The 115078-nt window shown below is 60.5% G+C and carries 104 protein-coding genes and 1 tRNA gene (2 of these 105 cut by a window edge); 63 read left to right on the forward strand and 42 right to left on the reverse strand.

Translation table 11 applies throughout. The annotated features are described in order from the left end of the window. The 13 genes from QIW53_RS08175 to yaaA form a co-directional block, all read right to left on the reverse strand. On the reverse strand, nt 1–1185 hold the 5' portion of the coding sequence (locus QIW53_RS08175) for a mannose-1-phosphate guanylyltransferase/mannose-6-phosphate isomerase (RefSeq protein ID WP_371049137.1). 267 nt of this gene lie to the left of the window's left edge; 1185 of the gene's 1452 nt are visible here — the first part of the coding sequence; the start codon lies at nt 1183–1185; the stop codon falls past the left edge of the window. Nucleotides 1186–1399: 214 nt separating this feature from the next. Beyond that, nucleotides 1400–2056 carry an alginate O-acetyltransferase AlgF gene (locus QIW53_RS08180; RefSeq protein WP_371049138.1) on the reverse strand — a complete coding sequence of 219 codons (657 nt, stop codon included), beginning with the start codon at nt 2054–2056 and terminating at the stop codon, nt 1400–1402. Between the two features lie 17 nt (nt 2057–2073). Then, complete coding sequence (locus QIW53_RS08185; RefSeq protein WP_371049139.1) at nt 2074–3249, reverse strand: alginate O-acetyltransferase; 1176 nt, start codon at nt 3247–3249, stop codon at nt 2074–2076. An 11-nt stretch (nt 3250–3260) separates the two neighbouring features. Continuing rightward, nucleotides 3261–4826, reverse strand: a complete 1566-nt coding sequence (locus tag QIW53_RS08190) for an MBOAT family O-acyltransferase (protein ID WP_371049140.1) — start codon at nt 4824–4826, stop codon at nt 3261–3263. Nucleotides 4827–5036: 210 nt separating this feature from the next. Continuing rightward, nucleotides 5037–6158: a mannuronate-specific alginate lyase gene (locus tag QIW53_RS08195; RefSeq protein ID WP_371049141.1), complete on the reverse strand. Its 1122-nt coding sequence runs from the start codon at nt 6156–6158 to the stop codon at nt 5037–5039. 8 nt (nt 6159–6166) lie between these two features. Next, nucleotides 6167–7615 (reverse strand): alginate O-acetyltransferase, encoded by a 1449-nt coding sequence (locus tag QIW53_RS08200; RefSeq protein WP_371049142.1) that lies wholly within the window; start codon nt 7613–7615, stop codon nt 6167–6169. A 10-nt stretch (nt 7616–7625) separates the two neighbouring features. Further along, entirely contained in the window at nt 7626–9200 is a 1575-nt protein-coding gene (gene algG, locus QIW53_RS08205) for a mannuronan 5-epimerase AlgG (protein WP_371049143.1), read from the reverse strand. Between the two features lie 26 nt (nt 9201–9226). Then, complete coding sequence (locus QIW53_RS08210; RefSeq protein WP_371049144.1) at nt 9227–10711, reverse strand: alginate export family protein; 1485 nt, start codon at nt 10709–10711, stop codon at nt 9227–9229. After that, nucleotides 10708–12228: an alginate biosynthesis TPR repeat lipoprotein AlgK gene (gene algK, locus QIW53_RS08215; protein WP_371049370.1), complete on the reverse strand. Its 1521-nt coding sequence runs from the start codon at nt 12226–12228 to the stop codon at nt 10708–10710. Before algK ends, QIW53_RS08210 begins: the two co-directional genes overlap by 4 nt. A 15-nt stretch (nt 12229–12243) precedes the next feature. Beyond that, nucleotides 12244–13413 (reverse strand): PilZ domain-containing protein, encoded by a 1170-nt coding sequence (locus QIW53_RS08220; RefSeq protein ID WP_371049145.1) that lies wholly within the window; start codon nt 13411–13413, stop codon nt 12244–12246. A gap of 35 nt (nt 13414–13448) precedes the next feature. Then, complete coding sequence (gene alg8, locus QIW53_RS08225) at nt 13449–14939, reverse strand: mannuronan synthase (protein WP_371049146.1); 1491 nt, start codon at nt 14937–14939, stop codon at nt 13449–13451. Between the two features lie 134 nt (nt 14940–15073). Then, on the reverse strand, nt 15074–16390 hold the full coding sequence (locus tag QIW53_RS08230; RefSeq protein ID WP_371049147.1) for a nucleotide sugar dehydrogenase: 1317 nt from the start codon (nt 16388–16390) through the stop codon (nt 15074–15076). A gap of 814 nt (nt 16391–17204) precedes the next feature. Beyond that, nucleotides 17205–17984: a peroxide stress protein YaaA gene (gene yaaA / locus QIW53_RS08235; protein WP_371049148.1), complete on the reverse strand. Its 780-nt coding sequence runs from the start codon at nt 17982–17984 to the stop codon at nt 17205–17207. A 202-nt stretch (nt 17985–18186) separates the two neighbouring features. Here yaaA and QIW53_RS08240 point away from each other — a divergent pair, with 202 nt between their 5' ends. From QIW53_RS08240 to cyoE, 12 genes are all read left to right on the forward strand, one after another. Then, a complete protein-coding gene (locus QIW53_RS08240) occupies nt 18187–19311 on the forward strand; it encodes a polysaccharide deacetylase family protein (protein ID WP_371049149.1) in 1125 nt (374 codons plus the stop codon). Between the two features lie 347 nt (nt 19312–19658). Next, on the forward strand, nt 19659–21053 hold the full coding sequence (locus QIW53_RS08245) for a PhoH family protein (protein WP_371049150.1): 1395 nt from the start codon (nt 19659–19661) through the stop codon (nt 21051–21053). A gap of 255 nt (nt 21054–21308) precedes the next feature. Continuing rightward, entirely contained in the window at nt 21309–21782 is a 474-nt protein-coding gene (gene moaC, locus QIW53_RS08250; protein ID WP_371049151.1) for a cyclic pyranopterin monophosphate synthase MoaC, read from the forward strand. Continuing rightward, complete coding sequence (gene moaD, locus QIW53_RS08255; RefSeq protein WP_371049152.1) at nt 21779–22021, forward strand: molybdopterin converting factor subunit 1; 243 nt, start codon at nt 21779–21781, stop codon at nt 22019–22021. The genes moaC and moaD overlap by 4 nt, the downstream gene beginning before the upstream one ends. A gap of 3 nt (nt 22022–22024) precedes the next feature. Continuing rightward, nucleotides 22025–22477, forward strand: coding sequence for a molybdopterin synthase catalytic subunit MoaE (moaE, locus tag QIW53_RS08260; protein ID WP_371049153.1), 453 nt, complete (start codon nt 22025–22027; stop codon nt 22475–22477). 266 nt (nt 22478–22743) lie between these two features. Next, nucleotides 22744–23520 carry an ABC transporter substrate-binding protein gene (locus QIW53_RS08265; RefSeq protein ID WP_371049154.1) on the forward strand — a complete coding sequence of 259 codons (777 nt, stop codon included), beginning with the start codon at nt 22744–22746 and terminating at the stop codon, nt 23518–23520. 189 nt (nt 23521–23709) lie between these two features. Further along, on the forward strand, nt 23710–24219 hold the full coding sequence (locus QIW53_RS08270; RefSeq protein ID WP_371049155.1) for a disulfide bond formation protein B: 510 nt from the start codon (nt 23710–23712) through the stop codon (nt 24217–24219). Nucleotides 24220–25037: 818 nt separating this feature from the next. Beyond that, entirely contained in the window at nt 25038–25970 is a 933-nt protein-coding gene (cyoA, locus tag QIW53_RS08275; protein ID WP_371049156.1) for a ubiquinol oxidase subunit II, read from the forward strand. Nucleotides 25971–25973: 3 nt separating this feature from the next. Continuing rightward, nucleotides 25974–28004: a cytochrome o ubiquinol oxidase subunit I gene (gene cyoB / locus QIW53_RS08280; protein ID WP_371049157.1), complete on the forward strand. Its 2031-nt coding sequence runs from the start codon at nt 25974–25976 to the stop codon at nt 28002–28004. Nucleotides 28005–28007: 3 nt separating this feature from the next. Continuing rightward, nucleotides 28008–28634 carry a cytochrome o ubiquinol oxidase subunit III gene (locus QIW53_RS08285; protein ID WP_368557153.1) on the forward strand — a complete coding sequence of 209 codons (627 nt, stop codon included), beginning with the start codon at nt 28008–28010 and terminating at the stop codon, nt 28632–28634. Next, nucleotides 28635–28976 (forward strand): cytochrome o ubiquinol oxidase subunit IV, encoded by a 342-nt coding sequence (gene cyoD / locus QIW53_RS08290; RefSeq protein ID WP_371049158.1) that lies wholly within the window; start codon nt 28635–28637, stop codon nt 28974–28976. 11 nt (nt 28977–28987) lie between these two features. Next, on the forward strand, nt 28988–29875 hold the full coding sequence (gene cyoE, locus QIW53_RS08295; RefSeq protein WP_371049159.1) for a heme o synthase: 888 nt from the start codon (nt 28988–28990) through the stop codon (nt 29873–29875). Between the two features lie 64 nt (nt 29876–29939). On the opposite strand, the gene QIW53_RS08300 is transcribed toward cyoE, so the two are convergent. Further along, a complete protein-coding gene (locus tag QIW53_RS08300) occupies nt 29940–32630 on the reverse strand; it encodes an RHS repeat domain-containing protein (protein WP_371049160.1) in 2691 nt (896 codons plus the stop codon). 121 nt (nt 32631–32751) lie between these two features. Next, complete coding sequence (locus QIW53_RS08305) at nt 32752–34170, reverse strand: aminotransferase-like domain-containing protein (RefSeq protein ID WP_371049161.1); 1419 nt, start codon at nt 34168–34170, stop codon at nt 32752–32754. Between the two features lie 148 nt (nt 34171–34318). On the opposite strand from QIW53_RS08305, the gene QIW53_RS08310 reads away from it, so the two are divergent. The 10 genes from QIW53_RS08310 (at nt 34319) to QIW53_RS08355 (ending at nt 43608) form a co-directional block, all read left to right on the forward strand. Continuing rightward, entirely contained in the window at nt 34319–35419 is a 1101-nt protein-coding gene (locus tag QIW53_RS08310) for a hypothetical protein (protein ID WP_371049162.1), read from the forward strand. Between the two features lie 41 nt (nt 35420–35460). Further along, nucleotides 35461–36741, forward strand: coding sequence for an ATP-grasp domain-containing protein (locus tag QIW53_RS08315; protein WP_371049163.1), 1281 nt, complete (start codon nt 35461–35463; stop codon nt 36739–36741). A gap of 48 nt (nt 36742–36789) precedes the next feature. Next, nucleotides 36790–37290, forward strand: coding sequence for a RidA family protein (locus QIW53_RS08320; RefSeq protein ID WP_371049164.1), 501 nt, complete (start codon nt 36790–36792; stop codon nt 37288–37290). Between the two features lie 82 nt (nt 37291–37372). Continuing rightward, nucleotides 37373–37840 (forward strand): cupin domain-containing protein, encoded by a 468-nt coding sequence (locus QIW53_RS08325; protein ID WP_371049165.1) that lies wholly within the window; start codon nt 37373–37375, stop codon nt 37838–37840. 220 nt (nt 37841–38060) lie between these two features. After that, nucleotides 38061–38708, forward strand: a complete 648-nt coding sequence (gene yfcF / locus QIW53_RS08330) for a glutathione transferase (protein ID WP_371049166.1) — start codon at nt 38061–38063, stop codon at nt 38706–38708. Between the two features lie 40 nt (nt 38709–38748). Beyond that, entirely contained in the window at nt 38749–40089 is a 1341-nt protein-coding gene (locus QIW53_RS08335; RefSeq protein ID WP_371049167.1) for a KamA family radical SAM protein, read from the forward strand. Nucleotides 40090–40112: 23 nt separating this feature from the next. Next, nucleotides 40113–40985: a branched-chain amino acid aminotransferase gene (locus tag QIW53_RS08340; RefSeq protein ID WP_371049168.1), complete on the forward strand. Its 873-nt coding sequence runs from the start codon at nt 40113–40115 to the stop codon at nt 40983–40985. Between the two features lie 21 nt (nt 40986–41006). After that, nucleotides 41007–41765, forward strand: a complete 759-nt coding sequence (locus QIW53_RS08345; RefSeq protein WP_371049169.1) for a TauD/TfdA family dioxygenase — start codon at nt 41007–41009, stop codon at nt 41763–41765. Between the two features lie 66 nt (nt 41766–41831). Then, complete coding sequence (locus QIW53_RS08350; protein ID WP_371049170.1) at nt 41832–42791, forward strand: diiron oxygenase; 960 nt, start codon at nt 41832–41834, stop codon at nt 42789–42791. 13 nt (nt 42792–42804) lie between these two features. Then, nucleotides 42805–43608: an N-acyl homoserine lactonase family protein gene (locus QIW53_RS08355; RefSeq protein ID WP_371049171.1), complete on the forward strand. Its 804-nt coding sequence runs from the start codon at nt 42805–42807 to the stop codon at nt 43606–43608. A 115-nt stretch (nt 43609–43723) separates the two neighbouring features. On the opposite strand, the gene QIW53_RS08360 is transcribed toward QIW53_RS08355, so the two are convergent. From QIW53_RS08360 to QIW53_RS08375, 4 genes are all read right to left on the reverse strand, one after another. Further along, nucleotides 43724–45154, reverse strand: a complete 1431-nt coding sequence (locus QIW53_RS08360; RefSeq protein ID WP_371049172.1) for an aminotransferase-like domain-containing protein — start codon at nt 45152–45154, stop codon at nt 43724–43726. Nucleotides 45155–45367: 213 nt separating this feature from the next. Then, nucleotides 45368–46072 (reverse strand): hypothetical protein, encoded by a 705-nt coding sequence (locus QIW53_RS08365; RefSeq protein ID WP_371049173.1) that lies wholly within the window; start codon nt 46070–46072, stop codon nt 45368–45370. Between the two features lie 132 nt (nt 46073–46204). Beyond that, on the reverse strand, nt 46205–47716 hold the full coding sequence (locus QIW53_RS08370; protein ID WP_371049175.1) for a sensor histidine kinase: 1512 nt from the start codon (nt 47714–47716) through the stop codon (nt 46205–46207). Continuing rightward, complete coding sequence (locus tag QIW53_RS08375) at nt 47713–48429, reverse strand: response regulator transcription factor (protein WP_371049176.1); 717 nt, start codon at nt 48427–48429, stop codon at nt 47713–47715. Before QIW53_RS08375 ends, QIW53_RS08370 begins: the two co-directional genes overlap by 4 nt. Nucleotides 48430–48580: 151 nt before the next feature. On the opposite strand from QIW53_RS08375, the gene msrB reads away from it, so the two are divergent. Then, nucleotides 48581–49099, forward strand: coding sequence for a peptide-methionine (R)-S-oxide reductase MsrB (gene msrB / locus QIW53_RS08380; RefSeq protein ID WP_371049177.1), 519 nt, complete (start codon nt 48581–48583; stop codon nt 49097–49099). Between the two features lie 26 nt (nt 49100–49125). Continuing rightward, complete coding sequence (gene msrA, locus QIW53_RS08385; protein WP_371049178.1) at nt 49126–49833, forward strand: peptide-methionine (S)-S-oxide reductase MsrA; 708 nt, start codon at nt 49126–49128, stop codon at nt 49831–49833. Nucleotides 49834–49841: 8 nt separating this feature from the next. Here the strand turns inward: msrA and QIW53_RS08390 are convergent, their stop codons facing one another. Together QIW53_RS08390 and QIW53_RS08395 are read right to left on the reverse strand one after the other, a co-directional pair. Beyond that, nucleotides 49842–50855, reverse strand: coding sequence for a sensor domain-containing diguanylate cyclase (locus tag QIW53_RS08390; protein ID WP_371049179.1), 1014 nt, complete (start codon nt 50853–50855; stop codon nt 49842–49844). Between the two features lie 65 nt (nt 50856–50920). Continuing rightward, nucleotides 50921–51826, reverse strand: coding sequence for a LysR family transcriptional regulator (locus QIW53_RS08395; protein ID WP_371049180.1), 906 nt, complete (start codon nt 51824–51826; stop codon nt 50921–50923). 100 nt (nt 51827–51926) lie between these two features. On the opposite strand from QIW53_RS08395, the gene QIW53_RS08400 reads away from it, so the two are divergent. Next, nucleotides 51927–53102: an aspartate aminotransferase family protein gene (locus tag QIW53_RS08400; RefSeq protein WP_371049181.1), complete on the forward strand. Its 1176-nt coding sequence runs from the start codon at nt 51927–51929 to the stop codon at nt 53100–53102. Nucleotides 53103–53105: 3 nt separating this feature from the next. On the opposite strand, the gene QIW53_RS08405 is transcribed toward QIW53_RS08400, so the two are convergent. The 5 genes from QIW53_RS08405 to QIW53_RS08425 form a co-directional block, all read right to left on the reverse strand. After that, a complete protein-coding gene (locus QIW53_RS08405; protein WP_371049182.1) occupies nt 53106–53360 on the reverse strand; it encodes a Txe/YoeB family addiction module toxin in 255 nt (84 codons plus the stop codon). Beyond that, entirely contained in the window at nt 53357–53611 is a 255-nt protein-coding gene (locus QIW53_RS08410; RefSeq protein WP_371049183.1) for a type II toxin-antitoxin system prevent-host-death family antitoxin, read from the reverse strand. Before QIW53_RS08410 ends, QIW53_RS08405 begins: the two co-directional genes overlap by 4 nt. Nucleotides 53612–53917: 306 nt before the next feature. Next, nucleotides 53918–55837, reverse strand: a complete 1920-nt coding sequence (locus QIW53_RS08415) for an alkaline phosphatase D family protein (protein WP_371049184.1) — start codon at nt 55835–55837, stop codon at nt 53918–53920. An 84-nt stretch (nt 55838–55921) separates the two neighbouring features. Continuing rightward, nucleotides 55922–56179 carry a hypothetical protein gene (locus tag QIW53_RS08420; protein ID WP_192302674.1) on the reverse strand — a complete coding sequence of 86 codons (258 nt, stop codon included), beginning with the start codon at nt 56177–56179 and terminating at the stop codon, nt 55922–55924. After that, complete coding sequence (locus QIW53_RS08425) at nt 56169–56960, reverse strand: MlaA family lipoprotein (protein ID WP_371049185.1); 792 nt, start codon at nt 56958–56960, stop codon at nt 56169–56171. The genes QIW53_RS08420 and QIW53_RS08425 overlap by 11 nt, the downstream gene beginning before the upstream one ends. Nucleotides 56961–57128: 168 nt before the next feature. On the opposite strand from QIW53_RS08425, the gene QIW53_RS08430 reads away from it, so the two are divergent. From QIW53_RS08430 to QIW53_RS08440, 3 genes are read left to right on the forward strand one after another with little or no spacing between them, the layout of a single operon-like run. Continuing rightward, nucleotides 57129–57839 carry a response regulator gene (locus QIW53_RS08430; protein ID WP_371049186.1) on the forward strand — a complete coding sequence of 237 codons (711 nt, stop codon included), beginning with the start codon at nt 57129–57131 and terminating at the stop codon, nt 57837–57839. Continuing rightward, nucleotides 57836–59197 (forward strand): ATP-binding protein, encoded by a 1362-nt coding sequence (locus tag QIW53_RS08435; RefSeq protein ID WP_371049187.1) that lies wholly within the window; start codon nt 57836–57838, stop codon nt 59195–59197. Before QIW53_RS08430 ends, QIW53_RS08435 begins: the two co-directional genes overlap by 4 nt. A 37-nt stretch (nt 59198–59234) precedes the next feature. Beyond that, a complete protein-coding gene (locus QIW53_RS08440; RefSeq protein WP_371049188.1) occupies nt 59235–59687 on the forward strand; it encodes a hypothetical protein in 453 nt (150 codons plus the stop codon). Between the two features lie 132 nt (nt 59688–59819). Here QIW53_RS08440 and QIW53_RS08445 read toward each other — a convergent pair whose 3' ends face one another. The 6 genes from QIW53_RS08445 to QIW53_RS08470 all read right to left on the reverse strand — a co-directional run bounded on the left by QIW53_RS08445 (nt 59820) and on the right by QIW53_RS08470 (nt 67117). Then, nucleotides 59820–60041 carry a formate dehydrogenase subunit delta gene (locus tag QIW53_RS08445; RefSeq protein WP_371049189.1) on the reverse strand — a complete coding sequence of 74 codons (222 nt, stop codon included), beginning with the start codon at nt 60039–60041 and terminating at the stop codon, nt 59820–59822. Continuing rightward, the gene (gene fdhF / locus QIW53_RS08450) at nt 60038–62920 is read right to left on the reverse strand and encodes a formate dehydrogenase subunit alpha (RefSeq protein WP_201196820.1); all 2883 of its coding nucleotides are present in this window, start codon (nt 62918–62920) and stop codon (nt 60038–60040) included. Before fdhF ends, QIW53_RS08445 begins: the two co-directional genes overlap by 4 nt. Then, on the reverse strand, nt 62917–64476 hold the full coding sequence (locus QIW53_RS08455; protein ID WP_371049190.1) for a formate dehydrogenase beta subunit: 1560 nt from the start codon (nt 64474–64476) through the stop codon (nt 62917–62919). Before QIW53_RS08455 ends, fdhF begins: the two co-directional genes overlap by 4 nt. Then, the gene (locus QIW53_RS08460; protein WP_371049191.1) at nt 64476–64952 is read right to left on the reverse strand and encodes a formate dehydrogenase subunit gamma; all 477 of its coding nucleotides are present in this window, start codon (nt 64950–64952) and stop codon (nt 64476–64478) included. The genes QIW53_RS08455 and QIW53_RS08460 overlap by 1 nt, the downstream gene beginning before the upstream one ends. 531 nt (nt 64953–65483) lie before the next feature. After that, nucleotides 65484–65984, reverse strand: coding sequence for a DUF4411 family protein (locus QIW53_RS08465; RefSeq protein WP_371049192.1), 501 nt, complete (start codon nt 65982–65984; stop codon nt 65484–65486). Then, entirely contained in the window at nt 65981–67117 is a 1137-nt protein-coding gene (locus tag QIW53_RS08470; RefSeq protein ID WP_371049193.1) for an ImmA/IrrE family metallo-endopeptidase, read from the reverse strand. Before QIW53_RS08470 ends, QIW53_RS08465 begins: the two co-directional genes overlap by 4 nt. 312 nt (nt 67118–67429) lie before the next feature. On the opposite strand from QIW53_RS08470, the gene QIW53_RS08475 reads away from it, so the two are divergent. Next, nucleotides 67430–68767, forward strand: a complete 1338-nt coding sequence (locus QIW53_RS08475) for an MFS transporter (RefSeq protein ID WP_371049195.1) — start codon at nt 67430–67432, stop codon at nt 68765–68767. A gap of 30 nt (nt 68768–68797) precedes the next feature. Here QIW53_RS08475 and QIW53_RS08480 read toward each other — a convergent pair whose 3' ends face one another. Beyond that, nucleotides 68798–69832: a LacI family DNA-binding transcriptional regulator gene (locus tag QIW53_RS08480; protein WP_371049196.1), complete on the reverse strand. Its 1035-nt coding sequence runs from the start codon at nt 69830–69832 to the stop codon at nt 68798–68800. A gap of 210 nt (nt 69833–70042) precedes the next feature. On the opposite strand from QIW53_RS08480, the gene QIW53_RS08485 reads away from it, so the two are divergent. Both QIW53_RS08485 and QIW53_RS08490 read left to right on the forward strand, forming a co-directional pair. Continuing rightward, nucleotides 70043–71374 carry an MFS transporter gene (locus QIW53_RS08485; protein ID WP_192302651.1) on the forward strand — a complete coding sequence of 444 codons (1332 nt, stop codon included), beginning with the start codon at nt 70043–70045 and terminating at the stop codon, nt 71372–71374. A gap of 13 nt (nt 71375–71387) precedes the next feature. Next, complete coding sequence (locus QIW53_RS08490; protein WP_371049197.1) at nt 71388–72746, forward strand: amidase; 1359 nt, start codon at nt 71388–71390, stop codon at nt 72744–72746. Between the two features lie 253 nt (nt 72747–72999). Here QIW53_RS08490 and QIW53_RS08495 read toward each other — a convergent pair whose 3' ends face one another. Then, nucleotides 73000–73317 (reverse strand): DUF3077 domain-containing protein, encoded by a 318-nt coding sequence (locus QIW53_RS08495; protein ID WP_371049198.1) that lies wholly within the window; start codon nt 73315–73317, stop codon nt 73000–73002. Nucleotides 73318–73827: 510 nt separating this feature from the next. Continuing rightward, nucleotides 73828–74157, reverse strand: coding sequence for a hypothetical protein (locus tag QIW53_RS08500; RefSeq protein WP_371049199.1), 330 nt, complete (start codon nt 74155–74157; stop codon nt 73828–73830). A 342-nt stretch (nt 74158–74499) separates the two neighbouring features. On the opposite strand from QIW53_RS08500, the gene QIW53_RS08505 reads away from it, so the two are divergent. After that, on the forward strand, nt 74500–74919 hold the full coding sequence (locus QIW53_RS08505; protein WP_371049200.1) for a hypothetical protein: 420 nt from the start codon (nt 74500–74502) through the stop codon (nt 74917–74919). Between the two features lie 256 nt (nt 74920–75175). Here the strand turns inward: QIW53_RS08505 and QIW53_RS08510 are convergent, their stop codons facing one another. Further along, on the reverse strand, nt 75176–75610 hold the full coding sequence (locus QIW53_RS08510) for a hypothetical protein (protein ID WP_232590702.1): 435 nt from the start codon (nt 75608–75610) through the stop codon (nt 75176–75178). Between the two features lie 1211 nt (nt 75611–76821). Here QIW53_RS08510 and QIW53_RS08515 point away from each other — a divergent pair. The 3 genes from QIW53_RS08515 to QIW53_RS08525 all read left to right on the forward strand — a co-directional run bounded on the left by QIW53_RS08515 (nt 76822) and on the right by QIW53_RS08525 (nt 81748). After that, the gene (locus QIW53_RS08515; protein WP_371049201.1) at nt 76822–78309 is read left to right on the forward strand and encodes an ATP-dependent nuclease; all 1488 of its coding nucleotides are present in this window, start codon (nt 76822–76824) and stop codon (nt 78307–78309) included. A gap of 66 nt (nt 78310–78375) precedes the next feature. Next, nucleotides 78376–79797 carry an SEFIR domain-containing protein gene (locus QIW53_RS08520; protein WP_371049202.1) on the forward strand — a complete coding sequence of 474 codons (1422 nt, stop codon included), beginning with the start codon at nt 78376–78378 and terminating at the stop codon, nt 79795–79797. 436 nt (nt 79798–80233) lie between these two features. Beyond that, on the forward strand, nt 80234–81748 hold the full coding sequence (locus QIW53_RS08525; RefSeq protein WP_371049203.1) for a HEPN domain-containing protein: 1515 nt from the start codon (nt 80234–80236) through the stop codon (nt 81746–81748). 796 nt (nt 81749–82544) lie between these two features. Here QIW53_RS08525 and QIW53_RS08530 read toward each other — a convergent pair. Both QIW53_RS08530 and QIW53_RS08535 read right to left on the reverse strand, forming a co-directional pair. Continuing rightward, nucleotides 82545–82706, reverse strand: coding sequence for a hypothetical protein (locus tag QIW53_RS08530; RefSeq protein ID WP_371049204.1), 162 nt, complete (start codon nt 82704–82706; stop codon nt 82545–82547). A gap of 407 nt (nt 82707–83113) precedes the next feature. After that, nucleotides 83114–83198 (reverse strand) — tRNA-Leu (locus tag QIW53_RS08535). Between the two features lie 107 nt (nt 83199–83305). On the opposite strand from QIW53_RS08535, the gene queA reads away from it, so the two are divergent. From queA to QIW53_RS08565, 6 genes are all read left to right on the forward strand, one after another. Further along, complete coding sequence (queA, locus tag QIW53_RS08540; protein ID WP_371049205.1) at nt 83306–84355, forward strand: tRNA preQ1(34) S-adenosylmethionine ribosyltransferase-isomerase QueA; 1050 nt, start codon at nt 83306–83308, stop codon at nt 84353–84355. A gap of 14 nt (nt 84356–84369) precedes the next feature. After that, on the forward strand, nt 84370–85485 hold the full coding sequence (gene tgt / locus QIW53_RS08545) for a tRNA guanosine(34) transglycosylase Tgt (RefSeq protein WP_371049372.1): 1116 nt from the start codon (nt 84370–84372) through the stop codon (nt 85483–85485). A 43-nt stretch (nt 85486–85528) separates the two neighbouring features. Beyond that, a complete protein-coding gene (yajC, locus tag QIW53_RS08550) occupies nt 85529–85867 on the forward strand; it encodes a preprotein translocase subunit YajC (RefSeq protein ID WP_016773317.1) in 339 nt (112 codons plus the stop codon). A 63-nt stretch (nt 85868–85930) separates the two neighbouring features. Beyond that, entirely contained in the window at nt 85931–87799 is a 1869-nt protein-coding gene (gene secD / locus QIW53_RS08555) for a protein translocase subunit SecD (protein WP_192302625.1), read from the forward strand. A 9-nt stretch (nt 87800–87808) separates the two neighbouring features. Further along, nucleotides 87809–88723, forward strand: a complete 915-nt coding sequence (gene secF, locus QIW53_RS08560; protein ID WP_192302624.1) for a protein translocase subunit SecF — start codon at nt 87809–87811, stop codon at nt 88721–88723. A gap of 120 nt (nt 88724–88843) precedes the next feature. Then, complete coding sequence (locus QIW53_RS08565) at nt 88844–89392, forward strand: glycine zipper 2TM domain-containing protein (RefSeq protein WP_371049206.1); 549 nt, start codon at nt 88844–88846, stop codon at nt 89390–89392. A gap of 242 nt (nt 89393–89634) precedes the next feature. On the opposite strand, the gene suhB is transcribed toward QIW53_RS08565, so the two are convergent. Then, nucleotides 89635–90453, reverse strand: coding sequence for a type III secretion system regulator SuhB (gene suhB / locus QIW53_RS08570; RefSeq protein ID WP_008053258.1), 819 nt, complete (start codon nt 90451–90453; stop codon nt 89635–89637). A 146-nt stretch (nt 90454–90599) separates the two neighbouring features. Between suhB and trmJ the strand changes: the two genes are divergently transcribed. From trmJ to QIW53_RS08675, 21 genes are all read left to right on the forward strand, one after another. Beyond that, a complete protein-coding gene (trmJ, locus tag QIW53_RS08575; protein ID WP_371049207.1) occupies nt 90600–91370 on the forward strand; it encodes a tRNA (cytosine(32)/uridine(32)-2'-O)-methyltransferase TrmJ in 771 nt (256 codons plus the stop codon). Between the two features lie 2 nt (nt 91371–91372). After that, a complete protein-coding gene (cysE, locus tag QIW53_RS08580; protein ID WP_371049208.1) occupies nt 91373–92149 on the forward strand; it encodes a serine O-acetyltransferase in 777 nt (258 codons plus the stop codon). A 296-nt stretch (nt 92150–92445) separates the two neighbouring features. Beyond that, entirely contained in the window at nt 92446–92937 is a 492-nt protein-coding gene (iscR, locus tag QIW53_RS08585; RefSeq protein ID WP_192302621.1) for a Fe-S cluster assembly transcriptional regulator IscR, read from the forward strand. Nucleotides 92938–92988: 51 nt separating this feature from the next. Beyond that, nucleotides 92989–94203, forward strand: a complete 1215-nt coding sequence (locus QIW53_RS08590; protein ID WP_371049209.1) for an IscS subfamily cysteine desulfurase — start codon at nt 92989–92991, stop codon at nt 94201–94203. 84 nt (nt 94204–94287) lie between these two features. Next, a complete protein-coding gene (iscU, locus tag QIW53_RS08595) occupies nt 94288–94674 on the forward strand; it encodes a Fe-S cluster assembly scaffold IscU (RefSeq protein WP_027619655.1) in 387 nt (128 codons plus the stop codon). 34 nt (nt 94675–94708) lie between these two features. Further along, nucleotides 94709–95032 carry an iron-sulfur cluster assembly protein IscA gene (iscA, locus tag QIW53_RS08600; RefSeq protein ID WP_003227904.1) on the forward strand — a complete coding sequence of 108 codons (324 nt, stop codon included), beginning with the start codon at nt 94709–94711 and terminating at the stop codon, nt 95030–95032. 8 nt (nt 95033–95040) lie between these two features. Continuing rightward, entirely contained in the window at nt 95041–95562 is a 522-nt protein-coding gene (gene hscB / locus QIW53_RS08605; RefSeq protein WP_371049210.1) for a co-chaperone HscB, read from the forward strand. A 51-nt stretch (nt 95563–95613) separates the two neighbouring features. After that, complete coding sequence (gene hscA / locus QIW53_RS08610; RefSeq protein ID WP_371049211.1) at nt 95614–97476, forward strand: Fe-S protein assembly chaperone HscA; 1863 nt, start codon at nt 95614–95616, stop codon at nt 97474–97476. Nucleotides 97477–97478: 2 nt separating this feature from the next. After that, entirely contained in the window at nt 97479–97820 is a 342-nt protein-coding gene (fdx, locus tag QIW53_RS08615) for an ISC system 2Fe-2S type ferredoxin (RefSeq protein ID WP_192302617.1), read from the forward strand. A 14-nt stretch (nt 97821–97834) separates the two neighbouring features. Next, entirely contained in the window at nt 97835–98035 is a 201-nt protein-coding gene (gene iscX, locus QIW53_RS08620) for a Fe-S cluster assembly protein IscX (RefSeq protein ID WP_368557203.1), read from the forward strand. Nucleotides 98036–98123: 88 nt separating this feature from the next. Continuing rightward, nucleotides 98124–98549 carry a nucleoside-diphosphate kinase gene (gene ndk, locus QIW53_RS08625; protein ID WP_192302616.1) on the forward strand — a complete coding sequence of 142 codons (426 nt, stop codon included), beginning with the start codon at nt 98124–98126 and terminating at the stop codon, nt 98547–98549. Nucleotides 98550–98577: 28 nt separating this feature from the next. Further along, nucleotides 98578–99720 (forward strand): 23S rRNA (adenine(2503)-C(2))-methyltransferase RlmN, encoded by a 1143-nt coding sequence (gene rlmN, locus QIW53_RS08630; RefSeq protein ID WP_371049212.1) that lies wholly within the window; start codon nt 98578–98580, stop codon nt 99718–99720. A 15-nt stretch (nt 99721–99735) separates the two neighbouring features. Next, nucleotides 99736–100494, forward strand: a complete 759-nt coding sequence (pilW, locus tag QIW53_RS08635; protein WP_371049213.1) for a type IV pilus biogenesis/stability protein PilW — start codon at nt 99736–99738, stop codon at nt 100492–100494. Next, nucleotides 100494–101549: a RodZ domain-containing protein gene (locus tag QIW53_RS08640; RefSeq protein ID WP_371049214.1), complete on the forward strand. Its 1056-nt coding sequence runs from the start codon at nt 100494–100496 to the stop codon at nt 101547–101549. Before pilW ends, QIW53_RS08640 begins: the two co-directional genes overlap by 1 nt. A 3-nt stretch (nt 101550–101552) precedes the next feature. Further along, nucleotides 101553–102662 carry a flavodoxin-dependent (E)-4-hydroxy-3-methylbut-2-enyl-diphosphate synthase gene (gene ispG, locus QIW53_RS08645; RefSeq protein ID WP_020795607.1) on the forward strand — a complete coding sequence of 370 codons (1110 nt, stop codon included), beginning with the start codon at nt 101553–101555 and terminating at the stop codon, nt 102660–102662. A gap of 24 nt (nt 102663–102686) precedes the next feature. Next, nucleotides 102687–103976 carry a histidine--tRNA ligase gene (hisS, locus tag QIW53_RS08650; RefSeq protein ID WP_371049215.1) on the forward strand — a complete coding sequence of 430 codons (1290 nt, stop codon included), beginning with the start codon at nt 102687–102689 and terminating at the stop codon, nt 103974–103976. Nucleotides 103977–104017: 41 nt separating this feature from the next. Further along, nucleotides 104018–104659, forward strand: coding sequence for a YfgM family protein (locus QIW53_RS08655; protein ID WP_192302610.1), 642 nt, complete (start codon nt 104018–104020; stop codon nt 104657–104659). Further along, nucleotides 104652–105803, forward strand: coding sequence for an outer membrane protein assembly factor BamB (gene bamB / locus QIW53_RS08660; RefSeq protein WP_371049216.1), 1152 nt, complete (start codon nt 104652–104654; stop codon nt 105801–105803). The genes QIW53_RS08655 and bamB overlap by 8 nt, the downstream gene beginning before the upstream one ends. A 248-nt stretch (nt 105804–106051) precedes the next feature. Continuing rightward, nucleotides 106052–107524, forward strand: coding sequence for a ribosome biogenesis GTPase Der (gene der, locus QIW53_RS08665; protein ID WP_371049218.1), 1473 nt, complete (start codon nt 106052–106054; stop codon nt 107522–107524). A gap of 225 nt (nt 107525–107749) precedes the next feature. Then, nucleotides 107750–108898: a pyridoxal phosphate-dependent aminotransferase gene (locus QIW53_RS08670; RefSeq protein ID WP_371049219.1), complete on the forward strand. Its 1149-nt coding sequence runs from the start codon at nt 107750–107752 to the stop codon at nt 108896–108898. After that, nucleotides 108886–109677, forward strand: coding sequence for an amidohydrolase (locus QIW53_RS08675; protein WP_371049220.1), 792 nt, complete (start codon nt 108886–108888; stop codon nt 109675–109677). Before QIW53_RS08670 ends, QIW53_RS08675 begins: the two co-directional genes overlap by 13 nt. A 202-nt stretch (nt 109678–109879) precedes the next feature. Here the strand turns inward: QIW53_RS08675 and leuA are convergent, their stop codons facing one another. The 3 genes from leuA to xseA form a co-directional block, all read right to left on the reverse strand. Beyond that, a complete protein-coding gene (gene leuA / locus QIW53_RS08680) occupies nt 109880–111559 on the reverse strand; it encodes a 2-isopropylmalate synthase (protein WP_371049221.1) in 1680 nt (559 codons plus the stop codon). Between the two features lie 435 nt (nt 111560–111994). Next, nucleotides 111995–112816, reverse strand: a complete 822-nt coding sequence (locus QIW53_RS08685) for a peptidoglycan DD-metalloendopeptidase family protein (protein ID WP_371049222.1) — start codon at nt 112814–112816, stop codon at nt 111995–111997. A 3-nt stretch (nt 112817–112819) separates the two neighbouring features. Further along, nucleotides 112820–114199 carry an exodeoxyribonuclease VII large subunit gene (gene xseA / locus QIW53_RS08690; RefSeq protein ID WP_371049223.1) on the reverse strand — a complete coding sequence of 460 codons (1380 nt, stop codon included), beginning with the start codon at nt 114197–114199 and terminating at the stop codon, nt 112820–112822. A gap of 185 nt (nt 114200–114384) precedes the next feature. Between xseA and QIW53_RS08695 the strand changes: the two genes are divergently transcribed. Then, nucleotides 114385–115078, forward strand: partial view of a sulfite exporter TauE/SafE family protein gene (locus tag QIW53_RS08695; protein ID WP_371049224.1) — the 5' portion only. 74 nt of this gene lie beyond the right edge of the window; only the first 694 of its 768 coding nucleotides appear in the window; its start codon is at nt 114385–114387; its stop codon lies beyond the right edge, outside the window.

The raw sequence follows: 115078 nt of genomic DNA on the forward strand, positions 1-115078 counted from the left end.
GTGGTGCATCTGCAGCGACAGGCAGGCGCCCGGCTTGACCGAGATGTGCTTGACCTGGAAGCGGCCACCCATGTCCACCGAGTCGTAGGAGCCCCACGGGCGATAGACTTCGCAGTGGTTCTGGGTTTCGCTGCGGCCCTGCTCGTTGAGGGTGTTGACCATCTGTTTCACGCCCTGGACCTTGTCCTTGTGCGCAATCATCATGGCGTCCTTGGTTTCGACGACCACGATGTTTTCCAGGCCGATCACCGACACCAGTTTGCCGTTGCCGTGGATCATGCAGTTCTTGCTGTCCTGCACCACGACGTCGCCCTTGGTGACGTTGCCGTTGGCGTCTTTCTCGTTGACTTCCCACAACGACGACCAGCAGCCGACATCGCTCCAGCCGGCGGTCAACGGCACCACGCAGGCGCGCTGGGTTTTTTCCATCACCGAGTAGTCGATGGAGTTGTCCGGGCAGCAGGCGAAGGTGGCTTCGTCGATGGAAACGGTGTCGACGTCCTGTTCGCTGCGTTCCAGGGTCAGCAGGCAGTTGTCGTAGATGTCCGGGTCGTGTTTTTTCAGCTCTTCGAGGAAGCGGCTGGCGCGGAACAGGAACATGCCGCTGTTCCAGAAATAACCGCCGGACTGCACGTACTCGGTGGCGCGTTTCACGTCCGGTTTTTCGACGAAGTGCGACACACGGCTGACGCCTTCGGGCAGCAGCGAGTCGTTGGTCGACTTGATGTAGCCATAACCGGTTTCCGGTTTGGTCGCCGGGACGCCGAACAGCACCATCTCGCCGTTTTCGGCGGCGACGGTGGCCAGGGCCAGGGCACGCTGCAGGGCTTTCTGGTCTTCCAGCACGTGGTCGGCCGGCAGCACCAGCATCAACTCGTCACGGCCTTCGTTGACCAGCATCATCGCGGTCAGCGCCACGGCCGGCGCGGTGTTGCGGCCGAAGGGTTCCATCAGGATGCGCTGGGTGTCCAGCTTGCGGGCGCCCAGCTGCTCGTTGACGATGAACCGGTGGTCCTTGTTGCAGACCACGATGGGGGTGTCCATGCCTTCGAACACCAGGCGTTCCAGGGTTTGCTGGAACAGGGTGTGTTCGCCGGTAAGGGCCAGGAACTGTTTAGGGAACTGCTTACGGGAAAGCGGCCAAAGACGTGAGCCGCTACCACCTGACAAGATCACCGGAATCATGTTGTTACTCCTTGAAAATCGAATGGGTCAGAGCACGAACGTTGTGTCGTTTCACTCTTGTTTTTGTTCCGTATCCGGATTGACGCCTCGGTCCATTGTGGGAGCGGGCTTGCTCGCGAAAGCGTTTTGTCAGTCGACATCAGGGTGAATGTCAGACCGCATTCGCGAGCAAGCCCACTCCCACAGGGGTTGAGGTGTCAGTCAGGAATATTCATTAGCGCGTCGAAACCGGGCGTTTCACCCACACTGGCGACAGGCTGCTGCCGTTACCGGTGACGTACAGCACGGCGGCTTCACCGCGTTCCAGGGCAACCGGTTTCACGTCTCCGACCTTCGTGGCGCCATCGTACAGCGCCAGGCTGACTTTGACCGGGTTGATTTCACGCTCGCCACGGCCCTTGGCGGCCACGGATGGCACCACTTCGGTCTTGCCGTCGGCGGTTTTCAGGGTCAGGGCCTTGTCGCTGAGGTTCTGCACGCGGACCAGAGACTTCTGCTTGTTCTTGAACGGCGGCTCCTCGATCAGTTGTGGTGCGCCGCTGGCGTTGTTGACCAGGGTGTAATAGTGGTCGCCGGCCAGTTTCACCGGCAGGGACTGGCTGCCGACCTTGGCGCTGTAGTCGCCGCCCGGCATGAAGCTGAAGTCGGTGCTGGACAGCGGAGCAACGTCGCTCAGGCTGGTGCTGCCGACGGTTGCGCTGACTTCGGTATTGCCGGCGTTGTAGACCCGCACGAAGCTCGAGCCTTTTGGCGCGGTCGGGCCGTACAGGGCGGAGTCACCCGCGGCGAAGGCGTTCATCGACAGCACGCCGAAGGTCGCGGCCAAAGCAAAGGTCTTGGCGAGACGACGAGGAGTAGTAGTGAAAGTCATGGAAATACCTCTCTCTTTCAGTTTTGCGCCCGGTCGGGCGTCTCGGATTTAGTGTTTGCAGCGATGTTTTGTTGGCGGGCGCCGGCTTCTTTGAGCGCTGCGACCCAGTGCGGGTCGGCGTCGCCGATTTCGTTGTTCACAGGCAGATAACGTTCAGGAAACTCCCAGATCAGCACCTGGGGCGGGCTGTTCTTGAAAGCGTCGCTCTTGAGGTAGCTGAGCATCGGCAGGATCGGGCCGTGGCCGTCCTCGGCGTAATTGACCACGTCGCTGTTCAGCGCCTGCTTCAGCGCACCGACGAAATTCCAGTTCGGATTGGCGCTGTAGCTGGTGCCGATCAGCGCGACCGGCACTTCGGTGTTGGCGAACAGCGCGTCTTCACCACTGGCCTGATCGTCGGCGGCGACGGTGTTGCGTTTCTGCAGCGGTTCGGTGGCCGGCATCATGTTTTCGAACAGCGGGTCCAGCGGCAGGAAGAGTCGCAGGTCGCCCTTGTGGGTCACGGTTTGCGCAGGCTCGGTGACGAACCGCTGGGGTTCGCCGCTGAGCGGGGCTTTTTCGGCGATGGATTTGGCCAGGGCTTCGGCCGCGATCTGCGCGCCCTCCGGGGTCCAGTGGGTGTCGGTGCGCAGGAACACTTGCTGGCCGTTCAGCTTGCCCTTTTGCAGCGGGATCAGCAGGTCGGGCGCAAGGATCTTGTTGGCCGCGACACGGGCGTGAAAGTCTTCATAGAGGTTGGCGTGAATGCTCGATGGCTTCACTTCGCCCAGGTGTTCCGGGTACAGACGGGTCTTGGCCGGCACGATGGCCATCACCAGTTTCACGCCTTTTTCCTTGAGCTCCTGGCGCACCCCTTCGACCAGCGCGTAGTTGCCTTGCAGGTTCAGCTCTTCGTTGACGATCGGGTTGAATTCTTCATCGCTGTACAACCACTGGTCGCGACCGAGCACCACGCCCGGACGACCTTCGTTGAACAGTTTGAAATCCAGCGCGGCCCAGAGGTTGGTGCCCAGGCGCTTGATCGGGAATTCGTCGTCGTAGTGGGTTTCGACGGCCTTGGCCCAGCGGCCATTGAGCACCGTCGCATCGGCGTTGGTGCTGAAGCCGAAGAAGCTGCGCACCGACCACAGGCCCAGGACCAGCAAGGTCACCATGAACAGGGCGATGTAGAAAATGCGTAATGAGCGGGTCATGGTCAGATCCCTCAGAACTGGAAGTAAAGGAACGGCGAGAAGCTTTGCGCCGAGAGTTTGAGAATCGAGGCAATGAACAGCAGCAGGATCAGCGCACGCATGGCGTAGCGCGACCAGTCAGCCGTCCAGTAGGCCGGTTGCACGGTGGCTTCAACGCCAACGGTGTAGCCTGGCTGGTGGATGCTCGCCGGGTTGTCGCCCGGGACCGCCTTGATCATTCCAGGGGTGGCAGTGGCGGGGCCATCGGCCTCGACGTTGACGGCCGGTTTGGTTTTCGCCGGCGGCGGGTTGCTGTAGAGATCACGCAGGCCGAAGAACGCCAGGGTGGCGTAGGCCACCACCAGGGTTGCCACTTGCAGGCCGGTGAGGCTGGCCTGGTTGAGTTCCGACAGCGACCATTCGCCGAAGCTGAACATCGCGCCGTACATGCGACCGGCCACGTGCAGGTTTTCCGCGCGGAAGATCACCCAGCCCATCACCACCAGCAGGAAGGTCAGCGCCCAGCGGATCGGGTTGAGACTGCGGGGCGACGTGTTCAGGCCCAGGGCTTTTTCAATGGCCAGCCACATGCCGTGCCAGGCACCCCAGACGATGTAGGTGATGTTCGCGCCGTGCCACAGACCACCGAGCAGCATGGTCAGGAACAGGTTGCGATAGGTCATCAGCGTGCCTTTGCGGTTCCCGCCCAGGGTGATGTACAGGTAGTCGCGCAGCCAGGTGGACAGGCTGATGTGCCAACGGCGCCAGAACTCGGTGATCGACTGGCTGATGTACGGTTGCTTGAAGTTTTCCATGAAGCGGAAACCCATCATCAAGCCCAGGCCGATGGCCATGTCGCTGTAGCCGGAGAAGTCGAAATACAGTTGCGCGGTGTAGGCCAGCGCGCCAAGCCAGGCGTCGCCCGTGGTCGGGTTCTGCAGGGCGAAGCAATGGTCGGCGACCACGGCGAGGGTGTCGGCGATGAAGACTTTCTTGATGAAACCCTGCATGAACCGCGTGCAGCCCTCGGAGAACTTGTCGAGGGTATGGGTGCGGTTGTTGAACTGGTCGGCCAGGTCACGAAAGCGCAGCACGGGGCCGGCGATCAGGTGCGGGAAGATCGCCACGAAGGCCGCGAAGTCGATCAGGTTGCGCGTGGCCGGAGTATCGCCACGGTAGACGTCGATGATGTAGCTGATGGACTCGAAGATGTAGAACGAGATACCGATCGGCAACAGCACGTGGGTCAGGATGAACGGCGACAGGCCGACCGAGGTCATCATCGCATTGATGCTGTCGACGCCGAAGTTGGCGTACTTGAAGTAGCCGAGGATGCACAGGTCGACGGCCACACCGAGCAGCAGCCAGCGTTGGGCCGGTTTGGTGCGCACTCCTGCGGCGCCCACCTTGAGGCCGATCCAGTAGTTCCACAGCGTGACGGCCGCGAACAGCGCCAGGAAGTCCACACGCCACCAGGCGTAGAACACGTAGCTGGCAATCAGCAGCAGCAGGTTGCGATAGCGTATTCCGCTCAAGTAGTACATGCCGAGGAAGATCGGCAGGAACAGGAACAGGAACACGTTGGATGAAAATACCATCCCGGTCTCTCCGTGTTTAACCAACAGTCAAGGGCCAACGGCCCCCCCAAACCCCCCATGGAAAACTCGGGGGCAACTCACATCTCACATCTGGTCACTCACCCTGTGGGAGCGGGCTTGCTCGCGAATGCGGTGTGTCAGTCGACATCTCTTTCAGATGTCAGACCGCTTTCGCGAGCAAGCCCGCTCCCACAGGGATTCAGGGTGTCTTCAAGATCCCTTGCCCTTGTCATTCGCCGGGTCATAAACCTTGGTCAGGTCACCGCCCAGGCGGAAGGTCTTGAACGGCTGCATCTCGTGTTTCTTTTCCAGCACGTCCGGCGCACAGGTGTAGAGCGTGCAGAACGGTTCGAGCCAGGCGAATTTCATGTCCTTCTTCAGGTCGGTCATGTCCTGTTCCTTGCCGTTCTTCTTCTCGAAGATGTCCGGGTCCTTGACCCCGGCCAGCACTTGGTCACCCAGGCGCTTGAGCGCGCCGTTGTTTTCCTGGCGCAGATCCACACCGTTGACCTGGGCGAAACTGGCGATCATCGCCAGGGGCGGCAGGGCGTAGTTGTGGTAGGCGAGGGCGCGCTGGTTGCGTTTGAGTTCATTGGGCAGAAAGCCCTGGGCGTCGACCTGATTGACGCCGACCTTGTATTCCTTGACAGCCCAATCGAACAGGTCGCGGCGGTTGGTGGCGACGGATGTCGCCATCACCGACCAGGCGGCCCAGTACGAGTGGTTGTTGGTTTTTTCCAGCGGCAGGTTGTCCCAGTCGCTGATCACCTGGTCGGCCATCTTGCTGAACCAGGCCTCGATCAACTGCGATTCCTGCTGATGGTTGGCCAGCGGATGCGAGTCGGAAAACTTCAGGCGAAGGTATGCAGACGCCATGCTGCCCAGCGCCCATTTGCGCATGGACTTGCCAGTGTGGTTGAAGTCCCTGGACATCAAGGCATCCGCCTTGGCCCAGGCGGTCAGCCAGTTCAACGTGCATTCGAGCTGTTCCGGACGACCGTCGCGCATGAACTGCATCACGCGCTTGCTGGTGCCGCGCTCGATCCTGGTGATGTCGGCGGTGCTGTCGCGGAAGGCTTTTTCCGACTGGACGTTCAGGGTAGAACGGGCCTTGTCCGAGCCTTCGTACTTGCTGCGAAATTGCAGCGAGCCGGTGTAGGGCGTCGGCATCGCATCGCAGCTGTCATTGCTGTCGCCGGTCTTCATTTTCTCGATCGGCGCGAAGTAACCCTGGGGCGGGCGCAGCGGTGCGGCGGCCTGGGTGGCGCCGGCGAACATCGCCAGTGCCAGCAGGGAGGGCGCGAGTAGCTGTTTCAAGGTTCGATTGTGCATGGCAGACCTCATTGCCCGATCTGGGCGGTACGTTGCCCAGCGTTCGGGAACACGTTGCGTTTGCAGATTTTCGCTTCGACCTTCTGTGGCGCGGCGCCGGCTTCCGGCCCCTGGACTTCGACGGCCAGCAGGTTCTGCGAGGCCCAGTCTTCGTCGGTGCGCAATTCGAAGGCGAAACGACCGTCGGTGTCGGACGTTTCCGGTTTTTCGATCTTGATGTCCTCGTGGCGCCCGTTCATGTACCAGAGGGTGGCTTGCAGGGTTTTCACCGAGGTATCGGCGAAGCGGATGTCGACCTGGTGGCTGCTGTTCTGCAGGTTCATGTTCTTGCTGTTGACCATCAGTTCGTTCTTGCCCGGCTTCAAGCTGGCACTGGCGGACATTTGCGCGTCCTTGCCTTCGCAGCCGTTGTCCAGCAGCGCCATCATCTGGCGGTAAATGGTTTCCTGGTCCAGGCGATAGAGCGGCGAGAATTCCCAGATGAGAATCTTCGGCGGGTTTTTCTGGAACTCTTCGCTGCCCAGGTACTGCAGCATCGAACCTTCCAGGCCGCCGCCGGGGAACGCCACGTTGAGAATGTCGGCGCCGATGGACTCTTCGAGGAAACCGGCGAAGTTGTAGTTCTTGCCGCTGTGGCTGGTGCCGACCAGGGTGATCTGCGGATTGCCGGAGTCGCCGAACAGGTCGCCATCGCCCGCTTCGCCCTTAGGCTCGGTGGTGAATTGATCCATGTACTGGATCGCGTAGCTGGTGCCACAGAGTTGACCGGCCATGTTGTGCAATGTTCCGGTCTTGCCCATGCGGCCCGACTTGTGGCTCTCGAATTCGCGCTTTGGAATGTCGGCGAAGGCCGGGATCTGCTTGACCTTCTCGGCAACGATCTTCGCCGTGCGCTGCGCGCCGTAAGGCGTCCAGTGCTGGTCACCACGGAAATAGAAGTCGTGGGCGGGCAGGGTGTCGGGCAGCGATTCGTTGGTCAGCGGCGACAGGTCCGGCACCACATAGCCCATGGCGGCGAAACGGCCGAGCATGGTCTTGTAGTTGCGCAGTGCCTTGTCGAAATCGAATTTGGCCTTGTCTTCTGGGTTGAGCTTGTTGCGGTTCACCAGGCCACGGGTCGGCTGGTAGACCACCACCAGTTCCACGCCCTTGCTCTTGAACGCATCGTGCAATTGCTGCATGCGCTTGTAGCCGGCAGGGGTGGTGTCGAATTCGGTGCGCAAGTCTTCCTGGGTACGGAACAGCCAGTCACCCTGGGCCTGCACCAGGGTGGTGAAGTTCTGCTGGTAACGCGTGGTGTAGTTCTTTGCGTCGTGGGCTTCCGGGCACAGGTTGCAGCACGGCTCGGCCTCAAAGGTCGGCGCCTGGATCTCGTCGGCGCGCGCCCCGGCGCTGGCCGCGAGAATGCCGGCAGTCAGGGCCGACAGGCTGAGTAATTTGATCAAGTGTGGGTGCATAAAATTATCCTCAGTCCTGCAGGTCGGTCTGGCGTTCGACCGGGTCGATCAGCACGGCTTTCTGCTGACGCACCATCAGGTCGAGAATTTCATCCTGGCGTTCACCCAGGATGCCGTTGAAGCTGATGCCGCTGGATTTGGTCGGCGCGAGCATCGACACGCGATACAGCTCCACGCTCAGCGGCGAGTCGATCGACAGCGGGCCGCTGCCATTGCCGGCCAGTTCGCCGCCGACGATGATCAGCGACACCTGGGCGTCGAACGGGTCGAGCTTGATGTCGCGGTCGGTGTCCGTCAGGTCCTTGATGTGGCCATAGACGCCGGTCAGGCCGTTGGCCAGGGACAGGTTTTCGTAGAGGCGGATGTTCACGCTGTTGCGAATGCGGATGCCGTGGCGCTTGTTGCTGATCACCTTGTTGCCGTAGATCAGGTTGTCACCACTCTCGTACAGCGTGATGCCGTCGGTGTGGTTCTTGTAGATCTCGTTGTAGGCGATCAGGTTGTTGACGCTGTTACGGTCGATCACCAGGCCCGACAACTTGTTGTCGTAGCTGCGGTTGTTGAAGATGAAGCTGTCGTTGACCTCACGGGAAATGATGATCCCGTGCTTCTTCTTGGTCCCGTAGACGGTGTTGTCGGCGATGATCAGCCCGTGGGAGCGGTCATGGGGGTCGATGCCGTAGACGATGTTGTCCTTGTAGGTGCTGCCCTTGACCACGAAGCCGGTGGTTTCGTAGCAGTAGAAGCCGTACCACATGTCCGAGAACTCGGAGTCGACAATCCAGCCGGTCGGTTCAGGGCGCTTGAGCACCTTGGCCATGTTCGGCGTGTACTGGGAAATGCTCACGCCGTAGGACTTGCTGTTGGCGTAGCCGAAACTGGCCATCTTGCTGTTGACGATGTAGGTCTCGGTGCCACCCCAGGCCAGCAGGAACGGACGGAACTCCTTCGGCGACTTGAAGGTGGCCGGGCCATTGTCCTTCTCGCGCCAGCCGGTGATCTTGGTATCACGCACGAACAGGCGGCCGTCGTTGACCAGGAACGAACCGGCCTCCTGGGACAGGCGCAACTCCCGGGTCTGCCCGTCGATGTCGAGGATGCCTTTCTCACCGACCACAATCGGCAACTTCGCCAGGTACACGCCCGGTGAGGTTTCGCTGAAGTACTGTTTGGGCAGTTTTTTCGCCAGGTCCTTGAGGTTCATGTAGCCGTCGTCGATGAAGATCGCCTGCGGGATGCCGTGCTGACGCACCACCCATTCGGCCATCTTGTTGTCACCGCCGATGAAGTCCTTCAGGGCGTTTTCCTGCATCATCCGGCGCACGCTGACCTTGCCGGCCTTGCTGCGCACGATCTTTTTCTCGACGGCTTGCGCGGTGTAGCCGCTGATGTCCGGCGGTACCGGCTTCTTCAGCTCCAGGGGCGCGGTCGGTGCGCTGGCGACGGTGTAGGTCTTGGCCTGTTGCAATTCCTTGGCCGTGGTCACCGGCTTCGGCGCAGGCTCGACATTGGCGAAGGCGGCCGAGCTGGCCAGCAGCATCGCGCCGGCCAGCAAGGTCAGGGCGCCTGTCTTCGGACTGTGCATGTCGGGAACTCCTTTAGCGGCTTGCATCAGAAGCGCCAGATCACGTCGATGAACGCGCGGTGCATGTACGAATCGACTTCCTTGCCGTAGGCATCACCCGGCTTGAATACGCCTCCACGCAGGCGCACCAGAGCCGACGGCTCGTCGATCGACTGGCTCAAGGCGGCCGGCAGCAGGCCTTGCTTGAAGTACTTGGTGACCACCAGGTCCATTTCCTGGCCGAGGTCCTTGTTGCCATCTTCCAGGGGCAACGAAGTGCTCGACAGGATGGCGCCGGTCGGGTCGGTGTCGTTCTCGACCGCATTGATGCCGTTGCTGCCGACGGGCTTGTTACCGTCGACACGCCAGAATTTGTGGTAGATCAGGCTCGCGTCGTATTCGTCGTTGAGCATCCACGAACCGAACAGGGTCGCGGTCTGCATGTTGTTCATTTCGCCACGGAAGGCCTCGCCGAAACGGTGAACCCGCGAGCGGGTGCCGGTGTAGTTCGAACGGTTGCTTTCCAGGCCGTTCTGTTCGTAATCGGCGCTGGCACGGGCGTAGGCGGCACCGACCTGCCATTGCGGGTCGAGGCGCAGGCGCACACCGACATCGGTGGCCCAGCCGTTGAGGTCTTCACCGCGCTTGGCTTCGGTCGGGCGGGTGCCGTCGGCGTTGAGCGGGTTGACCGTGTCGGTGTCGCCGCTCATGCCGGTGATGCTGCCCCAGTAGTTGAGGGTGTTGGTGTTGCGGTAGTTGTACGCGTCGCTGTCGGCCGTGAGGCCGAGCCAGCTGATGTCGCCGTTCTGTTTCTTGTCCAGCGAATCGCCGGCCACGCCCGGTTCCGGGTAGTCGAGCTTGCCGTCATCGTGGGTGTGATGCCCGCGAATGCCGACCCAGTTGCCCGGTGTCCACTGGTACGCCGCATCGGCGTAGACGTGCAGGCGATCCTTGTCCTTGGGGGCGAGCTCTTTCAGGTCGGTGCGGTATTCGCTGAAGCGTTCGGCTACGCCGACATTGGCCCGCAGCAGGGTGGTGTCGAAGGTCCAGTTCAAGGCTTCGATGTTGGTGTCGCGCCACTGGCCGTCGTCGTTGCGCAGGCGCTGGCGACCGAGTTTCAACTGCTCGCCGGGATAAGGCGTCAGGCCGCTGTAGCCGACCCAGAACTCGCGCATCGCCAGGTAGTTTTTCTTGGTCTTGCGATCGCCGTTGTCGGTGGTCTGGGTGCCTTCGCTGTCGGACTGCTGCAGGGTGTCGGTTTCGATGATGTCGGTGGACGTCACCGCCTGACCCATGGCGTAGGCGCTCCACGCGCCGCTCTCGCCATAGACCCAGGGGCGCAGGTCGAGGCCGACGCCGTTGACGTCGCCGCCACTGGCGGTGCCCAGGTCACGGTCGTCTTCGGACTGGCCGGTGATTTTGACTTCCAGGCCGAAGTTCTTGGCGTCGGTCAAGGCCGCCAGGGTCGGGCAGGACCAGAGCAAGGCGAATGTCAGGCCAATGCCGGCCTTCACGAATGGATTCAACTTCATAAGGTTTCCTCGCCGTCTTCTTCTTGCAGGGCGTGCAGTTCCAGCGTGTTCTGGCTCAAGGCACCACGAACGGCCTGTTCCTGTTTCAACAGACGTTGGGCCTCGGCGAGCTGGGCAGGCGGCAGTTGGGCTTCGAGTGTTTGCGCAAGCTCAGTGGCTTGCGGGGTGTTCTGCACCTTGGCCAGTTGGCTGAACACATAGGCATTCAGCGGGTTGGGCTTGGTGCCCTTGCCTTGGGAGAACAGTTGGGCGATGGCGAAGTCGGCGCTGTTCTGGCCGTTGCGGGCGGCGGTCAGCAGGTGATCCAGGGCTTTTTGCGAATAGACCTGGCCCAGGTAGCCGCGACGGTAGATCTGGCCGAGGTAGTAGTCGGCGGCGACTTCCTTGCCGACGGCTTTCTGGAAATGCGCTTCGGCGACTTTGGCGTCGGCCGGCACCCACTTGCCTTCGTAGTAGAGCTTGCCGAGCAGCAGTTCGGCACGCGGCTGGTCAGCGGCGCGGCCGTTTTCCAGGTATTTCATCATGGTGTCGACGTCACCGAGTTCCGGGAAGTCGTAGAGCAACTGCGCCAGGCTGACCCAGGAAGCCGGGTAGCCGGGGGCGATGTCTTCGAGCAGCGACTGGGCGGTTTTTTCGTCGGTCTTGCCCAGGCTCGAGTCGCCGAGGACGCGGGCTACGCTGTCCACACGTTGCGCGGACACGGTGCCGCGAGCGTGCGCCGCCTGCATCTGCTTGATCAGTGCGGCCTGCTCGTCGGCCTTGCCCTGTTTCTGGTAGACCGTGGCCAGCTCGACGTAGCAGATATCGGTGGTGTTCAACGCGGCCTTGCAGATGCTCGCCACTTCGTCCAGGTGCTGGTCGTAAGTGCCCTGGGTGCGATACAGCAGCACTTGGGCGAGGCCGGCTTCCGGTTTGCCTTCGGCGCGCCATTGGCTGATCTGCTGCTGGGCATTGATGTTGGGGAAGCTGTGCGGGTATTGCAGATACAGCATCGCCAGCGGGATCAGCGTGTTGCCTTCACCGTTGGCCGAGGCTTTTTTCAGCAGGGTTTCGGCTTCGTGGTGCTCGGCCTCGGTGGCGCCGGGCTTGGCCACCAGGAGGCGACCGAGGCGCGCCTGGGCACGCGGCGATACGTCGGCGGCAGCGCGATAAGTCGCTTCCGCCTGCTTGATCTGTGCCGGGTCGCGGCTGTCGACCTGGATGTCGGCGAGGCCCACTTGAGCTTCGCTGTAACCGAGGTCGGCCAGGGCCTTGTAGTTCTGCTGGGCCAGCGCGGTGTCGCCGCGCTTGAGGGCTTCGTTCGCCAGGCGCTGGTCGGGCAGGCCGACGCAGCCGGTGAGGCTGATGGCCAGGGCCAGCGAGCACATTGCATAACCCATGTGGGAGCTGCGGTGCGACGATTCGACTTCGCAGCGATGCAGGCGACTCGGTGTTTCAGGAAAACCCGGGTGATCCTTTCGCTGGCAAGCCAGCTCCCACAAGGATCGCGGCGTTTTCAGAAGACTGATGATCGTCACAGGCATGTCCTCCGCTTACAGGCCAGCAGCCATGGCTTTGTTGATCAGCCAGTTCAGGTTCGGGCCGCGGTCGCTGTTCACTTCCACCGGGCGACCGGCGAATTTGCTGTCCAGCGGCTCGTCCGGCTGGATCAGCACGCGGATGTCGGACGACAGGTCGGCGCTTTTCAGGCTGGTGCTGCTGACGATCTTGCCGGTGCGGCTCTGGTCTTCGCCGGCGATCTGGAAGCTGACGCTGGTGCCTGGGCGAACATCGCTGAACTGGCGATAGGAGAAGCGTGCCTCGACGTTGGCTTCGCTGTTGCGCGGCACCAGCTGGAAGATTACGTCGCCCTTGCTGGCGTACTGACCGTCGGCGACCAGTTGCTGGGCTACGGTGCAATCGCAAGGGGAAGTCAGGGTGCCGGTCATCTGCTTGCCGAACAGTTCTTCAACCTTGGCCGGTTGCAACTGGTCTTCGTCCAGGTGGCCCTTGAGCACGTCGAGCATGCTGGTGCTGAAGGTCGCCAGTGGCGCGCCTTTGGCAGCGACGCCGTCCGCCTTGACCAGGCTCTGCACGGTGCCGTCACGCGGCATGGTGATGTTCATGCCCGGTACGGCGACCAGGCCGGCCTGGGCATGGCTGACGAAATACATGCCGTACACCGACTTGAAAATGAAACCGAAGGCCGCCAGGCCGACGAGGAAAATCGCCAGGCTGAAGGTCACTGCACGCAGTCGACCGAACGGGGTCATGCCGCTGCCGCCGTCCTTCTGCTTGCGCGCCTTGGTGAAGTTGTCGCGCTGCAGGGTCGCCAGCACTTCGCCGATGCTGACGATGTCGCCGGCCAGGTGCGAGGTGATCAGGTGGCGCAGGGTCGAGATGTCCTGCGGTTCCAGGTTCTGGAACTGGCAGCCGACACGACCGGTCTGGCGGTCGAAGGAGCGCACTTGCAGCTCCACGTCCATGGCCAGGCCGAGGTTGTCGATGACGAACTGCAGGCGCGCCTTGTGCACGTCGCCTTCCTTGAGCGGCAACTGGCCGGCGTTGAACGCCAGGCCACCGGCGGAAAGGTCCAGGACCCGGGCTTCGACCGGTGTACGGTCGGGGCCGAAGAAGCGCAGCTTGGCCGGGATTTTCACTCGGGCGTGCTGGCGCTGGGCTTCGGATTCATGCACTACGTTGGCGTTGACGGCGGTATTCATATGGGCGGTTTCCTAGTTAATTCAGGCGAGTTCGGTCAGACCATCAACAACAGCGTGGCGACGAAGATGCTGCCCGCAGAGAAGGTCATGGTCCGAGACGACCAGGTGTTGAACCAACGTTGAAAGCTGGCGAGATCACGGGTCAGGGCAGTGGGTTGGCGTGTCCAGGACTGTTGGTCGAGGCGGAAGAACACGTAGATCTTCACCAGCGCGCCGACGATCTGGTTGTAATAGAGAATCGCCGGGTAGGCCGGGCCGATCCGGTGACCGGAACACGACAGCAGCAGGGTCAGGATCAGGCGGGTGATGCCGATCCACAGCAGGTAAACCAGGATGAACGCGGTGCCGTACTTGAAGCTGGCGATGATCGCCACGGTCAGGCCCAGCAGCGAGGTCCACATCGACACGCGCTGATCGAACAGCACCACCGAAGTGAACGCACCGAGGCGCTTGATCCCCAGGCCCAGGGCGCGGGAGTTCTGGCGCAGGTTGTTGCCGTACCAGCGGAACATCAGCTTGCGGCTCGCCTTGGTGAAGCTCTTTTCCGGCGGGTGTTCCACGGTGTGGATCGCCGCATCGGGCACGTAGAAGGTGTCGTAGCCCAGGCGCATCAGGCTGAACCAGCTCGACTTGTCATCACCGGTCAGGAACTTGAAGCGACCCAGGCGCCAGTGTTGCAGCGAGTCGCTTTCCACGTCGGCGATGAATTCCGGGTTGGTGACCACGGAGGCGCGGAACACCGACATGCGGCCGGTCATGGTCAGCACACGCTTGGACAGGGCCATCGAGCACATGTTGATGTGGCGCTGGGCGAAGCGCAGCTTGTGCCACTCGCTCATGATGTAGCCGCCGCGCACTTCGCAGAATTCGTTGGTGGTCAGGCCGCCGACGTTGCCGAACAGCTGGAACCACGGCACGGTCTTGAGCACGACGCCTTCGGCGAGCACGGTATCGCCGTCGATTACGGCCACCACGGCACGGTCGTCCGGCAGGTGACGGGAGATGGCGCGGAAACCGAAGGCCAGGCCATCGCGTTTGCCGGTACCCGGGATGCGCACGAAGTCCAGCTTGACGCGCTCCGGCGGGTTCATCCGGTTCCACAGGCTTTTCACCAGCAGTTCATCGGACATTTCCACGATCGAGCAGACCACGGTGGTCGGCAGGCCGCAGTCGATGGCTTCGCGGATGACCGAGCTGTAGACCTGGGCGGTGGTCAGGGCGTCGATCCGGAAACTGGTGACCATCAGGAACACATGGGACGGGTCGGCCGCTTTACCCAGCTTGCGCACTTTGCGCCGCAGGTGCGGGTAGACCACGTACAGAAACAGCATGCCGCGCAGAAAGTGCGTGGCGCCCATCGAGTAGCGCCAGATACCGACGATACCGATCAGGAAAATGAAGTCCTTCGACTCGGAGTCGAACGTGGACGTGGGCAACGCCGTGGCGATGCCCATCAGGATACTCAAGTAAAACAGCCAACCGGCGGCCTGAAGGAGGCCGTTCTTTAGCCTGTGCATAATTTGCATCCGTTTCGATCCGTAGAACCTGTGTAGGAGCGAGCATGCTCGCGAAGGTCGCCAACGATGACGCTGGCGACCTGATACCCCGCGGTGCTCTCGGGTTCATCGCGAGCAAGCTCGCTCCTACAGGGGGCGGTGCCTTACCAGCAGATGCCTTCAGCGCGACCACCTGCACTGGTGGCTTGCGACATGAAGCCCACCAGGTCGATCACTTGCTTGCCGTGCGGAACGTTCTGCACCAGGGTGCGGAACTTCTCGTCGCGGTTGCCGAGGATGATCACGTCGGAGTTGTCGATGACGGCGTCGAAGTCGGCATTGAGCAAGGACGAGACGTGCGGGATCTTCGACTCGATGTAGTCCTTGTTCGCCCCATGAACGCGGGCGTATTCGACGTTGCTGTCGTAGATGCTCAGGTCAAAGCCTTTGCCGATCAGCATTTCCGCCAGTTCCACCAACGGGCTTTCGCGCAGGTCGTCGGTGCCGGCCTTGAAGCTCAGGCCCAGCAGGGCGACTTTGCGTTTGTCGTGGCTGGAGACGATGTCGAAGGCGTTCTGCACCTGGGCCTCGTTGCTGCGCATCAGCGAGTTCAGCAGCGGCGCTTCCACGTCCAGCGAGCCGGCACGGTAGGTCAGGGCGCGAACGTCCTTGGGCAGGCAGGAACCGCCGAAGGCGAAACCCGGGCGCATGTAGTACTGGGACAGGTTCAGGGTCTTGTCCTGGCAGACCACGTCCATCACTTCACGGCCATCGACGCCGACGGCCTTGGCGATGTTGCCGATCTCGTTGGCGAAGGTCACCTTGGCGGCGTGCCATACGTTGCAGGTGTACTTGATCATCTCGGCAACGGCGATGTCCTTGCGGATGATCGGCGCGTCGAGCTCTTCGTACAGCGATTGCAGAACGTCGCCCGAGGCTTTGTCCAGTTCGCCGATGACGGTCATTGGCGGCTGGTCATAGTCTGCAATGGCGGTGCTTTCACGCAGGAACTCAGGGTTCACCGCCACGCCGAAATCCACACCGGCTTTCTTGCCGGAGCAGTCTTCGAGAATCGGGATGACAACGTTTGCGACCGTACCCGGCAACACGGTGCTGCGCACGACGATGGTGTGGCGGGTGGATTTTTCACGCAGGACAAAACCGATCTCGCGGCACACCGCTTCGATGTAGTTCAGTTCCAGATCGCCGTTCTTCTTGCTCGGCGTGCCGACGCAGATCATCGACAGGTCGGTATCGCGAATCGCCTCGGCGAAGTTGGTCGTACCGCGCAGGCGGCCGGTTTCGATGCCCTTGGCCAGCAACTCACCCAGACCCGGTTCAACGATCGGTGATTTACCGGCGTTGATCATGTCGATCTTGTCCTTGGCAACATCGACGCCCACGACGTCGTGGCCCCGTGCAGACAGGCAACCGGCACAGACTGCACCGACGTAACCCAAACCAAATATGCTGATGCGCATCGCATTTTCCTCAGTGTTTAATCAAGCCATTAGATGGCCGGAGTTAATGGTGTTCAGCGTTCATAGTGCACTCGGAAGTGCGGCTGACAGGCGTCGCAGTGCCGTGTGCAGGCATATAAGTTCCGAGTGTCTAAATACGTGCACTCAAGATGTGCGTAACTAGGCCTTAATTGTTATGACTTGCCCCGTTATGCAGCTGAGTCCTCTGGCAGAGGTTCTTCGTGCAAAGGTCGTCAACGCTCGATGTCAGGCGAAAGGCCCGTGGATCAAGCGTTTGAGTGCTCGGGAGAGCACGTTTACAGGGGCGCAGCCTTGGCCATGTAGGGGATATTAATGGTGCGTATCTCCTCTCCTGTTGGTCTTGCCCAAATCAGGGATTACTGGGGTGAAGTTGTTGTGACAACTCAGGCCCGGTGGATCTCTGTTCTGCGTAAGTTATCTCGTACATATTCAGAGATAATCGCTACCGGTGGTATGAGCTATGCATTCGAACGAAGTTCCGACCCGCCCATCGCGATTTCTGAAATTTCTTGAAATATGGAAAAAGATGGCACTACTTTCAAATTGATGGCACTTGCTGTCTCACCCTTGTTACACGGGGGTTTAAACAGGCGAGATATTTTTGTGCCACTACTGAGAATTATTTTCAGTGCCACTACTGAAAAAAATGATCCGAGTCGAGTGAAACTAAAGTTAAAAATATGACAGGTGGTATTTTGACGCCAAAATTATGGCGATTGAGGCGGGGTATTGTCGGACGATCAGGAGAGGGCGCACGACGAGGATTTTGCAGTCGTGCGCCAGATTGGCGCGTTTATTCGGGGGCGTGATCGCGCAGGAACACCAGACTGTCCGGTTTCGATTGTTCGGGGCTGTAGCGATAGCCTTGAACGTCGAATTGTTTGAGGTGCGCCGGATCATTGATGCGTTCTTCGATGACGAATCGGCTCATCATGCCCCGGGCCTTTTTCGCGTAGAAGCTGATGATCTTGTGCTGGCCGTTCTTCAGGTCCTTGAACTCGGTGTTGATGACGCGGGCGTTCAGGGCCGTGCGTTTGACCGCCGAGAAGTACTCGTTGGACGCCAGGTTCAGCAGCACATCGTCGCCCTGGTCGGCCAGGGCTTCGTTCAGCCATTCGCTGATCCGCGTGCCCCAGAACGCGTACAGGTCCTTGCCACGGGCATTGGCCAGCTTGGTGCCCATTTCCAGGCGATACGGCTGCATCAGGTCCAATGGGCGCAGCAGGCCATACAGGCCGGACAGCATGCGCAGGTGCTGTTGCGCGTAATCGAAGTCGGCTTCGCTGAAGGTCTGGGCGTTGAGGCCGGTGTACACGTCACCCTTGAAGGCCAGCAGGGCCTGTTTGGCGTTTTCCGGGGTGAAGGCCGGCGTCCAGCTGCCGAAGCGCGCGGCGTTGAGGCCGCCGATCTTGTCGGAGACGTGCATCAGTTCGCTGATCTGCGCAGGCGTCAGGTCGCGCAGTTGCAGGATCAATTCCTGGGAGTGGTCGAGGTACTGCGGCTGGGTAAAGCGCTGGGTCGCCGGCGGTGTTTCGTAATCGAGGGTCTTGGCGGGGGAAATCACCATCAGCATGAAGTCGTCTCCTTTGATCGTGGGGGCGATTCTAGGGGGTTGTTCCCGTGGACTCCAGCTATCGAGTCAATAGGTGATGGTCGGTGGATATCCACATTCCCTCCTCAATGAGGTCCCTGTGGGAGCGGGCTACCTGAGAACTGCAGCACTTTGGGCTCTATCAGCTATAGTGCCGCGCGGGTTTTGTTATGGAGACATCCCATTGCGTATCGGTTTTGTATTGTTGGCCTGGCTGTTGAGTGTCGGTGCGGTGGCCGCGCCGGGCGATGTCGCGACGCTTGATCGCAGCACCTGGCCCGAGCAGCTCGGCAACCCGACGCTGTTCGATGTCGCGTCGCGGGCGGAAATCCTCATGTTCGCCCGGGTGCTGTGGGCCAGCGAGTCGCTGGACGACGCCGGGCTCGCGCAGCGCCTGGGCCTGCGCACGGTCAATTCGGACGCGGTCAATCACCTGCGTCAGCGCCTGTGGCAACGTCTGCTGGATAATTACAATTTTGCGCAAAAGAGCTGCGACCAGGATGCGTCCTTCTGTTTTCTGGTCGAGGACATGGCCACCCTGCACGAGCAGGCCGCCAAGTTCCAGCTCAGCGACGACAGCTACTATATAAAGTGGGCCGAACCGAGCCGGCTGTTCCATGCCCAGTACCTCGATGAGCTGCTGCGCAAGGCCGCGCTGTTCCCGCAAACCAGCAGCGAAATCGATCGTTTCGGCGACCATGAGCGCAACGGCGAGGCAATGCATGACCGGCTGTTCCTGCTGACCTTCGACAGCGCCGCCAATGCCGCGCCTGACAACACCGCCTGGGTCGCCGATTACCTGCGCAGGTCGAATCTGACCGGGACCTTCTTCGTGCTGGGCAAGGACGTTCAGGCGCGCCTGGGCGATCGTTCGGTGGCCAGTCTGCAGGCCACTTACTCCACGCAATGCATCGGCGTGCAGGGCTGGGAGTTCCGTTCCCACAGCCATTGGCAGGACTGGCAGGACTCGGTCCGACGCAGCGCCGAGCTGGTCAGGAGCAAGCTGCCGGAGAACTATGTGCCGCTGTTCCGTCCACCCGATGGCCAGCGCCGTGCGGACGCCGAAGCTTTCTTCAGGGCCCAGGGCTTGCAGGTGGCGTTATGGGACATCGACGCCCAGGACGGTGCCGGCAAGCTCAAGGCCAGTCAGAGTGCGCAACGGGTGCTGACCCTGATGCTGCTGTGGCGGCACGGGGTGATCAACTTCAACGTCAAGCAGGACGGGGTGAAAACGGCACTGCCGTGGCTGATCACGCAAACGGCGCCCAGCGGCATCGGTTGGGAAGATTGTCAGGACGGGTTTCGCTGAACAGCAGAATGCCCGTAAACATTGGGTCTTGGGCGATTTTTTGCGGAAATTCGATGCAGGCGGACTTCCGACTTTAACGGCACATTGCCTGCACGCCAAGGGCTATTCGTCACTCTGAAAAATAAACTTCAAAAAAACGTCAAAGTGCTTTTTTCTGTCATGGGTTTTGGAGTATTACGAAGACAGACCGCCGAAACCTGCAGCACAGGTGGCGTCTTCCAAGACACCTTGTGTGCAGCCCACTCGCTCTGGTTTTTGACAGGTAGTGTGGGCGGGTTCGGCAGTCACTTCGAGGCGCAGCACCGCCTGGGTATTGCGTCGAATGGCTCCCACAAAGGTGACCGAGTATGGATGACAACGGACGTAGTTCTTCCTCCAACCAGCCAATCCTTTATGTACTCGATACCAACGTATTGATTCACGACCCAAACGCCCTTCTGAATTTCGAAGAACACCACGTCGCGATCCCGATGACCGTGCTTGAGGAGCTGGACAAGCTCAAGAGCGGGCATCACAGCGTGGCGGCCGAATGTCGCCAGGCGATCCGCCTGATCGACAAGACCCTGGGCGAGGCCAGCCCGGAAGACGTTGAACTGGGGGTGCCGATCCAGCGTGGCAAGAGTGGGCCCAAGGGCTTGCTGTCGATTCTGATGAGCAAGCGCGACGAGCCGAACATCATTCTGCCCGAGCACCTGAACGACAACATCATCATCAACCAGTTGGTCGACCTGCATGCGCGCCAGCCCACGCTGCCTGTCGTGCTGGTCACCAAAGACATCAACATGCGCCTCAAGGCCCGCGCCTGCGGGATCGCGGCCGAGGACTACAGCACCGACCAACTGGTCGACGACGTTTCGTTGCTGCCCAATGGCTATCACGACATGACAGGCTCGTTCTGGGACCGCGTGAGCAAGGTCGAGACCCGTCAGGATCATGGACGCACCTGGCATCAGGTGCAGTTGATCGACAACCTGCCGGCCGTGCACATCAACGAATTCATCATCGACGAACAAGGCTTCGTCGGCTGGATCAAGGAGATCGAGGAAGACCGGCTGCTGATTCTCGACCTGCATCAGGAACCCCTGTTGCACCAGGAAGCCTGGGGCCTGAAACCGCGTGACATCTATCAGAGCCTGGCCCTCTACGCCTTGCTCGACCCGGACATCCACCTGGTCAACCTGTCCGGCGCCGCCGGCTCCGGTAAAACCATCCTGGCGCTGGCGGCGGCGATCGAGCAGACCATGGTCAGCAAGCGCTATCGCCGCATCATCGCCACCCGCAGCGTGCAGGGCCTGGACCAGGAGATCGGTTTCCTGCCCGGCACCGAAGCCGAAAAAATGGAGCCGTGGCTGGGCGCCATCACCGACAACCTCGAAGCCTTGCACATGGATGACGAAAACACCCATGGCAGCGTCGACTACATCCTCAGCAAAGTGCCCCTGCAGTTCAAATCCCTGAACTACATCCGCGGTCGCAGCTTCCAGCAGAGCCTGATCCTGATCGACGAATGCCAGAACCTCACGCCGCACCAGATGAAAACCATCATCACCCGTGCCGGCGCCGGCTCCAAAGTGGTGTGCCTGGGCAACCTGGCGCAAATCGACACCCCGTACCTGTCCGCGACCAGCTCCGGGCTGACCTACCTGACCGAACGCTTCAAGGACTTCCCGAACGGCGTCCACATCACCCTGCAAGGGGTGCCTCGTTCGATTCTGGCCGAATACGCCGAATCGCATCTGTAACCGCTCACACAAAGCCGGGCGATCGCAAAGTCGCCCGGTTTTTTTATGCCCCAAACAAATCCCCTGTGGGAGCGGGCTTGCTCGCGAAAGCGGTGCGTCAGGCAATAGCGATGTCGTTTGACACGCGGTCGCCCGGTTTTTTTGTGCTTGATCCAGATCAAGGTGTCCGTACGCCGCTGTGCCGATCCTGTAATCAAGTGTGCCGATATCTGACCGGCAGGTTTACAATCGGAGCTCCTGATCAGGAGTAAACCCGTGCTGACTCATCTCGATTCCCAAGGTCGCGCCCACATGGTCGACGTCACCGACAAATCCGTCACGTTCCGCGAGGCGACGGCGCAGGCGGTGGTGCGCATGCTCCCGCAAACCCTGCAGATGATTGTCGACGGTGAGCATCCCAAAGGGGATGTGTTCGCCGTGGCCCGCATCGCTGGCATCCAGGCGGCGAAGAAAACCAGCGATCTGATTCCACTGTGCCATCCGTTGATGCTCACCGGGGTCAAGGTCGAGCTCAGTGCCGAAGGCGCAGACAGTGTGCGCATCGTCGCCCGCTGCAAGCTGTCGGGGCAGACCGGCGTTGAAATGGAAGCACTGACGGCGGCCAGCGTCGCGGCGCTGACGATCTATGACATGTGCAAGGCCGTGGATCGCGGCATGACCATCGAAAGCGTGCGCCTGCTGGAGAAACTCGGCGGCAAGAGCGGCCATTTCCAGGCGGACCAATCATGAAAGTCACTGTGAAGTTTTTTGCCCGTTACCGGGAAGCGCTGGGCGTTGATTCGCTGAAGGTCGAAGGCAGCTTTGCCACGGTCGACGACGTGCGTGCCTTGCTGGCCCAGCGTGAGGGCGCCGAGGTGCTCGGTGAACAGAACCTGATGTGCGCCCGCAATGAAGACCTGTGCCAACTCGATGAACCCGTGAGCGACGGCGACGAAGTGGCCTTCTTTCCGACCGTGACCGGAGGCTGAGGCATGGCCATTCGTGTGCAGTCCACGGCGTTCGATCCGGGTGCTGAAGTCAACGCCATGCACGACGCGAACGTGGGTGTCGGTGCGGTGGTCAGTTTTGTCGGCTACGTGCGCGACTTCAATGACGGGCGCGAAGTCGCCGGGATGTTTCTCGAGCACTATCCGGGCATGACTGAAAAGGCCCTCGGCAAGATCGCCGCCGAGGCGGGCGAGCGCTGGCCGTTGCTCAAGCTCGAAGTGCTGCATCGCATCGGCGCCCTTGAACCGGGCGAGCCGATCGTCTTCGTCGGCGCCGCCAGCGCCCACCGCCAGGCCGCGTTCGACGCCTGCAACTTCGTCATGGACTACCTCAAGACCCGCGCACCGTTCTGGAAAAAGGAAACCACCCGCGACGGCCCCCGCTGGGTGGAAGGACGCGACAGCGATCATTCGGCGGCGGATCGCTGGAAGCAGTAGTTTCTGCAGCGCCCTTAATCCTTCATCGCGAGCAGGCTCGCTCCCACAGGAAACCGCAATTCCCTGTGGGAGCGAGCCTGCTCGCGATAGCCATCACTCCGATTTCGCATTCTGCCGCCCGACCATCGGCCAGCCCATTCCCGCCTTCGACCAATTGACGCAATGTACATTAAAGTCCAGTATGGATTTATTAGTACAAAAAAGCTGTACGCGTTTCGCTTTTCTTCTGTCTTGCCAAACCAACAACAACCCGCGAGAGAACGAACATGAAGAAATTCCCCCTCATCACCGGTCTGGCCTTGAGCCTGTTGGCGTGCAGTTCACTGTTCGCCGCCGAGAAAACCCTGCGCATCGGCATCGAAGCGGCCTACCCGCCGTTTGCCTCGAAAACCGACAAGGGCGAGATCGTCGGTTTCGACTACGACATCGGCAACGCGCTATGCGCGCAGATGCAGGTCAAGTGCGTGTGGGTCGAAGGCGAGTTCGACGGCCTGATTCCTTCCCTCAAGGTGAAGAAAATCGACATGGCGCTGTCGTCCATGACCATCAACGAAGACCGCAAGAAGTCGGTGGACTTCACGCACAAGTACTACTTCACCTCCTCGCGGCTGGTGATGAAGGAAGGCGCGGTCGTCGATGACCAGTACGCCAGCCTCAAGGGCAAGACGGTCGGCGTGCAACGGGCCACCACCACCGACCGTTACGCCACCGAGGTGTTCGAACCCAAGGGCATTACCGTCAAGCGTTACGGCAACAACGAAGAAATCTACATGGACCTGGCGGCCGGTCGTCTCGACGCCATCTTTGCCGACACCATCCCGCTCAACGACTTCCTGTCGATGCCGCGCGGCAAGGGCTATGCCTTCGTCGGTCCTGAGCTCAAGGACCCGAAATACGTGGGCGAGGGTGCCGGCATCGCGGTGCGCAAGGGCAACAGCGAGCTGGTCAGCCAGTTGAACACGGCCATCGACGGCATTCGCTCCAGTGGCGAGTACCAGAAGATTTCGGACAAGTATTTCAAGTCGGATATCTACGGCGACTGATCGACGTCCATCCCGGTGCAATCCTTTTTCCTTGTGGTAGCCGGAGAAGGGGCGGGGAGGAACCTCGGGTTAATGCTTCCTTAACAGACTTGTCGTTTATTCCCGACATCCATTGCACGCGCCCCGGGCTCTCCAAGGCCCGGGGCAGCGTGTAGACTGGCGGTCATCGATATCTGGAAGGGAAACGCAATGAGCGAGGAAACGATGCGGTTGGGCCGTGAGCGGCGCTACCTGGTGTTGCTGGGCATCATCTGCCTGGCGCTGATCGGCGGCGCGCTGTACATGCAAATCGTACTGGGCGAGGCGCCGTGCCCGCTGTGCATCCTGCAACGCTATGCCTTGCTGCTGATCGCGATCTTCGCCTTCATCGGCGCGGCGATGCGTACCCGTCGCAGCATCACGGTGTTTGAAACCCTGGTGGTGATCTGTGCGCTGGCGGGCGTCGCGGTGGCGGGGCATCACGTCTATACGCAGTTCTATCCGGCGGTCAGCTGTGGCGTCGATGTGCTGCAGCCCATAGTCGACGACCTGCCGCTGGCGAAAATCTTCCCGCTGGGCTTTCAGGTCGACGGTTTCTGCTCGACGCCGTATCCGCCCGTCCTTGGCCTGTCGCTGGCGCAATGGGCGCTGGTGGCCTTCGTGCTGGTGGTGGTGCTGGTGCCGCTGCTGACTTCGCGCAATCGCAAGGCGCTGCGCTGACCGCACGCGTCGCGCTCCTTCGAAACGCCCCGGCCCTCATCGAGGTCACCGGGGCGTTTTGCATTTCAAGGGGTTCGCAGGAAGTCCTTGATGAACGTCAAGAATGGGGGGTGCGCATGTGCGACACGTTGTCACAGCGCCGCTGTCGCAGGGCAATCGCCAGTGCCGAATTCAGCCCTCTGCGCGCAAGAAAAAAGCGCCTCGGTTGCGCGGTTCGGTTTGTGTGCTACGGCCCCGAAGCAGGCAGTTTTAACAGGGTGTGGCAGATGGCCAGAACCCCCGGCACATGGGGGTTTAAACAGGGTGGGCTAAGGGTGTCGGGCCCTGGATGCTGTCTGAACTGGGCACGATAGACCTACTATTTTTGGTGTTTTTGTTGAGAATCAATTTCGATAATATGGCGCACTTTTGCAAAAAAGTTCACGAATTGTTGTCGGTACGGATATAAATTATTTCGGGATGAGACATGGTTAATGAATCGCTACCTATCTACAATCGCCCGCACTGAATCCCCGGCACTGCTCAAGCTGACTCTGGTCCTTGGGCTGTAACAGGACGTCGCGAGCCCCATGGCTTGATGCATGTCCTCTGGTGTCGGTGCCTTCCAACTTCCGCACCAAATGGAATTGGTCTGTAACAAGGCCTTTGACCACGAATTCGAATAAGAACTCACCGCTAGCTCAGGATTTGTCGAACCGCGTCTGACGCGCGACGGGCCAGCCCTTATTCAATCCAAGAAAAATGCCAACCCTTGGCAGGGTGAAGTGTTGGCGATCAAAACCCAACTGCATGGCGCAAGCTGCTTTAGAGGTCGTGAGATGATTAAAAACAGGTACCCCAGATTACTAGGCCTCGTGCCGCTGCTCGGCACGTTGTTGCTGGGAGGCTGCAACATGACCCTGCTCAATCCAACGGGCCAGGTTGGTCTGGAGCAGCGAAACCTGATCATCACCGCGACCCTGCTAATGCTGTTGGTCGTGATCCCGGTCATCGTCATGACCTTCCTGTTCGCCTGGAAATACCGCGCGTCCAACACCAACGCGACCTACACGCCGAAGTGGAACCACTCCACCAAGATCGAGATCGCGGTGTGGACCGTGCCGATCCTGATCATCATTGCCCTGGGTTACATCACCTACAAGTCGACCCACGAGCTGGACCCTTATCGTCCGCTGGATTCCGACGTCAAGCCGGTGACCATCGAAGTGGTCGCGCTGGACTGGAAGTGGCTGTTCATCTACCCGGAACAAGGCATCGCGACCGTCAACAAGATCGTGTTCCCGGCCAACACCCCGATCAACTTCAAGGTGACTTCCGACGCGGTGATGAACTCGTTCTTCATCCCGGGCCTGGGTGGCCAGATCTACGCGATGGCGGGCATGCAGACCAAGCTGCACCTGATCGCCAACCGCAACGCTGAAATGGAAGGCATCTCTGCCAACTACAGCGGCGCTGGCTTCACCGGCATGAAATTCAAGGCAATTTCCACTACCCAGGAAGAGTTCGACGCCTGGGTCAGCGAAGTCAAAAAGGCACCTAAACAGCTTGAACAAGCTGAATACGCAGCCCTGTCCAAACCCAGCCAGAACAACCCGGTCGAGCTCTACTCCTCGGTGACTCCGAACCTGTTCCAGATCATCGTCGACAAGTACGAAGGCATGAAACCAGGTCCGAAACTGAACCACGAGAAGAAAGAGAAAGAAGTGGCCGCTACGGACAACTCGCATTCAGCTGCCGGGGCAGAGGAGTAAACGATGTTTGGTAAATTAAGTTGGGAAGCGGTCCCGTTCCACGAGCCGATCGTGATGGTGACCATCGCCATGATCGCGCTGGGTGGTCTGGCGCTGTTCGCTGCAATCACCTACTTCAAGAAGTGGACCTACCTGTGGACCGAATGGTTGACCTCGGTAGACCACAAGAAAATCGGCGTGATGTACATCATCGTCGCCATGGTCATGCTGCTGCGCGGTTTTGCCGACGCCATCATGATGCGTACCCAACTGGCCATGGCCACCGAGGGTTCGCCTGGCTACCTGCCACCTGAACACTATGACCAGATCTTCACCGCTCACGGTGTGATCATGATCATCTTCATGGCGATGCCATTCTTCACCGGCCTGATGAACCTTGCAGTGCCGCTGCAGATCGGCGCGCGTGACGTTGCCTACCCGTTCCTGAACTCCCTGAGCTTCTGGCTGCTGGTTTCCGGCGTGGTGCTGATCAACCTGTCCCTGGGTGTTGGCGAATTCGCCAAGACCGGCTGGGTGGCCTATCCACCGCTGTCGGGCCTGCAATACAGCCCGGGCGTGGGGATGGATTACTACATCTGGGCGCTCCAGCTATCAGGGCTCGGGACGACGCTGACGGGGGTCAACTTCCTGGCCACCGTGCTGAAAATGCGTACCCCTGGCATGAAACTGATGGACATGCCGATCTTCACCTGGACCTGCACCTGGGCCAACGTCCTGATCGTGGCTTCGTTCCCGATCCTGACCGCTACCCTGGCACTGCTGACGCTTGACCGTTACATGGATTTCCACATTTTCACCAATGAACTTGGTGGCAATCCGATGATGTACGTCAACCTGTTCTGGGCATGGGGTCACCCTGAGGTCTACATCCTGATCCTGCCGGCATTCGGCATTTTCTCCGAAGTGATCTCGACCTTCACCGGCAAGAAACTGTTCGGCCACCACTCGATGATCTACGCTTCGGGCGCGATCTCGATCCTGGGCTTCATGGTCTGGCTGCACCACTTCTTCACCATGGGTTCGGGCGCCAGCGTCAACGCCTTCTTCGGTCTGGCGACGATGCTGATTTCCATCCCGACGGGTGTGAAGCTGTTCAACTGGCTGTTCACCATCTACCAGGGCCGTCTGCGCTTCACCAGCCAGGTGATGTGGACCCTGGGCTTCATGGTGACCTTCGCCATCGGCGGCATGACCGGCGTACTGCTGGCCATCCCGGGTGCCGACTTCGTTCTGCACAACAGCCTGTTCGTGATCGCGCACTTCCACAACGTGATCATCGGCGGCGCGGTGTTCGGCTACATCGCCGGTTTCGCCTTCTACTTCCCGAAAGCGTTCGGCTTCAAGCTGCACGAAGGCTGGGGTAAAGCAGCGTTCTGGTTCTGGATCACCGGCTTCTTCGTCGCATTCATGCCGCTGTACGTCCTGGGCTTCATGGGCATGACCCGTCGCCTGAACGCCACCACCAACCCTGAGTGGGTGCCGTACCTGTACGTCGCCATGTTCGGTGCGGTGATGATCGCTGTCGGTATCGCCTGCCAGCTGATCCAGCTCTACGTGAGTGTGCGTGACCGCAACAAGCCAGAGAACATGTGCGAACACGGTGACCCGTGGAATGCCCATACCCTGGAATGGTCGACTTCGTCGCCACCACCGTTCTACAACTTCGCCGTGCTGCCAAAAGCCGATGTGGTCGATCCGTTCACCGAAGCCAAGGAAAACGGTACCGCGTACCAGGCTCCGGCCAAGTACCAACCGATCCACATGCCCAACAACACCGCGACCGGTGTGGTGATGGGCGCTCTGCTGACCGTGTTCGGTTTCGCGATGATCTGGCACATCTGGTGGTTGGCGATCGCCAGCCTCGCCGGCACGGTGATCTATTTCGCGATCCACGCGGCCCGTGATGATCAAGGCTATATGGTGCCGGTCGACGTGATCGAGCGCATCGAAGCCGAGCAGCACAAGCGTCTGGTAGCGGCAGGGAAGATCCCGGCCACCGCCACCCGTGTTGAAACCTCGTTGGAACAGGCTTAAACCATGTCGAACTTAGTGACCAATGCTGGACACACCCATGTCGATGAACATGGGCACGATGACCATCACCACGACTCGGGCGAGATGACCGTATTCGGTTTCTGGCTCTACCTGATGACCGACTGCATTCTGTTTGCGTCGATCTTCGCGGTGTACGCGGTACTGGTTAACAACGTAGCCGGTGGCCCGTCGGGCCACGACATCTTCGAACTGCCTTACGTACTGGGCGAAACCGCTCTGCTGCTGTTCAGTTCGATCACCTACGGCTTCGCCATGCTGGCGTTCTTCCGTGGCAACAAGAAGCAGGTGCTGGGCTGGTTGGGCATGACCTTCCTGTTCGGCCTGGGCTTCATCGGCATGGAGATCAACGAGTTCCACCTGCTGATCTCCGAGGGCTACGGCCCTAGCCGTTCCGGCTTCCTGTCCGGGTTCTTCACCCTGGTCGGCACCCACGGTCTGCACGTGACCAGCGGTCTGATCTGGATGGCGATCATGATGTACCAGGTGCAGAAGAATGGCCTGACGGCGACCAACAAGACCCGTCTGAGCTGCCTGAGCCTGTTCTGGCACTTCCTGGACGTTGTGTGGATCTGCGTATTCACCGTTGTTTACCTGATGGGGACTATGTAAATGGCTAACCCAGCTCATTCCCACAATGGCCACGACGAAGCCGGTCACGGCAGCGTCAAGTCCTACGCCATTGGCTTCATCCTGTCGGTGATCCTGACCCTGATTCCATTCGGTCTGGTGATGTACCCGACATTGCCCAAGTCGATCACCTTGATGATCGTCCTGGCATTCGCAGTGATCCAGGTGGTGGTACACCTGGTGTACTTCCTGCACCTGGACCGTTCGCAGGCGCAGCGTAACAACGTGATTGCGTTTGTCTTCGCCGCGATCGTGATCGTCCTGCTGGTTGGCCTGTCGCTGTGGATCATGTTCAGCATCCACACGTTCATGATGGCGAAGTGAGGTAAGTCCGCATGTCCTTGAAGCACTTTATCCAAATCACCAAACCGGGGATCATTTTCGGTAACGTGCTTTCAGTGGCAGGCGGATTTTTCCTGGCCTCGAAGGGGCATGTCGATCTGGCCGTTTTCCTGGCCGCGATGATCGGCACGTCCCTGGTGGTGGCTTCCGGTTGCGTGTTCAACAACTGCATCGACCGCGACATCGACCTCAAGATGGAACGCACCAAAAACCGGGCGCTGGTCCAGGGCTTGATCTCCCTGAAACTGGCGCTGGTCTATGCGACCGTCCTGGGTGTCGCCGGCGTTGCGCTGCTGTACACCGTGGCCAACCCGTTGGCGGCGCTGTTCGCCGTGATCGGCTTCATCATCTACGTCGGCTTCTACAGCCTGTACCTCAAGCGCAAGTCGGTTCACGGCACGCTGGTGGGCAGCCTGTCGGGGGCGATGCCGCCGGTGATCGGCTACGTCGCGGTGAGCAACACCTTCGACATGGCCGCGCTGACCCTGCTGGTGATGTTCAGCCTGTGGCAGATGCCGCATTCCTACGCCATCGCGATCTTCCGCTTCAACGATTACCTGGCCGCCTCGATTCCGGTGCTGCCAGTGAAGCGCGGGATTGAAGTGGCCAAGAAGCACATCCTGCTCTACATCCTGGCCTTCCTCGTGGCGACCTTGATGCTGACCTTCAGCGGCTACGCCGGCATGAGCTACCTCGCCGTCGCCGCCGCCATGGGCATGTACTGGCTGTACATGGCCTGGACCGGTTACAAGGCAGTGGATGACACGGTCTGGGCACGCAAGCTGTTCGTGTTCTCGATCTTCACCATTACCGCGTTGAGCGTGATGATGTCCCTGGACTTCAAAGTGCCGACCGAGCTGTTGCTGACGTACGCGCATTAAGCGTCGGTAACGGTAACGAAAAACCCCGCCTTCGAGAGAAGCGCGGGGTTTTTTGTGGGTGATGCTATCTCAGTGCGGGTCGGGCTGAATCACGGCGCAAGGCGTTTCTCACCATTCGCCATGCACTGTGAGCAAAGCGCGATACCGGGTTGCGACTCAGGCGACGAATGTCTCGCTCGGTTTCTTGGGTCAAGGTTTCAACTGACTTGCGCCGATTCGGTTCGACGGTGATTGCAATGGCATTCACATACACCTTTCTTTCGCTGTCCCGGCTTGTAACGATTTCGATGCCCGTAGCACACATTCCCAACGCCGCGATGATGTGCCGGGTCGAGGTACCATTGTTCTTGCTGGCCAGAAAGCGCTGGAGCAATCCTTCCTGGCCGCCCTCCAACAAGGAGTCGATGTACTCATCCTTGACGTCCCATCGCACGATGACGTTTGGCAATACGCCGAAGAAATTATTCTCCGTGGCGACCTTTCGATACTGCTCGAACGTGACCGTCGTGGCGTTGATCGACGTGCCGGGGGCTCGGTAGTTTTCCATCATTCGCCAACGACCCGGCAGAAACTCGTTCTCGAAGCGATACATGCCGCTTTGGTTTTTATAGGAAGACAAAATGGTGAATCTTCCTTCGTGCCGGTGAGTGAACTCTGCGTCTACGGCTTTCTGCAGCTGCGTGGCGTCTGCAACGCTCACATCCCGTCGTCTGAAGGGCCGTGAGTCGGGCGGGTAGCCCGGCGCATTTGCGCCCGGAAAATCATCCAGGTACTCGACGAAATCATCAGGGTTCCTGCCATCGTCGTCCCGAAACCGCAGCGGGTTGTTCCTGGCCATTCTGAATAGATTGAGGCCGTCGATATCCCCTCCCGGATCGGGATTGATCCAGCGGGCCAGCCAGGGCGCGTAATAGCGCAAGCCATAATAGTAAAGGCCCGACGCATCAAGCTCTCTGCCGGAGAAACGGATGGTTTTGCTGTCGGCATGGGACTGGCTTTTCGCCGCCCACCATGCGCTGCCGCCAAAGGGGTAATAGGCCTCATGGGTGATCACTTCGCCGTGATCGTCGAGCTCCAGCGTGCAACTGCCCAGTTGATCATCAACGCTGTAGCGTAAATGCGCCTCGGGCGATGCATGTCGACCTTTGCTGCGCCAGTTCAAGCGTCGTACTCGACTGCGGCCCGCGTCGACGGTCATGACGTGGAGTTCCTCGCCCGTTGCGGTGTTGCGACGAATCTCCAGCCCCGGCAGATACAGAACCTGGGTTACATGTTCGGCAGTCTTTGCCTGCTTGACCCTCACTTTGCGGGCACGTTGACCATCGCCATGGTACACATAAAGTTCATCATCGTTGTTTGCATCCCTGCGCACGATCTGGGTTACGCGTTGCAGCTGATTACGCGCATTCCAATGCATCGTCTGTGCTCCATCGAGCCACAGCATGTTGCCATTGGAGTCGAAACCTTTTTCCAGATCCGGGGGATTCGTCGCGTCGGCGATGTACAGGCTGCGATTGCTGTGTAACGCCACCTTCATCGTTCGCACGGGTGCGTCCCCGTGTTTGAGGGTGCACAAGTTGCCCGCATCGTCATAGGTGTAGTGCTGTGTGTAGTTGCGCAATCGGCTCGGGTCGCCCGCACCTGGTACGACCAGTTCCGGCAAACCTGGGTGTATGCCGGCCAGCACGCTTTCGCGACCTGTTGCCTGGACCAATTGGTTCAGGGTGTCGTATTGATAGGTATTGATCGGGTCGATTTGCTGCGCGTCAAACCATTGGGTTGGCTGCGCCCGATCTTCGAGAGTCAAAACATTGCCCACGGGATCCTGTACGAGGTAGAGGTCCTGCAGTACCTGATCGGTGCGAGCCGTATGCAAATGCAGCAGGCGGCCATTGTCGGCCGCGTAAGTCGCTTGCGTGAAAACGCGGTTGCCAGCTTTCTGGGATTCGATTTGACCTGAAGGGTTGTAGGCGATGTCACTGGCGATGACTTGCAGGGCTGCGTCCTTTGCGACCAGGCTGACGTGCGCCATTTGCCCCGCGAGGTTGTACCCTATGCGCTGCTCATTGCCCCCTGGGTCCGTTTGGCTGACGAGTGCGCCCGTCGAATCGTGACGTCTGCGTGTCAGAAACCGTTCCGGCTCCAGCAGCCTGTCGCGTTCTTCGAGCGAAGCGGGCCAGTCAGGAGGGGTCAGTTGCTGGAGGAACTGTTGAGCTTGTGCCGCCACGTGCCCCGTCAAAGCGTAATCGACGATTGCCAGGGTACCGGCTGGATCATCGTGGCGCGCCAGTTGGCCGCAAAGATTGTGTGTGTCGGTCGGGAGACCGTAGTCAAGGCGTTCCACGCACTTCGGCGCCTCGCCAGCCATCTGCTCCAGGACGGTCAGCGGACGTAACCGGGTATCGTAAGTCTTCAGCGTGTAGGTCCCCCGGCCGTCCCACTGCGCCAATGCCTGACCGCTCGTACCGAAAAGATCGATGCGCCAGCCAGCATCGACACTGTCGAGGCCAAGTACCAGACCGCCAAGGCTGAGAGTCTTGCGCTGATTGGCCACGCCGAATTCGCCGTCCTGGTCCCACAGGCGCGCATCCCACTGTGCGCGCATTCGTCCTGCGCAGTCATAGCACTGTCGCTCTGTGCGCGTGCGGGTTGGCTCGTTGCTCATCACCCGATGATAAGTCACGGTCGCCACCGCCAGGCGGCGGGGGTCGGTGACGGTCAGCTTTGGCGTATGCCGATGAATGCTCGAGGACATTTGGAAACTTCCTCCACACGTGGAGAAGTGAGTGTAGCCGCCGCTTGCACGCTATGCGCTCAGGTGACTTCAATCCTACTCCTTCCTTCCTCGGGCATGACCGCTCCCCAGGTCTCGGCGGCTACGTGTCTTGCGTGTCCAGCAACCGAAAAAACCGCTCCCGCACCTGGAAGTTGTCACTGTGCGCCACGTTGAAGCGCAGGAACTGGCTGGCATCCGGGGCTTTGCTGAGCAGGGTGCCGGGGGCCAGGATCAGGTCGATGCCCATGCCGGCGCGTGCCAGTGTTTCGGCGTGCAAACCTTCGGGCAGGCGCGTCCAGATGTACAAACCTTCATGGGGCAGGGATGACACCGCGCAGCCAGCCTCGATCAGCCAGCCGGAGACCCGGCTGCTCGATTCGTAGAGACGGTCCACCGTGCGCCGGATGTGCTTGGCGTAGCTGCCGTCGCTGAGGATGGTGCAGACGATCTGTTCCGCCAGTTCCGAGGTCATGCCGCCGCTGGCCATTTTCAGAGTGACCATGCGTGCCGCCAGGGGCGGTGAGAGCACCGCGTAGCTGACGCGGCTGTTGGCGGTCAGGGTCTTGGAGAAGCCGGAGATGTAAGTGACGTTGTCCAGCCCGCCTGCGGCCAGGCGCGGGGTCATGCGTTGTTGCAGGTCGCCATACAGGTCGTCCTCGACGATGTGGAAGCCATAGCGATGGCTCAACTCCAGCAGGCGGTACACCTGCGCCGGGGAGAACGAGTGCCCGGTCGGGTTGTGCAGCACATTGTTGGTCATGTAGAGCACGGGGCGCTGGGCGCTCACCAATTGCTCCAGGGCCTCCATGTCCATGCCGTCGGCACCGCGTGGGATGGTGATGACCCGGGCGCCGTGCAGCGCCAGGTTGGTGTGCATCGTGACGTAGCAGGGGTCGTCGAGCAGCACCGTGTCGCCGGGTTTGACCAGCAGCCGCATCAGCATGTCGATGGCCTGCACGGTGTTGGCCGTGGTGACGATCTGATCCACGGGCACATCGATGCCGATCGCCGTCAACTTGACCCGAAGCGCCTCGCGCAGCGGCAGGTAGCCGGCGGCAACGCCGTATTCGCCCATCTGCAACGACGCCGCGCGCAGGGTGCCGCGCACGGCCTTGAGCAGCTCTTCGGCCGGCAGCCACGAAGAAGGCAGGAAACCGGCGCCGGGGCGCAGCGCACCGGTGTCTTGCAGCACGGCGCGCCGCACGACGCTCAGTGTGTCCTGGGGTTGCAGGTCCGGTCCGGCCTCGGGTTTGATCGCGAGGGTGGAGCGATGCACGTAATGCCCCGACCCCTGGCGTGAAACCACCAGGCCCTTGGCCCGCAAGCGATCCAGGGCATCCACCACCGTGGACTTGCCGACGTTCATCAATTCGGAGAGTTCGCGTATCGGTGGCAAGCGCGAGCCGTGGGGCAGCCCGCCCTGGCTGATGGCGACCGTCAATTGCTCGACGATCTGCTGGACCAGCGGCACCCCCGGCTGGAACTCGAAGGCGGCGATCACGGCGCGCTGAACCTGCATTTTACTGGTCCTTTTAGCAGTAAAGTTCGTTGGATTCTAAACGAACTTGCTCTGATGAAAACAAACGGCTCTCTCTACCATCGCCTTACAGACTACCCAGATTGCGCGCGTTCGTCGCCTGCGCAATCGCTGGTTTCAGAGGTGTTGCATGAGTGTTCAAACGACGGCCGCCGTCGCCAAACCGGTGATCAACATTCGCCTGTTCATGATCCGGATCATCACGGCGGTGTCGCTGTTCGCGGTGCTGGGCAAGGCCAACGTCTGGCTCGATACGGCGACCAACAGCATCCTGGCCCTCGGCTATCGGGCCTTGCTGTTGCTGCTGCCGTTGACCTTGCTGGTGCTGGGCCGCCGCTCCCTGAGCGTGACCCTGACCTGCGCGGCCGCCGGTCTGGTGCTGCTGGCCGTGACGAGCAACCAGGGCGTGGTGATGTTCGCGGCCGCGCTGTTCGCCTATGGCATCGCGATTGCCGGTTACCTGATCAAGAGCGAAGCGGCGCAGACCAAGGAAGGGGCGGCGTACAACCGCGTCGCCATGAACATGGGCAGCCTGCTGGCGGGCCTGATCCTGCTGTCGCCACTGTTGACCCCCAGCCTGTTTTTCATCGGCGCGGCGGCCTTCGTCCTGCTGTGCCTGCCGATCGCTGCGGGTGCGACCTTCACCACCCAGCCGGTGGTGGCAAGCGCGGCCACCCATGATGGCAGTGGCTGGCGCAACAAGCTGCCGTGGGTGATCGCCGGCGTCATCATGGGCATCAAGCTGTTTGGCGTGTTCTCGATCCTGCCCCAGGCGATCCTGCTGGAAACCGGTGAGCTGCCTGCCTGGTATGGCCTGATGCTGATCCTCAACAGCGCCGTGGTGGTGTTCGCCCAGGTGCCGATGATGAAGCTGATCGAACGCACCGGGCGTTTCAAGGTGCTGGCGGTGATCGGCATCATCGCCGGCGGCTTCGCGGTGCTCTCCTCGCCAGCGGCGTTTCACGTGCAGACCCTGGTCGGCGCACTGATCTGGGTGGCCTTGCTGTCGCTCGCCGAGTGCGCGTTCAGCTACCTCGACTACTTCTCGGTCAAGCAGAACAACATGTTCGTCAAGGAAGTCTCCCTGGGCATCGGCGCCGGGCTGACGGTGCTCGTCATGCGGGTGGTGCCGGCGCCGTACAACGCCCTGGTGCTGGCGGTCATCGGCGCACTGGGCATCCTGGCGTGGTACTGGCTGAGCCGCAAGCACGCCGCGTCCCTGCAGGACTGATTGATCGCATCTGGTTTTTTACTCCACAGGTCGGAGGCTTCATGAGTACGACGTCATGCGTAGTGGTGGTCGGTTACAACGGCAACCGGGTGCAGGATATCCGCAAGCTGCGCGACCTCTGCAAGACGCTCTATAACGCCCGGCTGATTCTGGTGGTCGAGCAGATCCAGGCACAGGACGATCAGGTGGCGGACCACGTCTGCACCGCCTCGATGGCTGCGCAGGACCTTGCCGACTCCGTCGATCTGGTCGCCGGTTGTCTCAGCGTCGATCGCTGGAAGCTGATCGGCGTGCTGCCTTTTTCCGATCGGGGTGTATTGCTCGGGGCCGCTCTGGCCACGCATTTCGGCTTGCCGGGCATCACCCCGGGCGAAGCGCACGCGGGCCTGGATAAACAGATTTTTCGCGCACTCGAAGCGGCGGCGGGCAGCGCTCCGGCGGATTACCGTCCGGTGTTTTCCGCTCGCATCGACAGCCTTGGCGAACTCCGTCAGCGAGTGGTGGAACTGGGTGGCAGAGCCTTCATCAAGCCCGCCTGCGAAGGCGCCAGCCGGGGTTGCCGGGTCATCCATCATCCGTCCGGATGTGAAGAAGCCTGGCAAGCCCTCAAACCCTACCGTGAGGGCGGCATCATTGTTGAAGAGTTGATTCAGAACGCCCGTGAATACAGCTGGGATTACGTGGCGGGCAGCACCTGGGTCACCGAAAAAACCACCACCGAAGGCGCCTACCGCGCCGAGATCCAGCAAGTCGTGCCGGCCCCCCTGACGGCTGACGTGCAGGCGCGTCTGGCCGCTGCGGGCCGGCACATGGCCGGCTTGGCCTCGACCGCAAACGGCGCCTACCACAACGAAGTCTTCCTGCGCAGTGACGGCCTGACATCGGCGGTCGAAACCAACATGCGGCCTGGCGGCATGCACATCTGGGACCTTGCGCGCCTGGCCTTCGTCGATTTCGATCCCTGGGAGCGCTGGGTCAGGTGGGCGGTGGAAGGCCGGGTCGAACACCAGGATCCCGTCGCCCGTGGCTATTGCGGCATTCGCCTGCTGCGCTCGCCCGCAGGCGGCCTGTTGCGCGCCGTGCCGGACATCGCAGCACTGGCGCGGGAGCTGAACATCGAACTGGTCGAAGCGGTGTACACCAAGCGCCTCAGTGATTCCGTCACGGCGCTGGTGAAGGACAACACCTCGTTCATTGGCCACATCGTGCTGTTCAACGAGCACTACGCCGCACTCAGCGACGACCTGCTGCGCCTGGCCGAGGCCATCGAGTCGCGCGTCGAGGTCACCGCGCTCGCCACACCGGCAAGAGCCGTGGGTTGAACCTGCGAGAACAGAATTTCAAGCATTTTGGGTCAAGAGGATCGGGTAATGATTGTGCAGAAAAAGATGTCTTGTGATGAACGCTTCATTGCCCTGGCAAAAGAGCTCGACTACGACATCTACGGCGAAAACACCGCCGGCGGGCATTACGCGCCGCTGGTGCGTCACCACGATGAGCTTTACGTCAGCGGCCTGGTACCGCGTATGGGCGGCAGGATCCAGTACCCCGGCAGAGTGGGGCTGGAACTGAGCCTGGCGGACGCCCAGGCGGCCGCCAGTATCAGCGCCATGCGCGGCCTGGCCCTGATCGTCGATGCCATCGGCTCGCTGGACAAGATCAAGTCGCTGATTCGTATCACGGTCTATGTGAAGTCCACGGCGGATTTTGTGGATCTCAGTGAAGTGGCCAACGGTGCGTCGGATGTGTTCAGTCATGTTTTGGGTGACGCCGGCAAACATACTCGCACCACGGTGGGGGTTTATCAGCTACCGAAAAATGCCGCCGTGGAAGTTGACATGATCGTGGCGCTCAGGCCTTCGGTTTTATAAGTATTAGTTGTATGGCTTTACACAGGTCGCTTGTTCGCCTAGGGTCTTGTTACTTGAGTCGATAATAGATCGGTGTGTGCACATGAATAATATTAGAGGCGAGTTTTTTTCCTATAAGGACTTCCGCCAAAGCCTGAATCATCCACCGGCCAGCGCCAAAGTGTGGAAGGACGGTGAACTGGCGGATCTGCGCCACAGCCTTGCAACCAGTGAGGTCGACATCGTCGCGCTGGCTCATGACCACAGCGTCGAAGGCTGCAAGTTGACGCCAGGGATGGCGGTGTCCATGCAGTGGCTCAAACCCGGGACGACGCTCAACGGCCATGCCCATTCATGGTGGCACCTGTTCATCATCCAGTCCGGCTGCGGTGCGCTGACCCTGGGCGATACCGATGAAGTCAGCGTCAGCCCCGGCGATGTGCTGCTGGTCCCCGCCTGGACCCGCCACGGGTTCGTCAACACCAGCGCCACCGAACCGCTGGTCATGCTCAACATGAGCAACATGCCGCAGATCGCTCAACTCTCCAGTTCGGCAGACGCCATGGTCTGACGCCTCCCGTTAAATGTTGCCCCGCTGCCTGCCAGGGAGTCCGCATTCGCCGACTCCCTTTTTGTTTTTTGCCGCCTCGGTTTGCCTTTACCGCCACCGGTCGGGATGAAAGCCTGTATCCGTTGAAACAGATAATTTCTGTATCTGTTCAGCGTTTGATCATCTAAATACGATCGCCTCCATGCAACGGATTATTATGGTTAGTGCAAGGGAGCGTTCTATGGAAAGTGCAAGGCTTGAATTATATGTAGGGGCGGATTTTGTCAGCGCCTTTGCAATGTCGGCATTTGTAGCATTGAAGGAAAAGAAACTTCCATTCGAACTTGTAACGCTGGATTTAAAAGCGCGCGAGAATTACCAGAGCACTTATCGTGATCTCTCGTTGACCTGCAAGATCCCCACGCTGATTCACCAGGGGTTTGCCCTGTCGGAATCTTCCGCCATCGCCGAATACCTGGAAGACATCACCCCGGGCCACCCCAAACTGTTCCCTGCCAACACTCGACAACGTGCCCGCGCCCGGCAACTCCAGGCCTGGTTGCGCAGCGATCTGCTGGTGATTCGCAAGGAACGCCCCGCAGACCTCATCTACTTCGGCACACAACACCCTGCGCTGTCCGACGACGCCCGTGCGGCCGTCGGCAGGCTGTTTTTTGTCGTCGAGCATTTGCTGGAGCAGGGCGCCGAGCACCTGTTCGGGGAATGGAGCATCGCCGACACCGACCTGGCCATCATGCTCAACCGTCTGGTGGCCAACGGTGACCCGGTCCCCGAGCGGCTGGTGACCTACGTCCATCGGCAATGGGATCGCGACAGCGTTCGGGCGTGGATGGATCTGGAGCGCACGGCGCCGGCCATTGCCCCTTGAACCCGTTGGACTTCGTGAGGCAAGCACCAGGAGCGCTGTCATGCAAGGATCGTTGGAGCAGGAACGCTACAAAGCCTACAACTCACGCACCATTCGCGACACGCCGTACTGGCAGAAGCTGACACCCGCCTTGCAGGAGGCCATGGACATCGTGGCGCGGGTCATGCCGTTTCGCACCAATGAATATGTGCTGGGCACCCTGATCGACTGGGACAACATTCCCGACGATCCGATCTTTCGCCTGACCTTCCCGCACAAGGACATGCTGCTGCCGGACGAATACGCGTCGCTCAAGCAGTTGATCGCGGGCGATGATGCCGACGCCATCAAGCGTCGGATCGAGGCGATATGGCTGCGCATGAATCCTCATCCGGCCGGGCAACTGACGCACAACGCCGCGACCCTTGACGGAAAAGTCCTGCCGGGCCTTCAGCACAAGTACCGCGAGACCGTGCTGTTTTTCCCCGGTGCCGGTCAGACGTGTCACGCCTACTGCACCTTCTGTTTTCGCTGGGCGCAGTTCATCGGCGAGGAAGAGCTCAAGTTCAATGCGCGTGAGTCCCAGGAGCTGGTGAGTTACCTGCGGGTGCACACCGAGGTCACCGATGTGCTGATCACCGGGGGCGATCCGATGATCATGAATACCCGGTCGCTGGCTGGGTACATCGAGCCGCTGCTGGCGCTGCCGCATCTGAAGAGCATCCGTATCGGCACCAAGTCGGTGGCGTACTGGCCGCAACGGTTCGTCAGCGACAAGGATGCGCCGGCATTGCTCGAGTTGTTCCAGCGGATAGTCGCGGCCGGTAAACACCTGTCGGTCATGGGCCACTACAACCACCCGGTGGAGATCCGCCAGGACATCGCCCGCCAGGCCATCGAGCGCATTCGCTCGACCGGGGCGACGTTGCGCATGCAGGCGCCGGTGATCCGCCACATCAACGAGAACCCTGCCGACTGGGCCGAGCTGTGGACCGAAGGCGTGCGGCTCGGGGCGGTGCCTTATTACCTGTTTGTCGAACGCGACACCGGGCCCAGTCACTACTTCGCCATGCCGCTGGCGCGGGCGTTCGAGATTTTCCAGGCGGCCTATCGAACGGTCTCCGGGCTGGCCCGCACCGTGCGCGGGCCGTCCATGAGCACTTTCTACGGGAAGGTGTTGATCAACGGCATCGAAGTGGTGGCCGGCGAAAAAGTCTTCGTCCTGCAGTTCCTCCAGGCCCGTGATCCGCAATGGGTGTTGCGCACCTTCTATGCGCGCTTCGACCCACAGGCGACCTGGTTCGACCAGTTGCAGCCGGCTTTTGGCGAGGCGAGGTTCTTCTTTCAGCCACCGCCCGCAACTGCGCCTGAATTGATACCGGTCCTGCTCGAAACGGCGTAGGACGATTCATCTGGAGACAAGACATGAGCGGTATTCCGTTTGATCAGCGAGAAGGTTTTATCTGGCTCGATGGCGAATTCGTCGAGTGGTCCCAGGCGCGGCTGCACGTACTCAGCCATGGGCTGCACTACGCCAGTACCGTGTATGAAGGGGAGCGGGTCTATAACGGCAAGATCTTCAAGTTGCGCGCACACAGCGAGCGGTTGTATCGCTCGGCGCAGCTGATGGACTTCGCCATTCCGTATGAGCTGGCCGAACTGGAATCGGCCAGCCATGAGCTGCTGCAGCGCAACCGCGTGGTCGACGGTTACCTGCGCCCCGTGGCGTGGCGCGGCAGCGAGATGATCTCCACCTCGGCGCGGTTCAACCGTGTGCATGTGGCGATCGCCTGCTGGCAATGGCCGAGCTATTTCGACCCGGCGGCGCGCATGGCCGGCATTCGCCTGAAGACTGCCGGGTGGCGGCGTCCACCACCCGACACCAGCCCTTTCGAAGCCAAGGCTTCCGGGCATTACCAGATCGCCACGCTGAGCAAGCACGATGCCGAGAACCAGGGCTACCACGACGCGCTGATGCTCGACTGGCGGGGCCATGTCGCCGAAGCCACCAGTGCCAACGTGTTCTTCGTCAAAGGGGGCACGCTGCACACTCCACGGCCCGATTGCTTTCTCGATGGCATCACCCGCCAGACCGTCATCGAGCTGGCCAGGGGCCTGGACTACCCGGTCGTGCAGCGCACGATTCTGCCGACGGAACTTGGCGATTTCGACGAGTGTTTCCTGACCGGGACCGCCGCTGAAATCACCCCCGTACAGAGCATCGACGAGCACCGCTATCGACCGGGCGATGCCTGCCGCGACTTCATTGCGGCCTACACCTCAACCGTTAACGCCTGATAAACCACCAGGAACACCACCATGTCAGATCAAGGGATTGTTGCGTCTACACCTTATGTTTCACTGGGCCATCGCCACGAAGAACTGGCGTCCCGTGGCTGGACGGTGCTTACCGCCGCCGAATTTGCCTACGATGTCGTGGGCACGTTGCAGGCGTTCGGCCGGATTCTTCCGCAATTCAACGGGCAAACCGCCTTCGCCATCACCCGCAAGCCCGGGTATGAAGATTTGCCTTATTCCCAGAGCATGAACGGCATCGGCCCGCACACCGAAGCGCCGGTCTATGGACCGCCGCCGCGTTATCTGGCGCTGCATTGCCATCAGCAGGCAACCTGCGGTGGCGGGCACACCGGGCTGGTGGACGGCCTTGAATTCCTGGCGTTCCTGGAACGCACCGAGCCGCAGTTGCGTGAATGGCTCGACGAAACCCCCGTGGACTTCGTCGCCACTGCCAAACCGGGTGAAGCGGCGCAGACGCGGGTCAAGGAATACATCCTCACGCCGACGGAGGGCGGGGATATTTTCCGCTTCAGCTACAACCAGTTTCACTACGGCGATGTGAACCCGTCCAAGGAGGACCTGCAGCAATCGCAAGTGACCAACAGCACCTCGCCATTGGCCCGCTTCGCCACGTTGGGCGAAGCCTATTTCGTCGAACACAACACCCCGGTGCTGATTCCCGATGGCTGCCTGCTGATCTGGGACAACTGGCGCATGATCCACGCCCGCAGCCGCTACTCGGACCCCGGACGACACCTGACCCGTTACTGGCTGGCCTGATTCATCCGTCGCTTATTTTTCCTTTGGCGTACCCCACGTGGGTACGCGTCCTACAGGTATCGCGTCATGCAAACAGCAATCGAGATCGCCAAGGTCGATCACCAACTGGTGGTTCGTCTCAATCAGGCCTGGACCAAACGCGCCACGGTGTGCTCGCCGGACAGGGCTCAGGTCAACGAAGTGTTCGACCCGGCGCGCCCGGATTATCCGGCGTGCATGGTGCCTTTTTTTCATCACCCGAAGTTCCAGGCCCTGAGCGACGAGCTCAAGAGCAACGTCGTGACCTGGGGCTGGATCGGCTACAACCTGCGCACGGTCACCGCTGAAGAGCACGTGGTCAACCCGGCCCTCAGCGTCATCGCCAATCAGTACCTGGGCAAGAACGACTGGCATTTTCGCGAGGCGATGCAACAGACCTTGATCGACGAGCACTACCACACGCTCATGCACCTGCGCGCCATCGAACGGACCCGCGAGGACCGTGCGCTCGATCAGGACCTGGACCTGCCGCCGTCCGTGACCTACCTGCGTCTTGCAGCCTTGCGTGAAACCCTGCCCGAGCAATGGCAGCGCGACCTGGCGGCGATCACCTTTGCAGTGGTGGCCGAAATCAGCGTCAACGCTTACCTGGACCTGTTGGCCGACGACCAGACGATTCAACCGCAAAACCGTCGGGTGGCTGAGCTGCACAACCGCGACGAATATGCCCACAGCAAGGTGCTGGCCGAGGTGGCGAAGGTCATGTACGCCAACATGCAGCCGAACCAAAGGGCGTTTTTCACACAAACCCTGTCGGTGGCGCTGAGCGCTTTTGTGGCCCAGGACTACTCGATGTGGGAAGCGATTCTGACCCAGCTCGGCGTCGAGGAGGCGGCGTTGATCATTGCTGACACCCGCGAAAGCAACAAAAACGCCACGATCATGCGTGACTACAGTGGCTTGCAGCGGCTGGCGGAAGAGCTGGGCATCACGGACGACATCGATTTCGACTTTCAGCCTACCGTCAAATCCACGGCTGCGGCCTGATCAGGAGATGAACATGTCGATCCCTGTGTACGAAGTGTTCGCCATCCGAGTCGGCGCCAATGCCCAGCGCACGGCGCGGGAGAACTTTCTTTACGACGCTTGCTGCGGTGATCCGAACGCGTCGATGCCGCTGGATTACTATTTCTGGGTCATTCGCAACGAACAGCAGGTGATCGTGGTCGACACCTGCTTTCAACCGGCCACGGCCGACCGGCGCAACCGTCAGATGTACTGTCTGCCGGAACAGTCCCTGCGCCAACTGGACATCGATCCGGCAGCGGTCAGGAACCTGATCCTCACTCATCTGCACTGGGACCACGCCGGCAACCTGGGGCTGTTTCCCAACGCCACGGTGCACTTGCAGGAAGCCGAGCTGCGCTTTTGCACCGGCCCGAAAATGGCGCACCGCACTGTGAACAAAACCTACGAGGTCGAGGATGTGATGTCGGCCTTGCCACCGTTGTTCGAGGGGCGGCTGCGCTTGCATGAGGGTGTGGTCGAAGTGATGCCGGGCGTGACGCTGCACCCGGTAGGCGGGCATACGCCGGGCAGCCAGGTGGTGCGGGTCAACACGGCGCGCGGTTGGATTGTCCTGGCGTCGGACGCTGCTCACCTATGGGCCAACATTCGCCAGCGCAGCCCGTTTCCGATTCTCGATGACCTGGCGCAGACGCTGGAGGCGTTCAGCCTGATCGATGAACTGGCCGATGGCGAAGACCACGTCATTCCCGGCCATGACCCGCAGATCGCCGAGCGCTTTCCCCATTGGAATGAGGATCCGCACATCATTTGCCTGCATCTGAATCCTGCGGATTAACCCCTGTAGGAGCGAGCATGCTCGCGAAGAACGTCCAGGCACCGCGGGCAACCAGACAGCTCGCGTTATCGTTGGCGACCATCGCGAGCAAGCTCGCTCCTACAGGGGATGGTGGTCAGCCTTGGTTTTTCAGGAGCTGGCCCAGGGTCGCCAGCGCCTCATCGATCTTTGGCGAATACGGCGTTCCGCAGCCAATCCGCACGAAATGGCTGAAGCGCTGGCTGTTGGAAAAGATATCCCCAGGTGAAATCTGGATCCCCGCTTTCAACCCCTCATGAAACAACCGCATCGCCGAGCAGTGTGCTGGCAGTTCCACCCACAGCAGTGTCCCACCTCGCGGCTCGTTGACGCTGGTTCCCGGCGGGAAATAGCGGGTGATGGCCGCGCTCATGTGCTGGCGTTGCTGTGTCAGGGTTTTGCGCAAACGGCGCAGGTAACGTTCGTAGGACGGCGTTTTCATGAACGCACTGACCGCCAGTTGCGATAACACCTCGCAACCCCGGGATTGGCTGTGTTTGAGCATCTCCACGCGCTCATGCCATCTCCCCGCGCTGATCCAGCCCAGGCGCATGCCCGGGGCCAGGGTCTTGTTCAGCGAGGCGCAATGGATCACGTTGTCGCTGCGGTCCCAGTGCTTGAGGGTGGACAGCGGCTGCTCGGTGTCCACCAGGTCGCCATAGGTATCGTCCTCGATCAGCACCGTTCCGTAAGCGGCACACACGTGCACCAGGCGCGCCTTGTTGGCGTCCGGCATGATGCTGCCCAGCGGGTTTTGCAGGTTGGACATGACGATCAGCGCGTGAATGCGCTCGGGGCCTTGCAGCAGTTGTTCGAGCGCCAGCAGGTTGATGCCCGACTGAGCCGTTGCCGGCACTTCCCGAACGTGCAGGTGCAAGCTCTCGAGAATCTGCAGCAGGCCGTAGAAGGTCGGCGATTCCACGGCCACGGTGTCACCGGGTTGGGTGACGGCGCGCAACGCCAGGGTGAGCGCTTCGGTTGCGCCGTGGGTGATCACGATCTTCTCGGCGGGCAGCTGGGCTTTGGCGCTCAATGCCCGTCGAGCGAGTACGTTGCGCAACGCAAGGTTGCCGCAAGTCGAGCCTTCCGTGTCGAGCAAATGCGTGTCCCGTCGCAGGGCTTTGCTCATGTGATCCTGCAGGGTTTTCAACGGATAGAGCGACGGTGCGCAGTAGGCACTGGCCAGGTTGACCTTGATCGCCGCACCTTGGCCGGCCTTGAGCACCGACGACACTGGCGGGTGAAGGCCGATGTAGACGCTGGTGTCGAGGAGTGGAGGCGCCGGGGGCGCGGCCGCTTTGGCCGCGGCATCCGGCTGGCGAATGTAGTTGCCGGATCGCGGCCGGGCCTCCAGGACGCCGCAGTCTTCCAGCTCGCGGCACACCTGCACGGCGGTCGAGAGGCTGACGGCATGCTTTTCCATCATCAGCCTGATCGAGGGAAAGCGTTCGCCGGTTTTCAAGGTGCCGCTGCGGATCGCGTCGAGGTAATGGTTGGCTAACTGACGGTACAGGGGAAGCGTGTGCATGATGACCTCAGCAAACGCACCACTGAAGTCTTGGGGCTGGAAAGAGAGTTGACGTTCCCCGCAGGCGGACCCGTGGTGCTCAAGGGTGAAGGGAAGTGTTTAATGGTGTGTCGGTACTCTGAGCGTAATCGGGCTTTTGCAGGAATCGCGGGCAATAAAAAGCCCCGCTCGATGGCGGGGCTTGAAGGTCTGCGGCGACCGGGGTGCGGGGGGTTACTGCGCGGCGATGCTGTAGCCATCGAAGGCGGTTTGCTGTTGAAGCGCGGTGATGATGTTCTTGCGGTTGACCGCTTGTTCGGTGCCGGCATTGTCGAGGAACGTCTCGCTTTCCAGCTCCGCCTCATCGCCTTCGCCGACGAAGGCAAAACCGAGGAATTCCAGCGCTTCACGGTCAACGCTCAGGCGCGAACGCGGGGTGCGCAGTGGCAGGGTGACGCTGATGCCGTCCTTGCTGATGGTGAACACTTCGGCTTCTTTCTTGGCGCGGGCCGCCTTGCTCTTGCCACCGCTCGGGTTGCTGATGGCCTGATGCGTCTGGTTCAGCACTTTCAGCGCCAGGCCGTAGACGATTTCCTGGAACGCCGGATCGTCCTTGAAGCTGGACAGAATGCGGCTGATCGGGAATTTGCTGCTCAGGTCCTCGAGGGCCGCGATGTCGGCGGCTTCAGCGTCCTTGAGTTGCTTGAGCTGGCCCATCAGTTCGTAGGCGGTGTCGTCGTCGAAGCGGTCATGCGCCTGGCGAATCGCGGCACGCAGCTCGCGGATCTGGTCGCTTTCCCGGGTGGACTGGAAAGCGTCCAGGACCATCTCGCTGATGGTTTTGGCCTGGGGCACATGCTGTGAAAGATTGATGGAGTTTTCGTATTCCGCTTTGGACGACAGGGTGACGATGGATTCAGCGGTATTGGAATCGGACATTGAAATTTCACTACTTTTTTCAGCTTGAAGAGAAGCGAGAAAGCGCAGGGGCTTTTTCCGGCCGACTAATCTATTGGACCGGGGCGGGGTTGTCACGAAAAGACCGACGGACCTGTGGGAGCAAGCCCGCTCCTACAGGGAATTCAGGTTCATCGAGCGCACGGCCCACTGTTCGGCGATCTGTTGATCCACCGGCAAGGTGAAACGAAAGGTCGCGCCGCGCCCCGGCACGTCGACCAGCTGGATATCGCGGCCATGCAATTGCAGGATCCGATGCACGATGCGCAGCCCCAAGCCGCCGTCGCGACGGGCGCCGCCGATGTTGAACGGGCGCAGGAACAGGCCTTCACGCAGTTCCGCAGCGATTCCCGGGCCGGTGTCGCTGACGGTCACTTCGATGAACGCACCCTGGGGCCGCAGGCTGAGCTCGATATCTCCACCTTGGGGCGTGTGGCGCAAGGCATTGTCGAACAGGTTGGTCAGCACCCGTTCGATCAACCCCAGGTCGGCGCAGGCTGCCGCCACGTTAGGGGCGAAGCTGGCCTTGAGTTCGACCTGGCGCGCTTCGGCGGTGAGTTCGAACTTCTGGAAAATGTCCTGCACCAGGTCGGTCAGGGAGAAACGTTCGAGCACCGGCTGCACAAAACCATGCTCCAGCCTCACCAGTTCCAGCAGCGACTGCGCCAGACCGCCCACCTTGCGGCTCTGATCCAGGGCGATGCCCAGGTATCGGCGCCGGTCGGCGGGGGACAGGGTCGCGTCCTTGAGCGACAGGGTTTCCAGGTAGCCATGCAACGAGGCCAGGGGCGTGCGCAGGTCGTGGGAAATGTTCGCCACCAGTTCACGGCGTTCCTGATCCTGGCGGGTCAGCGAACGCCATTGCTCGCTGAGCCGCGCCTGCATCTGCCGGAAGGTCGCATCGAGGATGGCAATTTCGTCGTGACTGGCACCCTTGTCCGTCGGGGTGGCCGGCGCAGGCGCGCTCGGAACGCCATCGATGTCGAACTGGCTGACGGTGTCGGTCAAGCGTCGCAAGGGCCGGGTGATCAGCGCAAAGGCGGCAAGACCGGCAATCAGGCAGAGCAGGGCGACAAGGCCGATGGACAGCAAGGCGGTATTGAGGGCCGCACTGGTGGCGCCACGTTCGGCGAGGCGATCGTGGTCCTCGCCGAGCAGCACCACGTACAGGTAACCGGCGGGTTGGCCGTCGACCTTGAGCGGTGCCGCGCTGAACACCTTGCGCGCATCGGTGCTGCGCGGGTCGTCGCCGAGAATCGGCAGGGCGTCGCCCTTGAGCAGGCGCTGGATCGGTGCCAGGTCGACCCGGTCGCGGTGGATCCGCCCCTCGGGCGCCGCGCTGCCGACAATCCTGCCCTCGGTGTCGAGCAGATAGACCTCGACGCTGGGGTTGACCTGCATCAGCTTGCTGAACAGGTCGCGCACGGCATTAGGCATCAGGCCCTGGGTGTCCATCAGCACGGTGTCACGGGCAATGTGCTGGGCAAGGTCGCGGGACAACCCTTGCACCACTTCCTGCTCGTGCATCTGGTTGGCGCGCACCTGCATCCAGGCCGATGTGCCACAGCACACCAGCAGCAGCACGGCGAACACCAGCGACAGCCGCTGCGTCAGGGTCAGCCTCATGGCTGTTCCTCCCGCGCCGCGAACTTGTAGCCACGGCCCCACACCGTGAGGATGCGCACCGGCTCTGCGGGGTCGGCCTCGATCTTGGCGCGCAGGCGATTGATATGGGTATTGACCGTGTGTTCGTAACCCTCATGGCTGTAACCCCACACCGCATTGAGCAGGTCCATGCGCGAAAACACCTTGCCGGGCTGGCGGGCAAAGAAGAACAGCAGGTCGAATTCCCGGGGCGTGAGGTCCAGCCGTCGGCCCTCCAGTGACACTTCTCGGGTGATCGGGTCAATGGCGAGCCCTTCGATCATCAGGCTGCCGGCGTCCATCTTCAGGTTGCGCGCCATGGCGTCGACCCGGCGCAGCAGGGCCTTGACCCGGGCCACCAGCTCGAGCATGGAAAACGGCTTGGCCAGGTAATCGTCGGCGCCGAGTTCGAGCCCGAGAATCCGGTGCACTTCGCTGGAGCGCGCGCTGGTGATGATGATGGGGGTATAGCGGGCCATGGCGCGGGCGCGCCGGCAGATTTCCAGGCCGTCGACGCCGGGCAGCATCAGGTCGAGAATCAGTGCATCCCAGCTTCCTTGCTGCAGCAGGCGCATGCCCTCGTTGCCGTCGGCGCAGTGCACCACCTCGAACTGCTCATCGCGCAGGTGCAGGCAGATAAGGTCGGCGATGTGCAGGTCGTCCTCGACCACGAGGACGCGTTTGGTCTGTTCCATCCAGTTCAATCCTTCGACGCAATGAGCGCATTGTGCGGGTTTTTCCAAGCCGGAGTTATCACGAATTATTTAACTTCTCGTGAGGATTTGGCGATCAACCCAAGCCTAGGCTGTGTTCCATCAAAGGCACTTTGGATTGTTGGAGGCGGCCATGTTTTCACGGCGACAATTTCTGCTCGCGGGCGGTGGGCTGGGGGCTGCAGCCCTGGTGGTGGGTGTATTGCCAAAATTTGCCGCGACGTCTGCGCTGGTGAGCGCAGCCAGTGCCGAGGAGGTTTTCGAGGTGACGCACAGCGACAGCGAATGGCGGTCCCTGCTCAGTGCCGAGCAATACGAAATCCTGCGTGAGGAAGGCACCGAGCGCGCCTACAGCAGCCCGCTGAACGACGAGCACCGTGAGGGCACCTTTGCCTGCGCCGGTTGCGAGCTGCCGCTGTTTTCATCGCAGACCAAGTTCGACAGCCGCACCGGTTGGCCGAGTTTCTGGGCGCCACTGGACAAGGCGGTCGCCACTCGTCAGGACCGCACCTTCGGCATGCTGCGCGAGGCCGTTCACTGCCGGCGCTGCGGCGGCCACCTGGGGCATGTCTTCGATGACGGGCCCAAACCCACCGGCCTGCGTTACTGCATGAACGGCCTGGCCATGACCTTCAAGCCGCAGGCGGTTTAAAACGTTGTTCATTCGGAGTCAGTCTCATGAAATCCTTGTTTACCTGGCGTCGTACCCTGTTGGGCCTGGCGGCCGCCGGCATCGTCGGCCAATGCTCGGCGTTCTCTTTGGGCGGTGCCGAAGACGCTGTACTCCTGCCGCCTCCCGCCCTGGATGAAAACACCCAGGCCCACAGCGAAACGGCGGTGTTCGCCGGTGGCTGCTTCTGGGGTGTGCAAGGGGTCTTCCAGCATGTCAAAGGCGTGAAGAACGCGGTCTCCGGTTATGCCGGCGGCGCCGCGAGCACCGCGCAATACGAGCGGGTCAGCGAGGGCGATACCGGCCATGCGGAGTCGGTCGAAGTCACCTTCGATCCCACCCAGGTCAGCTATGGCACCCTGCTGCAGATCTACTTTTCCGTGGCGCACAACCCCACTGAACTCAACCGCCAGGGCCCGGATCATGGCACCCAGTATCGCTCGGCGATCTTCGTGCAGAACAGCGAGCAGCAACGCGTCGCCCAGGCCTACATCGCGCAACTGAGCGCGGCCAAATCCTTCGAGCAGCCGATCGTGACCCGGCTGGAAAGCTACAACGGGTTCTACCCGGCGGAAGCGGAACATCAGGATTTTCTGACCGAGCACCCGACCTATCCGTACATCGTGGTCAACGATCTACCGAAAGTGGCGCAGTTGAAGCAGCTGTATCCGCAGCGCTATCAGGAACAACCGGTGCTGGTGAAGTCAGGGCGCTAGGGCAGGGTTCAGCCGGAAATCACATCCTTGCCCGCCACCTTCGAGCGGTACAACGCTTGGTCGGCCCTGGCCAGCAAACCGGTCTGCTGTTCTTCGTCGAAGCGCTGGACCACGCCGAAGCTGAGGGTCAGTTGATAATCGCCCACGGGGGGCAGATCGGCGAGATGCTGGCGAATGGTTTCGGCGAGGGCCCTGGCGTCGGCCAGGGGCGTGTCGGGCAGGATGATGATGAATTCGTCACCGCCCCAGCGCACCAGCAGGTCGCCCTCGCGCACGCACTGTTTGACCCGCTCCACCACCCTCACCAGCGCGGCGTCGCCGAGCGCGTGGCCATAGTGGTCGTTGATGTTCTTGAAGTCGTCGATGTCCATGGCGATCAGCGACAGCGGCTGGCGAAAACGTTGCGCGCGATCACATTCCTGGGGCAGGGCCGTGCTCAAACGATGGCGGTTGGCCGTGGCGGTCAGTTGGTCGGTTTGTGCCAGCTTGCGGTTTTCCTCGAGCTGGGCCTGCAACTGCAGGTTCACGCGTGACAATTCCTGAGTGCGTGCCTCGACGAGGGCTTCGAGGGACTCGTTTCTTCGTTCAAGGGCTTCGACCAGGCGTTTCTTGTCGTCGACGCTACGGTGTGCGCCGACCATGCGCGCGACGGAGCCATCGGCATTGCGGGCAATCACGTAGCCACGGTCTTCGATCCAGATGTAGCGGCCGTCCTGCGTGCGGCAGCGATACTCGGCGTGATAACTGGCCGAGCGTTGATCCAGGTAAGCGTCGAACAGCGCCATGACCCGCGAGTAATCCTCGGGATGCATCACGCTTTCCCAAGTCAACACTGTGTTTTCCAAGGAGTGAGGTGCGTAGCCGAGCATTTCGTACCAGCCGGGATTGCGGTAGACGAACCCGGTGTTGGCGTTCCAGTCCCAGATGCCATCGCTCACCAATCCCATGATGGTGTGCAGTGTCTCTTCGTTCAGATCCGACAGGTTGAACTTGAGCGATTCAATGTCCGACGCCTCATTCATCATCGTTCTCCCCAACGAAGCTGATTCGCGTGTCGAGCAGATTAGTCGAAGGCGCGTTCAACCGGCTAGTGCTTGCCCCACTTCCGCATGGCAAAGTCGACGAAACTGCGTAACTTCGGCAAACGGTAGCGATCCTGCGCATACATCAAGCTCATGGGCCGGCTCGGCGGCAGGAAGTCCGGCATCAGCGCAATCAGCTTGCCGTCCTTGAGGTCCGGTTCCACCAGCGCGTCGGGCAACACCACGATGCCCATTCCGGTGCGCGCCGCCTGGTGCAAGCCGGCGGAACTGTTGATCAGCATCGGACCGTTGACCGCCACCGCAATTTCGCCATCGGGCCCGCTCAGGCGCCATTGTTTTTCCACCGAATGCCAATCGTCGCCTGCCGGGTAAGCGAATGACAGGCAATCGTGATGCTGCAGGTCATCCGGCGTTCGCGGGGTGCCGCGCCGCGCCAGATAGCCCGGTGAGGCGCACATCGTCAGCGGGTAGTCGATGAGGGGGCGTGCGATCAGGTTGGTCTGCTCCATGTGGCCGAGGCGGAATGCCACGTCGAAGCCGTTTTCCAGCAGGTCCGGGCGGCGGTTGGTCAGCACCACGTCGAGTTTGACCCGTGGGCACAGCAGGGCGAACTCACTCAGCGCCGGCGCCAGTTTTTCCGTGCCGAAGGTCAGCGGTGCGGTGATCCGCAAGGTGCCGCTGGGCTCATCGAGCGCCTGCTCGGCCAGACGCTCGGACTCGGCCACCATGCCCAATACTTCCAGGCAGCGCTGGTAATACGCGCTGCCGAATTCGGTCAGTCGCTGGCGCCGTGTCGTACGGTTGAGCAGGCGTACGCCCAGGCGTTGCTCCAGCGCCCGCAAGTGATTGCCGACCATGGTGGTGGAGATTTCGCAGTGCAGCGCGGCGGCGGTCAAGCTGCCGGTTTCCACCACCTTGACGTAAACGGTCATTGCCTGGAACAGATCCATTATCAAGCCTGACTTTAAAATGATTGAAGTTTTGCAGAGTTTATCCAGTTCAGGTGGCTAACCATACTGGAAAAACACCCACCTGATGGAGCCTGATGTCATGACCGCCGCCTGCCTGATGAGCACTTACCAACCACTGGCCTTGAGTTTCAGCAAAGGGCTGGGCACGCGTCTGTGGGATCAGGCGGGGCGAGAGTACCTGGACGCGGTGGCGGGCGTGGCGGTGACCAATGTGGGCCATTCTCACCCCAGGATCGTCTCCGCCATCAGCGAACAGGCCGGCCTGCTGCTGCACACTTCCAACCTCTACAGCATCGACTGGCAACAGCAACTGGCGCAGAAACTGACCCGTCTGGCAGACATGGAGCGGGTCTTCTTCAACAATTCCGGTGCCGAAGCCAACGAGACTGCGCTGAAACTGGCGCGTCTGCATGGTTGGCACAAGGGCATCGAGCAGCCGCTGGTGGTGGTCATGGAAAATGCGTTTCACGGCCGCACCCTCGGCACCCTGTCCGCCAGCGATGGCCCGGCGGTACGCCTGGGCTACAACCAGCTGCCGGGGGATTTTGTCAAAGTACCCTTTGGCGATCTCAAGGCTCTGGACCGTGTACGCAAGGCCCATGGCCCGCGCATCGCGGCGATCCTGATGGAGCCGATCCAGGGCGAAAGTGGCGTGCAACCGGCACCGCCCGGCTACCTCAAGGCCCTGCGCGAGCTGTGCAGCCGGCATGGCTGGCTGCTGATGCTCGACGAAATCCAGACCGGTATCGGTCGCACCGGTCAGTGGTTCGCCTTTCAGCATGAAGGCATCGTGCCGGACGTGATGACCCTGGCCAAAGGCCTCGGCAATGGCATCCCCATCGGCGCCTGCCTGGCCCGGGGCCGGGCTGCCGAGCTGTTCACCCCCGGCAGCCACGGCAGCACGTTCGGCGGCAACCCACTGGCCTGCCGCGTCGGTTGCACCGTGCTGGACATCATCAAGGAACAAGGGCTGCGGGAGAACGCGAGGGTGCAGGGCGAACGCCTGTTGGAGAAATTGCGCATCGAACTGGCCGACGACCCCAACGTCCTGGCCATTCGCGGCCAGGGCCTGATGATCGGCATCGAACTCAAGCAACCGATCCGCGACCTGGCCCTGATCGCCGCCCGCGACCACGGCTTGCTGATCAACGTGACGCGCGGCAAGACCATCCGCCTGCTGCCGCCATTGACCCTCGACGAGCGTGAAGTGGAGATGATTGTCAGAGGGGTGGGGCGGGTGGTGCGGGAGGCTTGAGGTTCAATAATGATATCTGCACATGACAATGCAGATTTCACCTTCCTCAATGGCGTAGACCAACCTGTGCTCGGCCGTAATCCGGCGCGACCAGAAGCCGCTGAAATTGTGTTTGAGCGGCTCTGGTTTTCCCAGGCCATCGAAGGGTTCGCGCTGAATGGATTTGATCAGCAGGTTGATTCGCTTGAGCCCGGCCCTGTCGTTTTGTTGGAACCACAAATAGTCTTCCCAACCTTCGGGAGTGAATTCGATATTCATTCTTCGATAAGTTGCCGGGTTTTGGTTTTCCCTGCGCGAAGGCTACCAATCGATTTGATCAGGCGTTCAGCATTGGCTGGAGATCGCAGCAGGTAAGCAGTCTCTTCGAGAGCGTTGTACTCCGCCAGGGACATCATCACCACCGGCTCGCCTTTCTGGCGTGTGACCAACAAGGGAGCACGATCCTCGTTGACCCTGTCCATGGTTTCGGCAAGGTGCGCGCGTGCGGTGGTGTAGTTGATGGTTTGCATGTTGTGGTCCTCGCTCAATGCGATGACCGTACAGAAATGTGTACAGGTTGACAAGGCGATACCTACCAGTGGTTGCTACGCAGACGACGTATCTGCGTTTGTACTGAAGTATCGCTGAAGCCGCTTCGAGACGTTTCTGTGACTGATGTAGTCCTGGTCTCAGAGTGAGGTCGCCCGCAGGTACGGGCTTGCTCGCGATGGTCGATAAGGACTACACGGGCTGCCTGAATACCCGCAGCGCCTGGTTGTTTTTCGCGAGCGGGCTCGCTCGCACAGGGTTGTAGGCAGAGGATTGGGTGCGGGGGCTCAGTCCTGCGGCTGGGGCGCGACCATTCGGGTTTTCGGTGAGCCGTCGGCGTTGAGCTGGAAGATATCCTGAGGCTGGCCCTGTTCGTTGAAGAACACCTGGCCGATGCCCGCCGAATTCCACAACCGCTCGCCCATTTCCGCGTGCTCCGGTACATGCGGCACGATGCGCATCAGCCGGCGTTTGGTCAGCCAGTTCAGGGGCGAGCGCGGCGAGTAAAGCCAGCGGTTGAGGCGGTCGAACCATTCCAGCAGGCTCGGTGGAAATTCGTTCTTGATGCCGCTGCTGGTGATCTGCCAGATCCTCGGACCGGCCTTGCGGTGGCGGATCAAGACCTCGTAGACGAAGGAATAATGCACGTCGCCTGACAGCACCACGTAATTACCCGGTGTGCGCGAGTGTCGGAAAATGTTCAGGATCACCTGCGCCGCGCCGCGATGGGCCATCCAGTTTTCGGCGTCCACCAGCAGCGGGTAACCGAACCAGCTGAACACCCGCTGCACGGTCTCGATCAGCTTCACGCCGAACACCGGGGCCGGCGAAACGATGATCGCCGACGGGTGATCGAGCAGTTCCTGTTGCAGCTCGCAGAGGGCTTCCCAGTCCAGCAGGCCGGAGGGTTGCTTGAGGTTCATTTCGCTGCGCCAGCGCCGGGTGCGGGTGTCGAGCACCACCATCGCCGGGGTGGTGGGCAACACGTAATGCCAGTGCTGGAACTTCAGCAGCTCGTCGATCAACGCATCTTGCACCGGGCTGTCGAGGTAGCCGTCCTGCCCGGTGGCGATGACACCGCCGGCCCTTTGCAGCAGGGCGCCGAAGGCATCCGGGTTGTTACCCCAGCCCTGACACAGCAGGTAGGCGATCAACGCGTTGCCGATGATGCGCTTGGAGAACGGGTGGCCGTAGGCCGTTTCCTCCCATTGCGCGGAGAGATTCCAGTCATCGGTAATGTCGTGATCGTCGAAAATCATCAGGCACGGCAGATGCGCAAAAGCCCGCGCGACGCCACCCAGGCCGGCCTTGAAGGCATCGATGCGCGTCTGCTCCAGGGCATAACGTTCACGGCGTTCGGGAATCAGCTTCGGCGGTTTGGGCGCGATCAGCGTCCAGGGCGTCGGCGACCACACCAGCAGGTACATGGCCATGACTTCGGCAAACGTCACCAGGTGGTTGTCGGCACTGCTGCTGGTGAAAATCGGCTTGCGCGCGCCACCGAAAAATCGCTCGCGCAGGGTTTCGTTGCTTTGCAGGGCCGGTAACAAATCCGCACGGTGGTAGTAACTGGCCGGGTGCTCGTAGAGCTTGGCGCTGTCGCTCACCACCGCGCCTTCGAGGTGTTCGCCGAATAGCCCCAAGCGCTCGATCAACGCATGGATCGCCCGCAGCATCGGCCCCGCGACATCGTCGGCATACACCTGGTCGCCGCTCATCATCAACAGCGCCGGGCGCTCCGTCGCGGCGTGCTCGGACGCCAGCAACTGATCGACGCAGAGCAAGCCGTCGACCGCCGGGTAGTGCGGTTTGCGGCAGGAGCCGTGCAGCAACTGGTCGATCCGCGAGCGCAGGACGAAATTCGGGCGGCCCGCTCCAGCGTACAGCAGGTGCGGCGCCCATTCGGCCATGCCGCTCACCTCGTCGATCAGCAGGTCGTACTCGATCAGTGTGTCGCACGGCAGTGGCGTGTCCAGCGGCACGTCGATCAAGTGGACGAACGCGTGAGCGCCGACCGGTATGACGGTGCACTGTCCGGCATCCAGGCGAACATCGTCACGGTGTTGCAGACGCAGCGTCAGCGCCAATGCCCGGCTTGCCACCAGCCACATCACCAGCCGTGAAGGCTCTAGCCGCCGCAACAGCGGGCCGGCCAGGACGGGAGGCAGGGGTTGATCAGCGGCGAGGGTTGGCAAAGGCATCGACATCCGGGTTCTTCGTACACAGAAACGCAGGATGATAACGCAGCCGATGTCAATGAAACGTAACGGGCTTGAAGACATCGGTCGCTGTCACGAACCGGGTGTTTTCGCCACCTCGACCTCGCCATGGGCCACCAGCCAACGGAACAGGTCGCTCACCGACACCGTATGGCTGCGCTCGATCCAGCGCACCAGCGCCGGGCCGTAATGCTCGGTATAGCGGCTGAGCACCAGTTGCCGGCAATCCGGCGACAAGCGCAGGGTGATTTCGCGGCATTGCAACGTGGCTGGATCACGCCAGGTCACCCGCTGCTGCAGAATCAGGCTGTTGCCGGTTTCAGAACCCATCGTTCGGTGCTCCTGTGCAGTGAGGTGGGGTCTGGTCGGGCGAGCCTTGCCTGCCTTCCAGCACGTACGCCGCTCGGTGCTCGGCGACCACGTTGCGCAAGGCGCTGTAGTAGTCCGGCAGTTTCTTCAGGCTGTCGGTCAGTGGCAGGGCCTCGGCGCGACCATCGACGATGCCGCCGACCGTGTCGACGGTGGACAGGGTGTCCACGGTGTCGCTGTTGTTGCCGAACGGACTCACCACAAAGTTCAGCACCCGGCCGGCGGCATCCCGGCTGTTGGAGGTGCCGAACAGCGGCAATTCGACAATCGGGCCATTGCCGATGCCCCATACGCCGAAGGTCTGGCCGAAGTCGGCGTCGTGGCGGGCGATGCCCAGCTTGCCGGAGACGTCGATCAAGCCCAGCACGCCCACCGTGGTGTTGAGCACGAAACGCCCCAGGGTGTTGACCGAGCGCCGCGGGTTGCCTTGCAACAGGTCATTGATGAACACCTTGGGCTCGCCGAAGTTGGCGACGAAGTTATGCACACCGGTCTGGAAAAAATCCGGCGTGTACCGATAGCCACGGGCGACCGGCGCCAGGGCGTAGTCATCCACCACCCGGTTGAACGCGAAGACGCCACGGTTGACCGGCTCTGCCGGGTCGTACACGGAATAGGCAATGTCGGCGCAACTGACGTCGGCGGTGGACGGCGACTGGCTGCTGCAACCTGCCAGCCCGGCGGTCAGCAGGGCAATCGAAGTGGTGCGGGTCAGCCACGGAGCACATTTTGAAGGCAACATGAACGCAGGTCTCGGAAGGAATTCGCCGTGATCCTGAGCCCCATGCCTTGCGCAAAGATGTCCGGTTTATTGCGCCGCTGACGTTTTGTTGCACGATTGAAATATATGACGCGCCGCCGTGAATGGTTTTAGATGACGGCTCCTTTCGCGCCCTTGAAGTGAGCCTCGGTGAACAGCCTGTTAATCGTCGACGACGATGTCGAAGTCCTCGATCTGCTGAAAAAGTTCTTCGTCCAGCACGGCTACGGCGTTGAGGTCGCCAGTGACGGCGCGTCGCTGTGGGCGGCCATCGAACGCCAGCCGCCGGACCTGATCATTCTTGATGTGATGTTGCCCGGCGACAGCGGGCTGATCCTGTGCCAGCAGTTGCGCATTCGGTACGCCCTCCCGGTGATCATGCTCACCGCCATGGGGGAACTCAGCGACCGCGTGGTCGGGCTGGAACTGGGCGCCGACGATTACCTGACCAAGCCCTTCGATGCCCGCGAACTGTTGGCCCGCGTGCGTGCGGTGCTGCGCCGGGTGGACGAGCGCCGCCCGCTGGCCCAGGAGCGGCCACGGCCGCTGATCGATTTCGCCGACTGGCACCTGGACGTCACGCGCCGTGAACTGCGCTCGCCGGACAACGTGATGATCCCGCTCTCGGCCGGCGAGTTCGACTTGCTGCTGGTGTTCGTCGAACACCCGCAGCGCATCCTCACCCGTGAGCAATTGCTGGACCTGGCGCGCGGGCAGCGCCACGATGCCTTCGATCGCAGCATCGACGTGCAAGTCAGCCGCCTGCGGCGCAAGCTGGAGTCCGACACCAAACGCCCGGCGATGATTCGTACCGTGCGCAACGGCGGCTACCTGTTCACCCCCAGCGTGACACGGCGATGAACGGGCTGAAACGGATTCGTCGGGACACCGTGGCGCGCTGGATCGCCTTGACCATCATCCTGGCCATGCTGATTTCACTGGCGCTCAACGGCCTGTTTATCCAGTTGGCCGGGGTCTGGGCGCGCCCGCCATTGACCGAGACCGGCCTGCTGGAAAAAGCCGCCGCCGTCACCCGCGTGATCGATGCCGCCCCGGCCGTGCAACGGGGCAAGTTGGCCAGCGCCGCCAGCGAAGACGGTTTCATCGTCACCTGGCACCCCGACCGACAGACGATCAAGGTGCCCCCGGTGGATGACCCGATATCCGAGGAAGGCTCGAACATCCTGCAACCTCTGCTCAAGTCGGCGGGGCGGCACGTCGAGGCCTATGAGCCCAGCGACTGGCCCGAGCCATCGCCGGACGCCCGCTACATGCTGTTGATCGAGTTGTCCGACGCCTCGTGGCTGATGTTCTCGCCGCCCACTCGCAGTTGGGGCCTCGACGAGACGCCGCGCTACCTGATCGTGGTCCTGCTGGTACTGATTTCCACGGCGCTTGTCGCCCTGATCGCCACCCGGCGCCTCGCCACCCCGTTGCAACACTTCACCGAAGGCGCCCGCCGTTTCGGCGCGGACTTTCGCGCCCCGCCCATCGAACCCCTCGGTCCCCAGGAAATCCGCCAGGCGATTCTCGCGTTCAACGCGATGCAGGCCCAGTTGCAACACTTCATCCGCGACCGCACGCAAATGCTCGCCGCCATCTCCCACGACCTGCGCGCGCCCTTGACACGCATGCGCTTGCGCGGCGAATTCATCGAAGACGCCGAGCAGCAGCGACGGCTGTTTCGTGATGTGGATGAAATGCAGGCCATGATCAATTCGGCGCTGGAGTTTTTCCGCGATGATGCGCGACTGGAACCGGCGACCCAGTTCGACCTGGCGGAACTGCTGCACACCTTGCTGGATGACTATCGCGATCAGGGGGTGGAGATTGACTTCAATGGCCCGCAACGGCTGGTGTACTTCGGCCGGCCGCTGGGGCTTAAGCGGGTGATGACCAACCTGCTGGATAACGCCATCAAGTACGGCAGTGAACCGAAGATCGAGTGGCTGGCCGGGAGTGAGCAGGTGCGGATCAACGTGCTGGATCGCGGCCCGGGCATTGCGCAGGACAGTCTGGAGCAGGTGTTCGTCCCGTTCTTTCGCGTGGAAGGCTCGCGTAACAAAAGCACCGGCGGCGTCGGTTTGGGGTTGTCGGCGGCGCGGGCGATTGTGTTGGAGCATGGAGGGGAACTGACATTGCGCAATCGGTCAGAGGGCGGGTTGTCAGCGCGGGTGGTGTTGCCGGTACACCCGAGCGCAGGTTTCGAACTACAGTGAAGCATCCGGGCAACGTGTTGATCAGAGGAGAGCGTGTGTGAACAAAACCATCCTGTCGGCCCTGGCCATCTTGCTGCTGGCGCAATCACCGGCCTACGCCATCAACGACAAGTACCGCAAACAACTGGAGCAGTCGGGTTGCACCCAGGTGAGTGAGCTCGAGGGCTGCGATATCCACAAGTCCAAAGCCGAGAACGCCAAGGCCGGGTTCAGCAACCCCGCAACGGACAGCGCCAACACCCAGACGCCCTACGCCGGGCAATGGGTCGCCAAGAGCACGGCCGGCGCAACCGTGGCCACCATTCGTATCGATGCCAAGGAGCAGGTCTGGGTCAACGGCCAGCGGGTCAATGCCAAACGCACCGATGGCGCGCTGCAATTCAAGCAAGGCAAGCTCACCTTCACTCTTCAAGGCGACCGACGCCTGGTGGGGGAGGATTACTGGACCGACAGCGATGCTGGCACCAAGGGGCCGATCGAAATCGAGTAACCCCTGCCCGTGGGAGCGGGTGTCTCATGTGGGAGCGCGCCTGCTCGCGATGAGTGTCCGGGCAACGCGGGCACTCGGATCGCCCGCGTTATCGTTGACGCCCATCGCGAGCAAGCTCGCTCCCACAGGTGTTCAGGCTTTCCAGCCCGCCTCGCTCACCGCTGTCTGCACCAACGGATGCAAATCCGCCCCCTGATGCTCCGTCTGCCAGGCCAGCAGCTCCATGCGCATGCCCGGCGTCCAGAACATCTGCAGGTGGTTGCGCACGCTGAGCACGGCTTGCTGCTGGTCCGGTTCGTTGGCGAAATACAGGGCGATCTGGTTCGCCATCTTGATCAGGTTGGCCGTGCTCATCGGCGCACCTCCGCTTTATCGCCCCGAGCCTGACGGCGTTCCTTGAGCAAACGGTCCTGCTCATCGCTGAAGGCCTGGTAGCGTTTTTGCCACTCGGAAGGGTGGTAGACGCGGCTGACTTCCACGGCCGTGACCTTGTACTCAGGACAGTTGGTCGCCCAGTCCGAGTTGTCGGTGGTGATGACGTTGGCACCCGACTCAGGGAAGTGGAAGGTGGTGTACACCACGCCCGGGGCCACGCGTTCGGTCACCCTTGCGCGCAACACGGTCTGCCCGGCTCGGCTGCCGATGCCCACCCAGTCGCCTTCGTTGATGCCACGGCTCTCGGCGTCGGTCGGGTGGATTTCCAGGCGGTCTTCGTCATGCCAGGCGACGTTCTCGGTGCGCCGGGTCTGCGCGCCGACGTTGTACTGGCTGAGGATGCGCCCGGTGGTCAGCAGCAAGGGATAGCGGTTGTTGACCTTCTCTTCGGTCGCCACATACCCGGTGAGCATGAAACGCCCCTTGCCGCGCACGAACTGCTCGATGTGCATGGTCGGCGTGCCGTCCGGTGCCGCCGCGTTGCACGGCCATTGCAGGCTGCCGTGGCGATCCAGTTCGGCGTAGCTGACGTTGGTGAAGGTCGGCGTCAGGCTGGCGATTTCATCCATGATTTCTGACGGGTGCCGGTAGTTCATCGGGTAACCCAGGGCGTGCGCCAGGGCCACGGTGCCTTCCCAGTCGGCCTTGCCGCCCAGCGGTTCCATCACCTTGCGCACCCGCGAGATACGTCGCTCGGCGTTGGTGAAGGTGCCGTCCTTTTCCAGGAACGAACTGCCCGGCAAAAACACATGGGCGAACTTGGCGGTTTCGTTGAGGAAAATGTCCTGCACCACCACGCACTCCATGGCCGACAGGGCCGCCGTGACGTGCTGGGTGTTCGGGTCGCTCTGGGCGATGTCTTCGCCCTGGCAGTACAGACCTTTGAAATGGCCGGCCAGCGCCGACTCGAACATGTTGGGAATACGCAGGCCCGGATCGGGTTGCAGCGTGACGTTCCACGCCTGTTCGAATTGCGTGCGCACCTCCACGTTGGAAATGTGCCGGTAGCCGGGCAACTCGTGGGGGAAGGAGCCCATGTCACAGGAGCCCTGCACGTTGTTCTGCCCGCGCAGCGGGTTCACGCCCACGCCTTCGCGGCCGATGTTGCCGGTGGCCATGGCCAGGTTGGCGATGCCCATCACCGAGGTGCTGCCCTGGCTGTGCTCGGTCACGCCCAGGCCATAATAGATCGCCGCGTTGCCGCCGGTGGCGTACAGCCGGGCCGCCGCGCGGATGTCGGCCGCCGCCACGCCGCAGATCGGCCCCAGCACTTCCGGCGAGTTTTCCGCGCGGCTGACGAACTCGCTCCAGCGGGCGAAATCGCTGCCCTCGCAACGGGCGTCGATGAACGCCTGATCCTGCAGGCCTTCGGTGATGATGGTGTGGGCCAGGGCGTTGAGCATGGCGACGTTGGTGCCCGGACGCAGCGCCAGGTGCAGTTCGGCGCGGGCGTGCACCGAATCCACCAGGTCGATGCGCCGTGGGTCGATGACGATCAGGCGCGCGCCTTCACGCAGGCGACGCTTGAGCTGCGAGCCAAACACCGGGTGCGCGTCGCTCGGGTTGGCACCCATCACCAGAATCACATCGGCCTGCATCACCGAATCGAAACTCTGGGTGCCCGCCGATTCGCCCAGAGTTTGTTTCAAACCATAGCCGGTGGGCGAGTGGCAGACCCGCGCACAGGTGTCGACGTTGTTGTTGCCGAACGCTGCGCGCACCAGTTTCTGCACCAGGTAGGTTTCTTCGTTGGTGCAGCGGCTGGAAGTGATGCCGCCGATGGAGTCGCGGCCGTATTTTTGCTGCAGGCGCCGGAACTCGCTGGCGGCGTAGGTCACCGCTTCGTCCCAGCTGACTTCCTGCCACGGATCGTTGATGTGTTTGCGGATCATCGGCTTGGTGATGCGATCCGGGTGAGTGGCGTAGCCCCAGGCAAAGCGTCCCTTGACGCAGGAGTGGCCGTGGTTGGCCTGGCCGTTCTTGTCCGGCACCATGCGCACCAGCTGGTCGCCCTTCATCTCGGCGCGGAACGAACAGCCCACCCCGCAATAGGCGCAGGTGGTGATCACGCTGCGTTCCGGCTGGCCCATCTCGACCACGCTTTTCTCCATCAGCGTCGCGGTCGGGCAGGCCTGCACGCAGGCACCGCAGGACACGCATTCGGAGTCGAGGAAGTTCTCGCCACCGGCCGCCGAAATCCGCGATTCGAAACCGCGCCCGGTCACGGTCAGGGCAAAGGTGCCCTGGGTTTCCTCGCAGGCGCGCACGCAGCGGTTGCAGACGATGCACTTGCTCGGGTCGTAGTCGAAATACGGGTTGGAGGTGTCCTTGACGTCGGCCAGATGGTTCTCGCCTTCATAGCCGTAACGCACCTCGCGCAGGCCGACCTGGCCGGCCACGGTCTGCAGCTCGCAGTTGCCGTTGGCCGAGCAGGTCAGGCAATCGAGCGGGTGGTCGGAGATGTACAGTTCCATGACGTTGCGGCGCAGGGTCGCCAGTTTTGGCGTCTGGGTGTGCACCGTCATGCCTTCGCTGACCGGTGTGGTGCAGGACGCCGGATAACCGCGCATGCCGTCGATTTCCACCAGGCACATGCGGCAGGAGCCGAAGGCTTCCAGGCTGTCGGTGGCACAGAGTTTCGGAATGGTGGTGCCCATCAGCGCGGCGGCGCGCATCACCGAAGTGCCTTCGGGCACGCTGATGCTGCGGCCATCGATGTTCAGGGTCACTTGCACCTGGCTGTCGCGGGCCGGCGTGCCCAGGTCGATATCGGTGTTCGGGTCGAAGAGAGTGATCATTGCTCGGCCTCCGAGGCGTGCAGACCGAAGTCGGCAGGGAAATACTTGAGGGCGCTGACCACCGGGAAGGGGGCCATGCCGCCCAGGGCGCACAGCGAACCGTATTGCATCGTGTCGCACAGGTCCTTGAGGATGATCGCCTGCTCATCGCGACCGCTCTGGTCCGGGGCCGCCAACAGGCGATCGATCACCTCCACGCCCCGGGTCGAGCCGATGCGGCATGGCGTGCACTTGCCACAGGATTCCTCGGCGCAGAACTGCAGGGCGAAGCGCGCCATGTGCGCCATGTCCAGGCTGTCGTCCGCCACCACCACACCGCCGTGACCGAGCATCGCGCCGATGGCGGCAAACGCTTCGTAGTCCAGAGGCGTGTCGAACTGCGAGGGCGGCACCCAGGCTCCCAGCGGTCCACCGACCTGTGCCGCTTTCAGCGGTCGACCACTGGCCGTGCCGCCGCCGTAGTCTTCCACCAGTTCGCGCAGGGTCAGGCCGAATGCCCGCTCCACCAGGCCGCCGCGACGAATATTGCCCGCCAGTTGAAACGGCATGGTGCCCAGGGAACGGCCCATGCCGTAATCGCGATAGAACTGCGCACCCTTGGCCAGAATCAGCGGCACCGAGGCCAGCGTCAGCACGTTGTGCACCAGCGTTGGCTGGCCGAACAAACCCTTGAGCGCCGGAATCGGCGGCTTGGCGCGCACGTAACCGCGCTTGCCCTCCAGCGAATCCAGCAGCGCGGTTTCTTCGCCGCAGATATAGGCACCGGCGCCGACCCGCACTTCCATGTCGAACGCCAAACCGCTGCCGCCGACATTGCCGCCCAAATAGCCGGCAGTGCGAGCCAGGTTCAGCGCCTGGCGCAACACGGCCACGGCATCCGGGTATTCCGACCGCACATAGATATAGCCATAGGTCGCGCCGACCGTGATGCCGGCAATGGCCATGCCTTCGATCAGCAGGAAGGGGTCGCCTTCCATCAGCATGCGGTCGGCGAAGGTGCCGGAGTCGCCCTCGTCGGCGTTGCACACGATGTACTTCTGCTCGCCCGGCGTCGCACGCACCGTGCGCCACTTGATCCCGGCCGGGAACGCCGCGCCGCCACGTCCCCGCAGGCCGGAGTCGAACACCGCCGTTGCGGTCTGTTCACCCCCCAGCGCAACGGCGTTGTGCAATCCTTCAAAACCGCCGTGCGCCCGGTAATCGTCCAGCGACAGCGGCCGGGTGATACCGGCACGGGCGAACAGCAGGCGCTGTTGGGTTTTAAGATAAGGCAATTCTTCCACCGGCCCCAGGGCCAGCGGGTGGCTCGACGCATCGCCTTGCAGCGCATCGAGCACCGACGGCACATCGGCGGCAGTCAGCGGGCCAAAGCCGATACGGCCTTGCGGGCTGTCCACTTCCAGCAGCGGCTCCAGCCAGTAAAGGCCTCGGGAGCTGGTGCGATGCAATTCCAGCGGCAGGTTGCGTTCCTTGGCCTGGGTGATCAGCGCCGTGGACACCTCATCGGCGCCCACCGCACGGGCCAGCGAATCTGCCGGCAAATAAAGGGTCGGCATCACGCGTCCTCCCGGCAGGTATCGAGCAGGGCATCCAGACGCTCGGCACTGAGCCGCGCATGCACCCGGCCATCGAGCTCCAGCGCCGGCGAACAGGCGCAGGCACCCAGGCAATAAACGGGGCGCAAACTGATGTTGCCGTCGGCGCTGCTGCCGTGGTCATCCAGTTGCAGGCGCTCGCGCAACTGTGCGGCCAATGCCTCGGCACCACGGCTCTTGCACGACTCGGCGCGGCACAAGCGCAGGATATGGCGGGCCGGCGGCGCGGTACGGAAGTCATGGTAGAAACTGATCACCCCGCGCACCTCGGCCTGGCTCTGGTTCAACGCGTGGGCAATCTCGGGGACGGCGGCATCGGGGATGTAGCCGATGCGCTCCTGGATATCATGCAAAAGCGGCAACAGCGCACCCGCAGCGCCGGCATGGCGCTCCAGCAAGCTGTTGACCACGGACAGGTGCAAACTCTCATCAGGCATTCCAGCAATCCTCACGGTCACGGACGAACCAGATGGTTGTCGGTTGTCCGAAAGTGTCGGCTGCGGCACTCACACCACGTCACGGTATCGTGGCATCTTCAGGCCGTTGGCCAGGGCACCCTGAATGGGCATCTTGTTGTGCCCGACACGGTCTTCGCCGCGCCTCCAAAGGGCATAAAAGGCAGAGTGCCACGGCGCCCTGGGTTTAAACGCACCAAAGCGACGTGTTCAGTTCTGTCTACGACTATCCATTGAGTCTAGATGAGAGTCGCCAAGGGCGTGTCCCACCGATCCAATGCCCTGCGGGCCTGTCGATGGGGCTTTATAACAGGCGTTCCATGACAGAAGACAGCATCAGATCCGGAGTCAATTTCCCGGATCAGACCGATTCTGTTACAACAAAACCCACGCCATCGGCGTATCCAACCCTAACCCTGTGGGAGCGGCCTGACCGCGATAGCGTCAGATCAATCACCGCAAATCCATCGCCCGAACCATTCAGCAGCGTCAGGCCGGTTGCATGAATCAACTTCAATCCTGAACCCCCAAAACGAACCTGGCCTTCAGCGTATCAAGCAAATCAAACGCACTGACGTACGGCACATTGAACTGCCGACAGATGTTGGGAATCTTGATTTTCTGACTGGTCGCAGGCACCAGTACTTCGTGGGTTACAACTGTCTGGCCCGTGACACTCGCCTTGGCAATCAACCAGGGGTCGGCTCCATCGAGAAATCGCGCTTTTTCGGTTCTTCTGGACAGTGGCAAGCTCATTACAAAACGGGTGATCTGTTCATAGGCATCCTGGGTGTTGGAGTCCTCGACAGGCAAAAAGTGATCTGGCCTTTCTTTCGCCCAACTGGACAGCTCATCGCCGAAGTCAATCAGCTCCCTGTAAACGAGGGACACGCTGGAAATTTTCCCGGCGTCAAAGGCGCTGTCCAGCCAGTCCCAAAAGCCGGGGCAGAAGCCCATTCGGTAGTGAGTATTTTTTGCCTGTATGTAGGAATTCGTGTCCAGCAGATAACTCAAAATCCAAGTTCCTTCTTAGAATATTCAGCCAATTTGTGCGGTTTCACGCCGATCAAGCGAGCCGCGTCCCGAAGAAGCATTCTTCCGCTTAATGCTTCACTCGCGACGGCAGCAGCAAAAGTCTTGCTGACCCGTGCCGTCTGCAACCTGTTGTAGGGCGGGGTTCCAAGCTTGCTGCGCGCACGGTGTTCGGCTGTTTTTTCGGCAATGAACGCGCCGTATTCGGACGCGGATATAAGGCTGAAGGTCAGGGCCCGCCTGGCAATCACCCAACCACTGACGTGGAACAGCGAAGTCAGTGGCGCAATATTCTCTTGCCAGCTCGCCTCTTCGTCCCAAAAGGAAAGGAATTCGCGCTCAGGCGCCAGCAGTTCCGCCGCGACGGCGTTGCAGAGCACTTCTTCATCTCGGTGGTTCGCCGGTTCGCCATCGGAAACGCCCGAGCAGCCGATCCAGACGTGAGCCAATTCGTGGGCCAACGTGAACAGCCGCGCTTCAGGGCAATCGGCCGTGTTGATGAAAATGACGGGCGCCAATGCGTCGCTCAGCGCAAAACCGCGAAATTCCTCGACGAGCAATGGCCGGCTCGTATTGTTATTGACGACACTGCTGCGCATGACCAGTACGCCGGCGGTCTCGATCCTGCTGATCAATGTTTTGAAGTAGGAGTCAAAATGCCCCCGAGCCGGTTTCGAAGACAGGCCCAAGGTGGACCGAATATCTGCCACGATGACGTCAACACTGTCGCTCACCGAAAATTTTCCGACGGCCAGGTTTTCGGTAATGCCTTGGCTGATCAGGTAATCGCGATACCACTCCTGTCTTTCCTGCGCCCAGTGAATGGTATCCAGGAGGGCGAGGCTGTACCCCGTCTCGCGGCGGCCATTGATCGTTCTGAGATCAGGCAGGGGGAGACTTTCCTCAGGCGGTTCGGCGAGATAAAGGTAACCAAAAGGGATATAGGTCTGCCGGGCGTAGTTCATCGCCTGAGTAAAGGAAGGTCTTTTTTCGCCTCGCTCCCAGGCCAGCAAACTGTCTTCCCGAGTACCGAGGCTTCTCGCCAGCGTGCTTGGGCTGATGGATGCGCGTTCACGCGCCCATCGCAGCACGTTCGGATTGATCAACGCTTCCATCGGTGATGCCGTTTGGGTGTCATAACCATTCCCGCCAATACGTCGACTCTGACCCCCTGAACGATAGCGGTATCTGACGAAGCGGGTGCGGCGAAGTCGTCAGAAATTCGTCTCAAAATGCTGCGCATTGAAAGCCCGATCGACTCCGGACTGACCCCTCAGCTTTAGCCCTCACCCCGCCCATGGCCCAAATCCTGCCTCTCCAACCCGCAACAGGTCGCTACTGACTACGCGGACGACATATCTGAGCCCAACCGCGCCAGTGGCTACCCCGATAATCGGACGTGAATGGACGAATTGGCGAGGTTCAGCATGACGAACGTAACGACAGAGCAGGTCAGCCCGCAGACGTTGAGAAGGGTGATAGTGGCCGCCGGGATCGGCAATTTCGTCGAATGGTTCGACTTCGCGGTCTACGGCTTTCTGGCCACGACCATCGCCCAGCAGTTTTTCCCCAGTGGCGACGCCAGTGCCGCCTTGCTCAAGACGTTCGCGGTGTTCGCCGTGGCGTTTGCATTCAGGCCCCTGGGCGGGCTGTTCTTCGGCATGTTGGGTGACAAGATCGGCCGCAAGCGCACCCTGGCGATGACGATTCTGTTGATGGCCGGCGCGACGACCTTGATCGGCCTGCTGCCGACCTACGCCGCGATTGGGGTCATGGCGCCGATCCTGCTGTCGCTGATCCGTTGCGCCCAGGGCTTTTCCGCCGGGGGCGAGTACGCGGGCGCCTGTGCCTACCTGATGGAGCACGCGCCGAGCGACAAGCGTGCCTGGTACGGCAGCTTCATTCCGGTGTCGACGTTTTCCGCCTTCGCCGCAGCGGCGGTGGTGGCTTATGCACTGGAGGCCTCGCTGTCGGCCGAAGCGATGGGCAGTTGGGGCTGGCGCCTGCCGTTCCTGATCGCCGCGCCGCTGGGGCTGGTGGGCCTTTACCTGCGCTGGAAGCTGGACGAGACGCCGGCCTTCCAGGCCGTGACCGAGGAACACGCCGTCGCGCATTCCCCGCTCAAGGAAACCCTGCGCAACCATGGTGCAGCCATCTGCTGCCTGGGCGCGTTCGTGTCACTCACGGCGCTGTCGTTCTACATGTTCACCACTTACTTCGCCACCTACCTGCAAGTCGCCGGCGGCCTGAGCCGCGCCACCGCGCTGCTGGTGTCGCTGATCGCCTTGCTGTTCGCGGCGATGATCTGCCCACTGGCCGGGCTGTATTCGGACTGGGTCGGCCGGCGCAAAACCGTGGCAACGGCCTGCATCCTGCTGATCGTGGTCGTTTATCCGGCGTTCCTGATGGCCAGTTCCGGCTCGTTCGCCGCCTCCATCGTCGGCGTGATGCTGCTGGCGATCGGCGCCGTGTTGTGCGGTGTGGTGACGGCCGCCTTGCTCTCGGAAACCTTTCCGACACGCACTCGCTACACCGCGTCGGCGATCACCTACAACATGGCCTACACGATCTTCGGCGGCACCGCGCCATTGGTCGCCACCTGGCTGATCACCACCACCGGCAGCAACCTGTCGCCGGCCTTCTATCTGATCGCGATTGCCTTGCTGGCGCTGGCGGGGGGATTGGCGCTGCCGGAAACCTCGCGCATTTCCCTGCATGACGTACCGAGTGATGAAAAGCGCGCAGCCATCAGCGCGACGGCGTAACACCATTCAACAAGGCGCACGGAGGCGCCTTCAGTCAGTGCAACGCCGCGAGGTGCTCGCCCGCACCTGCAACTGCGGGGCGAGGATGATCGACTCGGCGGGCTCGCCCTTGATGCGCTTGAGCAATAATTCCACGGCGTGCCGGCCCATCTCCGCCAACTGCAGGCGCACGCTGGTGAGCGGTACGGTCAGCTCGTTGGCCAGCGCAATGTCGTTGAAACCCACGACGGCAATGTCCTTGCCCGGCATCAGGCCCTTGTCGCGGGCAGCCCCCATCAGGCCGATGGCCAGGAAGTCGTTGACGGCAAAAAAAGCTTGCGGGCGCGGCTTGAGCCCCAGCAGATATTCGCCTTGTTGGTGCCCGGTCAGGCTGTCAAAAGCACCATTGACAGTCCACTGCGGGTTCAGTGTCAGGCCCTGCTCACGGTAGTACCGAATGAACCCGCGGGTACGATCGGCGCCGGTGGACGCATGGCGCTCGCCCGCCAGGATCGCCACATCGCGATAGCCCAGCTGGTGCAGGTGTTGCGCCGCTAACCAACCGCCCCGTTCGTCGTCGCTCGCCGCCGCCAGGTGACCGGCAATCTGCCGGCTGACCAGCACGTATGGAATGTGCTTGCGCATCAGCAAGTCCAGCAGCGGCTGGCTTTCTCCAAGGTGCGAGTCCGCCACGATCAGCCCGGCCACCGAACGGCGCAAGGCGTGCTCGGCGCGCGCTTGTTGGCGGGGTTGCTGGTCGTCGGTATTGGAGACGAAGGTGAGGTAGCCGGCCTGCTCGGCCGCGCTGTCGATGCTGTCATAAATGGTCGCCATCACCAGGTCGGTCAGGCGTGGCATGAGCACGCAGATTTCCTGGCTCTTGCGCAACTTCAAGTTGGAAGCCTGGGTGTTGGGCCGGTAATCCAGTGCCTCGGCCAGTGCGCGAATACGCGCCACCACCTCGGGCGACGCCGCACGCTCGACGCCGGTCGGGTCGCCGTTGAGCACGCGCGATACCGTAGAAACGTGCAACCCGAGTTCGGCCGCCATGGATTTCAGCGTGGCGGGGCGAGATTGATTCGGCATGTGTGCGGGGCTTCCAACCGTCTGTTGTCCAGCCCGGGATTCTAACCCAAGGGCTGCATCCTCCCGGAAAAATCCTTTACCCAAACGATTGACTAAACGTTTTGCTGAATCTACATTCGGCCAACCCAAACGTTTGGGTAACACAATAAAAATACGCCGGACGCGGCCGACTTTTTGACTTCTGCCCTCATTTTGAAGAGTCAGACACCTATGAAAAGCGCAGCTATTCCGTCTTTCCGCTACCAGATTTTCTTCCTGATCATGCTGATGGCGTTGCTCAATTACATCGATCGCGGGGCCATTTCCTACGCTTCGGCGAGCATTCTTCCGGAGTACGGTTTCGATAAAGCCGACTGGGGCAATGTCCTGGGGTACTTCGGCTACGGCTACATCCTGGGCGCGTTGATCGGCGGCATCCTGGCCGACCGTTTTGGCGCCAAGCGCATCTGGCTGATTGCCGGCGCCACCTGGTCGATTTTCGAGATTTGCACCGCGTTTGCCGGCGATCTCGGGCTGGCCTTCATGGGCGGCTCGGCCATGGCGGGGTTCGCCACCATCCGTGTGCTGTTCGGCTTCGCCGAAGGCCCGGCCTACTCGGTGATCAACAAGAGCGTGGCCAACTGGGCGACCCCCAGGGAGCGCGGTTTCGTGGTGTCGGTAGGCCTGCTCAGCACGCCGCTGGGTGCGTTGCTGACCGCGCCGATAGCGGTCGGCCTGCAAACCCTGACCGGTGACTGGCGCAGCATGTTCGTGGTGCTGGGCGTGGTCAGCCTCGCGCTGTTGATCTTCTTCATGACGCGCTTCACCAATACGCCCGACGAGAACCCGCGAGTGTCCCAGGCCGAACGTGACTATCTGCGTCAGGAGCGCGCTGCGGCGGGCAACGCCTCGGCACCGGCCGACGACGTGACGCCGGTATGGCATTTCTTCAGGAACAAGGACCTGCTGCTCAACGCGGTCGGTTACTTCTCGTTCGTGTACGTGACCTTCCTGCTGCTGACCTGGACCCCCAAATACCTGCAGGACCAGTTCCACTACAACCTGTCGTCCCTCTGGTACATGGGCATGATCCCCTGGACCGGCGCCTGTTTCACCGTGCTGCTGGGCGGCAAGATTTCCGACCTGTTGTTGCGCCGCACCGGTAACCTCAAGGTGGCACGCAGCTGGCTGGCCGCGACCTGCCTGTTGTTGACCACCCTGTGCTTCATCCTCGTGTCCCAGGCCCAGACCGTGTGGGGCGTGATCGCCCTGATGACCGTGGCCAACGCCCTCAACGCGCTGCCCAACTCGGTTTACTGGGCAGTGGTGATCGACACCGCACCGTCCAACCGGGTCGGCGCCTACAGCGGCATGACGCACTTCATCGCCAACACGGCCTCGTTCATCGCGCCCATGCTCACCGGCTACCTGACCTTGCACTACGGCTACTCGTCGATGTTCGTCGCCGCAGCGGTCGCCACGGCACTGGGCATGAGCGCGATGCTGATGGTGCGCCCGGGCGCCCGGCGGGTGGCCGCTTCCCCTCAACCTGCCGCTGTTTGATGGAGACGTTTCTATGAGCCTGGCCCAGCCTGTTCATGTTGGACCCTTTCATGGCCAGTCAGTCGTCGCACTGGCCGAGGCGTTACGTGCGGGCACCCTGACGAGCGTGCGAATGACCCAAACCGCCCTGGACAGCATCGAACGCCTGAACCCGATCCTGAACGCCTTCGTTCACGTCGATGCCGCCGTGTCGCTGGCCCAGGCGCACAAGGCCGACGAGCTGTTGGCGCAGGGCATCGACCTGGGCCCGCTGCATGGCATCCCGGTGGCGATCAAGGACAACATCGACACGTTCGACCACATCACCACCTATGGCTCGGCGCATTTTGCCGGCTTCAGGCCAAGCCGCGATGCACTGTGCGTGCAACGCCTGCGCGAAGCGGGCGCCGTGGTGCTGGGCAAAACCCTGACCCACGAATTCGCCTACGGCCCGACCGGTGATCGCTCGCTGCAAGGCGCGGCACGCAACCCGTGGGACGCCCGTTGCATCACCGGCGGCTCCAGCGCCGGCAGCGCGGCGGCGGTGGCCAGCGGCATGGTGCCATTGGCACTGGGCACCGACACGGGCGGGTCGATCCGCATTCCGGCGGCGTTGTGCGGCGCGGTCGGCTTCAAACCGTCGTTTGCCAGCGTGCCGCTGCAAGGGGTGTTCCCGCTGTCGGCGAGCCTCGATCATGTCGGGCCAATCGCCAACCACGTCGAGGATGCGCGCCTGCTGTTCGAAGTGCTGGCGGGCCGAGCGTGCAGGCAGTCGACCTCTGATCGACCGCTGCGGGTGGGCTGGATCACCACGGGCAGCTTCGGCCCGGTTGACCCGGCGCTGGATCGGCAGGTGAAGGAGGCGGCGCGGCAACTGTTTGGCGAGTCGCTGCAGCCAACCGCCGAACTCGAACCCCTGGCCGCCGACATGAAGGAAGCCTTGCTCGCGCTGCAACGCGCCGAGGCCTACAACGTCCACGCCAAGCGCATGCAGCAGGCGCCGCACTTATTCGACCCGGAAGTGCGCGAGCGCCTCGAGTTGTCGGCGGAAGTCAGAGGCTGGCAATACCTGCGCGCCCAAGCCAAACAGGCCGCGCTCAAGGCGAGCATGGCCCGACTGTTCGAGCACTACGACTTCCTGGTTTCGCCCAGCGTGCCGATCACCGCGACACCCGTCGATGCACGCCAAGTCCGTGTCACAGACCAGGCCATCGACGTACGCGCCGCCGTCCTCAGCTACACCAGCGCCTGGAACCTCACCGGTCTACCGGCGATCAGCCTGCCCGCAGGGCTGGTCAACGGCATGCCGGTCGGACTGCAAGTCATCGGTGCGGCGGGCGAGGATGATCGGTTGCTCCAGCTGATAGCCCAGCGATCCCCAAAACCCCGATAACCCCCGTTTGCGAATCCCCCAAACAGGGATTCGCCCCACCCGGCACCGCTGTGCTTTTCTGTGGGAGCGAGCCTGCTCCGGGCGGCGTTCCGACGATAATCGTCAACGATTACGCGGAAATCCAGACACCCCACAAACCCCTGTAGGAGCGAGCCCGCTCGCGAAGAACGTCAACGATAACGCTAAAAACCAGACACCCCACAACGCTATCCCCACCGCAACCAAACCCGCCCGCACAGCCCAGCGCCAGCCGTTACCCCTCAGCCTCCGTTTCAGCCGCGGCCCGCTTTGCCGCCGCCCCCCGATCCCACTCCAACACCTTCACCGCATCATCCACCAACGCCTTACTCAACGACGTCAAATAATGCGCAGCCCAAGCGTGATAATCCAAATCCCGCGCATAAGCCGCATCCTTGCTCAGCGCCTTGGCGAGAAACAGAAAATCAGACGCCATGCTCAACGCATCCACCAGCGGAACACCGCGCGTGACGTGGAACACCGGGTTATCGGAACCGGAGCAATAAATGGCCGGCGTCAGGCCAATGGTGGTGAGTTCGGGTTGATCGTTCATTGGACACCTCCGCAGGTGCGGGGGTGGTGGGGGAGGGTGTTGCGGGGTTGGGCGTGGCGTGGAAGAAACAGCCAAATTACAGACGGATTTGTTTTGGTCATGATCAACATCCTTGATTGGAGGAGCCGTCACGAGCCTTCTCACGGGCTTGGGTGACAGCCGTGCGCGGGGTGAGAAACCGGCAATCAAGGCAACCGGTAGACCCGAAGGTCTCCCACGCACAGCCGCCATAAAGCCTTATCGCAGACGAAAAAAAAACGCCACGACAGGTTTTGGGGCGCTTCGCGCCTTGATTGTTGCGGGCTCTCACACCCGGCCGCTGAATTGGCAGCGACAGTGGGAGGTTATCCTGCACACCCCTTTCCTGCAACCGTCAAAATAGCTCGGTAACCCACCGGCCATCCATCGCAGAAAACCCAAGGAAATCAAGAACCAACCGCGCTTCCGCATCAGGGCATGTGCCCATCTCGAAACGCATTGCAACACACAGTTATCAGGGCTCGGCCAACTTCATATGATCTCTTTGAGGTAAGTCTTCAACGCAATCAGCGGCTCACCCAAGTGCTCCATCGTCTGCCCATCGGCAAACTCCGACGCCAACTTCTGCAACTCCCGCCCCAACGGTTTATCCGCACCGCCAACCGCCTCCAGCGCCAACCCCAGGCACTCACCCACTTTCACCTGAATCCCCTCGACATCCCCGCGCCGCACCAACAACTCGAACACATCCCGCTGATAATCGCCCATCACCAGATCGTCACGCAGGATCGGACTCTGATCTTCCGACTCATACGCCAGTTTCAGGGAGAAGAGGGCAACGGTTTCCAGTTGCGATTCCATGAGGTGAATCCTTGTGAATGGGTCCAGCGGAAAAAGCGAGCCCGAAGTAAACGCGTGCGTGCCCTGTAAAGCGTGCCTGGCGCGGGATTCTACCGTTGGGATACAGCGAGGGCTACGTGGCTTGTTCCGTCTCGGCACTCACGTGGCTGACCCGATAGAAAACCACAAGGCCCACTGGCTGGATAACCCAACACTTCCGCCCCCCACGGCAACGGATTGCCCCTGCCGGCAACTTGCTTCCAGCCAAGCCCCCACACGATCGGCCCATGCCCAACAGAACGGGGCGACAAACGATTGGCCTGACTCTTGCTCGCACTCGCTGACCTACACAGGAGTGTCAACATGATCGGAAGCAACCTGCCGCCACTGCACTACGTCAATGAACTGAAAAAGTCCCTCGCGAATGGCACGGCCACAGCCGCCAGGTTCGAAGTCCCCAACGCGACACCGGAAGTCCAGGCAAAACTCGATCAGATCTTTCGCGAAACCGAGCGCGATGTGGAAAAGCTGAAAGCCAGCTACAGCGCCGATCCGCACTGGGCACCGTCCGAAGAGAAAAGCAACGCTGCCGAACTGCCCGAAGTGCAGAACCTCAGTCACAACGACGCTTCGGAAGCACTGAACGGCCTTCAGCAACGGATGGAAGTTGGACAACTGCAAGGGGGAAACATCGACACCACCCATAGCGGCCTCCCGGCAGATGGTGATGCGGTTTATCAGGAATGGTTGCTGGCTCGCGTGGGGCTTGGTGTCGAGGTGTAAGCCCTGGAAGGCGGGCTGTTTTTGTGTGGAAGAGGGCGGTTTGTATCATGATCGCCGGGCACAAAAAAACCGGCTCGATTGGCCGGTTTTTTATTACGAAAGTCGGTAGTAACTCTCGTTGGTGTTATGTGGTGCCCGAGGGAGACTGTAGGCATCCATATAATCCGTGGCTTGCAGCTAAGTTATGCCCCTAGGGATACAAGCAGGGATACAAATTCAGTTTTTCTGCCCTGATGATGCCCGATCAGCTCGGTGCTTACCAGCTGAGTTCAGCGACCAGGCCGCAGATGAGGCGATGATCGGTGACGTTGAAATAAGTCGGATCTTGTTCGTCTTGCTCTCCGATGAAAAATGCATAGGCGCGTTTTTTGGATTTGCTTTTTTTCTCCTTGATACCTTCCTCGCGCACGACCTCCATCTCATTCTGTACCTTCGTCCGTTTGTAACTGGACCATTGGGACCAACAGATGCGAAGCATGTATTTGCGCACTAGCTGTCGCTCGGAGTTCCATTCACCAGCAGAAAGCTGGATCACCAACGAATCATCTATTGCTTGAGCCTTTGCCCAGGCCAGCTCCGCATAGAAAACTTTTGAACGAGAAAATTGCTCGATGCCTGCGTTTGCAGCCCCCAATTTTTTAAAGGCAGTCAGATACGTCTTATCCTCGATCCCGGGAATGTCTAATGACATGTTTCTGTCGTAGGGGAAATTGATGAACGCACGACAAATCGGCCGGATCGTGTTGGACGGTCTTCGCCCGGCTGGCCTCGTCGCACCATCATCCGAATTGGTTCGGGTGGTGCTCTTGCTACCAGTCTGTGCAGGTGACTTCGGCAAGGTAGGGTCTACTGAAGTACGTTCGTCCTTAAGGATCAATCTCGAAGGGGACAAGCCTGGGCTCGTTTCCAATTCATTGCGAACGCTGCCTTTGCGGCCGCTTGCAACGGTTTTCCGTTCCCCATCTACGTCGCAACCCTCTACATGATCCGTTTTAGGGAATAGGCTGAAGTGCGGCCGCTTTAGATTAGTTTTGAGATACGACGCCGGGTAAACGGGCTTCTTGCACCCGCTACATTCATAGCCATCCCTGTCAACGTGTGGAAGCATCCATAAGTCTTCAGCCTCTACAATTTCCTTTGTGTTTCTATCCCGAGCTGATTCCATCCTGCCTCTCCAAAAATCGTAGTCTTTCCGTAACTTAACACGCTTCAGTCCTGTAAAAGCTGCCGGGGCCCCTGAGACTTTTGTCTTAAGACGGGGTCAGAAACCCGCGGGGTTTTGGCAGTGGGAGGTGCTCCAGCTTATTGAAATTTTAATGCTGAAATTGAAAGGATCTTGAAGAAAGCGGCATCGTCACCGCATCGGCAATGGTGACCTCAGATCGGTCGTTTCGTAGGGCAAATGCACAGGTGAACAGGCAGTTCACCGGGTTCACCTGTTCACTAAGCTGGGAGTTCTCCCGCTATCAAGATCCGGCGGGTTTCCGACCCCGTGCCTATCGAATTGTCTCAGGGGCCCCGTTGACTGCAGAATTCTTTTCGCGGATGGCATTCGATGCTACGGGGAGTGGGGTGAACAGCTATAAAATCGGTGTAACGCGTGTTACTGGTGTTGCGTGCACGCTTAACTTATTGAAATTAAAGAATAAAACTCACGTAACACTAGCACTCATGATGTGACGCAAGCGGTGTAACGGTACTGCATGGTGTAACGCAGTTCTCAACCTGTCTTCCAGGCTGGAGGCGACTAATGTCCGCTTCGAGTGAATTGTCTCCTAGTAATGGGGGGCAGCAATCGGCCAAGAGCGGACCTACGCTGGTAACCTCAAGAAGCTAACTGACGACTGGTAATATAGTGGCGTTTTGGCATAATCATCTGAAACCAGACAGTGAGGCTATACGATGGAACGTAGTGAAATTAGAGAGTCGAGAAAACTCGCCTTGCTCAAGAAAGTCCGTGATCACGACTACGGAAATTACTTGTATAAAGCAAGCATCCAGCGGATTAGAGGGTTTTCAGGTGAGGACATTATTTTTGAATTTCCTGTTACGGCACTGATTGGGCCTAACGGTAGTGGAAAGTCTTCCGTTTTAGGTGTCGCTGGTTGTGCGTATAAACCCATCAAGCCAGGATATTTTTTCCCTAAAAGCGCCGTTGGTGATGAGTCTATGTCTGGTTGGCGAGTCGAGTATGAACTCGTAGATAAAGCACTCAACCCCCGCCAACTTATCAAAAGAAACAGTAATTTCAGACAAGCGAAATGGGTTCGCGGGGAAGTAGCGGATCGAGTTGTTCTTTTCTTCGGAATTGAGCGCACCGTACCTGCGGGAGAAAAAAACCGATTCAAAAAGCTGACTAAGTCGTCCTATGTACATCAGGGTGCAATTTTGTCTCTTGACGCGGAAGTCGCGACTCAAGTTGAACACGTTCTTGGAAAAGCCGTAACTGAATTTCGTGTTACCGATGTGGGCCAAGACGAACTGTTTTTAATCGGAAAAAATGGCGACCAGCAGTACTCGGAGTTTCATTTTGGAGCTGGTGAGTCCTCCATCATTAGGATGATCCTTGAGATCGAGCAAGCTCCCCCAAACTCCCTCATCATCATTGAGGAAATTGAGAACGGTCTCCATCCAATCGCTACACGTCGCATGGTCGAATATCTTATTGATGTTGCTGAGCGGAAATCAGTACAAACAGTGTTCACAACGCACAGTGACTATGCTCTTGCCCCTTTGCCTAATGAGGCGATATGGGCGTGCATCTCAGGCAAGCTTAAGCAGGGAAAACTATCGGTTCAGGCTTTGAGAGCTGTATCAGGCCGCGTTGATAAAAAACTCGCCGTTTTTGTTGAGGACGATTTTGCTAAAAATTGGGTCGAGGCGATCCTTCGAGAAAAGCTTGGCGCTGAATTTGAGCAAGTGGAAATTCATGCGGTTGCTGGGGACGGTACAGCCGTCAGTACACATCGAAGCCATGTCCGTAACCCTGCAATTTCCTTTAAGTCACTTTGCATTATCGATGGCGACTCTGAGCAGCAAGGCGATGACGACCCCGAAAGTGGCATTATCCGGCTACCTGGCGATCAGCCTGAGATAAGTGTTTACGACAATATCTTATCCAACATCGAACAAGATATCGCGGTCCTCACAGTATCCTGCCAGCGCCCTCCGGAAGCGCAAGCAGAAGTCAGATCAGCCATGGAAGAGGTTGTGAGAACTAATAGAGATCCACACTTACTCTACGTTCAATTGGGACTGAAAATTGGTTTCGTATCTGAAGTGATTGTCCGAGGCGCGTTCTTTGCTCTATGGGTAAGAAATAATCCTGATTTTTGCAACGCGTTAGCGACACGAATCCATACCCTAATTCAAGAGCCGGAAGCGGCATAAAGTCTTGAATGCTCTGATTACAAACCCACACGCAATCCTGCTTATGTGCTCTTGAGAGGCCAGACATTGAAAGATCCGAAGGTTTTCATTTCCTATAGTTGGTCCAGTCCTTCCCACGAGCGTTGGGTTCTGGACCTTGCAGAAAACCTTATGGCATCAGGAATAGAAGTAAAGCTAGATAAGTGGGATTTGAGGCCTGGAGCGGATTCGGTAGCTTTCATGGAGTCGATGGTAACTGATAAGTCAATCGATAAAGTGCTGATAATTTCAGATAAAATCTATTCAGAGAAAGCCGATGAACGACGTGGCGGCGTGGGAACAGAGACGCAAATTATTTCCAAAAAGGTGTATGAGCAAGTAGATCAAGAGCGATTTATAGCAGTGATCGCAGAGAAAGATGAAGAAGGTAAAGCGTACACGCCTACCTTTTACCATTCTCGTCTGTATATTGATCTTAGCAATCCTGAATCTTATTCCGGAGGATTTGAAGAGCTGATACGATGCATCTATGGTCAGCCTCAATATCAAAAACCACAATTAGGAAAAAAGCCAGATTTCCTTAGTAAAGAAATAACAATTAACCTCGGCACTGCACCATTAGCTCGGCGAGCCATCACTTCCATTAAGGAAGGAAAGAATATTGCAGGTGCTGCGCTCGAAGAGTATCTTACAATTTTTGCGGAAAATTTGGAACGCATCCGAATTGTACCGAGCAATGATGTGCTATTTGATGATCAAGTGGTGACGAGCATTACAGAGTTCTCTACCTCTAGAAACGAGTTGCTTCAGGTGATTACAAGCGCAGCACGATATTTAGAGCAGCAAGAAACTGCGGAGCATCTTCACAAATTCTTAGAAAGTATTTTAAGATATCAAGAGGCACCAGCAAACCTAAATGGTTGGCGAGAAACAGACTTCGATAACTACAAATTTATAATTCATGAAATATTTTTATATACGATAACTATCTGCCTAAAATATAGCAAGCTGGTTATAGCAGCTCAGTTATTAGATAAATCTTACTATGTTGATTCGCGCCGCACCGCCCCCTACCTTTCTAATTACGAGTGCTTCTATAAAGATGCTGGTACGTTAAGCCAAAGAAATCAACGCCTTCAGCTGAATAGAACTTCCCTAAGCGCAGATCTAACGAATGAGCTCAGCAATACTAGCAGCGTAGATTTTTCGAGTCTGATGCAAACAGATTTCCTTTTATTCGTTCGGTGTGAAATTCATTCTGGCCGTTGGTGGCCTAAAACTCTAGTGTACTTGGGCCACTATCCAGGTGCTTTTGAAATATTTACCCGGTCCTCTTCAGCCCAATATTTTGAGAACCTGAAGCGAATTCTCAATGTGACTAGCAAGGGTGATCTTGAACAGTTTGCGGCAGACGCCACCCAGCGCGGAGGTCGTTACTACGGCTTCAGTCAATGGGGAGTCGACTGGAAGAGACTTATGAACCTCGATGATCTCGCCTGCTTGCCCTGACATCGGCTTCGACAATTAAACGCCTCACTTGCAGTAGGTATCTTGACAAACGAGGTCCGGCTTACTCTAACCCGCCTACTCGCCGAAACTTTCATTATTACGGTAAATGATCGCGGGTGCCGGGAGAGCGTGAGCTAATGCTTTCGGCCGGGTGCTGACGTTCAAGAACGGCAGTTATTTGCCGATAGCGGCCTGCCGTGAAGGGAAGAAATCGGCCAAGAGCGAACGATAACCCTTGTCCACTCTTAGCTCGCAGCACGCCGTCGTCACCCCGCGATTCGCAAAATGCGAACGCACATTGCCTATAAGTTTTAGAAGCCAGTGCTTGCTGTGTACTTAGTACTAGCTATCGCGACGAAAGCTCCCGGTGAAAATATCGGCTGAGTGCTAGTCTAAGGGTTACCGTTCTTACCTATAATTTAGTTGAGTGTTTTCTATGCCAACGCACGAACAGTACAACGGAATTTTTCTCTCGACAAACAGCCAATTTGCCGGGGTACTCAAAATTGCTGGTGCGGATAGTATCCTTAAAATCGTAGGAAAAAGTTTCTGGGAACATCCCGAAACCGGACCTGCTGATATCCATGGAATGCTAAACGATGGCAAGAAAGTCTCGCTTCTGGATTGCGTGCTCCATGGTACAAACCAACACCGCTTCGATGAGAATTCTCAGTTTGAGAGCATTTTTTTTCCGCACTACATTGTCGTAGGTGAAGAGCCTATTACTTCTGATGAACCTGTTGTCCAGGCGATTCGCTACCACTTTCAGAATGTCGATTGCCTTGTAAGCGGGCGTGAGACCTTTCAATCACTATACCCAGAAATAGCAGAAATCCATTCGCTTCTGGAGATGGATCACAAGCGTAAGGAAAAGATAGCAGAGGAGTATGGTTGGGCAAGCCGCGCTTTCAAGCCTCAAATCAGCGAGCATCCTCACTTGCTGTATTTTAGCGGCTTGTGGGAAATCGTAGCGAGCAACGCAAAGATTGGGAAAGTCTCATTGACGAATCGATCTTCCCATAACTCGGGAAGTGCTGTTGGAATAGGCATCAACAACGAAGTCACCGCCAATATCGAGTTCGCAGAACCTAAGACACTGGACGAAGCGATCGATGCTCTTCGCACCTTACACGGGTTGTTTGAACTTAGCCTCGGGCATCGTCAGCGCTTCCGTTGGATTGAATTGGAACTGACTCAGCGCTCAAATGAGCCGACGCCTAATAGACCTCAGACTGCCCGGCTGTACTGGAGCTTGTGCAATGAACGCGTCGAGGGGGATTCCTCGACTAATTTAGGTGACATTCTTCTTTGTCCAGATCGTAACCCTGAAGAATTTGCCAAGGTGGCGACAGGTTGGATGGATAGTGCGGATACTATGGGTGATCCAAGGGTACGATTCGCGACCGCATTTTTTGGAAGCTACAGCATCAATCGTATAGTTGGCGCTGCCAACATGTTTGATTTGCTGCCAGAGAGCCATGTACCTAAAACGAAGGAAACTGATGCGTCGCTGAAAGATGCGGTGACGCAGTGCCGAAAAATATTCGCAGGCCTGCCGGAAAGTTTCGCTAGGCAGTCAGTTCTATCAAGCTTGGGACGCATTGGTAAGGCAAGCTTGCGCGACAAGATATATCACCGTGCCGACAAGATAGTCGAGGTGGCCCCCGATAAGTTTCCGGAACTTTATCTGCCATGCAATCATGCTGTTTTGTCTCGGAATCACTATGTGCATGGCAGTGCCGGGTCGTTCGACTATCAAAAGCACTTCACAGAATTTGCGTTTATAATTGATACTCTAGAGTTTGTTTTCGCCGCCTCAGATCTACTTGATCTTGGGTGGGACATGAGGAGGTGGATGGATCAAGGTGTAACAATGACGCATTCATTTGGAGTTTATATAGTTAATTATTCGCAAAATATTAGTCGACTCAAGACTCTGTTAGGTCGGTAGGTGTTGCGATAAAATTATGCAGGTTGCGCAAATGATCCAAGCTCGATGTGATGATTAAGATTATAGTGTTGGCTTTAAACTTAATTCTCACTGGGATCTTTACCATCTGTAGCGATTCTGCCAGCCAATAGTTACGCAGATTTCGCTCCAAGAAGTGTCGTATGCCGTAAATACGAACTTCGATTTGCAGGTGCTCGAACGTCTGCAATGTGTTTATATCTGACCTTCTTGACCGTCTGCTTTTGGCCGATAGCGGCCTGTCACGATGGGCAGCTAATGGTCGGAAGCGTTAAGTCGTCCCAGGGGCTGAGGATCGTGTTGTAAAAACAAGGGCGATTTACGCCCTAGTTGTGTGACGGGATGACTATGGGCGTTTCTTAATCAGACTGTCGATCGGGCCTATTTCCGCCTTGATCAAATTGATGGTCATCGTTTCGACGTTCGTGGGTTTGCCTGAGCCTAAATCCACGAGATACAGCAATTTCGCCAGGTGCAATTTTCGCTCTCTCAGCGCATCGTTTCGATTCGGACCGTTTTGTATGGGTGCATTCATTGGGGTTAGAACAACCCGCTTGAGCGGGCTGTATCGGCTGCGTGGCCGCTACATCATCAGCACGTCGTGGACTGTGTGCTTGCCTGCACGATCTGCTACATCAAGGGACTTCCAGTCGCCATAGCCTTCCCCCAGTTGTGGCACTAGCAGTCTCGTAAGGGCGATTTGATGCTCATTGATCAGACTGTATGAAGACCAAAGCTTGCCGCCTACATCAAGCAAAGCCTCGGCCGCCTGATTCCACTACTCCTTCAGCGCGGTATTCGCCAGGTGTAGAGCCTTTTTCTCAATACCCAGGCGTTCCTGTTGAGCTCCGGCGATGCACTTGTCGACGGTGGCCAGCTCCTGCCTGAGCGCATTGATGATCAGTTGCTGTCGGCGATTCTGCTTGGTGGCAGTGGCCAAGTTTTTGGCCGCTTTCAAGGCGTCGGCGTTGGCGCTTTTCTCGCCTTCGGTATCGCTCCATGCGACTGCTTGGGCCTAGGCCGTCGCTGCATCGGTTTCAGCCCGACGGCTTTGGTCATGTCGTAGATGGCTTGCTGACGGACCTGCTCCAAGCGCGTGCCTTCAGGGTCATGGGGGGTATTGAAAAGATAGGGTGCCGAGAACGACGGGCGCTGTATCTCACACAAGATCTAGGCTTGGCGGCACACGGTGTTGTCGGTACTGGGCGGGAAGCTTGTGCTCGGGCCCGGACACAATCGGCTGAGTACCGACCCACTCAACAAAAACACACAGGCACAAAAAAACCGGCTCAACTGGCCGGTTTCTTGTCTTCCGAAAGTCGGTAGCGACTTTCGTGTGCTGCTATATGGTGCCCCGAGGGAGACTCGAACTCCCACTCCTTTCGAAAACGGATTTTGAATCCGCCGCGTCTACCAATTCCGCCATCAGGGCTCAATGGCGGCGAAGTATAGAGAGGTGATAACCCTCGGTCAATCAGGTACATGGAGAATTTTCGATATTTCCGCTAGACTTCCCGGCCCTGCTAGACGAACCCCATCATGCGTGTTTCTGACTTTACTTTTGAGCTCCCTGATTCGCTGATTGCCCGCCATCCGCTGGCCGAGCGTCGCAACAGTCGACTGTTGACCCTGGATGGGGTCAGCGGTGCCCTGGCACACCGTCAATTCACTGATTTGCTTGAGCATTTGCGCCCGGGCGATTTGATGGTGTTCAACAATACCCGGGTGATTCCGGCGCGGCTGTTTGGCCAGAAGGCGTCCGGCGGCAAGCTGGAGATTCTGGTGGAGCGGGTGCTCGACAGTCATCGTGTGCTGGCCCATGTGCGCTCCAGCAAGTCGCCGAAGCCGGGGTCGAAGATCCTGATCGACGGCGGTGGCGAGGCCGAGATGCTGGCGCGTCATGACGCGTTGTTCGAGCTGGGGTTTGCCGAGGAAGTTCTGCCGCTGCTCGACCGTGTCGGGCACATGCCGTTGCCTCCTTATATAGACCGCCCGGATGAAGGCTCGGACCGCGAGCGTTATCAGACGGTGTACGCCCAACGCCTGGGTGCGGTGGCGGCGCCGACGGCGGGGCTGCATTTCGACCAGCCGCTGATGGAGGCGATTGCCGCCAAGGGCGTCGAGACGGCGTTCGTGACCTTGCACGTGGGGGCGGGGACGTTTCAGCCGGTGCGGGTCGAGAAGATCGAAGACCATCACATGCACACCGAGTGGCTGGAAGTCGGCCAGGACGTGGTGGACGCCGTGGCCGCGTGCCGTGCTCGCGGTGGGCGTGTGGTGGCGGTGGGGACCACCAGCGTGCGATCCCTTGAGAGCGCTGCGCGCGATGGCGTGCTCAAGCCGTTCAGCGGCGATACGGACATCTTCATCTATCCGGGCCGGCCGTTTCATGTGGTCGATGCCCTGGTCACCAATTTCCATTTGCCCGAATCCACACTGTTGATGCTGGTTTCGGCGTTCGCCGGTTATCCGGAAGCGATGGCCGCCTATAAAGCCGCCGTCGAGCATGAATACCGCTTTTTCAGCTACGGTGATGCGATGTTTATCACCCGTAACCCCGCACCACGTGGCCCAGAGGAAACACAATGAGTCGCCAAAGTCGTATGTCGTTTGAGTTGCTTGCCACCGACGGCAAGGCTCGCCGTGGTCGCTTGACCTTCCCCCGTGGCACCGTCGAGACCCCGGCCTTCATGCCGGTTGGCACCTATGGCACGGTCAAGGGCATGCTGCCACGGGATATCGAGGCGATTGGCGCGGAGATCATTCTGGGCAACACCTTTCACCTGTGGCTGCGTCCGGGCACCGAAGTGATCAAGCAACACGGCGACCTGCACGATTTCATGCAGTGGAAAGGCCCGATCCTGACCGACTCCGGCGGTTTCCAGGTGTTCAGCCTGGGCGCCATGCGCAAGATCAAGGAGGAGGGCGTGACCTTCGCCTCGCCGGTGGATGGCGCGAAAGTGTTCATGGGCCCGGAAGAATCGATGCAGGTCCAGCGTGACCTGGGCTCCGACATCGTGATGATTTTCGACGAATGCACGCCGTACCCGGCCGACGAAGATGTCGCCCGCGTGTCCATGGAGTTGTCGCTGCGTTGGGCCCAGCGCTCGAAAAACGCCCATGGCGACAACACGGCGGCGCTGTTCGGCATCGTCCAGGGTGGTATGCACCAGGATCTGCGCATGCGCTCGCTGGAAGGCCTGGACAAGATCGGCTTCGACGGCCTGGCCATTGGCGGCCTGTCGGTGGGCGAGCCCAAGCACGAAATGATCAAGGTGCTGGATTATCTGCCGGGCCAGATGCCCGCTGACAAACCTCGTTACCTTATGGGCGTTGGCAAACCGGAAGATCTGGTTGAGGGTGTGCGCCGCGGTGTGGACATGTTCGATTGCGTGATGCCAACCCGTAATGCCCGCAATGGGCATCTGTTCATTGATACTGGCGTGCTGAAGATCCGTAACGCGTTCCATCGCCATGATGATTCGCCGCTCGATCCGACCTGCGATTGCTATACCTGCCAGAACTTCTCCCGCGCTTATCTGCATCACCTGGACAAGTGCGGCGAAATGCTGGGGAGCATGCTCAATACCATCCATAACTTGCGCCATTATCAAGTGCTTATGGCTGGTTTGCGCGAGGCTATTCAACAGGGTACATTGGCCGCCTTTGTCGATGCCTTCTACGCCAAACGCGGGCTACCTGTTCCGCCTTTGGACTGAGTTTTCTGACCCCAAGATTCAACATTTGCAACTGGAGTGCTAAATGAGCTTTTTTATCTCGAATGCCATGGCTGACGCTGCTGCACCGGCCGCTGCAAGCCCTATGGGTGGCGGTTTTGAGTGGATTTTCCTGGTCGGCTTCCTGGTCATCTTCTACCTGATGATCTGGCGTCCACAGGCCAAGCGCGCCAAAGAGCAGAAGAACCTGCTGAGCAGCCTGCAGAAGGGCGACGAAGTGGTCACCACCGGCGGCATCGCCGGCAAGATCACCAAAGTGGCCGATGATTTCGTGGTGCTGGAAGTTTCCGACACCGTCGAAATGAAGTTCCAGAAAGGCGCCATCGCCGCCACCCTGCCTAAGGGCACGCTGAAAGCGATCTAAGTTTCAACTTCTACTCAATCGACGGGGCGCGCAAGGCGCCCCGCGTTCTAAACGGGCGGCGTGATGCTGAACAAATACCCTCTGTGGAAATACATTCTGATCCTGGCGGTGCTGGCGATCGGTCTGATTTATTCCGCTCCCAATCTTTATCCCGATGACCCGGCCATTCAGATCAGCGGTGCAAGCACTGCGCTGCAGGTCAATCAGGCTGACCTGGATCGCGTGAGCGCTGCGCTCAAGGAATCCGGGATGCAGGTCAAGGCGACTTCGCTGACGGCCGGCGGCAAGGGCGGTCTGATCCGTCTGGTCAAGGCTGAAGACCAGTTGCCTGCCAAGGACGTTGTGCGCAAGGCGTTGGGTGATGACTACGTCGTCGCGTTGAACCTGGCGCAAACCACCCCGCAATGGCTGCGCAGCCTCGCCGCGCACCCGATGAAGCTGGGTCTGGACTTGTCCGGTGGTGTGCACTTCCTGCTCGAAGTGGACATGGACAAAGCCCTCGACGCACGCCTGAAAGTCTACGAAGGCGACGTCAAGAGCCTGCTGCGCAAAGAGAAACTGCGTTATCGCAGCCTGCCGCAGCTCAACGGTGCCATTCAGCTGGGTTTCGCCGATGAGGCTTCCCGCGAACAGGCCCGTGCACTGATCCGCAAGAGTTTCACCGATTTCGACATCGTTCCGGCCGACCTCAATGGTCAGGCGGTACTGCGTCTGGCGATGACCCCGGCCAAGCTGGCGGAAATCCGCGAATACTCCATCAAGCAGAACTTGACCACGGTACGTAACCGCGTCAACGAGCTGGGTGTTGCCGAACCGATCGTCCAGCGTCAGGGCGCCAACCGCATCGTGGTTGAGCTGCCGGGCGTGCAGGACACCGCAGAAGCCAAGCGTATCCTCGGCAAGACGGCCAACCTCGAGTTCCGCCTGGCCGCCGAGCCGGGTGCTTCGAAAGCCACTTCCGAATCCTTCGAATTCCGTGAGGGCAACCGTCCACCGGCGCAGATCGAGCGTGGCCTGATCATTACCGGCGACCAGGTGACTGACGCCAAGGCCGGCTTCGGCGAGCACGGCACCCCGGAAGTGAACATTCGTCTGGACGGCCACGGCGGCGAGCTGATGAGCCGTGCGACCCGTTCGAACGTCGGTCGCAGCATGGCGGTGATCTTCATCGAACAGCGTCCGGTCACCACCTACACCAAGCAAGTGGTCGATGGCGTCGAGAAAGACGTCGCGGTGCAGACCTTCAAGGAAGAGAAAAAGATCATCAGCCTGGCGACCATCCAGTCGCCGCTGGGTGCGCAGTTCCGTATCACCGGCCTGAACGGCCAGGGCGAATCGTCCGAACTGGCGCTGCTGCTGCGTGCCGGTGGTCTGGCGGCACCGATGTACTTCGCTGAAGAGCGCACCATTGGCCCGAGCCTGGGTGCCGACAACATCACCAAGGGTATCGATGCTTCGCTGTGGGGCATGCTGTTCGTGTCGCTGTTCATCATCGCCATCTACCGCTTCTTCGGCATCATCGCCACCGTCGCGCTGGCGGTGAACATGGTGCTGCTGCTGGCCCTGATGTCGCTGCTGGGCGCAACGCTGACCCTGCCGGGTATCGCCGGTATCGTGTTGACCATGGGTATGGCGGTCGACGCCAACGTGCTGATCTTCTCGCGGATCCGTGAAGAGATCGCGGCGGGCATGACCGTACAGCGGGCGATCAACGAAGGTTTCAGTCGCGCATTCACCGCGATTCTCGACGCCAACCTGACCACCTTGCTGGTGGGCGGTATCCTGTTCGCCATGGGCACGGGCCCGGTCAAGGGCTTCGCAGTTACCATGTCCCTCGGGGTTTTGACTTCGATGTTCACGGCCATCATGGTCACCCGCGCGATGGTCAACCTGATCTTCGGCGGTCGTGACTTCAAGAAGTTGTGGATTTAAGGGGCTGCCATGTTACGTACAATCAACTTCATGGGCGTCCGCAACTTCGCGTTCGGCGTCACATTGTTCCTCACCCTGCTGGCGTTGTTCAGTGTCTTCACCAAGGGCATGAACTGGGGCCTGGACTTCACCGGCGGTACGCTCATCGAGCTGACCTACGAGCGTCCGGCCGACGTGACCAAGGTGCGTGAGCAACTGGTCTCGTCCGGTTATCACGAAGCCGTGGTGCAAAACTTCGGCGCCACCACCGACCTGCTGGTGCGGATGCCGGGCGAAGACCCGCAACTGGGCCACCAGGTGGCCGAGGCGCTGCAGAAGGTCGGCGGCGACAACCCGGCGACGGTCAAGCGCGTCGAGTTCGTCGGCCCGCAGGTCGGTGAAGAGCTGCGCGACCAGGGCGGCCTCGGCATGCTGATGGCGCTGGGCGGCATCCTGATCTACCTGGCGTTCCGCTTTCAGTGGAAATTCGCGGTCGGTGCCATCGTTTCGCTGATCCACGACGTGATCGTGACCATCGGTATCCTGTCGTTCTTCCAGATCACCTTCGACCTGACGGTGCTGGCGGCGGTACTGGCGATCATCGGTTACTCGCTCAACGACACCATCGTGGTGTTCGACCGGGTTCGCGAGAACTTCCGTGTGCTGCGCAAGGCCAGCCTGATCGAGAACATCAACATCTCGACCACCCAGACCCTGCTGCGGACCATCGCGACTTCGGTGTCGACCTTGCTGGCGATCGCCGCGCTGTTGTTCTTCGGCGGCGACAACCTGTACGGCTTCTCCCTGGCACTGCTGGTGGGTGTATTGGCGGGTACCTACTCGTCGATCTACATCGCCAACGTGGTGCTGATCTGGCTGAACCTGAGCTCCGAAGACTTGATCCCGACGGTGAATACCGAGAAGGAAGTCGACGACCGTCCTTGAGTGAAATTTCTCTCAGCGACGTAGTCAAAAAAGGCGCGAGTTGAACTCGCGCCTTTTTTTATGCTCCAAGGCTGGGAGAAGCGCGGGCGCGTTCCCGCATGTGATGGTCAGGAGGTTCATGTGAACAAGTCGTTGCTGGTTGGTGCGGTATTGGGTGCTGTCGGTGTGACTGCCGGGGGTGCTGTTGCCACCTACAGCCTGGTAAAAAGCGGCCCTGAGTATGCGCAAGTATTGGCCGTTGATCCGGTCAAGACACAGATCAAGACGCCACGTGAAGTGTGCAAGGACGTCACCGTGACCCGGCAGGCGCCGGTCAAGGATCAACATCAAATCGCCGGTACGGTGGTGGGTGCGCTGGCCGGTGGTTTGCTGGGCAACCAGATCGGCGGCGGCACCGGCAAGAAGATCGCCACGGTCGCAGGCGCAGTCGGCGGCGGTTACGCCGGCAACAAGGTGCAGGAAGGCATGCAGGAGCGTGACACCTACACCACCACCCAGACTCGCTGTAACACCGTGAACGACATCAGCGACAAGGTCGTGGGGTATGACGTTCGTTACTCGCTGGACGGCAAGGAAGGCAAGGTGCGGATGGACCGCGACCCGGGCAACCAGATTCCTGTGGACAAGGAAGGCAAGCTGATCCTGTCGCAGGCTCAGCCGGGGCAATAAGGTCCAGGCTTGAATTGAAAAGGGGCACTCCATTGGGGTGCCCCTTTTTTTGTGCTTGGAATTTCATTCTGAATCCACTGCAAACCCCCTGTGGGAGCGGGCTTGCTCGCGAAGGCGGTTTAACATCCAGCATTGATGCCGCCTGACACACCGCCTTCGCGAGCAAGCCCGCTCCCACAGGGCGTGGGATTTTTGGGCATAAAAAAGCACCCCGTAGGGTGCTTTTTCATGTCACTGCAAGCTTAGCGCTTCAGCGAAGCCGGCAGGTGCGGCTGGATGGCGGTCAGTACGGCCTTGAAGCATTTGGTGTTGCCGGCAACCACGTGGCCTTTTTCGAGGAAGTCGTGACCGCCGGTGAAGTCGCTCACCAGGCCGCCAGCTTCTTGAATCAGCAAGGCGCCTGCGGCCATGTCCCACTCGGACAGGCCCGATTCCCAGAAAGCGTCGAAACGACCGGCGGCCACATAGGCCAGGTCCAGGCTGGCGGAGCCGGCGCGGCGGATGCCCGCGGTCTGGCCAACCAGGGCGCGGAACATGCCCAGGTAGTTGTCGAGGTTGTCCATCTGGTCGTCACGGAACGGGAAGCCGGTGCCCAGCAGGGCGCCGTCCAGGCTGGTACGGCCGCTGACGCGCAGGCGACGACCGTTCAACTGGGCGCCACGGCCACGGCTGGCGGTGAATTCTTCCTGGCGAACCGGGTCCAGAACCACGGCGTGTTCCAGGCGACCACGGTATTTGCAGGCAATGCTGACCGCGAAGTGAGGAATGCCGCGCAGGAAGTTGGTGGTGCCGTCCAGCGGATCGATGATCCACAGGTATTCTTCGCCTTCGATCCCGGTGCCGGCGTGCATGCCGGTTTCTTCACCCAGGATGGAATGGTTCGGGTAAGCCTTGCGCAGGGCGTCGATGATTTTCTGTTCGGCAGCGCGATCCACCTCGGATACGTAATCCTTGGCGTCTTTTTCGTCAACCTTGATGGTATCCAGGCGCTCGATGGAGCGGAAGATCAGTTCACTGGCGCTGCGGGCGGCGCGCAGCGCGATATTCAGCATGGGCTGCATGGATGTGTCACCTAAGGTTGTTAAAGAAAGCCGGGCATTCTATCAGAAAGTTTCTACAGGTGAAGGTCGGTGTTCGCTTTCGTGGCTTAACGGTAGTTTGAGCTGTAAGATTCGGCTCCCGATTATCGTGTTCGAGAGCGCCTCCCTTGCTGCAAAACATTCGTGTCGTCCTGGTCAATACCAGCCATCCGGGCAATATCGGCGGGACTGCGCGCGCCATGAAGAACATGGGCCTGTCGCGGCTGGTACTGGTTGAGCCACGCGTGTTCCCGCATCACGAGGCCGATGCCCGAGCCTCCGGCGCCGGCGACATCCTTGAAAATGCGCAGGTCGTCGCCACCTTGGAGGATGCCCTGGTCGGCTGCAACCTGGTGCTGGGCACCAGCGCCCGTGACCGGCGCATTCCGTGGCCGCTGCTCGATCCTCGCGAATGCGGCACGAAAGTGGTCGAGGAAGCCGGGCAGGGCGCCGAAATCGCCCTGGTGTTCGGTCGTGAAGATTCCGGCCTGACCAATGAAGAGCTGCAGCGATGTCATTATCACGTGCACATCCCATCCGACCCCGAGTTCAGTTCGCTGAACCTGGGGGCGGCGGTGCAGGTGTTGAGTTATGAAGTGCGCATGGCCTGGCTGGCGGCCCAAGGGCAGCCGAGCAAGGTCGAGAAGGAAGAAGTGGCCTCGGTCAAAAGCGCAGAGCTGGCGACCATGGACGAGCTGGAGCGATTCTATGAGCACCTGGAGCAGACCCTGGTGGCCATCGAGTTCCTCGACCCGGAAAAGCCACGGCACTTGATGGCGCGCCTGCGTCGGTTGTACGGACGCAGCTCGGTCAGCCGGGCTGAGATGAATATATTGCGTGGCATCCTCACGGAAACCCAAAAAGCGGCCCGTGGCGAGCTTCTGAAGCGGAAGGATTAATGATGTTCGAGCGTTTGCGTGAAGATATCCAGAGTGTTTTCCATCGTGACCCGGCAGCGCGTAACGCTTTTGAAGTCCTGACGTGCTACCCGGGCATGCATGCCATCTGGATTCACCGTCTGTCGGCGGCCCTGTGGCGCGCCGAACTGAAATGGCTGGCGCGGCTGGTGTCGAACTTCGGCCGCTGGCTGACCGGGATCGAGATTCATCCGGGCGCCAAGGTCGGCCGTCGCTTCTTCATCGACCATGGCATGGGCATTGTCATCGGTGAAACCGCCGAAATCGGCGATGACGTGACGATTTATCAGGGCGTGACCCTGGGTGGCACCAGCTGGAACAAGGGCAAGCGTCACCCGACCCTGGAAGACGGCGTGGTAGTGGGGGCGGGCGCCAAGGTGCTGGGCCCGTTCATCGTCGGCGCCGGGGCCAAGGTCGGTTCCAATGCCGTGGTCACCAAGGCTGTGCCGGCCGGAGCGACGGTGGTCGGCATTCCGGGGCGGATCATCGTCAAGACCGACGAGGAGCAGGACGCCAGGCGCAAGGCCATGGCCGAGAAAATCGGCTTCGATGCCTACGGTGTCGGCGAAGACATGCCGGACCCGGTGGCCCGCGCCATCAACCAGTTGCTCGATCACCTGCAGGCGGTCGACGGTCGCCTGGAGGGGATGTGCGGCGCATTGACCGAGCTGGGCAGCAATTACTGTGCGAAAGACCTGCCTGAACTGCGCGAGGAAGACTTTGCGTGCGTGAAGGACAAGGATCAGAGCCAGGCCGGCTAAGGAGTCGCCACGATCCCTGTAGGAGCGAGCATGCTCGCGCTGGACTCAAGAGCGCCGCTGGGTGTCAGGTGCCCAGCGTCATCGTTGACGACCATCGCGACGGTGCGACGATTCGACATGCTCCCTCCTACAGGTAAGCGATAACGCGGTATTACTGGCTGTAACCGGCCAGCCTTTGCTATGATGCGCGCGCTGTTTTGCGGGTAAACCCGACTAAAGCACTAGGTCTTATAGTTGACTTAAATACTCGGGAATTGCATACTCGCCTCACTTCCGAAACTCCGTGGTAATTGTCCATGCGACTGACTACAAAAGGCCGATACGCCGTGACCGCCATGCTCGATCTGGCGTTGCACGCGCAGCACGGGCCCGTGTCCCTGGCCGATATCTCCGAGCGCCAAGGCATCTCCCTGTCCTACCTCGAGCAGCTGTTCGCCAAATTGCGCCGCAGCAATCTGGTCTCCAGCGTTCGTGGGCCGGGCGGCGGTTACCAGTTGTCCCGCGACATGCAGGGCATCCAGGTCGCCCAGGTGATCGATGCGGTCAACGAATCGGTCGATGCCACCAAATGCCAGGGCCAGGGCGATTGCCATTCCGGCGATACTTGCCTGACTCACCACTTGTGGTGCGACCTGAGCCTGCAGATCCACGAATTTCTGAGCGGTATCAGCTTGGCTGACCTTGTCACTCGCCGTGAGGTACAAGAAGTAGCCATGCGTCAGGACCAACGCCGTTGCAACAGCAAGGCGCCACGCCTGGACAAGATTGAAGCGTCCGCCGTCGAATGACAGCCATTAGAGCTAACGGCGCGCCAGCCAGCCTGATTTAGGAGAGAGTCCATGAAATTGCCGATTTACCTTGATTACTCTGCGACCACCCCGGTTGATCCGCGTGTTGCGCAAAAGATGAGTGAATGCCTGCTGGTCGACGGGAACTTCGGTAACCCGGCGTCCCGCTCCCACGTGTTCGGCTGGAAAGCTGAAGAGTCCGTCGAGAACGCCCGTCGTCAGGTCGCCGACCTGGTCAACGCCGACCCGCGTGAAATCGTCTGGACCTCCGGCGCCACCGAGTCCGACAACCTGGCAATCAAGGGTGCGGCACATTTCTACCAGACCAAGGGCAAGCACCTGATCACCTCCAAGATCGAGCACAAGGCTGTCCTGGACACCATGCGCCAACTGGAGCGTGAAGGCTTCGAAGTCACCTACCTCGATCCTCAGGAAGATGGCCTGATCACCCCGGCCATGGTCGAAGCCGCCCTGCGCGACGACACCATCCTGGTGTCGATCATGCACGTGAACAACGAAATCGGCACCGTCAACGACATTGCCGCCATCGGCGAACTGACCCGCTCCAAGGGCATCCTGTTCCACGTCGACGCTGCTCAGTCCACCGGCAAGGTCGAGATCGACCTGCAGAAGCTGAAAGTCGACATGATGTCGTTCTCCGCCCACAAGACCTACGGTCCTAAAGGCATCGGCGCGCTGTACGTGAGCCGCAAGCCACGCGTGCGCATCGAAGCGACCATGCACGGCGGCGGTCACGAGCGCGGCATGCGTTCCGGCACCCTGGCCACTCACCAGATCGTCGGCATGGGTGAAGCCTTCCGCGTCGCCAAGGAAGACATGGCGGCCGAGAACGTGCGCATCAAGGCCCTGAGCGACCGTTTCTTCAAGCAGGTCGAAGACCTGGAAGAGCTGTACGTCAACGGCAGCCTGACCGCCCGCGTTCCGCACAACCTGAACCTGAGCTTCAACTACGTCGAAGGCGAGTCGCTGATCATGGCCCTCAAGGACCTGGCGGTGTCGTCCGGTTCGGCCTGCACCTCGGCCTCGCTGGAGCCTTCGTACGTGCTGCGCGCCCTGGGCCGCAACGACGAACTGGCACACAGCTCGATCCGCTTCACCTTCGGTCGTTTCACCACCGAAGAAGAAATCGACTACGCCGCGCAGAAAGTCTGCGAGGCCGTTACCAAGCTGCGCGCCCTGTCGCCGCTGTGGGACATGTATAAAGACGGTGTCGACATTTCGAAAATCGAGTGGGCGGCACACTGATTTCAAGTCGCCGCAAACAGCCCCGTCGAACCACGGTTCCCGGGGCCTCAAGAGCGACTCTCTGATGAGTGAGGAATAAGTATCATGGCTTACAGCGAAAAGGTCATCGACCACTACGAAAACCCGCGCAACGTCGGCAAGATGGACGCGGAAGACCCGGATGTCGGCACCGGCATGGTCGGCGCCCCGGCGTGCGGCGACGTCATGCGTCTGCAGATCAAGGTCAACGAGCAAGGCGTGATCGAAGACGCCAAGTTCAAGACCTACGGCTGCGGTTCGGCCATCGCCTCCAGCTCCCTGGCGACCGAGTGGATGAAAGGCAAGACTCTGGATGAAGCAGAGACCATCAAGAACACTCAACTGGCCGAAGAGCTGGCCCTGCCGCCAGTGAAAATTCACTGCTCCGTGCTCGCTGAAGACGCCATCAAGGCGGCCGTCCGCGACTACAAGCAGAAGAAAGGCTTGATCTGACTTTCAAGAATGAGCGACGAGTAAGGAGTCACCGATGGCTATCAGCATGACAGAAGCGGCTGCTCGACACGTGCGGCGCTCCCTTGACGGGCGCGGCAAAGGTGAAGGGATTCGTCTGGGTGTTCGCACCACAGGCTGCTCCGGCCTTGCCTATGTGCTGGAGTTTGTCGACGAGGTGGTTGCAGAGGATCAGGTGTTCGAAAGTCACGGCGAGAAAGTGATCATCGACCCGAAAAGCCTGGCCTACCTGGACGGCACCGAGCTCGATTTCGTCAAGGAAGGGTTGAACGAAGGCTTCAAGTTCAACAACCCCAACGTACGCGGTGAATGTGGCTGCGGCGAAAGCTTCAACATCTGAGGCTTCTTGTGGGTACTCCTTGTCATTTCGCTTTATTCGAGCTGCAACCGAGCTTCAATCTGGACCTCGACCAGCTGGCTACGCGCTACCGTGAGTTGGCGCGCAATGTTCATCCGGACCGTTTTGCAGACGCTTCCGAGCGCGAGCAGCGGTTGGCGCTGGAGCAGTCGGCGAGCCTCAACGAGGCCTACCAGACGCTCAAGAGTCCTCCCAAGCGCGCGCGTTACCTGCTCGCCTTGAACGGTGGCGAACTGCCGCTGGAGGTCACGGTGCATGATCCGGAGTTCCTTCTGCAGCAGATGGCGCTGCGCGAGGAGCTTGAAGACCTGCAGGACAGCGCCGATTTAGCCGGCGTTGCCGCGTTCAAGCGTCGCCTGAAGGCTGCCCAGGAAGAACTGAACCAGAGCTTTGCCGCTTGCTGGAACGATGCTGCCAAACGCGAGCAGGCCGAGCGCCTGATGCGGCGCATGCAGTTCCTCGACAAGCTGACCTACGAAGTGCGCCAGTTAGAAGAGCGCCTCGACGATTAACCCAGTGCCGCTCCGGTCGCACGCCTGATATACAGATAAGTCCTGATCACGATGGCCCTACTGCAGATCGCCGAACCCGGCCAAAGTCCTCAACCGCACCAGCGTCGTCTGGCTGTGGGGATCGACTTGGGCACTACCAATTCGCTGGTCGCTGCATTGCGCAGTGGTCTTTCCGAGCCGCTGGCCGATGCTGACGGGCAGGTCATCCTGCCGTCTGCCGTGCGCTACCACGCCGATCGCGTCGAAGTCGGCGAGTCGGCCAAGCTGGCCGCTTCCGCCGACCCGTTGAACACCGTGCTGTCGGTCAAGCGCTTGATGGGTCGTGGTCTGTCCGACGTCAAGCAACTGGGCGAGCAACTGCCGTATCGCTTCGTCGGCGGCGAATCGCACATGCCGTTCATCGACACCGTTCAGGGGCCGAAAAGCCCGGTCGAAGTGTCTGCCGATATCCTCAAGGTCCTGCGCCTGCGCGCTGAGGCGACCCTGGGTGGCGAACTGGTCGGCGCGGTGATCACCGTTCCGGCCTATTTCGACGACGCTCAGCGCCAGGCCACCAAGGACGCCGCCAAGCTGGCCGGCCTGAACGTGCTGCGTCTGCTCAACGAACCGACTGCTGCGGCGGTGGCCTATGGTCTGGATCAACATGCCGAGGGCCTGGTCGCCATTTATGACCTGGGCGGCGGCACCTTCGATATTTCGATTCTGCGCCTGACCGGCGGTGTGTTCGAAGTGCTGGCCACCGGCGGCGACAGCGCCCTGGGTGGCGATGACTTCGACCACGCCATCGCCGGCTGGATCATCGCCAGTGCCGGTCTGTCGGCCGACCTTGATCCGGGTGCGCAGCGCAATCTGCTGCAAACCGCCTGTGCGGCCAAAGAGGCGCTGACCGATGCGGCATCGGTTGAGGTGGTTTACGGCGACTGGAAAGCCGAACTGACCCGCGAAGCCTTCAACGCGCTGATCGAACCCATGGTGGCGCGCAGCCTGAAAGCCTGCCGTCGTGCCGTGCGTGATTCCGGCGTGGAGCTCGAAGACGTGCACGCGGTGGTCATGGTCGGTGGTTCGACCCGCGTGCCGCGTGTACGCGAAGCCGTCGCCGAAGCCTTTGGCCGCCAGCCGCTGACCGAAATCGATCCGGATCAAGTGGTGGCCATCGGGGCCGCGATCCAGGCCGATACGCTGGCCGGCAACAAGCGCGACGGTGGCGAACTGCTGCTGCTCGACGTGATTCCACTGTCCCTGGGGCTGGAAACCATGGGCGGCCTGATGGAGAAGGTGATTCCGCGCAACACCACCATTCCCGTCGCTCGCGCCCAGGACTTCACCACCTACAAGGACGGCCAGTCGGCCATGGCGATCCACGTGTTGCAGGGCGAGCGCGAGCTGATCAGCGACTGCCGTTCCCTGGCACGTTTCGAATTGCGCGGCATTCCGGCGATGGTGGCCGGCGCGGCGAAGATTCGCGTGACCTTCCAGGTCGACGCCGACGGCCTGCTTAGCGTTTCCGCCCGGGAAATCGGCTCGGGCGTTGAAGCCAGCATCCAGGTCAAGCCGTCCTACGGCCTGACCGACGGCGAAATTGCCAAGATGCTCAAGGATTCGTTCCAGCACGCCAACGATGACAAGGTCGCCCGTGTGCTGCGTGAGCAGCAGGTTGACGCCCAGCGTCTGATCGAGGCGGTGCAGGCCGCGCTTGAAGCCGACGGCGAGCGCCTGCTCGATGCCGAGGAGCGCATGGTCATCGAAATGCAGGTGCAGGAGCTGACCGAACTGATGAAAGGTACCGATGGCTTCGCCATCGAGCAGCAGACCAAGCGTCTGTCGCAAGTAACCGATGCCTTTGCCGCCCGCCGCCTGGATTCGACCGTGAAAGCCGCCCTGGCGGGGCGCAACCTGAATGAGATTGAGGAATAACGATGCCGCAGGTCATTTTTCTGCCACACGAAAAGTTTTGCCCGGAAGGCATGGTTGTGGAGGCTGAGCCCGGTACGTCGATCCTCGAGCTGGCCCACGAGCACCATATCGAGATGGAAAGTGCCTGCGGCGGCGTCTGCGCCTGCACCACCTGTCACTGCATCGTGCGCGAAGGGTTCGATTCGCTGGAAGAGGCGGATGAACTGGAAGAAGATTTCCTCGATCGCGCCTGGGGCCTGGAAGCGCAGTCGCGCCTGGCGTGCCAGGCCATTGTCGGGACCGAAGACCTGACCGTCGAAATTCCGAAATACTCGCTCAACCACGCAGCCGAAGCGCCGCACTGATTCAAGGAACTCTCATGAGTCTGAAGTGGACTGATGTACTGGAAATTGCTATCCAGCTGGCTGAAAGCAAACCTGAAGTTGACCCAATGTCGGTCAACTTCGTCGATCTGCGCAAATGGGTGATGGAACTGCCCGAGTTCGACGACAAGCCTGAACATTGTGGCGAAAAGATCCTCGAGGCCATTCAGGCCAACTGGATCGAAGAACGCGACTGAGCCACGCTGCAGGTTAGGCAATACCCAAGAACCCGCGTATAATTCGCGGGTTTAATTTTTCACAAATTACCGTTTCTGGAGTTACACCATGGCTGTTCAACGTACTTTCTCCATCATCAAGCCTGACGCTGTTGCAAAAAACGTCATCGGCGAGATCACCACTCGTTTCGAAAAAGCCGGCCTGCGCGTTGTAGCTTCGAAACTGAAGCAACTGTCCAAAGCCGAAGCCGAAGGCTTCTACGCTGAGCACAGCGCTCGTGGTTTCTTCGGCGACCTGGTTGCCTTCATGACTTCCGGTCCGGTTGTCGTTCAGGTGCTGGAAGGCGAAAACGCTATCGCTCGCAACCGTGAGCTGATGGGCGCCACCAATCCTAAAGAAGCCGCTGCCGGCACCATCCGTGCTGACTTCGCTGAATCGATCGACGCCAACGCTGTACACGGTTCGGACTCCGAAGCCGCTGCTGCTCGCGAAATCGCTTACTTCTTCGCAGCTACCGAAGTAACCACTCGCTAAGCATCGCTTAAAGAGTGAAGGTGAATCCATGACGATATCGACTGTTAAAACCAACCTGCTGGGGCTGACCCAGCCGGAAATGGAAAAATTCTTCGACTCAATCGGGGAGAAGCGTTTCCGTGCCGGTCAGGTAATGAAATGGATTCACCACTTTGGCGTCGATGATTTCGACGCCATGACCAACGTCAGCAAGGCCCTGCGCGAAAAGCTCAAGGCGGTTGCCGAGGTTCGCGGTCCGGAAGTGGTCAGCGAGGACATCTCCAGCGACGGCACCCGTAAATGGGTGGTGCGCGTGGCGTCCGGCAGCTGCGTCGAGACCGTGTACATTCCCCAGGGCAAACGCGGCACCCTGTGCGTTTCGTCCCAGGCAGGCTGTGCCCTGGATTGCAGTTTCTGCTCCACCGGCAAGCAAGGCTTCAACAGCAACCTCACCGCCGCCGAAGTCATCGGCCAGGTGTGGATTGCCAACAAATCCTTTGGCAGCGTCCCGGCGACCGTCGACCGTGCCATCACCAACGTGGTGATGATGGGCATGGGCGAGCCGCTGCTGAACTTCGACAACGTCATTGCGGCCATGCGCCTGATGATGGATGACCTGGGCTACGGCATTTCCAAGCGCCGCGTGACCCTGTCGACCTCCGGTGTGGTGCCGATGATCGATGAGCTGGCCAAGCACATCGACGTCTCGCTGGCGTTGTCCCTGCACGCACCCAATGACGCATTGCGTAACCAATTGGTGCCGATCAACAAGAAATATCCGCTTAAGATGTTGCTCGAATCGTGCCAGCGCTACATGTCGTCCCTGGGCGAGAAGCGTGTGCTGACCGTCGAGTACACCTTGCTCAAGGACGTGAACGACAAGGTCGAGCACGCCGTGGAAATGATCGAGTTGCTCAAGAATACCCCGTGCAAGATCAACCTGATCCCGTTCAACCCGTTCCCGCATTCCGGTTACGAGCGTCCGAGCAACAACGCGATCCGTCGTTTCCAGGATCAGCTGCATCAGGCAGGCTACAACGTCACCGTGCGCACCACCCGTGGTGAAGACATCGACGCGGCCTGTGGTCAATTGGTAGGGCAGGTGCTGGATCGCACCCGTCGCAGCGAACGTTATATTGCCGTGCGCGAGTTGAGCGCCGACAGCGATATGGCGCAGAACGCCGCGAAATAATTAGAGAGGATCTCCATGTCCCTGCGCTTTGCGCTGCTTTTGCTGTTCGCCAGTCTTTGCACTGGTTGCGTCCTGTCGGGCGATTTCAATCCGATGAAGACCAGCAAGGGGCGCGACGAGGCACGTGTCGCCTATGTGCAACTGGGGTTGGGTTACCTGCAACAGGGCATGACCGAACGCGCCAAGGTGCCGTTGAAGAAAGCGCTGGAGCTGGACAGCTCGGACCCGGACGCCAACGCGGCGCTGGGCCTGGTGTTCCAGGCCGAAATGGAGCCGGAGCTGGCCGATGAGCATTTTCGCAAGGCGCTGTCGTCCAGCCCCAAGGATGCGCGAATCCTCAATAACTACGGCAGTTTCCTCTACGAGCAGAAGCGCTACAAAGAGGCGTACGAGCGCTTCGAGCAAGCCGCCGCCGATACCCTGTATCCTGAACGCTCACGGGTGTTCGAGAACCTGGGAATGACCGCCTCGATGCTCGGCCAGCGTGAATTGGCCCAGCAGCAACTGGAAAAAGCCCTGCGGTTGAATCAGCAACAACCCCGTGCCTTGCTGGAAATGGCTGAGTTGTCTTACGAAGACAGGCATTATGTGCCCGCGCGAGACTATTACGACCGTTTCAGCCTGCTCACGGAGCAAAATGCACGTAGTCTGTTGCTCGGCGTGCGGTTGGCAAAAGTATTTGAAGATCGCGACAAGGCCGCCAGTTTTGGCCTGCAACTCAAACGACTCTATCCCGGTACGCCGGAATATCAGCAATACCTGTCGGAGCAATGATGAAAGCGGCGCATCCCGAAGTTGTAGCAGCGAATCGCGTTAACCCCGGTGAGACCTTGCGCCAGGCCCGCGAAAGCAATGGCTGGTCGCTGGCCGAAGTGGCCCTCAAGCTCAACCTCACGGTCACTTCCCTGAGCAATCTTGAGGCGGGCGCTTTCGACAAGCTGCCAGGGCACACCTTTGCCCGTGGCTACATTCGTGCGTACGCCAAGTTGCTCGGCATGGACCAGACCGTTCTGGTCCAGCAGTTCGACCAGTCCACCGGCACCGACTCCCAGGGCAGCAGCGTTCACGCCCTGGGTCGCATCGAAGAGCCGGTACGGGTTTCCCACACCATTTTGCGCATCGTCAGCCTGTTGCTGCTCATCGCGGTGATCGGTGGCGGTTTTGTCTGGTGGCAGGATCAGACCTCCCTGCGGACCAAGGACCTGATCAGCCTCAGCCCGGAACACGTTGAAGTCGAAGGCGCCGACGGCACCACCCAGATCCATCCGCTGGACGAGCCCGAAGACCAGGCCGTTGCCGAAGCGCAGACCGACAACTCCACCGCGCTGGCACTGCCACAGGCCGAGAGCGCCGCTGAAGCGCCGGCTGAAGCCAACGCTGCGCCGGCCGCTGAGCCGACGGCTCCGGCCGCCCCGGCAACGCCTGCCCCGGCCGCACCGACGCACAATGCGGCACCGGTCGTTGCCACGCCAGCTGCGCCTGCTCCGACTGCGCCTGCTCCGACTGCTCCGGCCGCCGCTACTGCGCCGGCCGCCGCTTCGGTCACCCCGACCATTCCGGCGCCGACCGCCGCGGCCACCACCGCTGGCCAGGGTCAGGTTCAACTGCAATTCACCGCTGATTGCTGGACGCAGGTGACCGATGGCTCCGGCAAGGTGCTGTTGAGTGGCCTCAAGCGCAAGGGCGACAGCGTCAGCCTCAGCGGCAAGCCGCCGTTTGCCGTGCGCCTGGGTTATGCCCGTGGCGCGCAGGTCAGTTACAACGGCCAGATGGTCGATGTCGCTCCGTTCACCAGTGGCGAGACCGCTCGCCTGAAGTTGGGTCAATAAGTCATGCACGGCGAATCTCCAATCAAACGTCGCGAATCCCGCAAGATCTGGGTGGGTAACGTGCCTGTGGGCGGCGATGCGCCTATCGCTGTGCAGAGCATGACCAACAGCGACACCAATGACGTGGCGGCCACCGTCGCCCAGATCAACCGCCTGGAAGCCGCCGGCGTCGACATCGTGCGCGTGTCCGTGCCCGACATGGACGCCGCCGAGGCATTTGGCAAGATCAAGCAACTGGTCAAGGTGCCGCTGGTGGCCGACATTCACTTCGACTACCGCATCGCCTTGCGCGTGGCCGAACTGGGCGTCGATTGCCTGCGCATCAACCCGGGCAACATCGGCCGCGAGGACCGCGTGCGTGCGGTGGTCGACGCCGCCCGTGACCGTGGCATCCCGATCCGCATCGGCGTCAACGCCGGTTCCCTGGAAAAAGACCTGCAGAAGAAATACGGCGAGCCGACCCCGGCCGCGCTGGTCGAGTCCGCGCTGCGCCACGTCGAACATCTGGAACGCCTGAATTTCCAGGACTTCAAGGTCAGTGTGAAGGCCTCCGATGTGTTCATGGCGGTCGAGGCGTATCGCCTGCTGGCCAAGGAAATCGTCCAGCCGCTGCACTTGGGCATCACCGAAGCCGGTGGTTTGCGTTCAGGCACGGTGAAATCCGCCGTGGGCCTCGGTATGCTGCTCGCCGAAGGGATTGGCGATACTATCCGCATCTCGCTGGCGGCCGATCCGGTCGAGGAAGTGAAAGTCGGCTACGACATTCTCAAGTCCCTGCACCTGCGTTCCCGTGGCATCAACTTCATCGCCTGCCCGAGCTGCTCGCGGCAGAACTTCGATGTGGTCAAGACCATGAACGAGCTGGAAGGGCGCCTTGAAGACCTGCTGGTGCCGCTGGATGTCGCGGTCATCGGCTGTGTGGTCAACGGCCCGGGCGAAGCCAAGGAAGCCCATATCGGCTTGACCGGCGGCACGCCCAACCTGATTTACATCGACGGCAAGCCGTCGCAGAAACTGACGAATGACAATCTGGTGGATGAGCTTGAACGCTTGATCCGCGAGAAAGCGGCCGAAAAGGTCGAAGCCGACGCTGCCGTCATTGCGCGCGGCTAGGTCGAACGAATTTAAGGATTGATAGTGAGCAAGTCTCTGCAAGCCATTCGTGGCATGAACGACATCCTGCCCGAACAGACCCCCCTGTGGCGTCACTTCGAGGGCACCGTTGCGCGCCTGCTGGATAACTACGGTTACAAGCAGATCCGCATGCCGATCGTCGAGTTCACCGAGCTGTTCAAGCGCTCGATCGGCGAAGTGACCGACATCGTCGAAAAAGAGATGTACACCTTCGACGACCGCAACGGCGATTCGCTGACCCTGCGCCCCGAAGGCACGGCGGCCTGCGTGCGTGCGGTGCTCGAACACGGCATCACCGGCGGTGGCCAGGTGCAGAAACTCTGGTACATCGGCCCGATGTTCCGTCACGAGCGTCCGCAGAAAGGCCGTTATCGCCAGTTCCACCAGATCGGCGTGGAGGTGTTCAACCTCGACGGTCCGGACATCGACGCCGAGCTGATCGTGCTGACCTGGCGCCTGTGGGGCGAGCTGGGCATCCGCGATGCGGTCAAGCTCGAACTCAACAGCCTGGGCACCAGCGAGTCCCGTGGGCGTTACCGTGAAGCGCTGGTGGCGTTCCTGTCGCAACACCTGGACAAGCTCGACGAAGACAGCCAGCGCCGCCTGAAGACCAACCCGCTGCGGGTCCTGGACACCAAGAATGCCGACACGCAGGCGATCCTGGTGGACGCGCCGAAAATGGCCGACTACCTGGACGACGAATCCCGTGCGCACTTCGAGGGCCTCAAGGCTCGCCTGGACGCCGCGGGCATTCCTTACGTGATCAACCCGAAGCTGGTGCGCGGGCTGGATTACTACAGCAAGACCGTTTTCGAATGGGTCACCGACAAGTTGGGCGCCCAGGGCACCGTGTGTGCCGGCGGCCGTTACGACGGTCTGGTGGAGCAGATGGGCGGCAAGCCGACCCCGGGCGTCGGTTTCGCCATGGGGATCGAGCGCCTGGTGCTGCTGCTGGAAACCCTGGAGCAGATCCCGCAAGAGATCTCCCGCCAGGTCGACGTCTACCTGTGCGCCTTCGGTGAAAAAGCCGAGTTGGCCGGCCTGGCGCTGGCCGAGCGTGTGCGTGACCAGCTACCCAACCTGCGCCTGCAAGTGAATGCCGGCGCCGGCAGTTTCAAGAGCCAGTTCAAGAAAGCCGACAAGAGCGGTGCGCTGTATGCGCTGATCCTCGGTGACGACGAAATGGCCCAGCAAGTGGTAGGTTTCAAACCCCTGCGTGGCCAGGGCGAACAACAAAGCATTGCCTGGGATGCGCTTGCTGCACACCTGGCCACCTGCGTCGTGCAGGGTTGAAGCTGTCCAAACAGCCGATTTAGCGATTAAGGAGTATTGGGGTGTCGAGTACCGAAGACGAACAGCTGGCGGATTTGAAGGAATGGTGGTCACGCAACGGCAAGCCCCTGGTCACCGGCGGCCTGTTGGCGCTGGTCATCGTATTCGGCTGGCAGGCGTTTCAGAAGTATCAGGGCAACCAGTCGCAAGGCGCTTCGGTGCTTTATCAGCAATTGCTCGAAACCACGCTGACGCCTGACGGCAAGCCGGATGCCGCCCGTGTCTCGGACCTGGCCGGCAAGCTCAACAGCGAGTTCGGCGGCAGCGCCTACGCGCAGTACGGCAGCCTGTTCGTGGCCAAGGTCGCGGTGGACAGCGGCAAGCTGGACGACGCCGCGAGCGAGCTGAAGGCCATCGTCGCCAAACCGGCCAATCCGGCACTGGGCGAAATCGCCCGTCAGCGCCTGGCGCAGGTGCTGGGTGCGCAGAACAAGGCCGATGAAGCCCTGAAACTGCTCGAAGGCGATGCCGACAAGGCGTTCCTGGCCACTCGCGAAGAACTCAAGGGCGACCTGCTGGTGCAGCTGGGTCGTACCGATGAAGCGAACACGGCGTATCAAAAAGCCAAGGCGGCACTGTCGGATGAAGCGGCAGTCGGTGGCCTACAAATCAAGCTGGACGACCTGGCCAAAGGGGATGCGTGACGTGATCCAGTGGAAACATGCAGCATTGCTGGCTCTGGCCATTCTGGCCGCGGGTTGCAGCAGCAACAGCAAGAAAGAACTGCCACCGGCTGAACTGACCGATTTCAAGGAAGAGGTGGTTCTGCAGAAACAGTGGAGTCGTTCGATCGGTGACGGTCAGGGCGAAACCTACAACATGCTGGTTCCGGCGGTCGAGGGCAGCACCATTTATGCCGCCGACGTAACGGGCGTGGTGATGGCGCTGGATCGCAACAACGGCGACGTCAAGTGGAAGAAGGATCTCGAGCTGCCTGTGTCCGGTGCCGTTGGCGTCGGTTACGGCCTGCTGACGATTGGTACGCTCAAGGGTGAAATCGTTGCCCTGGACTCTACCAATGGCGAAGAGAAATGGCGCGCTCGCGTGTCCAGCGAAGTGCTCGCACCCCCGGCCAACAACGGTGATGTGGTGGTGGTGCAGACCCAGGACGACCGTCTGATCGGTCTGGATGCCGCAACCGGCAGCCAGCGCTGGATGTATGACAGCACCCCGGCGGTTCTGACCCTGCGTGGCACCAGTGCGCCGATCGTGACCAACCGCCTGGCGGTGGCTGGCCTGTCGACCGGTAAAGTGGTCGCCCTGGACATCTCCAACGGCGTGCCGGTGTGGGAACAACGCGTCGCGATCCCGCAGGGGCGTTCGGAACTGGAGCGTGTGGTCGACATCGACGGCGGCCTGCTGCTGTCCGGCGAGACGCTTTATGTAGCGAGCTACCAGGGCCGTGTCGCGGCACTGGACCTGGAAAGCGGTCGTCAGCTCTGGCAGCGTGATGCGTCCAGCTACGCTGGCGTGGCCCAGGGTTTCGGCAACGTCTACGTGAGCCTGTCTTCGGGCACCGTTGAAGGCGTCGACGAGCGTTCGACCACCGCCCTGTGGAGCAACGATGCACTGGCTCGCCGTCAACTGTCGGCACCGGAAGTGTTCTCCAGCTATGTTGCAGTGGGTGACCTGGAAGGTTACCTGCACCTGTTGAGCCAGGTAGACGGTCGTTTCGTCGGCCGCGAGCGCATCGACAGCGACGGCCTGCGTGCCCGTCCGCTGGTGGTGGACAACATGATTTATGTGTATGGCAACAGCGGCAAACTGGAAGCCCTGACCATCAAGTAACAACTATGCTTGGGGTTGATACCTCAAGCGGCTGCACCTTTGCGCATGACTGAAACTGTAGGAGCGAGCATGCTCGCGATGGACGCACAGGCACCGCGTTCATTCAGGACGCCAACGTCTTCGTTGACGCCCATCGCGAGCATGCTCGCTCCTACAGGGATCGTGGATGTGTCCGGGAAGCCCTCGAGCACCAGCCGCTGCCTAGCAGCGGCTTTTGTATTTTCTGAAATAACGAAGTGGAGAGCCGCATGGTTCCCGTAATCGCCCTGGTGGGTCGACCGAACGTCGGCAAGTCCACCTTGTTCAACCGCCTGACCAGGACTCGCGACGCCATCGTCGGCGACCTGTCCGGTCTGACCCGTGATCGCCAGTACGGTGAGGCCAAGTGGCAAGGGCGTTCCTACATTCTGATCGACACCGGCGGTATCTCCGGTGACGAGCATGGTATGGACGAAAAAATGGCCGAGCAGTCGCTGCTGGCCATTGAAGAAGCCGATGTGGTCCTGTTCCTGGTCGATGCCAAGGCAGGTTTCACCGCCGCCGACCAGATGATCGCCGAGCACTTGCGCAAGCGTAACAAGCGCTCTCACGTGGTGGCGAACAAGGTCGACAACATCGACCCTGAAATGGCCCGCGCCGAGTTCGCGCCGTTGGGCATGGGCCACGCGATCCCGATCGCCGGTGCCCACGGTCGTGGCATCACCCAGTTGCTGGAAATCGCCCTGAGCGATTTCCCGAAGGATGACGACGAGCCGCAGGAAGGCGAGGAAGAGGAAGAAGTCGCCGAAGGCGAAGAAGCCAAGCGCATTCCTGGCCCGAGCGAAAAAGACGGGATCAAGATTGCCATCATCGGCCGTCCCAACGTCGGCAAGTCGACCCTGGTCAACCGCATGCTCGGTGAAGACCGGGTGATCGTCTACGACCAGCCCGGCACCACCCGGGACAGTATCTACATCCCGTTCGAACGAAATGACGAGAAGTACACGCTGATTGACACGGCGGGCGTGCGCAAGCGCGGCAAGATCCACGAGGAAGTCGAAAAGTTCTCGGTGGTCAAGACGCTGCAGGCGATCAAGGACGCCAACGTGGTGATCTTCGTCATGGACGCCCGCGAGGGTGTGGTGGATCACGATCTCAACCTGCTGGGCTTTGCCCTGGAGGCCGGTCGGGCCTTGGTCATCGCACTGAACAAGTGGGACGGCATGACCCCGGGCGAACGCGATTTCGTGAAGGTCGAACTGGAACGCCGGTTGTTCTTCGTCGACTTTGCCGACATCCACTTCATTTCGGCGTTGCACGGCACGGGCGTGGGTAACCTCTACGCCTCGGTGCAGAACTCGTTCAAGTCGGCGGTCACCCGCTGGCCGACCAGCCGCCTGACCCAGATCCTCGAGGACGCCGTCACCGAGCACCAGCCGCCGATGGTCAACAGCCGCCGGATCAAGCTGCGTTATGCCCACCTGGGTGGTGCGAACCCGCCGATCATCGTGATTCACGGTAACCAGATCGAGAAGGTGCCGAAGTCTTACGTGCGTTACCTGGAGAACACTTACCGCCGTGTCCTGAAGCTGGTCGGCACGCCGATCCGCATCGAGTTCAAGGGCGGCGAGAACCCGTACGAAGGCAACAAGAACTCGCTGACCGACCGCCAGGTCAACAAGAAGCGTCGCTTGATGTCGCACCACAAGAAGGCCGACAAAAAGCGCCGCGACAAGCGCTGATTGCAGGCCTGCCCTGACCCCTGTGGGAGCGGGCTTGCCCGCGATGAACGATTATGCGGTGTGACTGTTGCACCGCGGTGCTGCCATCGCGGGCAAGCCCGCTCCTACAGAGGCAGTGGTAGAAAAGAGGGCGCTTTAAGCGCCCTTTTTTTATGGGCGCCGGATGGGCTATCCTCGGGCTCTCCCGCGCCGCGTCAGAGCCGGGTGTAGAGCAGGGAACCACCGATGATCACCAGTAAGCTGCCGAATGTCGGCGTCACTATTTTCACGCAGATGTCGCAGCTCGCGGCGCAGACCGGGGCGATCAACCTGTCCCAGGGCTTTCCCGATTTCGATGCCCCGCAGGCCTTGTGCGACGCGGTCGGCCGGCACATCGCCAGTGGTCACAACCAGTATTCGCCGATGACCGGCCTGCCGGCGCTGCGTCAGCAAGTGTCGGCGAAGATCGCGCGCAGCTATGGCGTGCAGGTCGATGCCGATCACGAAGTGACCATCACCCCCGGCGCCACCCAGGCGATCTTCTGTGCGATCCAGGCGGTGATCCACAGCGGCGACGAAGTGATCGTGTTCGACCCTTGCTATGACAGCTACGAGCCGTCGGTGGAACTGGCGGGCGGGCGCTGCGTGCATGTGCAGCTCGGTTTGAACGATTTTTCCATCGACTTCGAAAAACTCGCGGCGGCGATCAGCCCGCGCACCCGCATGATCGTGCTGAACACGCCCCATAACCCGAGCGGGGCGCTGATCAGCCACGCCGAGCTGGATCAGCTGGCGGAGCTGATCCGTGATCGCGACATCTATCTGGTCAGCGATGAAGTCTATGAACACCTGGTGTTCGATGGCGTGCCCCACGTCAGCGTGTTGAACCATGAAGAGCTGTATCAGCGCGCCTTCGTGGTCAGTTCGTTCGGCAAGACCTATCACGTCACCGGCTGGAAAACCGGTTACGTGGTGGCGCCACCCGCCCTCACGGCGGAGCTGCGCAAGGTGCATCAATACGTGAGCTTCTGCGGGGTGACGCCGCTGCAGTTCGCCCTGGCCGATTTCATGGCCGAGCACCCGGAGCATGTCGAAGAGTTGCCGGACTTCTACCAGGCCAAGCGCGACCTGTTCTGCGACCTGCTGACGCCTTCGCGCTTCAGCTTCAAGCGCGTGACCGGCACCTATTTTCAGTTGGTCGACTACTCGCAGATTCGCCCGGACCTCAATGACGTCGAGATGTCCCTGTGGATGACCCGCGAGCACGGCGTGGCGAGCATCCCGATCTCGGTGTTCTACCAGACGCCGCCTGAAGGCCAGCGCCTGGTGCGCCTGTGCTTTGCCAAACGCGAGGAGACCCTGCGCGCCGCAGCGGAAAAACTATGCGTGATCTGAGTGCACTGCCCAACCTGAACGTCGCGCTGATCCAGACCACCCTGGCCTGGCATGACCGCCAGGCCAACCTGGAGCATTTCGAGCCGTTGCTGGATCAGGCGCGGGGTGCCGACCTGATCATCCTGCCGGAGATGTTCACCACCGGGTTTTCCATGGAATCGGACACCCTCGCCGAGGCGGAGAATGGGCCGACCAGCCAGTGGCTGCGTGTCCAGGCGGCCCGGCTCGATGCCGTGATCACCGGCAGCGTGATCGTCCAGGCCGCCGACGGCAGTCATCGCAATCGCCTGTTGTGGGCGCGGCCGGACGGCGAAGTCTTGCACTACGACAAGCGCCACCTGTTCCGCATGGCGGGTGAGCACAACCACTACACCCCCGGCGAGCGCCAGGTGCAGTTCGAGCTCAAGGGCTGGCGAGTGCGGCCGCTGATTTGCTACGACCTGCGTTTCCCGGTGTGGAGCCGCGATGCCCAGGACACCGACCTGCTGCTCTACACCGCGAACTGGCCGGGTGCACGGCGCCAGCACTGGAACCGCTTGCTGCCGGCACGGGCCATCGAAAACCTGTGTTACGTGGCGGCGGTGAACCGCATTGGCACCGACGGCAAGGGTTTTGCTTATACCGGCGACAGTCAGGTGCTGGACTTCCAGGGCGAGACCTTGCTTGGTGCTGGGGATGCGGATGGGGTGTTCAAAGTGGTGCTGGATGCGGCGGAGCTGCAGGCGTATCGCACGCGGTTTCCGGCGAATCTGGATGCGGATACGTTCGAGTTCACCTGATAGCTTCACTGCCTGACAGGACGCCTTCGCGGGCAAGCCCGCTCCTACAGGTTTTCAGGTGTACCCGACATTTATGTACACCTCGGTCACTGTGGGAGCGGGCTTGCCCGCGAAGAGGCCTGATTGAACAGCATAAAAGTATCAGGCAACAAAAGGCCCCGGACGCTTTCGCCCCGGGGCCTTTTTGTATTTCAGCGAAGGCTTACGCCGCCTTGGCTTCCGGCTGGCTCAGCGAGCGGTTCAGCGCGCTGAACAGGGCCTTGAAGCTGGCGGTGGTGATGTTTTCGTCGATGCCGACGCCATGCACCGCCCGCTCACCGTTGACGCGCAGCTCGATGTAGGCCGCCGCTTTGGCGTGGGTGCCCGCGCCGATGGCGTGTTCGTTGTAGTCCATGATTTCCACCGGGACCGGCAGGCCGGCCACCAGGGCTTCCAATGCACCGTTGCCCTTGCCGCGCCAGTGCAGGTTGGTCTCGCCCTGGCCTTTGCCGGACACTTCCACTTCCACGGCACTGTGGCCGTTTTCTTCCTGCAGGCGATGGCTGACCAGCGCGTACGGGGTGTTGGCTTGCAGGTACTCGCTGTGCAGCAACGCGTGGATCTGCTGGGCGGTCATTTCCAGTCCCAGGCGATCGGTTTCACGCTGCACCACCTGGCTGAACTCGATCTGCATGCGGCGCGGCAGGCTGATGCCGTATTCCGACTCCAGCAGGTAGGCGATGCCGCCCTTGCCCGACTGGCTGTTGACGCGGATGACCGCCTCGTAGCTGCGACCGATGTCGGCCGGGTCGATCGGCAGGTACGGCACTTCCCACAGGGCGTCCGGTTTCTGCTGGGCGAAGCCCTTGCGGATGGCATCCTGGTGCGAGCCGGAGAACGCGGTGTGCACCAGGTCGCCGACGTACGGATGGCGCGGGTGCACCGGGATCTGGTTGCACTCTTCGACGACCTTGCGCACGCCGTCGATGTCGGAGAAGTCCAGCTCGGGGTTCAGGCCCTGGGTGTACATGTTCAGTGCGACGGTCACCAGGTCGACGTTACCGGTGCGCTCGCCGTTGCCGAACAGGCAGCCTTCGACACGGTCGGCGCCGGCCATCAGGCCCAGTTCGGTGGCGGCCACGCCGGTGCCACGGTCGTTGTGGGTGTGCAGGCTGATGATCACGCTGTCACGGCGGTTGATGTGACGGCCGAACCATTCGATCTGGTCGGCATACACGTTCGGCGTCGCGCATTCGACGGTGGCCGGCAGGTTGAGGATCATCTTGTGCTCGGGCGTCGGGTTCCACACCTCGATCACCGCGTCGCAGACTTCCTTGGCGAATTCCAGTTCAGTGGCGCTGAAGGTCTCTGGCGAGTATTCGAACGTCCACTGGGTTTCCGGCTGCTGGGCGGCGTACTTGACGAACAGCTTGGCCGCGCTCACGGCGATTTCCTTGATGCCTTCCTTGTCCTGGTTGAAGACAATGCGGCGGAAGGAAGGGGAGGTCGCGTTGTACAGGTGAACGATGGCTTTTTTCGCCCCGCGCAGGGATTCGAAGGTACGGGCGATCAGGTCTTCACGGCCCTGGGTCAGCACCTGGATGGTGGTGTCGTCCGGGATGTGGTTGTCTTCGATCAGGGTGCGCACGAAGTCGAAGTCGGTCTGCGACGCGGCCGGGAACGAGGCTTCGATTTCCTTCACGCCGACCTGCACCAGGGTTTTCCAGAAACGCAGTTTTTTCACCGCGTCCATCGGCTCGATCAGCGACTGGTTGCCGTCGCGCAGGTCGGAACTGCACCAGATCGGCACGGCGGTGATGGTCTTCGACGGCCAGGTACGGTCCGGGAGGTCGATGGCCGGGAAGGCGCGGTATTTCGAAGACGGGTCTTTGAGCATGCTCATCGGGACAATCCTTATTGTGTGGGCCGAGAAGAGGCGGCCTGCCGGTGGTTCAACTGTTCTTGGGGAAAAGCGTAGGACGAGGCGTCGCGATTCAGCCCGGCAGTCGTGCGCTGACGAGGCACAGGCTGCGGTGCTGGCGAAGCTGAATGAGGGTGTGAGAGGTTTTCATGCCTTCAACCCTAACCGCGAGGGGGGAGGATGGCAAGCAGTCGAAAAAAATTGAGAGAAGTTCTGCTTTTGCGGAGTTTTGAGAGATTTAATCGCGTGGAATGGCTTATTAGGCGCTAGTGTTTGCGCTGTTGATCGAGCGTCCGCAATTGGCGGCAGTGGCGAGTCTCAGGCCCCCCATCGCGGGCAAGCCCGCTCCCACAGGGATCACGCTGAACCTGTGGGAGCGGGCTTGCCCGCGATGAGGCCAGTCGCAGCACAGAATATTCAGGGCTGGAACGCCCCGATAAAGATCGCCGGATCCACCCGCGCATCGTTCAGGCTGACATTCCAGTGCATGTGCGGTCCGGTCGCCCGGCCGGTGGCGCCGACCTTGCCCACCACGCCACCGCGTGCCAGTTGCTGGCCGACCTTCACGTCGATCTTCGACATGTGACAGAACATGCTGATGAAGCCCTGGCCGTGGTCGACGAACACGGTGTTGCCATTGAAGAAGTAGTTGCCGATCAGGATCACCTTGCCGGCGGCGGGGGTCTTGATCGGAGTGCCGGCGGGCACGGCGAAATCCAGGCCCGAGTGCGGGTTGCGCTCCTCACCGTTGAAGAAGCGGCGAACACCGAACTTGCTCGACAGCGGGCCGTTGACCGGTTTGTCCAGCAGCAGGTTGCTGGGGGTGTTCGGGCTGAAGGTGCGGTAGGCGGCGATCTGCTCGGCCAGCTCGCGTTCGATGCGCTTGAGGTTGCTCTGATCCGGGTTGACCTGCTGGGTGTTTTTCAGGGTGATGCGCTGTTCCGGGTATTTCTTGGTGCCGACGGTGAAGTTGAAGTCTCGACCGCCGCTGCTGATCGACTGTACGCCCGGTTTGACCGTCAGCGGCACACCGACAATGGCTCGCCAGTTGTTCTGTTCCTTGATCACCAGCACCGGTTTGCCCTGATAACGGGCGGTCGGCGCCTGTGCGGCGCTGCCCAGGTCGATCACAGCCACGCCACCGGGGACCGGTTTGTTCAACAGGCGGGTGATGTAACTGTCGGCATGGGCGGTGAAGGTCAGGCACAGCAGGAGCAGCGAAGCGAGAAAACGCGGCATGGGTCAATCCAGTAAAGAAAGGGTGACGGGCGTCAGGTGGTTGTCCTCGACCCGCACGTGCAGCTCACCTTCGCCCAATCGGGCTTTCAGGCGCTGGCCATTGTGGGTTTGTGCCGCGTTGCGGATCGCATGGCCGCGTTCGTCCAGCAGGATGCTGTAGCCACGCCCGAGGGTCGCCAGCGGGCTGACCACGTGCAGCGTCTGCACCTGGCTTTGCAGTTGCAGGCGACGGCCCTTCAGCCCTTCGCGCATGGCCCGGGGCAGGCGTTCGGCGAGGATGTCAAGGCGCTGGCGCAACATCGCCAGTTGACGTCCCGGATGCTGCCCGGCCATACGGGTTTCCAGGCGGATCAGGCGTTCGCGACGGGTATTGAGGCTGCGTTCGAAGGCGCGGCGCAGGCGCATGTCCAGGTCATCCAGACGTTGCGCCTGCTGGCGCAGGCGTTCGCCTGGGTGGCGCAGGCGACGAGACACGCCCTCGAGGCGCAGGCGGTCGCGCATCAGGCGGTCACGCATGCGCATCACCAGGCGGCGGTGCAGGCTTTCGACGCGGCGCACCAGGTCGCTGGAGTCCGGTGCCAGCAGTTCGGCGGCGGCCGAGGGCGTGGGGGCGCGGACGTCCGCCACGAAGTCGCTGATCGACACATCGGTTTCATGGCCGACGGCGCTGACAATCGGCGTCACGCAGGCATCCACCGCACGGGCCACGGCTTCTTCGTTGAAGCACCAGAGGTCTTCCAGCGAACCGCCGCCACGGGCGAGGATCAGCGCATCGAACCCCCGGGCGTCCGCCAGTTTCAAGGCGCGGACGATTTGCGCGGTGGCTTCGCGGCCCTGCACTGCGGTGGGGATCAGCGTCAATTGAACTTGCGGCGCCCGGCGGCGGAACACGCTGATGATGTCGCGGATCACCGCGCCGGTCGGCGAGCTGATGATGCCGATGCGTTGCGGATGCGCGGGCAGCGGCACCTTGCGCTCGGCGCTGAACAGGCCTTCGGCGCTGAGTTTTTCCTTCAGCGCATCGAACGCCAGGCGCAGCGCGCCGTCACCGGCCGGTTCGACCGTGTCGAGGATCAACTGATAGTCGCCACGGCCTTCGAACAGCGAAACCTTGCCGCGCACCTTCACCGCCAGGCCATCCTTCAACGCCTGGCGAACCCGCGCGGCGTTCTGCCGGAACAAGGCGCAGCGCACCTGGGCACCGCTGTCCTTGAGGGTGAAATACACATGGCCGGACGCCGGGCGGGCGAGGTTGGAAATTTCGCCTTCGACCCAGATGTTGCTGAACACGTCTTCCAGCAACACCCGCGCGCGGCCGTTGAGCTGGCTGACAGTCAGGACTTCCCGGTCCAGGCCGAGTCTTGCAAAGGGATCTTTAATCATGGGGCGCAGTTTATAGGCATTCGCCGTTCAATCTCCATGACCACGACACATCCGATCGTGGAACGGGCTTGCTGGCGAAAGCGGTGCATCAGTCGATGTCGAAATTGAATGAAATAGCGCTTTCGCGAGCAAGCCCGCTCCCACAGGAGGTAGAGTTCGCTTCGGAATTCAAGGATGACAGGGGAATGAATGTGCTCGAGTTGTTGAACCAATGGCCCTTCGGCCTGACGGACTGGCTGGTGATCGGCCTGGGCATTGCCCTGGCGTATATCGTGTTCGGCATTGCCGGTTTCGGCACGGCGCTGGTGGCGGGGCCGATTCTGATTCTGTTCATGCCGTTGTCGAAAATCGTGCCGCTGCTGGTGTTGCTGGATTTCATCGCGGCGTTCGGCAATCTGCTGCCGTCGCGGCGGGATGTGGCCCGGCCGGAGCTGCTCCGCCTGCTGCCGTGCATGGCGGTGGGCTGCACGCTGGGGGTGATTTTCCTGCTGAACCTGCATTCGGACCTGTTGCTGCTGTTGATGGGGCTGTTCATCAGTGTCTACGCCCTTTACAGCCTGTTGATCAAAAGCCGCCCGACGCAGTTGTCCGCCGCCTGGTCGGTGCCGATGGGCACGGTGGGCGGGCTGTTCGGGGCGTTGTTTGGCAGTGGCGGCTTTCTTTATGCGATCTACCTCAACAGCCGTCTGTCGAAAGAGGCCGCCCGGGCGACCCAGAGTGCGCTGATCAGTTGCAGCACCGTGGTCCGCCTGAGCCTGTTCGCTGTCGCGGGGGTGTATGCCGAGCTACCCTTGTTGATGCTGGCGCTGTGTCTGTTGCCAGCGATGGCACTGGGCCTGTGGATCGGCCGTCGGCTGACCATGAGGCTGTCACGCGAGG

This window comes from Pseudomonas fluorescens (assembly GCF_041354075.1).
Taxonomy (GTDB): domain Bacteria; phylum Pseudomonadota; class Gammaproteobacteria; order Pseudomonadales; family Pseudomonadaceae; genus Aquipseudomonas; species Aquipseudomonas fluorescens_CE.

What these genes read in the sequence shown, in the direction of transcription:
- pilW (WP_371049213.1), top strand. Translation starts at nt 99,736, where the DNA reads ATGTCCCTGCGCTTTGCGCTGCTTTTGCTGTTCGCCAGTCTTTGCACT.
- QIW53_RS08470 (WP_371049193.1), bottom strand. Translation starts at nt 67,117, where the DNA reads ATGGAAGCGTTGATCAATCCGAACGTGCTGCGATGGGCGCGTGAACGC.
- QIW53_RS08420 (WP_192302674.1), bottom strand. Translation starts at nt 56,179, where the DNA reads ATGGGTTCTGAAACCGGCAACAGCCTGATTCTGCAGCAGCGGGTGACC.
- QIW53_RS08270 (WP_371049155.1), top strand. Translation starts at nt 23,710, where the DNA reads ATGAGCGAGGAAACGATGCGGTTGGGCCGTGAGCGGCGCTACCTGGTG.
- yajC (WP_016773317.1), top strand. Translation starts at nt 85,529, where the DNA reads ATGAGCTTTTTTATCTCGAATGCCATGGCTGACGCTGCTGCACCGGCC.
- QIW53_RS08445 (WP_371049189.1), bottom strand. Translation starts at nt 60,041, where the DNA reads ATGAGCACGGCCAACCTGATCAAGATGGCGAACCAGATCGCCCTGTAT.
- QIW53_RS08415 (WP_371049184.1), bottom strand. Translation starts at nt 55,837, where the DNA reads ATGTCGATGCCTTTGCCAACCCTCGCCGCTGATCAACCCCTGCCTCCC.
- QIW53_RS08365 (WP_371049173.1), bottom strand. Translation starts at nt 46,072, where the DNA reads ATGTCCGATTCCAATACCGCTGAATCCATCGTCACCCTGTCGTCCAAA.
- QIW53_RS08515 (WP_371049201.1), top strand. Translation starts at nt 76,822, where the DNA reads ATGGAACGTAGTGAAATTAGAGAGTCGAGAAAACTCGCCTTGCTCAAG.
- QIW53_RS08400 (WP_371049181.1), top strand. Translation starts at nt 51,927, where the DNA reads ATGACCGCCGCCTGCCTGATGAGCACTTACCAACCACTGGCCTTGAGT.
- queA (WP_371049205.1), top strand. Translation starts at nt 83,306, where the DNA reads ATGCGTGTTTCTGACTTTACTTTTGAGCTCCCTGATTCGCTGATTGCC.
- QIW53_RS08485 (WP_192302651.1), top strand. Translation starts at nt 70,043, where the DNA reads ATGAAAAGCGCAGCTATTCCGTCTTTCCGCTACCAGATTTTCTTCCTG.
- QIW53_RS08200 (WP_371049142.1), bottom strand. Translation starts at nt 7,615, where the DNA reads ATGCACCCACACTTGATCAAATTACTCAGCCTGTCGGCCCTGACTGCC.
- QIW53_RS08325 (WP_371049165.1), top strand. Translation starts at nt 37,373, where the DNA reads ATGAATAATATTAGAGGCGAGTTTTTTTCCTATAAGGACTTCCGCCAA.
- QIW53_RS08190 (WP_371049140.1), bottom strand. Translation starts at nt 4,826, where the DNA reads ATGGTATTTTCATCCAACGTGTTCCTGTTCCTGTTCCTGCCGATCTTC.
- tgt (WP_371049372.1), top strand. Translation starts at nt 84,370, where the DNA reads ATGTCGTTTGAGTTGCTTGCCACCGACGGCAAGGCTCGCCGTGGTCGC.
- fdhF (WP_201196820.1), bottom strand. Translation starts at nt 62,920, where the DNA reads ATGATCACTCTCTTCGACCCGAACACCGATATCGACCTGGGCACGCCG.
- QIW53_RS08305 (WP_371049161.1), bottom strand. Translation starts at nt 34,170, where the DNA reads ATGCAGGTTCAGCGCGCCGTGATCGCCGCCTTCGAGTTCCAGCCGGGG.
- QIW53_RS08670 (WP_371049219.1), top strand. Translation starts at nt 107,750, where the DNA reads ATGATCACCAGTAAGCTGCCGAATGTCGGCGTCACTATTTTCACGCAG.
- QIW53_RS08370 (WP_371049175.1), bottom strand. Translation starts at nt 47,716, where the DNA reads ATGAGGCTGACCCTGACGCAGCGGCTGTCGCTGGTGTTCGCCGTGCTG.
- QIW53_RS08180 (WP_371049138.1), bottom strand. Translation starts at nt 2,056, where the DNA reads ATGACTTTCACTACTACTCCTCGTCGTCTCGCCAAGACCTTTGCTTTG.
- QIW53_RS08300 (WP_371049160.1), bottom strand. Translation starts at nt 32,630, where the DNA reads ATGTCCTCGAGCATTCATCGGCATACGCCAAAGCTGACCGTCACCGAC.
- QIW53_RS08495 (WP_371049198.1), bottom strand. Translation starts at nt 73,317, where the DNA reads ATGAACGATCAACCCGAACTCACCACCATTGGCCTGACGCCGGCCATT.
- alg8 (WP_371049146.1), bottom strand. Translation starts at nt 14,939, where the DNA reads ATGCAAATTATGCACAGGCTAAAGAACGGCCTCCTTCAGGCCGCCGGT.
- QIW53_RS08590 (WP_371049209.1), top strand. Translation starts at nt 92,989, where the DNA reads ATGAAATTGCCGATTTACCTTGATTACTCTGCGACCACCCCGGTTGAT.
- moaD (WP_371049152.1), top strand. Translation starts at nt 21,779, where the DNA reads ATGAAAGTCACTGTGAAGTTTTTTGCCCGTTACCGGGAAGCGCTGGGC.
- QIW53_RS08405 (WP_371049182.1), bottom strand. Translation starts at nt 53,360, where the DNA reads ATGAATATCGAATTCACTCCCGAAGGTTGGGAAGACTATTTGTGGTTC.
- msrB (WP_371049177.1), top strand. Translation starts at nt 48,581, where the DNA reads ATGTTTTCACGGCGACAATTTCTGCTCGCGGGCGGTGGGCTGGGGGCT.
- ndk (WP_192302616.1), top strand. Translation starts at nt 98,124, where the DNA reads ATGGCTGTTCAACGTACTTTCTCCATCATCAAGCCTGACGCTGTTGCA.
- iscR (WP_192302621.1), top strand. Translation starts at nt 92,446, where the DNA reads ATGCGACTGACTACAAAAGGCCGATACGCCGTGACCGCCATGCTCGAT.
- QIW53_RS08285 (WP_368557153.1), top strand. Translation starts at nt 28,008, where the DNA reads ATGTCGAACTTAGTGACCAATGCTGGACACACCCATGTCGATGAACAT.
- QIW53_RS08685 (WP_371049222.1), bottom strand. Translation starts at nt 112,816, where the DNA reads ATGCCGCGTTTTCTCGCTTCGCTGCTCCTGCTGTGCCTGACCTTCACC.
- secF (WP_192302624.1), top strand. Translation starts at nt 87,809, where the DNA reads ATGTTACGTACAATCAACTTCATGGGCGTCCGCAACTTCGCGTTCGGC.
- iscA (WP_003227904.1), top strand. Translation starts at nt 94,709, where the DNA reads ATGGCTATCAGCATGACAGAAGCGGCTGCTCGACACGTGCGGCGCTCC.
- QIW53_RS08315 (WP_371049163.1), top strand. Translation starts at nt 35,461, where the DNA reads ATGAGTACGACGTCATGCGTAGTGGTGGTCGGTTACAACGGCAACCGG.
- QIW53_RS08230 (WP_371049147.1), bottom strand. Translation starts at nt 16,390, where the DNA reads ATGCGCATCAGCATATTTGGTTTGGGTTACGTCGGTGCAGTCTGTGCC.
- QIW53_RS08360 (WP_371049172.1), bottom strand. Translation starts at nt 45,154, where the DNA reads ATGCACACGCTTCCCCTGTACCGTCAGTTAGCCAACCATTACCTCGAC.
- QIW53_RS08195 (WP_371049141.1), bottom strand. Translation starts at nt 6,158, where the DNA reads ATGCACAATCGAACCTTGAAACAGCTACTCGCGCCCTCCCTGCTGGCA.
- QIW53_RS08410 (WP_371049183.1), bottom strand. Translation starts at nt 53,611, where the DNA reads ATGCAAACCATCAACTACACCACCGCACGCGCGCACCTTGCCGAAACC.
- iscX (WP_368557203.1), top strand. Translation starts at nt 97,835, where the DNA reads ATGAGTCTGAAGTGGACTGATGTACTGGAAATTGCTATCCAGCTGGCT.
- QIW53_RS08350 (WP_371049170.1), top strand. Translation starts at nt 41,832, where the DNA reads ATGCAAACAGCAATCGAGATCGCCAAGGTCGATCACCAACTGGTGGTT.
- QIW53_RS08435 (WP_371049187.1), top strand. Translation starts at nt 57,836, where the DNA reads ATGAACGGGCTGAAACGGATTCGTCGGGACACCGTGGCGCGCTGGATC.
- iscU (WP_027619655.1), top strand. Translation starts at nt 94,288, where the DNA reads ATGGCTTACAGCGAAAAGGTCATCGACCACTACGAAAACCCGCGCAAC.
- QIW53_RS08675 (WP_371049220.1), top strand. Translation starts at nt 108,886, where the DNA reads ATGCGTGATCTGAGTGCACTGCCCAACCTGAACGTCGCGCTGATCCAG.
- QIW53_RS08345 (WP_371049169.1), top strand. Translation starts at nt 41,007, where the DNA reads ATGTCAGATCAAGGGATTGTTGCGTCTACACCTTATGTTTCACTGGGC.
- leuA (WP_371049221.1), bottom strand. Translation starts at nt 111,559, where the DNA reads ATGAGCATGCTCAAAGACCCGTCTTCGAAATACCGCGCCTTCCCGGCC.
- QIW53_RS08185 (WP_371049139.1), bottom strand. Translation starts at nt 3,249, where the DNA reads ATGACCCGCTCATTACGCATTTTCTACATCGCCCTGTTCATGGTGACC.
- fdx (WP_192302617.1), top strand. Translation starts at nt 97,479, where the DNA reads ATGCCGCAGGTCATTTTTCTGCCACACGAAAAGTTTTGCCCGGAAGGC.
- moaE (WP_371049153.1), top strand. Translation starts at nt 22,025, where the DNA reads ATGGCCATTCGTGTGCAGTCCACGGCGTTCGATCCGGGTGCTGAAGTC.
- QIW53_RS08220 (WP_371049145.1), bottom strand. Translation starts at nt 13,413, where the DNA reads ATGAATACCGCCGTCAACGCCAACGTAGTGCATGAATCCGAAGCCCAG.
- QIW53_RS08480 (WP_371049196.1), bottom strand. Translation starts at nt 69,832, where the DNA reads ATGCCGAATCAATCTCGCCCCGCCACGCTGAAATCCATGGCGGCCGAA.
- cyoB (WP_371049157.1), top strand. Translation starts at nt 25,974, where the DNA reads ATGTTTGGTAAATTAAGTTGGGAAGCGGTCCCGTTCCACGAGCCGATC.
- QIW53_RS08390 (WP_371049179.1), bottom strand. Translation starts at nt 50,855, where the DNA reads ATGAATGAGGCGTCGGACATTGAATCGCTCAAGTTCAACCTGTCGGAT.
- cyoD (WP_371049158.1), top strand. Translation starts at nt 28,635, where the DNA reads ATGGCTAACCCAGCTCATTCCCACAATGGCCACGACGAAGCCGGTCAC.
- QIW53_RS08375 (WP_371049176.1), bottom strand. Translation starts at nt 48,429, where the DNA reads ATGGAACAGACCAAACGCGTCCTCGTGGTCGAGGACGACCTGCACATC.
- rlmN (WP_371049212.1), top strand. Translation starts at nt 98,578, where the DNA reads ATGACGATATCGACTGTTAAAACCAACCTGCTGGGGCTGACCCAGCCG.
- QIW53_RS08640 (WP_371049214.1), top strand. Translation starts at nt 100,494, where the DNA reads ATGAAAGCGGCGCATCCCGAAGTTGTAGCAGCGAATCGCGTTAACCCC.
- QIW53_RS08425 (WP_371049185.1), bottom strand. Translation starts at nt 56,960, where the DNA reads ATGTTGCCTTCAAAATGTGCTCCGTGGCTGACCCGCACCACTTCGATT.
- QIW53_RS08455 (WP_371049190.1), bottom strand. Translation starts at nt 64,476, where the DNA reads ATGCCGACCCTTTATTTGCCGGCAGATTCGCTGGCCCGTGCGGTGGGC.
- QIW53_RS08355 (WP_371049171.1), top strand. Translation starts at nt 42,805, where the DNA reads ATGTCGATCCCTGTGTACGAAGTGTTCGCCATCCGAGTCGGCGCCAAT.
- msrA (WP_371049178.1), top strand. Translation starts at nt 49,126, where the DNA reads ATGAAATCCTTGTTTACCTGGCGTCGTACCCTGTTGGGCCTGGCGGCC.
- QIW53_RS08475 (WP_371049195.1), top strand. Translation starts at nt 67,430, where the DNA reads ATGACGAACGTAACGACAGAGCAGGTCAGCCCGCAGACGTTGAGAAGG.
- QIW53_RS08310 (WP_371049162.1), top strand. Translation starts at nt 34,319, where the DNA reads ATGAGTGTTCAAACGACGGCCGCCGTCGCCAAACCGGTGATCAACATT.
- QIW53_RS08335 (WP_371049167.1), top strand. Translation starts at nt 38,749, where the DNA reads ATGCAAGGATCGTTGGAGCAGGAACGCTACAAAGCCTACAACTCACGC.
- cysE (WP_371049208.1), top strand. Translation starts at nt 91,373, where the DNA reads ATGTTCGAGCGTTTGCGTGAAGATATCCAGAGTGTTTTCCATCGTGAC.
- QIW53_RS08490 (WP_371049197.1), top strand. Translation starts at nt 71,388, where the DNA reads ATGAGCCTGGCCCAGCCTGTTCATGTTGGACCCTTTCATGGCCAGTCA.
- QIW53_RS08505 (WP_371049200.1), top strand. Translation starts at nt 74,500, where the DNA reads ATGATCGGAAGCAACCTGCCGCCACTGCACTACGTCAATGAACTGAAA.
- QIW53_RS08460 (WP_371049191.1), bottom strand. Translation starts at nt 64,952, where the DNA reads ATGCCTGATGAGAGTTTGCACCTGTCCGTGGTCAACAGCTTGCTGGAG.
- cyoE (WP_371049159.1), top strand. Translation starts at nt 28,988, where the DNA reads ATGTCCTTGAAGCACTTTATCCAAATCACCAAACCGGGGATCATTTTC.
- secD (WP_192302625.1), top strand. Translation starts at nt 85,931, where the DNA reads ATGCTGAACAAATACCCTCTGTGGAAATACATTCTGATCCTGGCGGTG.
- QIW53_RS08320 (WP_371049164.1), top strand. Translation starts at nt 36,790, where the DNA reads ATGATTGTGCAGAAAAAGATGTCTTGTGATGAACGCTTCATTGCCCTG.
- QIW53_RS08210 (WP_371049144.1), bottom strand. Translation starts at nt 10,711, where the DNA reads ATGAAGTTGAATCCATTCGTGAAGGCCGGCATTGGCCTGACATTCGCC.
- QIW53_RS08510 (WP_232590702.1), bottom strand. Translation starts at nt 75,610, where the DNA reads ATGTCATTAGACATTCCCGGGATCGAGGATAAGACGTATCTGACTGCC.
- xseA (WP_371049223.1), bottom strand. Translation starts at nt 114,199, where the DNA reads ATGATTAAAGATCCCTTTGCAAGACTCGGCCTGGACCGGGAAGTCCTG.
- suhB (WP_008053258.1), bottom strand. Translation starts at nt 90,453, where the DNA reads ATGCAGCCCATGCTGAATATCGCGCTGCGCGCCGCCCGCAGCGCCAGT.
- QIW53_RS08500 (WP_371049199.1), bottom strand. Translation starts at nt 74,157, where the DNA reads ATGGAATCGCAACTGGAAACCGTTGCCCTCTTCTCCCTGAAACTGGCG.
- cyoA (WP_371049156.1), top strand. Translation starts at nt 25,038, where the DNA reads ATGATTAAAAACAGGTACCCCAGATTACTAGGCCTCGTGCCGCTGCTC.
- ispG (WP_020795607.1), top strand. Translation starts at nt 101,553, where the DNA reads ATGCACGGCGAATCTCCAATCAAACGTCGCGAATCCCGCAAGATCTGG.
- QIW53_RS08395 (WP_371049180.1), bottom strand. Translation starts at nt 51,826, where the DNA reads ATGGATCTGTTCCAGGCAATGACCGTTTACGTCAAGGTGGTGGAAACC.
- QIW53_RS08525 (WP_371049203.1), top strand. Translation starts at nt 80,234, where the DNA reads ATGCCAACGCACGAACAGTACAACGGAATTTTTCTCTCGACAAACAGC.
- algG (WP_371049143.1), bottom strand. Translation starts at nt 9,200, where the DNA reads ATGCACAGTCCGAAGACAGGCGCCCTGACCTTGCTGGCCGGCGCGATG.
- der (WP_371049218.1), top strand. Translation starts at nt 106,052, where the DNA reads ATGGTTCCCGTAATCGCCCTGGTGGGTCGACCGAACGTCGGCAAGTCC.
- yfcF (WP_371049166.1), top strand. Translation starts at nt 38,061, where the DNA reads ATGGAAAGTGCAAGGCTTGAATTATATGTAGGGGCGGATTTTGTCAGC.
- QIW53_RS08340 (WP_371049168.1), top strand. Translation starts at nt 40,113, where the DNA reads ATGAGCGGTATTCCGTTTGATCAGCGAGAAGGTTTTATCTGGCTCGAT.
- QIW53_RS08245 (WP_371049150.1), top strand. Translation starts at nt 19,659, where the DNA reads ATGGATGACAACGGACGTAGTTCTTCCTCCAACCAGCCAATCCTTTAT.
- yaaA (WP_371049148.1), bottom strand. Translation starts at nt 17,984, where the DNA reads ATGCTGATGGTGATTTCCCCCGCCAAGACCCTCGATTACGAAACACCG.
- hscA (WP_371049211.1), top strand. Translation starts at nt 95,614, where the DNA reads ATGGCCCTACTGCAGATCGCCGAACCCGGCCAAAGTCCTCAACCGCAC.
- bamB (WP_371049216.1), top strand. Translation starts at nt 104,652, where the DNA reads ATGCGTGACGTGATCCAGTGGAAACATGCAGCATTGCTGGCTCTGGCC.
- QIW53_RS08265 (WP_371049154.1), top strand. Translation starts at nt 22,744, where the DNA reads ATGAAGAAATTCCCCCTCATCACCGGTCTGGCCTTGAGCCTGTTGGCG.